General features: G+C 58.5%; 110 protein-coding genes and 6 pseudogenes (2 of these 116 only partly in view). 72 read left to right on the top strand and 44 right to left on the bottom strand.

Annotated elements, in window-relative coordinates:
• Together ACOERD_RS09510 and ACOERD_RS09505 are read right to left on the bottom strand one after the other, a co-directional pair.
• Positions 1-1,741, bottom strand: partial view of an ABC transporter permease gene (locus ACOERD_RS09510; RefSeq protein ID WP_419738854.1) — the 5' portion only. It extends 788 nt beyond the left edge of the window; only the first 1,741 of its 2,529 coding nucleotides appear in the window; its start codon is at positions 1,739-1,741; its stop codon lies off the left edge, out of view.
• A complete protein-coding gene (locus ACOERD_RS09505; protein ID WP_419738853.1) occupies positions 1,738-2,433 on the bottom strand; it encodes an ABC transporter ATP-binding protein in 696 nt (231 codons plus the stop codon). The genes ACOERD_RS09510 and ACOERD_RS09505 overlap by 4 nt, the downstream gene beginning before the upstream one ends.
• Before the next feature lie 26 nt (positions 2,434-2,459).
• Here ACOERD_RS09505 and ACOERD_RS09500 point away from each other — a divergent pair, with 26 nt between their 5' ends.
• Positions 2,460-3,125 (top strand): arylesterase, encoded by a 666-nt coding sequence (locus ACOERD_RS09500; RefSeq protein ID WP_419738852.1) that lies wholly within the window; start codon positions 2,460-2,462, stop codon positions 3,123-3,125.
• 6 nt (positions 3,126-3,131) lie between these two features.
• Here ACOERD_RS09500 and ACOERD_RS09495 read toward each other — a convergent pair whose 3' ends face one another.
• The 5 genes and pseudogenes from ACOERD_RS09495 to ettA form a co-directional block, all read right to left on the bottom strand.
• The gene (locus ACOERD_RS09495) at positions 3,132-3,686 is read right to left on the bottom strand and encodes a L,D-transpeptidase (protein ID WP_170378840.1); all 555 of its coding nucleotides are present in this window, start codon (positions 3,684-3,686) and stop codon (positions 3,132-3,134) included.
• Between the two features lie 151 nt (positions 3,687-3,837).
• A complete protein-coding gene (locus tag ACOERD_RS09490; RefSeq protein ID WP_170378838.1) occupies positions 3,838-4,044 on the bottom strand; it encodes a cold-shock protein in 207 nt (68 codons plus the stop codon).
• Positions 4,045-4,409: 365 nt separating this feature from the next.
• Entirely contained in the window at positions 4,410-5,402 is a 993-nt protein-coding gene (locus ACOERD_RS09485) for a hypothetical protein (protein ID WP_419738912.1), read from the bottom strand.
• Between the two features lie 54 nt (positions 5,403-5,456).
• A pseudogene (locus tag ACOERD_RS09480) lies at positions 5,457-5,513 on the bottom strand (SEC-C metal-binding domain-containing protein); the annotation flags it as partial.
• 30 nt (positions 5,514-5,543) lie between these two features.
• On the bottom strand, positions 5,544-7,211 hold the full coding sequence (ettA, locus tag ACOERD_RS09475) for an energy-dependent translational throttle protein EttA (protein ID WP_419738851.1): 1,668 nt from the start codon (positions 7,209-7,211) through the stop codon (positions 5,544-5,546).
• A gap of 138 nt (positions 7,212-7,349) precedes the next feature.
• Between ettA and ACOERD_RS09470 the strand changes: the two genes are divergently transcribed.
• The 3 genes from ACOERD_RS09470 (at position 7,350) to dacB (ending at position 10,018) form a co-directional block, all read left to right on the top strand.
• Positions 7,350-7,820: an MOSC domain-containing protein gene (locus ACOERD_RS09470; protein ID WP_419738850.1), complete on the top strand. Its 471-nt coding sequence runs from the start codon at positions 7,350-7,352 to the stop codon at positions 7,818-7,820.
• Between the two features lie 32 nt (positions 7,821-7,852).
• Positions 7,853-8,473, top strand: coding sequence for a nicotinate-nucleotide adenylyltransferase (locus ACOERD_RS09465; protein WP_419738849.1), 621 nt, complete (start codon positions 7,853-7,855; stop codon positions 8,471-8,473).
• Positions 8,474-8,539: 66 nt separating this feature from the next.
• Positions 8,540-10,018 carry a D-alanyl-D-alanine carboxypeptidase/D-alanyl-D-alanine-endopeptidase gene (dacB, locus tag ACOERD_RS09460; protein WP_419738848.1) on the top strand — a complete coding sequence of 493 codons (1,479 nt, stop codon included), beginning with the start codon at positions 8,540-8,542 and terminating at the stop codon, positions 10,016-10,018.
• A gap of 2 nt (positions 10,019-10,020) precedes the next feature.
• Here dacB and ACOERD_RS09455 read toward each other — a convergent pair whose 3' ends face one another.
• Both ACOERD_RS09455 and ACOERD_RS09450 read right to left on the bottom strand, forming a co-directional pair.
• Entirely contained in the window at positions 10,021-10,443 is a 423-nt protein-coding gene (locus ACOERD_RS09455) for a tellurite resistance TerB family protein (RefSeq protein WP_170721088.1), read from the bottom strand.
• Between the two features lie 79 nt (positions 10,444-10,522).
• A complete protein-coding gene (locus ACOERD_RS09450; RefSeq protein WP_419738847.1) occupies positions 10,523-10,990 on the bottom strand; it encodes an Lrp/AsnC family transcriptional regulator in 468 nt (155 codons plus the stop codon).
• Positions 10,991-11,099: 109 nt separating this feature from the next.
• Here ACOERD_RS09450 and phhA point away from each other — a divergent pair, with 109 nt between their 5' ends.
• The 6 genes and pseudogenes from phhA (at position 11,100) to ACOERD_RS09420 (ending at position 17,259) form a co-directional block, all read left to right on the top strand.
• The gene (gene phhA, locus ACOERD_RS09445) at positions 11,100-11,900 is read left to right on the top strand and encodes a phenylalanine 4-monooxygenase (protein ID WP_419738846.1); all 801 of its coding nucleotides are present in this window, start codon (positions 11,100-11,102) and stop codon (positions 11,898-11,900) included.
• Between the two features lie 6 nt (positions 11,901-11,906).
• Entirely contained in the window at positions 11,907-12,260 is a 354-nt protein-coding gene (locus tag ACOERD_RS09440; protein ID WP_419738845.1) for a 4a-hydroxytetrahydrobiopterin dehydratase, read from the top strand.
• Positions 12,261-12,382: 122 nt separating this feature from the next.
• A complete protein-coding gene (locus ACOERD_RS09435; RefSeq protein ID WP_419738844.1) occupies positions 12,383-13,957 on the top strand; it encodes a lysine--tRNA ligase in 1,575 nt (524 codons plus the stop codon).
• 48 nt (positions 13,958-14,005) lie between these two features.
• Positions 14,006-14,407 (top strand): DUF4864 domain-containing protein, encoded by a 402-nt coding sequence (locus ACOERD_RS09430; RefSeq protein WP_419738843.1) that lies wholly within the window; start codon positions 14,006-14,008, stop codon positions 14,405-14,407.
• A gap of 135 nt (positions 14,408-14,542) precedes the next feature.
• Positions 14,543-16,827 (top strand): annotated as a pseudogene (locus ACOERD_RS09425) (glycosyl hydrolase family 28-related protein).
• Between the two features lie 111 nt (positions 16,828-16,938).
• Entirely contained in the window at positions 16,939-17,259 is a 321-nt protein-coding gene (locus ACOERD_RS09420; protein ID WP_170462743.1) for an antibiotic biosynthesis monooxygenase family protein, read from the top strand.
• Between the two features lie 21 nt (positions 17,260-17,280).
• On the opposite strand, the gene ACOERD_RS09415 is transcribed toward ACOERD_RS09420, so the two are convergent.
• On the bottom strand, positions 17,281-17,763 hold the full coding sequence (locus tag ACOERD_RS09415; protein ID WP_419738842.1) for a HugZ family protein: 483 nt from the start codon (positions 17,761-17,763) through the stop codon (positions 17,281-17,283).
• 106 nt (positions 17,764-17,869) lie between these two features.
• On the opposite strand from ACOERD_RS09415, the gene ACOERD_RS09410 reads away from it, so the two are divergent.
• Positions 17,870-18,292 (top strand): excalibur calcium-binding domain-containing protein, encoded by a 423-nt coding sequence (locus ACOERD_RS09410; protein ID WP_419738841.1) that lies wholly within the window; start codon positions 17,870-17,872, stop codon positions 18,290-18,292.
• Between the two features lie 143 nt (positions 18,293-18,435).
• Positions 18,436-18,726 (top strand): hypothetical protein, encoded by a 291-nt coding sequence (locus ACOERD_RS09405; protein WP_170468737.1) that lies wholly within the window; start codon positions 18,436-18,438, stop codon positions 18,724-18,726.
• Between the two features lie 44 nt (positions 18,727-18,770).
• Here ACOERD_RS09405 and ACOERD_RS09400 read toward each other — a convergent pair whose 3' ends face one another.
• Both ACOERD_RS09400 and ACOERD_RS09395 read right to left on the bottom strand, forming a co-directional pair.
• Complete coding sequence (locus ACOERD_RS09400; RefSeq protein ID WP_419738840.1) at positions 18,771-19,199, bottom strand: hypothetical protein; 429 nt, start codon at positions 19,197-19,199, stop codon at positions 18,771-18,773.
• 47 nt (positions 19,200-19,246) lie between these two features.
• Positions 19,247-19,864 (bottom strand): ORF6N domain-containing protein, encoded by a 618-nt coding sequence (locus tag ACOERD_RS09395; protein WP_419738907.1) that lies wholly within the window; start codon positions 19,862-19,864, stop codon positions 19,247-19,249.
• Positions 19,865-19,983: 119 nt separating this feature from the next.
• Here ACOERD_RS09395 and istA (ACOERD_RS09390) point away from each other — a divergent pair, with 119 nt between their 5' ends.
• A complete protein-coding gene (istA, locus tag ACOERD_RS09390; RefSeq protein ID WP_419737605.1) occupies positions 19,984-21,492 on the top strand; it encodes an IS21 family transposase in 1,509 nt (502 codons plus the stop codon).
• Positions 21,479-22,210 (top strand): annotated as a pseudogene (gene istB / locus ACOERD_RS09385) (IS21-like element helper ATPase IstB). Before istA (ACOERD_RS09390) ends, istB (ACOERD_RS09385) begins: the two are co-directional and overlap by 14 nt.
• A gap of 175 nt (positions 22,211-22,385) precedes the next feature.
• Here the strand turns inward: istB (ACOERD_RS09385) and ACOERD_RS09380 are convergent.
• Positions 22,386-22,823, bottom strand: coding sequence for a helix-turn-helix domain-containing protein (locus ACOERD_RS09380; protein ID WP_419738839.1), 438 nt, complete (start codon positions 22,821-22,823; stop codon positions 22,386-22,388).
• A 64-nt stretch (positions 22,824-22,887) separates the two neighbouring features.
• Here ACOERD_RS09380 and ACOERD_RS09375 point away from each other — a divergent pair, with 64 nt between their 5' ends.
• Positions 22,888-24,489, top strand: a complete 1,602-nt coding sequence (locus tag ACOERD_RS09375; RefSeq protein WP_419738838.1) for an ABC transporter substrate-binding protein — start codon at positions 22,888-22,890, stop codon at positions 24,487-24,489.
• A gap of 83 nt (positions 24,490-24,572) precedes the next feature.
• The gene (locus ACOERD_RS09370) at positions 24,573-26,048 is read left to right on the top strand and encodes a M81 family metallopeptidase (protein ID WP_419738837.1); all 1,476 of its coding nucleotides are present in this window, start codon (positions 24,573-24,575) and stop codon (positions 26,046-26,048) included.
• A 364-nt stretch (positions 26,049-26,412) separates the two neighbouring features.
• On the opposite strand, the gene ACOERD_RS09365 is transcribed toward ACOERD_RS09370, so the two are convergent.
• The gene (locus tag ACOERD_RS09365; RefSeq protein ID WP_419738836.1) at positions 26,413-27,087 is read right to left on the bottom strand and encodes a GntR family transcriptional regulator; all 675 of its coding nucleotides are present in this window, start codon (positions 27,085-27,087) and stop codon (positions 26,413-26,415) included.
• 154 nt (positions 27,088-27,241) lie between these two features.
• On the opposite strand from ACOERD_RS09365, the gene ACOERD_RS09360 reads away from it, so the two are divergent.
• From ACOERD_RS09360 to istA (ACOERD_RS09305), 12 genes are all read left to right on the top strand, one after another.
• Entirely contained in the window at positions 27,242-27,718 is a 477-nt protein-coding gene (locus ACOERD_RS09360) for a TRAP transporter small permease (protein WP_419738835.1), read from the top strand.
• A 3-nt stretch (positions 27,719-27,721) separates the two neighbouring features.
• Positions 27,722-29,008 (top strand): TRAP transporter large permease, encoded by a 1,287-nt coding sequence (locus tag ACOERD_RS09355; protein WP_170644261.1) that lies wholly within the window; start codon positions 27,722-27,724, stop codon positions 29,006-29,008.
• A gap of 19 nt (positions 29,009-29,027) precedes the next feature.
• Positions 29,028-30,038: a DctP family TRAP transporter solute-binding subunit gene (locus ACOERD_RS09350; RefSeq protein ID WP_419738834.1), complete on the top strand. Its 1,011-nt coding sequence runs from the start codon at positions 29,028-29,030 to the stop codon at positions 30,036-30,038.
• Between the two features lie 3 nt (positions 30,039-30,041).
• Positions 30,042-31,028 carry a C-terminal binding protein gene (locus ACOERD_RS09345; protein ID WP_419738833.1) on the top strand — a complete coding sequence of 329 codons (987 nt, stop codon included), beginning with the start codon at positions 30,042-30,044 and terminating at the stop codon, positions 31,026-31,028.
• A complete protein-coding gene (locus tag ACOERD_RS09340; RefSeq protein ID WP_419738832.1) occupies positions 31,022-31,678 on the top strand; it encodes a bifunctional 4-hydroxy-2-oxoglutarate aldolase/2-dehydro-3-deoxy-phosphogluconate aldolase in 657 nt (218 codons plus the stop codon). Before ACOERD_RS09345 ends, ACOERD_RS09340 begins: the two co-directional genes overlap by 7 nt.
• Positions 31,675-32,325, top strand: a complete 651-nt coding sequence (locus ACOERD_RS09335; protein WP_419738831.1) for an RraA family protein — start codon at positions 31,675-31,677, stop codon at positions 32,323-32,325. Before ACOERD_RS09340 ends, ACOERD_RS09335 begins: the two co-directional genes overlap by 4 nt.
• A 69-nt stretch (positions 32,326-32,394) precedes the next feature.
• The gene (locus ACOERD_RS09330; protein ID WP_419738830.1) at positions 32,395-33,585 is read left to right on the top strand and encodes an L-dopachrome tautomerase-related protein; all 1,191 of its coding nucleotides are present in this window, start codon (positions 32,395-32,397) and stop codon (positions 33,583-33,585) included.
• A 62-nt stretch (positions 33,586-33,647) separates the two neighbouring features.
• The gene (locus ACOERD_RS09325) at positions 33,648-34,565 is read left to right on the top strand and encodes a sugar kinase (RefSeq protein WP_419738829.1); all 918 of its coding nucleotides are present in this window, start codon (positions 33,648-33,650) and stop codon (positions 34,563-34,565) included.
• A gap of 3 nt (positions 34,566-34,568) precedes the next feature.
• Complete coding sequence (locus ACOERD_RS09320) at positions 34,569-35,273, top strand: SDR family NAD(P)-dependent oxidoreductase (protein ID WP_419738828.1); 705 nt, start codon at positions 34,569-34,571, stop codon at positions 35,271-35,273.
• A gap of 12 nt (positions 35,274-35,285) precedes the next feature.
• A complete protein-coding gene (locus ACOERD_RS09315; RefSeq protein ID WP_170722850.1) occupies positions 35,286-35,813 on the top strand; it encodes a 2,4'-dihydroxyacetophenone dioxygenase family protein in 528 nt (175 codons plus the stop codon).
• Positions 35,791-36,192, top strand: a complete 402-nt coding sequence (locus tag ACOERD_RS09310) for a methylglyoxal synthase (protein WP_419738827.1) — start codon at positions 35,791-35,793, stop codon at positions 36,190-36,192. The genes ACOERD_RS09315 and ACOERD_RS09310 overlap by 23 nt, the downstream gene beginning before the upstream one ends.
• 305 nt (positions 36,193-36,497) lie before the next feature.
• Positions 36,498-37,757 (top strand): IS21 family transposase, encoded by a 1,260-nt coding sequence (gene istA / locus ACOERD_RS09305; protein ID WP_419738826.1) that lies wholly within the window; start codon positions 36,498-36,500, stop codon positions 37,755-37,757.
• On the opposite strand, the gene ACOERD_RS09300 is transcribed toward istA (ACOERD_RS09305), so the two are convergent.
• A complete protein-coding gene (locus ACOERD_RS09300; protein WP_419738825.1) occupies positions 37,651-37,878 on the bottom strand; it encodes a hypothetical protein in 228 nt (75 codons plus the stop codon). The two genes, istA (ACOERD_RS09305) and ACOERD_RS09300, sit on opposite strands and share 107 nt — an antisense overlap.
• On the opposite strand from ACOERD_RS09300, the gene ACOERD_RS09295 reads away from it, so the two are divergent.
• From ACOERD_RS09295 to istB (ACOERD_RS09285), 3 genes are all read left to right on the top strand, one after another.
• On the top strand, positions 37,871-39,613 hold the full coding sequence (locus ACOERD_RS09295) for an IS1634 family transposase (protein WP_419737624.1): 1,743 nt from the start codon (positions 37,871-37,873) through the stop codon (positions 39,611-39,613). The two genes, ACOERD_RS09300 and ACOERD_RS09295, sit on opposite strands and share 8 nt — an antisense overlap.
• Before the next feature lie 97 nt (positions 39,614-39,710).
• Entirely contained in the window at positions 39,711-40,241 is a 531-nt protein-coding gene (locus ACOERD_RS09290; protein ID WP_419738824.1) for a Mu transposase domain-containing protein, read from the top strand.
• Positions 40,228-40,959 carry an IS21-like element helper ATPase IstB gene (istB, locus tag ACOERD_RS09285; protein WP_419737606.1) on the top strand — a complete coding sequence of 244 codons (732 nt, stop codon included), beginning with the start codon at positions 40,228-40,230 and terminating at the stop codon, positions 40,957-40,959. Before ACOERD_RS09290 ends, istB (ACOERD_RS09285) begins: the two co-directional genes overlap by 14 nt.
• 205 nt (positions 40,960-41,164) lie before the next feature.
• Here the strand turns inward: istB (ACOERD_RS09285) and ACOERD_RS09280 are convergent, their stop codons facing one another.
• Positions 41,165-42,112, bottom strand: a complete 948-nt coding sequence (locus tag ACOERD_RS09280; protein WP_419738823.1) for a LysR family transcriptional regulator — start codon at positions 42,110-42,112, stop codon at positions 41,165-41,167.
• Between the two features lie 237 nt (positions 42,113-42,349).
• Here ACOERD_RS09280 and ACOERD_RS09275 point away from each other — a divergent pair, with 237 nt between their 5' ends.
• Positions 42,350-43,090 carry an SDR family oxidoreductase gene (locus ACOERD_RS09275; RefSeq protein WP_419738822.1) on the top strand — a complete coding sequence of 247 codons (741 nt, stop codon included), beginning with the start codon at positions 42,350-42,352 and terminating at the stop codon, positions 43,088-43,090.
• 489 nt (positions 43,091-43,579) lie between these two features.
• Here the strand turns inward: ACOERD_RS09275 and ACOERD_RS09270 are convergent, their stop codons facing one another.
• On the bottom strand, positions 43,580-43,798 hold the full coding sequence (locus tag ACOERD_RS09270; protein ID WP_419738821.1) for a hypothetical protein: 219 nt from the start codon (positions 43,796-43,798) through the stop codon (positions 43,580-43,582).
• Between the two features lie 211 nt (positions 43,799-44,009).
• On the opposite strand from ACOERD_RS09270, the gene ACOERD_RS09265 reads away from it, so the two are divergent.
• A complete protein-coding gene (locus ACOERD_RS09265; RefSeq protein WP_419738820.1) occupies positions 44,010-44,510 on the top strand; it encodes a Dps family protein in 501 nt (166 codons plus the stop codon).
• 51 nt (positions 44,511-44,561) lie between these two features.
• Entirely contained in the window at positions 44,562-44,852 is a 291-nt protein-coding gene (locus tag ACOERD_RS09260) for a coiled coil domain-containing protein (RefSeq protein ID WP_419738819.1), read from the top strand.
• Positions 44,853-45,169: 317 nt separating this feature from the next.
• Here the strand turns inward: ACOERD_RS09260 and istB (ACOERD_RS09255) are convergent, their stop codons facing one another.
• Positions 45,170-45,901, bottom strand: coding sequence for an IS21-like element helper ATPase IstB (gene istB / locus ACOERD_RS09255; RefSeq protein ID WP_419737606.1), 732 nt, complete (start codon positions 45,899-45,901; stop codon positions 45,170-45,172).
• Positions 45,888-47,396 (bottom strand): IS21 family transposase, encoded by a 1,509-nt coding sequence (gene istA / locus ACOERD_RS09250; protein WP_419738818.1) that lies wholly within the window; start codon positions 47,394-47,396, stop codon positions 45,888-45,890. The genes istB (ACOERD_RS09255) and istA (ACOERD_RS09250) overlap by 14 nt, the downstream gene beginning before the upstream one ends.
• Before the next feature lie 118 nt (positions 47,397-47,514).
• On the opposite strand from istA (ACOERD_RS09250), the gene glyA reads away from it, so the two are divergent.
• From glyA to ACOERD_RS09225, 5 genes and pseudogenes are all read left to right on the top strand, one after another.
• Positions 47,515-48,648, top strand: coding sequence for a serine hydroxymethyltransferase (glyA, locus tag ACOERD_RS09245; protein WP_419738817.1), 1,134 nt, complete (start codon positions 47,515-47,517; stop codon positions 48,646-48,648).
• 11 nt (positions 48,649-48,659) lie between these two features.
• Positions 48,660-48,792 (top strand): annotated as a pseudogene (locus ACOERD_RS09240) (FAD-dependent oxidoreductase); the annotation flags it as partial.
• Between the two features lie 85 nt (positions 48,793-48,877).
• Entirely contained in the window at positions 48,878-49,156 is a 279-nt protein-coding gene (locus ACOERD_RS09235) for a hypothetical protein (RefSeq protein WP_419738816.1), read from the top strand.
• Positions 49,101-49,454 carry an FAD-dependent oxidoreductase gene (locus ACOERD_RS09230; protein ID WP_419738906.1) on the top strand — a complete coding sequence of 118 codons (354 nt, stop codon included), beginning with the start codon at positions 49,101-49,103 and terminating at the stop codon, positions 49,452-49,454. Before ACOERD_RS09235 ends, ACOERD_RS09230 begins: the two co-directional genes overlap by 56 nt.
• Before the next feature lie 89 nt (positions 49,455-49,543).
• Positions 49,544-50,725 (top strand): ISNCY family transposase, encoded by a 1,182-nt coding sequence (locus ACOERD_RS09225; protein ID WP_419737600.1) that lies wholly within the window; start codon positions 49,544-49,546, stop codon positions 50,723-50,725.
• A 108-nt stretch (positions 50,726-50,833) separates the two neighbouring features.
• On the opposite strand, the gene ACOERD_RS09220 is transcribed toward ACOERD_RS09225, so the two are convergent.
• A complete protein-coding gene (locus ACOERD_RS09220; protein ID WP_419738815.1) occupies positions 50,834-51,892 on the bottom strand; it encodes an IS110 family transposase in 1,059 nt (352 codons plus the stop codon).
• Between the two features lie 243 nt (positions 51,893-52,135).
• On the opposite strand from ACOERD_RS09220, the pseudogene ACOERD_RS09215 reads away from it, so the two are divergent.
• From ACOERD_RS09215 to ACOERD_RS09180, 8 genes and pseudogenes are all read left to right on the top strand, one after another.
• Positions 52,136-53,047 (top strand): annotated as a pseudogene (locus tag ACOERD_RS09215) (dihydrolipoyl dehydrogenase family protein); the annotation flags it as partial.
• 14 nt (positions 53,048-53,061) lie between these two features.
• Complete coding sequence (gene lipA, locus ACOERD_RS09210) at positions 53,062-54,006, top strand: lipoyl synthase (protein WP_419738814.1); 945 nt, start codon at positions 53,062-53,064, stop codon at positions 54,004-54,006.
• Positions 54,007-54,030: 24 nt separating this feature from the next.
• A complete protein-coding gene (locus tag ACOERD_RS09205; RefSeq protein WP_170380688.1) occupies positions 54,031-55,404 on the top strand; it encodes an alanine/glycine:cation symporter family protein in 1,374 nt (457 codons plus the stop codon).
• A gap of 77 nt (positions 55,405-55,481) precedes the next feature.
• Positions 55,482-55,904, top strand: coding sequence for a universal stress protein (locus ACOERD_RS09200; RefSeq protein WP_170680934.1), 423 nt, complete (start codon positions 55,482-55,484; stop codon positions 55,902-55,904).
• Between the two features lie 16 nt (positions 55,905-55,920).
• A complete protein-coding gene (gene gcvT / locus ACOERD_RS09195) occupies positions 55,921-57,015 on the top strand; it encodes a glycine cleavage system aminomethyltransferase GcvT (protein ID WP_419738813.1) in 1,095 nt (364 codons plus the stop codon).
• A gap of 18 nt (positions 57,016-57,033) precedes the next feature.
• Entirely contained in the window at positions 57,034-57,399 is a 366-nt protein-coding gene (gene gcvH / locus ACOERD_RS09190; RefSeq protein ID WP_170381008.1) for a glycine cleavage system protein GcvH, read from the top strand.
• 115 nt (positions 57,400-57,514) lie between these two features.
• Entirely contained in the window at positions 57,515-60,370 is a 2,856-nt protein-coding gene (gene gcvP / locus ACOERD_RS09185) for an aminomethyl-transferring glycine dehydrogenase (protein ID WP_419738812.1), read from the top strand.
• An 89-nt stretch (positions 60,371-60,459) separates the two neighbouring features.
• Complete coding sequence (locus tag ACOERD_RS09180) at positions 60,460-60,900, top strand: hypothetical protein (RefSeq protein ID WP_419738811.1); 441 nt, start codon at positions 60,460-60,462, stop codon at positions 60,898-60,900.
• Here ACOERD_RS09180 and ACOERD_RS09175 read toward each other — a convergent pair.
• Positions 60,848-61,021 carry a hypothetical protein gene (locus ACOERD_RS09175; RefSeq protein WP_419738810.1) on the bottom strand — a complete coding sequence of 58 codons (174 nt, stop codon included), beginning with the start codon at positions 61,019-61,021 and terminating at the stop codon, positions 60,848-60,850. The genes ACOERD_RS09180 and ACOERD_RS09175 overlap by 53 nt on opposite strands.
• Here ACOERD_RS09175 and ACOERD_RS09170 point away from each other — a divergent pair.
• Entirely contained in the window at positions 61,014-62,756 is a 1,743-nt protein-coding gene (locus ACOERD_RS09170; RefSeq protein WP_419737624.1) for an IS1634 family transposase, read from the top strand. The genes ACOERD_RS09175 and ACOERD_RS09170 overlap by 8 nt on opposite strands.
• A gap of 439 nt (positions 62,757-63,195) precedes the next feature.
• On the opposite strand, the gene ACOERD_RS09165 is transcribed toward ACOERD_RS09170, so the two are convergent.
• Positions 63,196-63,369: a hypothetical protein gene (locus ACOERD_RS09165; RefSeq protein ID WP_419738810.1), complete on the bottom strand. Its 174-nt coding sequence runs from the start codon at positions 63,367-63,369 to the stop codon at positions 63,196-63,198.
• Between ACOERD_RS09165 and ACOERD_RS09160 the strand changes: the two genes are divergently transcribed.
• The 4 genes and pseudogenes from ACOERD_RS09160 to ACOERD_RS09145 form a co-directional block, all read left to right on the top strand.
• Positions 63,362-65,104, top strand: a complete 1,743-nt coding sequence (locus ACOERD_RS09160) for an IS1634 family transposase (protein WP_419737624.1) — start codon at positions 63,362-63,364, stop codon at positions 65,102-65,104. The genes ACOERD_RS09165 and ACOERD_RS09160 overlap by 8 nt on opposite strands.
• 87 nt (positions 65,105-65,191) lie before the next feature.
• Entirely contained in the window at positions 65,192-66,229 is a 1,038-nt protein-coding gene (locus ACOERD_RS09155; protein ID WP_419738905.1) for an IS110 family transposase, read from the top strand.
• Positions 66,230-66,336: 107 nt separating this feature from the next.
• On the top strand, positions 66,337-67,323 hold the full coding sequence (locus ACOERD_RS09150; RefSeq protein ID WP_419738809.1) for a helix-turn-helix domain-containing protein: 987 nt from the start codon (positions 66,337-66,339) through the stop codon (positions 67,321-67,323).
• 71 nt (positions 67,324-67,394) lie between these two features.
• Positions 67,395-67,801 (top strand): annotated as a pseudogene (locus ACOERD_RS09145) (IS5/IS1182 family transposase); the annotation flags it as partial.
• Positions 67,802-67,809: 8 nt separating this feature from the next.
• On the opposite strand, the gene pqqE reads toward ACOERD_RS09145, so the two are convergent.
• The 5 genes from pqqE to pqqA are packed head-to-tail and all read right to left on the bottom strand — an operon-like array spanning position 67,810 to position 70,916.
• Positions 67,810-68,889 (bottom strand): pyrroloquinoline quinone biosynthesis protein PqqE, encoded by a 1,080-nt coding sequence (gene pqqE, locus ACOERD_RS09140; RefSeq protein WP_419738808.1) that lies wholly within the window; start codon positions 68,887-68,889, stop codon positions 67,810-67,812.
• The gene (gene pqqD, locus ACOERD_RS09135) at positions 68,886-69,173 is read right to left on the bottom strand and encodes a pyrroloquinoline quinone biosynthesis peptide chaperone PqqD (RefSeq protein ID WP_419738807.1); all 288 of its coding nucleotides are present in this window, start codon (positions 69,171-69,173) and stop codon (positions 68,886-68,888) included. Before pqqD ends, pqqE begins: the two co-directional genes overlap by 4 nt.
• Complete coding sequence (gene pqqC / locus ACOERD_RS09130; RefSeq protein WP_419738806.1) at positions 69,170-69,898, bottom strand: pyrroloquinoline-quinone synthase PqqC; 729 nt, start codon at positions 69,896-69,898, stop codon at positions 69,170-69,172. The genes pqqD and pqqC overlap by 4 nt, the downstream gene beginning before the upstream one ends.
• On the bottom strand, positions 69,895-70,782 hold the full coding sequence (gene pqqB / locus ACOERD_RS09125; protein ID WP_419738805.1) for a pyrroloquinoline quinone biosynthesis protein PqqB: 888 nt from the start codon (positions 70,780-70,782) through the stop codon (positions 69,895-69,897). Before pqqB ends, pqqC begins: the two co-directional genes overlap by 4 nt.
• A gap of 26 nt (positions 70,783-70,808) precedes the next feature.
• Positions 70,809-70,916 (bottom strand): pyrroloquinoline quinone precursor peptide PqqA, encoded by a 108-nt coding sequence (gene pqqA, locus ACOERD_RS09120; RefSeq protein ID WP_152460716.1) that lies wholly within the window; start codon positions 70,914-70,916, stop codon positions 70,809-70,811.
• Between the two features lie 198 nt (positions 70,917-71,114).
• On the opposite strand from pqqA, the gene ACOERD_RS09115 reads away from it, so the two are divergent.
• Both ACOERD_RS09115 and ACOERD_RS09110 read left to right on the top strand, forming a co-directional pair.
• The gene (locus ACOERD_RS09115; RefSeq protein ID WP_419738904.1) at positions 71,115-73,178 is read left to right on the top strand and encodes a 4Fe-4S binding protein; all 2,064 of its coding nucleotides are present in this window, start codon (positions 71,115-71,117) and stop codon (positions 73,176-73,178) included.
• The gene (locus tag ACOERD_RS09110; protein WP_419738804.1) at positions 73,175-73,885 is read left to right on the top strand and encodes an FAD:protein FMN transferase; all 711 of its coding nucleotides are present in this window, start codon (positions 73,175-73,177) and stop codon (positions 73,883-73,885) included. Before ACOERD_RS09115 ends, ACOERD_RS09110 begins: the two co-directional genes overlap by 4 nt.
• Before the next feature lie 85 nt (positions 73,886-73,970).
• Here the strand turns inward: ACOERD_RS09110 and ACOERD_RS09105 are convergent, their stop codons facing one another.
• Positions 73,971-75,713 carry an IS1634 family transposase gene (locus tag ACOERD_RS09105; RefSeq protein WP_419737624.1) on the bottom strand — a complete coding sequence of 581 codons (1,743 nt, stop codon included), beginning with the start codon at positions 75,711-75,713 and terminating at the stop codon, positions 73,971-73,973.
• On the opposite strand from ACOERD_RS09105, the gene ACOERD_RS09100 reads away from it, so the two are divergent.
• Entirely contained in the window at positions 75,706-76,131 is a 426-nt protein-coding gene (locus tag ACOERD_RS09100) for an FAD:protein FMN transferase (RefSeq protein ID WP_419738803.1), read from the top strand. The two genes, ACOERD_RS09105 and ACOERD_RS09100, sit on opposite strands and share 8 nt — an antisense overlap.
• Before the next feature lie 50 nt (positions 76,132-76,181).
• Here ACOERD_RS09100 and ACOERD_RS09095 read toward each other — a convergent pair whose 3' ends face one another.
• From ACOERD_RS09095 to pedF, 6 genes are all read right to left on the bottom strand, one after another.
• A complete protein-coding gene (locus ACOERD_RS09095) occupies positions 76,182-76,973 on the bottom strand; it encodes an FAD binding domain-containing protein (RefSeq protein ID WP_170668513.1) in 792 nt (263 codons plus the stop codon).
• A gap of 95 nt (positions 76,974-77,068) precedes the next feature.
• On the bottom strand, positions 77,069-79,429 hold the full coding sequence (locus ACOERD_RS09090; protein WP_419738802.1) for a xanthine dehydrogenase family protein molybdopterin-binding subunit: 2,361 nt from the start codon (positions 79,427-79,429) through the stop codon (positions 77,069-77,071).
• Between the two features lie 25 nt (positions 79,430-79,454).
• A complete protein-coding gene (locus ACOERD_RS09085; protein ID WP_419738903.1) occupies positions 79,455-79,937 on the bottom strand; it encodes a (2Fe-2S)-binding protein in 483 nt (160 codons plus the stop codon).
• 27 nt (positions 79,938-79,964) lie between these two features.
• Complete coding sequence (locus ACOERD_RS09080) at positions 79,965-80,504, bottom strand: CoxG family protein (protein WP_419738801.1); 540 nt, start codon at positions 80,502-80,504, stop codon at positions 79,965-79,967.
• A 69-nt stretch (positions 80,505-80,573) separates the two neighbouring features.
• Positions 80,574-81,470, bottom strand: coding sequence for a transporter substrate-binding domain-containing protein (locus ACOERD_RS09075; RefSeq protein WP_170666748.1), 897 nt, complete (start codon positions 81,468-81,470; stop codon positions 80,574-80,576).
• A gap of 18 nt (positions 81,471-81,488) precedes the next feature.
• Positions 81,489-82,169, bottom strand: a complete 681-nt coding sequence (pedF, locus tag ACOERD_RS09070; protein ID WP_170549083.1) for a cytochrome c-550 PedF — start codon at positions 82,167-82,169, stop codon at positions 81,489-81,491.
• A 156-nt stretch (positions 82,170-82,325) separates the two neighbouring features.
• On the opposite strand from pedF, the gene ACOERD_RS09065 reads away from it, so the two are divergent.
• The 6 genes from ACOERD_RS09065 to ACOERD_RS09040 all read left to right on the top strand — a co-directional run bounded on the left by ACOERD_RS09065 (position 82,326) and on the right by ACOERD_RS09040 (position 87,051).
• Positions 82,326-83,492, top strand: coding sequence for an ABC transporter substrate-binding protein (locus tag ACOERD_RS09065; RefSeq protein ID WP_419738800.1), 1,167 nt, complete (start codon positions 82,326-82,328; stop codon positions 83,490-83,492).
• Positions 83,493-83,497: 5 nt separating this feature from the next.
• Positions 83,498-84,460, top strand: coding sequence for a YVTN family beta-propeller repeat protein (locus ACOERD_RS09060; RefSeq protein ID WP_419738799.1), 963 nt, complete (start codon positions 83,498-83,500; stop codon positions 84,458-84,460).
• A gap of 22 nt (positions 84,461-84,482) precedes the next feature.
• Positions 84,483-84,932 (top strand): hypothetical protein, encoded by a 450-nt coding sequence (locus ACOERD_RS09055; protein ID WP_170467203.1) that lies wholly within the window; start codon positions 84,483-84,485, stop codon positions 84,930-84,932.
• Positions 84,929-85,648, top strand: coding sequence for an ABC transporter ATP-binding protein (locus ACOERD_RS09050; protein WP_419738798.1), 720 nt, complete (start codon positions 84,929-84,931; stop codon positions 85,646-85,648). Before ACOERD_RS09055 ends, ACOERD_RS09050 begins: the two co-directional genes overlap by 4 nt.
• The gene (locus ACOERD_RS09045) at positions 85,645-86,436 is read left to right on the top strand and encodes an ABC transporter permease (protein WP_419738797.1); all 792 of its coding nucleotides are present in this window, start codon (positions 85,645-85,647) and stop codon (positions 86,434-86,436) included. The genes ACOERD_RS09050 and ACOERD_RS09045 overlap by 4 nt, the downstream gene beginning before the upstream one ends.
• Before the next feature lie 75 nt (positions 86,437-86,511).
• Positions 86,512-87,051, top strand: coding sequence for a sel1 repeat family protein (locus ACOERD_RS09040; protein ID WP_419738796.1), 540 nt, complete (start codon positions 86,512-86,514; stop codon positions 87,049-87,051).
• Positions 87,052-87,136: 85 nt separating this feature from the next.
• Here ACOERD_RS09040 and ACOERD_RS09035 read toward each other — a convergent pair whose 3' ends face one another.
• Entirely contained in the window at positions 87,137-87,634 is a 498-nt protein-coding gene (locus tag ACOERD_RS09035) for a hypothetical protein (protein WP_419738795.1), read from the bottom strand.
• Between the two features lie 233 nt (positions 87,635-87,867).
• Between ACOERD_RS09035 and ACOERD_RS09030 the strand changes: the two genes are divergently transcribed.
• The gene (locus ACOERD_RS09030) at positions 87,868-89,634 is read left to right on the top strand and encodes a PQQ-dependent methanol/ethanol family dehydrogenase (RefSeq protein WP_419738794.1); all 1,767 of its coding nucleotides are present in this window, start codon (positions 87,868-87,870) and stop codon (positions 89,632-89,634) included.
• Positions 89,635-89,848: 214 nt separating this feature from the next.
• On the opposite strand, the gene ACOERD_RS09025 is transcribed toward ACOERD_RS09030, so the two are convergent.
• On the bottom strand, positions 89,849-91,030 hold the full coding sequence (locus tag ACOERD_RS09025) for an ISNCY family transposase (protein ID WP_419737600.1): 1,182 nt from the start codon (positions 91,028-91,030) through the stop codon (positions 89,849-89,851).
• A gap of 160 nt (positions 91,031-91,190) precedes the next feature.
• Between ACOERD_RS09025 and ACOERD_RS09020 the strand changes: the two genes are divergently transcribed.
• From ACOERD_RS09020 to ACOERD_RS09000, 5 genes are all read left to right on the top strand, one after another.
• Positions 91,191-91,868 carry a response regulator transcription factor gene (locus tag ACOERD_RS09020; RefSeq protein ID WP_170378656.1) on the top strand — a complete coding sequence of 226 codons (678 nt, stop codon included), beginning with the start codon at positions 91,191-91,193 and terminating at the stop codon, positions 91,866-91,868.
• 52 nt (positions 91,869-91,920) lie between these two features.
• Positions 91,921-93,090 (top strand): FIST N-terminal domain-containing protein, encoded by a 1,170-nt coding sequence (locus ACOERD_RS09015; RefSeq protein WP_419738793.1) that lies wholly within the window; start codon positions 91,921-91,923, stop codon positions 93,088-93,090.
• A gap of 3 nt (positions 93,091-93,093) precedes the next feature.
• Positions 93,094-95,301: a PAS-domain containing protein gene (locus ACOERD_RS09010; RefSeq protein ID WP_419738792.1), complete on the top strand. Its 2,208-nt coding sequence runs from the start codon at positions 93,094-93,096 to the stop codon at positions 95,299-95,301.
• A gap of 268 nt (positions 95,302-95,569) precedes the next feature.
• Positions 95,570-97,165, top strand: a complete 1,596-nt coding sequence (locus ACOERD_RS09005; RefSeq protein ID WP_419738791.1) for a FumA C-terminus/TtdB family hydratase beta subunit — start codon at positions 95,570-95,572, stop codon at positions 97,163-97,165.
• A 15-nt stretch (positions 97,166-97,180) separates the two neighbouring features.
• A complete protein-coding gene (locus tag ACOERD_RS09000; protein WP_419738790.1) occupies positions 97,181-98,125 on the top strand; it encodes a LysR family transcriptional regulator in 945 nt (314 codons plus the stop codon).
• Here the strand turns inward: ACOERD_RS09000 and ACOERD_RS08995 are convergent.
• The 6 genes from ACOERD_RS08995 to glmS all read right to left on the bottom strand — a co-directional run bounded on the left by ACOERD_RS08995 (position 98,100) and on the right by glmS (position 104,755).
• Positions 98,100-98,951: an HpcH/HpaI aldolase/citrate lyase family protein gene (locus ACOERD_RS08995; RefSeq protein ID WP_419738789.1), complete on the bottom strand. Its 852-nt coding sequence runs from the start codon at positions 98,949-98,951 to the stop codon at positions 98,100-98,102. The two genes, ACOERD_RS09000 and ACOERD_RS08995, sit on opposite strands and share 26 nt — an antisense overlap.
• Positions 98,948-100,105 (bottom strand): CaiB/BaiF CoA transferase family protein, encoded by a 1,158-nt coding sequence (locus ACOERD_RS08990; RefSeq protein ID WP_419738788.1) that lies wholly within the window; start codon positions 100,103-100,105, stop codon positions 98,948-98,950. Before ACOERD_RS08990 ends, ACOERD_RS08995 begins: the two co-directional genes overlap by 4 nt.
• Positions 100,102-101,349: a methylaspartate ammonia-lyase gene (locus ACOERD_RS08985; RefSeq protein WP_419738787.1), complete on the bottom strand. Its 1,248-nt coding sequence runs from the start codon at positions 101,347-101,349 to the stop codon at positions 100,102-100,104. Before ACOERD_RS08985 ends, ACOERD_RS08990 begins: the two co-directional genes overlap by 4 nt.
• A 15-nt stretch (positions 101,350-101,364) precedes the next feature.
• Positions 101,365-102,810 (bottom strand): methylaspartate mutase subunit E, encoded by a 1,446-nt coding sequence (locus ACOERD_RS08980; RefSeq protein ID WP_419738786.1) that lies wholly within the window; start codon positions 102,808-102,810, stop codon positions 101,365-101,367.
• Between the two features lie 101 nt (positions 102,811-102,911).
• Positions 102,912-104,093, bottom strand: coding sequence for an ISNCY family transposase (locus ACOERD_RS08975; protein WP_419737631.1), 1,182 nt, complete (start codon positions 104,091-104,093; stop codon positions 102,912-102,914).
• A 170-nt stretch (positions 104,094-104,263) separates the two neighbouring features.
• Positions 104,264-104,755, bottom strand: a complete 492-nt coding sequence (gene glmS / locus ACOERD_RS08970) for a methylaspartate mutase subunit S (protein WP_419738785.1) — start codon at positions 104,753-104,755, stop codon at positions 104,264-104,266.
• Between the two features lie 256 nt (positions 104,756-105,011).
• Between glmS and ACOERD_RS08965 the strand changes: the two genes are divergently transcribed.
• Genes ACOERD_RS08965 through ACOERD_RS08945 form a run of 5 tightly spaced genes read left to right on the top strand, consistent with a single transcriptional unit; the run spans position 105,012 to position 110,550 of the window.
• Positions 105,012-106,262 (top strand): sarcosine oxidase subunit beta family protein, encoded by a 1,251-nt coding sequence (locus tag ACOERD_RS08965; protein ID WP_419738784.1) that lies wholly within the window; start codon positions 105,012-105,014, stop codon positions 106,260-106,262.
• A gap of 11 nt (positions 106,263-106,273) precedes the next feature.
• Positions 106,274-106,759 carry a pyridoxamine 5'-phosphate oxidase family protein gene (locus ACOERD_RS08960; RefSeq protein WP_419738783.1) on the top strand — a complete coding sequence of 162 codons (486 nt, stop codon included), beginning with the start codon at positions 106,274-106,276 and terminating at the stop codon, positions 106,757-106,759.
• Entirely contained in the window at positions 106,753-107,043 is a 291-nt protein-coding gene (locus ACOERD_RS08955; protein WP_419738782.1) for a sarcosine oxidase subunit delta, read from the top strand. Before ACOERD_RS08960 ends, ACOERD_RS08955 begins: the two co-directional genes overlap by 7 nt.
• Positions 107,040-109,994: a sarcosine oxidase subunit alpha family protein gene (locus ACOERD_RS08950; protein ID WP_419738781.1), complete on the top strand. Its 2,955-nt coding sequence runs from the start codon at positions 107,040-107,042 to the stop codon at positions 109,992-109,994. Before ACOERD_RS08955 ends, ACOERD_RS08950 begins: the two co-directional genes overlap by 4 nt.
• The gene (locus tag ACOERD_RS08945) at positions 109,987-110,550 is read left to right on the top strand and encodes a sarcosine oxidase subunit gamma (RefSeq protein WP_419738780.1); all 564 of its coding nucleotides are present in this window, start codon (positions 109,987-109,989) and stop codon (positions 110,548-110,550) included. The genes ACOERD_RS08950 and ACOERD_RS08945 overlap by 8 nt, the downstream gene beginning before the upstream one ends.
• Before the next feature lie 3 nt (positions 110,551-110,553).
• Here ACOERD_RS08945 and ACOERD_RS08940 read toward each other — a convergent pair whose 3' ends face one another.
• Complete coding sequence (locus ACOERD_RS08940) at positions 110,554-111,561, bottom strand: GlxA family transcriptional regulator (RefSeq protein ID WP_419738779.1); 1,008 nt, start codon at positions 111,559-111,561, stop codon at positions 110,554-110,556.
• Positions 111,558-112,235: the 3' portion of a LysR family transcriptional regulator gene (locus ACOERD_RS08935; RefSeq protein WP_419738778.1), read on the bottom strand. Its footprint extends 291 nt past the window's final position; the window shows 678 of its 969 coding nt (coding positions 292-969); its start codon lies off the right edge, out of view; the stop codon is at positions 111,558-111,560. The genes ACOERD_RS08940 and ACOERD_RS08935 overlap by 4 nt, the downstream gene beginning before the upstream one ends.

Below are 112,235 nucleotides of genomic sequence, written 5' to 3'. Positions count from 1 at the left end.
TGATACCTCGGTCGCCTTCCAGAACCCAATGGTCCCCGGCAACGTCGCGCGCGGGGCGTCCGTTGATCTGGGTGACGATGCCGCGCAGCATCGGTGCGCTTTCGATGCGACTGACGGATGGGTCGGTCTCAAGACGCTCGGTGAACCCTGGCATCTGGTCCTTTTGGATATCGACAAAGAAATAGGACGGCGCAACATCCGGCAGGTTGCCCGAGATCGCGTTGCGCAAGGTCCCATCGATCTGCCCAACGGCGGCCAGAACAGACAGGCCGAGACCGAGGGACAGGACCACCGATGCCGCGCCCTCACGTGGGTCGGAAATAGCCGAGAGCGCCCATCGTAGGGCAGGGCGGCCACGTGCTGCGGGTTTGCCCGCGCGGGCGAGGCGGCCGATGGCGATGGCCGACAGGGACAGAAGTACGAGCGCGCCCACCAACCCGGCGCTGGTCCAGAGCGTCAGTCGGGCCGAGCCGCTGAACCACGCGGCGATTGCGATCAGCAGGAGCAGCCCGAAACCGGTGGCCATCACATAGATGGGTCGGGGGAGGGCGCGGGCCGTAGTCAGCGCGTCGCGGAACAGGGTGGCAGCACGCACCTCCTCGGTGCGGGCCAACGGCCAGAGGGTAAATAGGAAAGCGGTCAAAATGCCGTAGATCGCAGCCTCGGCCAGAGCTTGCGGGTAGAGGGCGAAAACCGCCGGGAGCGGCAGCAGGCTTTCGATCATTGGGGCAAGGGCCAGCGGCAGGACCCCGCCCAGTGTGACGCCGATGGCTATTCCGATCCCCGACAACAGCCCGATTTGGATCATATAGGTCTGGAAGATCGTCGCGCGGTCGGCCCCCAAGGTGCGCAAGGTGGCGATGGTTTCGGTCTTCTGTGACAGGTACGCGCGGACGGCTGCGGATACGCCTATGCCTCCGACTGCTAGCCCCGAAAGACCGACCAGAACCAGAAACGCGCTGAGTCGGGTGACGAATTCAGTGATGCCCGGTGCCCCGTTGCGGGCGTCGGTCCAGCGCATGCCGGTGCCATCGAAGGCCTCCTTGGCCTGCTGGGAGAGGTCTCCAAGATCAGTGCCTATGGGTAGATCAAGGCGGTATTTGGTCGAAAACAGCGTGCCTGGTGCCAATAGGCCGGAGGCCTGCAAGTCCACGGTTCGGACCAGTGTTCTTGGCCCAAGGGCGAACCCGTCCGCAGCACCGTCTGGCTCGTGGTTCAGGACCGCCATCAGGACAAACTCCTGTGTGCCCAAGGCAAAACGATCTCCGACCGCCAGCCCCATGCGGTCGATCAATGCGGGGGCCATAGCGGCACCGGGCAGGCCCTCTGCGCCCGCAAAAGCGTTATCCAGTGGCATCTCCGGCACCAGAGTAACCGCCCCCACCAAAGGATAAGCGCCATCCACCGCTTTGACTTGCGTCAAGGCGCGCTCGGTTCCGGTGTCTTGCGCGGCCACCGCCATCGACCGAAAATCGACAACCTCAGACACCTGTTGAGCCGTCTCGTCCATCCAGCGCCGTTCTTCGTCGCTGGCAAAGCGATAGGTGAACTCAAGCTGCGCGTCGCCGCCCAACAAGGCGGCCCCTTCCTGAGTTAACCCGGCCTGAATGGCCGAGCGGACCGAGCCGACCGCAGCAATGGCCGCAACCCCAAGGGCGAGACAGGCGAGGAAGATGCGAAAGCCGCGCAGGCCTCCGCGCAGTTCACGACGTGCCAGCCGTCCGGCCAGTCGCAGGCTCATTCCGCTGCCTCTTGCTTGGTCTCATCCGAGATGCGGCCGTCGCGCAAGCGCACAACGAGGTCGCAGCGCGCCGCCAGTGATGGGCTGTGCGTAACCAACACCAAGGTCGCGCCGTGCTTGTCCCGCAGACCGAACAGTAGATCAACGATTGCGGCACCGTTGGTTTCATCCAGATTGCCCGTCGGCTCATCCGCCAGAAGGATCTGAGGGCGCGGGGCCGAGGCGCGGGCCAGGGCAACTCGCTGCTGTTCACCCCCGGACAATTGCGCCGGATAGTGGTCGCGCCGATGGGACAGACCGACTGTGTCCAGCTCGGACTCGGCGCGGGTGAATGCGTCCTTGTGGCCGGCCAGCTCCAGTGGGGTGGCGACGTTTTCCAGTGCCGTCATGGTGGGGATCAGATGGAAATTCTGGAACACGATACCCATCGTGTCGCGCCGAAAGCGGGCCAGCGTATCCTCATCCATTGTCGTCAGATCCTGACACAAAGCCGAGACGCGACCGCCGGTCGCTTGCTCCAACCCGCCCATCAGCATCAGCAGCGAAGATTTGCCCGACCCGGATGGCCCGATCAGCCCCAAACTCTCACCCTTCATCACGGACAAAGAGATTTCATGCAGGATATCGACCCGCCCGGCATTGCCATCCAGCGACAAAGAGGCATTTTGGAGCGTAAGAACAGCTGAAGTCATCGGTCTTTCCATCGGAGGGCAGTCAATTGGGATATGGAGCGTTTGCAGCTCTGCGCAAGGTTCTGGTTTCAGGGCTGTTTGTCAGTTGGGGCTATACGGCAACAGCCGAGCCCGTGGTGATTGCCGCATTGGGGGATTCGCTGACCCAAGGCTATGGGCTGGTCGAACAGGATGGGTTCGTCCCACAGCTGGAACGCTGGCTGCAGGCGAATGGGGCTGAGGTTCGATTAATCAATGCGGGTGTCTCGGGGGATACAACGGCGGGCGGCGCGGCGCGGGTCGAGTGGACTTTGACGCCGGATGTGGACGCGATGATCGTGGCGCTGGGTGGCAACGACTTGCTGCGGGGGCTCGACCCCGACCTGTCGCGCGCCAACTTGACCGCAATCCTGAGCGCGGCTGAAACAAGCAAAGTCGACGTGTTGCTGATCGGCATGCAGGCCCCCGGCAACTATGGTCCGGACTATAAACAGGCGTTCGACACGATTTACCCGGATTTGGCTGAACAGTTTGATGTTCTCTACGCCGAAAGTTTCTTTGACGGTCTCGCGTCGGGCGGTGATCCGAACGCCGCCAGCCAATACATGCAGCCGGACGGGATTCACCCGAACACTCAAGGCGTCGCGCAGATTGTCGAGGCGCTTGGCCCATCCGTGCTGGAACTGGTCAAGATGTCGGGTGAACAGGGCTAGGGGTCATTAGACCACTGTGACAACCGTTCCGATTGGCACACGGTTGTAGAGATCCACCACATGTTCGTTCATCATCCGGATACATCCGTTGGACGCGGCCCGTCCGATCGTCTGCGGCTGCGTTGTGCCGTGGATGCGGAAATAGGTGTCGACCCCGTTCTGGAACAGATAGAGCGCCCGCGCGCCCAACGGATTGTCGCCCCCGCCGGGCTGAACATAGTCGTTATCCTTGAAACGGGCATAGGCCACCGGATCCCGCTCAATCATCTCTTGCGTGGGCCGCCAAGTGGGCCATTCCTTCTTCACGTCGATGGTCGCAGTGCCGGTGAACTCCAACCCGGCTTTGCCGACCCCACAGCCATAGCGGACCGCCTTGCGCGGTTCGGTCACGTAGTACAGGTAGAATGATCGCGGCACGACCAGCAGTTGCCCCGGCTGAAACTGCTTTTTGATCCGGACAAATTGCGGTGTGGGATCATACTCGGCAGCCTTCTTGGCGACGGCAATACCGGGGAGAAGGCTCAGGGCCGTTCCGGCCAGAAAAACACGACGTGTAAACATGTGCGCCTCTTGAATTGACCTGAAAAATCATCACTCGAATTCAAGAATGATATCTCAATTGGTCAATTATGGGGCAGATATTACGAAATTGTGATGTGAGGCCTTGCGGCCACAAAATAGGGCGAGGTTTACCCCCGCCCGTCTGAGTGGCTTATGCCAGCTCGATATTGTCCGCGCTTTCGCGACCGTCACGACCCGAGCGCAGCTCGTAGGTAACTTTCTGGTTGTCGGCCAGACCGGTCAGGCCCGAACGCTCGACAGCCGAGATGTGAACGAAGATGTCTTTGCCACCATCTTCGGGTGCGATAAAGCCGTAGCCTTTGGTGGTGTTGAACCATTTTACGGTGCCTGCAGGCATATCCGTGTCTCCTGTTTAGTGCTGCCCACGTGGATGCGGCAGCCTGGCGTCGTCGGTCTGGATCGAATGACTGAGCGCCGTAGAAGGAGACAGTGGGTCGAAATAGAAAAACGTTAGCCCTTTGGATATGGCATTGAGGTGGGGATGTGGCAAGGGAGGATTGAACAGGATGCGCTGTGAATTCAGGGCGTAACTGGTGATTTGAACGTGAACCCGCCGATGAAATTTCACCTTTGGCCCCGCCGCATTCGTCTCTCCATCGCGATATTCGTGCAAGCCGGGTTGATCCGGAGTGGAGCGGTGTGGTCACCAATGGCACGTTCGGAGAGCCGCAAAATGGGGTGAAACCCCATCCTACGCTTGCATCAACCCGCATTTGACAACTGTTTTACTCTTGTGCCAAGGACACTCAAGTGAAGAGGTAAAGAAAGTGAGTTCTTGGGCTTTTCTTGTCCGGCCTCAAAAACGACGCGGTCATCAAACCTGTCCACCAAAGATCGCCTTTCATCGGTACTCAGAGATTCGATCCAAGATGGTTTGAAGTAGATGTTCTCAGTGTATTCCAATGCAGTACGCAGTATGACGTTAGGTAAATCGTTTGGTTTGCAGGCTCGGTAAGAGTTCACAAACCGTATAGACGATGCTTTGTCTTTGTCGTCCGTCGAAGAAATTGAAACCAATGTGGTATCGTTTGCCTGCGGCATCACAGTCAGTTGAGCGTAAGAAAACTTCCGCCCGTATTCGGAGAAAGGTTGGAGTTGATTACCAAATACGTCGTTTTCTATACAAAAACAACCTGTGGCGGAGAATGGCAGCGCCGTGTCGATCAATGCGGAGTAGAAGTAGAGTTTACGCGCGCTTTTTCTTCGCTCAATGCGTTGGATAAGCTTGATTAAGTCCCAGTTGTACCTCGAGTAGTGGATCATGTGCTCAAGTTCTGATGTGAAGCTGTCTACATCTATCCAGAAATCGAAACTTGGTACCGTTTGTAGCCAGTTCAAAAATAGTGCGCCGTCAGTATGAACTACAGCTTCATAAAGTGCGCATCGAATGGCCAAAGCTAAAGACGTTCTATATCCGGGCCGTAGAAGCTTGTTCTCAATTTCGGAGAACGAGGTAGTATCATGCTCGGCGCAAAGACCGGGAAATGTAGATGCTCTTTTTGCGCTTACTCGAACAAGTTCGCGCCCATCCGAACTAGAAGGTTTTGTATTTGGACCATTGGAAAACCCGATGACGTGACCCGCTTCTGCAATCTGTTTTAGAGGACCTCTACGTTGCTGTGAATGAGAAGCTATGACAGGTTTGCCGCACTCTTGGCCTGAATAGGAAACCGGGCAAAGTCGTGCTCGATGCATGAACTTTGCCTGATCATGCTGAATTTCGATTGGCTGCTTGTATGTTTTGTTTTTGTGGCAGTCTTCGTATGGCTTTCCGCTACCACAAAAACAGGGTTGCTCAGAGAACAAGTCGCTGAAGTCGTCGGCGGTATACAAAACCTACCGCGCAAACTTCTTATGCTTCAACCGCTTGGGCTCCAGCGCATCCGGCCCCAACCGCCGTTTTTTGTCCTCTTCGTAGTCTTCGAAGTTGCCCTCGAACCACTCAACATGCGCATCGCCCTCGAACGCCAGAATATGTGTACAAATCCGGTCGAGGAAGAAGCGGTCGTGGCTGATGACCACGGCGCAGCCGGCGAAATCGACCAGCGCGTCTTCCAGGGCGCGCAGGGTTTCGACGTCGAGGTCGTTGGTCGGTTCGTCGAGCAACAGGACGTTTCCGCCCTCTTTCAGCAGGCGGGCCATGTGGACGCGGTTGCGCTCACCGCCGGACAGCAGCGAGACCTTCTTTTGCTGGTCGCCGCCCTTGAAGTTGAAGGACGAGCAATAGGCGCGGGAATTGACCTGCGCGTCACCCAATTGGATGATCTCGGCGCCGCCGGTGATCGCCTCCCACACGGTGTCGTTGTCTTTCAGGTCGTCGCGGGACTGGTCAACGTAGGACAGCTCGACCGTGTCGCCCAGCGTGATGGTGCCGCTGTCGGGCTGTTCCTGACCGGTGAGCATCTTGAACAGCGTCGATTTACCGGCACCGTTGGGGCCGATGACGCCGACGATGCCGCCCGGGGGCAGGGCGAAGTCCAGCCCCTCGATCAACTGCTTATCGCCCATGTGTTTCGACAGGCCCTCGACCTCGATCACCTTGCCACCAAGGCGCTGGCCGTTGGGGATGACGATCTGGGCGCGGGTCAGCTTTTCGCGCTCGGACTGTTCGGCCAGCTCGTTATAGGCGTTGATCCGGGCCTTGGATTTGGCCTGACGGGCCTTCTGACCCTGACGCATCCATTCCAATTCGCGCTGCAGGGTCTTTTGCTTGGACTTGTCCTCGCGGGCTTCCTGCTCCAGCCGTTTGGCCTTTTGTTCCAGCCATGCGGAGTAGTTGCCCTCGTACGGGATGCCGCGACCTCGGTCGAGTTCGAGGATCCAGCCGGTGATGTCATCCAGGAAATAGCGGTCGTGAGTGACGATCAGGATGGTGCCCTTGTAGTCGATCAGGTGCTGCTGCAGCCAGGCGATGGTCTCGGCGTCCAGGTGGTTGGTCGGTTCGTCGAGCAGCAGCATGTCGGGCGCTTCTAGCAGCAGTTTGCACAGCGCCACGCGGCGTTTTTCACCGCCCGACAGATTGGCGATATTGGCATCGTCCGGCGGGCAGCGCAGTGCCTCCATCGAGACGTCGATCTGGCTGTCGAGGTCCCACAGGTTTTCCGCGTCGATCGCGTCCTGCAGGGTGGTCATTTCCTCCATCAACTCGTCCGAGTAATTCTCGGCGATCTCCATGGCGATCTCGTTGAAGCGGTCGACCTTGGCCTTCTTCGCGGCCACGCCCAGCATGACGTTTTCGCGGACGGAAATCGATTCATCCAGCTGCGGTTCCTGTGGCAGATAGCCCACCTTGGCGCCTTCAGCCGCCCATGCCTCGCCGGTGAAGTCGGTATCGAGGCCAGCCATGATCTTCATCAGCGTCGATTTACCCGCGCCGTTGACGCCGACGACACCGATTTTCACGCCGGGCAGAAAGCTCAGGTGGATGTTTTCAAAGCACTTCTTGCCACCGGGATAAGTCTTGGAGACACCCTGCATGTGGTAGACATATTGATAGGCGGCCATGTCGCGTCCTCTGGGTCGGGGAAATTGGGTTGAAACGCTTGATATCCAAGCGGAGCGGGCGGGGCAAGCTGGTGGTTTCGTGATTTTTGCTTAGACCTTAGGCGGGCTAGAGTGGCTTCGGTTTGAGAGGCGCGTGAGATGTCAGAACTTGCGGAATTGATTGCTGGGTGGGCAAAGTCCGGTCGGGTCGATTGGATCGGAGTGCGTCCAGCCCGATGGTCGGAAATCGTCACTTTAGGCGACGCTACGATTTCCGCCGATGGTTTGGACGGAGATCGCAGTCGCGCGGGCAAACGGGCGGTGACTTTGATCCAGCAGGAGCATCTGGCAGCGATTGGCTCGTATCTAGGACAAGGGCGGATTGCGCCAGAGATATTGCGGCGCAATCTGGTGGTTTCCGGGATTAACCTCGCGGCCCTCAAGGGGCGCGAGGTGCAGGTGGGTGAGGCGGTTCTGCGCTTTACCGTGATCTGTGCGCCCTGCAGCCGGATGGAGGAAGCGCTTGGCAAAGGGGGCTATTCTGCCGTGCGTGGGCACGGCGGGTGGTGTGCGGAAGTGGTGCGCCCTGGACGCGCTCGGGTAGGCGATACAGTACAACCTGTTGATTGACAAGCTGCTTCAGTTCTGAACAACAGCAAAGGATGTTGCGCAGCCAGATACCATATGCTCGACCTGGACAGGTCATTGGGCTGTTCGGAGGCTCCTTTGATCCTCCGCATCAAGGTCATGTACATGTCACGCTTGAGGCGATGAAAGCGTTCGGCTTGGATCGTGTTTGGTGGCTGGTCTCTCCGGGTAACCCTCTGAAACAGCACGGGCCTGCGCCTTTGCCGCGTCGGTTAGAGGCCGCGCGGGCGGTGATGCAGCACCCTCGGGTGGACGTTACGGATATCGAGGCGCTGACGGGTACGCGGGCGACGGCGGATTCTCTGGTGGCCCTCCGGCGGCTTTATCCTCAAGTGCGATTTGTCTGGATCATGGGGGCTGACAATCTGGCGCAGTTTCATCAGTGGAAGGACTGGCGGCAGATCATGGACAGCGTCCCCGTGGGCGTTGTGGCGCGACCGGGGGATCGAATTTCCGCGCGGATGTCGTCAGCTGCGCGGGTCTATGCACCCTACAGGATTGACGGGCAGGCGCGGCATTTATTGGGGCGCGCGCAGGCTCCGGCATGGTGTTTCGTGAACGTGCCGATGGTCAATCTTAGTTCAACTGATCTTCGTAATCGCGGCACCTGGGCAAACGGAGTGTTGCCCGAATAGCCACATTGCCCGCATATTCTCATGCAATGGTTGTCCAAATTTCATCTCTGGGATTTTAATTGACCCATGGTTGATCGTATTTCACGCCGTTTGTTCCTGGCAGGGTTGAGTGCAGCTGCGGTCCCTGCGGCTGCCATGGCGCAGGCCCCCTTGGTGTCCTTGCGACCTCAGGCCCGTGGACCTCAGCTGACCGGGGCCGAGCGGTTCGTTCGCGCAGCCGGGCTGCGGGGCGATGTGATCTTTGCTGTGGCAGATGTTGAGACAGGCACCCAGCTTGAAGCGCTGGGGGGTGAGGCCGGGTTGCCTCCGGCGAGTGTGGGCAAGGCGCTGACCGCGCTCTATGCGTTGGACGTACTGGGTCCAGATCATCGCTTTGAGACCAAGCTTCTGGCGGATGGTCCAATTGAGAATGGCATTCTAAAGGGCGACTTGATCCTTGTTGGTGGCGGCGACCCTCTGCTGGATACGGATGCATTGGCAAGCATGGCAGCCAATCTGCGCGAGGCCGGGGTGACCGAAGTTCGCGGGGCGTTCAAAGTCTATGACGGAGCCTTGCCCTACGCGTTCAGCATCGACCCCGGGCAACCGGATCATCTGGGCTATAGCCCGGCGATCAGCGGAATTTCTTTGAACTTCAACCGCGTTCATTTCGAATGGAAGCGGGCCGGGACGAATTACAACGTCACGATGGATGCGCGCAGCGCCAAGTACCGTCCGGATGTCGATATGGCTGTGATGCGGGTGGAACCGCGCAGCCTACCGATCTACACCTATCAACCCAGCGCACGTCAGGACCGCTGGACCGTGGCCAAAGGCGCGCTGGGCAATGGCGGCGCACGTTGGTTACCCGTTCGAAAACCTGCACTTTATGCGGGCGATGTGTTTCGCACGCTTGCCCGCTCAAACGGGATTGTTCTGGGTCGGGTGCAAGTCACGCAGGAAACCCCGCAGGGCACTGCGTTGGTGGTGCATCAAAGTGACCGGTTAGAGAGCATCCTGCGCGGGATGCTGAAATACTCGACCAATCTGACGGCAGAAATGGTTGGTATGGCGGCCACTACAGCACGCGGGGTGAGGCCGAGTGATCTGGCGGACTCGGCGGCTGAGATGAACCGCTGGGCGGCGGAGACCTATGGTGCCAACCAAATCGCCATGGTGGACCATTCGGGTCTGGGAGACGCGTCCCGCATGCCTCCGGGCGATCTGGTAAAGGCGCTTGTTGCGGCGCGCAAAACCGGGGCGCTGCGGCCCCTGCTCAAGCCTTTCACGCTGACCGATAGTCAGGGTCGGGCGGTCAAGGATCATCCCATCAAGGTGAATGCAAAAACCGGAACGCTGAACTTCGTCTCAGGTCTGGGTGGGTTTCTGACTACGGCTGACGGGTCTGAACTGGCCTTTGCGATCTTTACGGCAGATGTGGACCACCGCGCCACGATCCCGCGCGAACAACGCGAGCGACCAGAAGGCGCGCGCAGTTGGAACCGCCGGTCGCGCAAGCTTCAGCGGGCTTTGATTGAGCGCTGGGGGTCTCTCTACGGCAGTTGAACCTAAATCGTGTGGCGCGCGCGGGCACCGCGTTCGATCGCGGCAGCGTGCAGGCGGTCGATGTTCAGCTCATAGCGGATTTCTTCCAGCAAACGCAGCTCGGTTTCGGCCAGTGAACCGTCTGCAGCGGCCACGTCACAGGCCAGCGCATAAGCCGTTTCGTTCAGGCGCTCGGGTAAGTTGTCTCGGATCAGGCCGAAGAGAGCATCCAACCCATCTTCCTGCTCGAACAGGTCGAACACGATTTGCGAAACCCGGCGGGTGCGGTCGATGTCATAGCCCGCAAAAACAGGCAGCATGTTCACCGCGCCTTCGATCTTGACCAGTTCGGCGGTGCGGATCGTCTCATCCGACGCCGAGATCGCGACCATGATCGCCACAAGGCAATCTTGCGGAGACATCGGGTGTGGTACTTGGTCGGTCATTGGGTCGTCCTGAGTCATTTGCTGCCGTCGCAAGATAGGAGGGCTGGCGGGCAGGTTCAACGGCTTTTGCGGGCGCGTGTCAGAGAATTGGCAGTGGTCCCCGCGTTTTGGTCTGACGCAGCACGAAGTTGCTGCGGGTGTCACGGACCAGACCTGACTTCAGAAGGCGCTGCATTATGAAAAGCTCAAGATCTTCGGGCGATTTGGCGTAGACCTTGAGGAGGAAGTCATGATCTCCGGTAATTGACGCGCATTCCACGATCTGAGGCTCGGTCTCAACCAGACGGAGGAAGGCGTTGATGCTGTCTTCCTGATGGCTCTGCAACGCGACGTGAATATAGGCAATTGCGTTCAGCCCGACGGATTTGGCACGGACCTGCGCGGTGTAGCCCGATACAACTCCGGATGCCTCAAGATCCCGTACCCGACGCCAGCATTGCGAGGCCGACAAGCCCGTGCGGTCTGCAAGCTCCTGCATCGACAATCGGCCGTCGGTTTGCAGCTGTTGCAGGATGGCTAGATCGGCAGGATGAAACGTTTGTGCCAATTTTATCCTCAATGCAAAATGATCCGTTCAACTATAAGGGATTTTCCCATCTAGAGAAACTGAATTCACCGCCTCCCTTGAATAGAATATCTGTGAAGGGGAGGAGAAGATGCCGAAATCAACGAAATACCGCGCTAAAATCGCCGATGCGCAGGGTCATATCGCATATACGGCTGAAGAGGATGCCGTTTGGGCCGATCTCTACGCGGCGCAGCAGAACACCGTACAGAAATACATGGCGCGTGACTATCTCAACGGCTTGAAACGTTTGGAGTTGCCGAAGACCCGTGTGCCTTCCTGCAAGGATATCTCGGAACGTTTGTTGGATCTGACTGGATGGCGGGTTCAGCCCGTGCCAGCGCTGATTGGGTTCGAAACCTTTTTTGGGATGCTGGCCGACAGGGTGTTTCCGGCTGCCTCCTTCATCCGTTCACGCGAGGATTTCGACTATATTGAAGAGCCGGACATTTTCCATGAGATCTTTGGGCATACGCCCTTGCTCAGTGATCCCAGATTTGCGGCGTTCAGTAGGGCCATCGGCAAGGCCGGGGTGCAGGCTGAGCCAAAGGACTATGCCTGGCTGATCCGGCTTTATTGGTTTTCGGTCGAGTTCGGGTTACGGTGGCAGGATGGTGAAATCAAAGCGCTGGGTTCGGGGCTTGCGTCCTCGCCCACTGAACTTGTTTATGCGGTCGAAAGCGACATTCCCGAACGAGACCCGTTTGACGTGCTGACGATCCTGCGTACTCCATACCGGATCGACATGCACCAAATGGGCTACTTTGTTCTGCAAGACCCCGAGGCGCTGTTCGCAGCGGCCGACAGGGACCTGTTGGCAGATGTAAAGCAGGCGCAGTCGCTTGGTCTATTGCCCAACAAGTTCCCGCCTAAAGCAACAGCAGCGGAGTGATCGAAAATGACCACAACAGGACAAACCTGCAACTTGTCAGACCGTACGTGCGTACCTTGTTCCGGCGGCATTCCGGCCCTGACGGCAGATGAGGCAAACGCTCATATGGGTGAGCTGTCATCGGAATGGACACTGAATGCCGGGTCGACCGAGCTAAGCCGCCACTTCGCGTTCAAGGGTTTTGCTAAGGCGACATATCTGGCCAATCTCTGCGCATGGCTGGCGGATCAGCAGGGGCACCACCCTGATATCTCGTTCGGCTGGGGCTATGTGGATGTCAGGCTGACGACCCACGAAATCGGCGGGCTCAACGAGAATGACTTTATCTGGGCGGCGAAACTGGACCAGTTGACCGGTTGAATCGGCTTTTGCCTTCGGAAAAACCCCGCGCTTTTATTGACTCATGCTGCACCGGCACAATAGGAGGGGCCGGTCGGTTGCAAAGGGCGACCGGCGCTGTTTTTCCCGATGGAGCAAATCTGATGTCTGAACTGCGTGAAACCGCAATGTCGTCCAAGGCCTGGCCTTTCGAAGAGGCGCGCCGGTTGCTCAAACGCTATCAGAAGAACGCTCCGGAGAAAGGGTTTGTGCTTTTTGAGACCGGCTATGGCCCCTCAGGCCTGCCGCATATCGGCACCTTTGGTGAGGTCGCGCGAACCACGATGGTCAAGCGCGCGTTCGAGGCGCTTTCGGATATCCCGACCAAGCTGATCTGTTTCTCGGACGATCTGGACGGCATGCGCAAAGTGCCCAGCAACGTGCCGAACCCGGATCAATTGCAGGACTACCTGCAATGCCCGCTGACGTCGGTGCCGGATCCGTTCGGCGAATACCCTAGCTTTGGCGAATACAACAACGCCATGCTGCGGCGGTTCCTCGATACCTTTGGGTTCGAGTATGAGTTCTATTCGGCGCGCGACTTCTACCGCTCGGGTCAGTTCGACGAGGTGCTGAAACGCGCCGTCGACAACTATGAGGCCATCATGGCCATCATGCTGAAAAGCCTGCGCGAAGAGCGCCAGCAGACTTACTCGATCTTCCTGCCGATCCACCCCGAAACCGGGCGGGTTCTGTATGTGAAGATGAAGAAGGTCTGCGCCGAGACCTACACCGTAACGTTCGACGATGAAGACGGCAAGGAATGGACCGTTCCCGTCACGGGCGGCAACGTAAAGCTGCAGTGGAAGCCGGACTTTGGCGCGCGCTGGGCTGCGCTTGGTGTCGATTTCGAGATGTACGGCAAGGAACACGCCACCAACGAAAAGATCTATGACGCGATCTGCCGTGCTTTGGGTGGCCGAGCGCCCGAGCATTTCTCGTATGAGCTGTTTTTGGATGAAAATGGTCAGAAGATCTCGAAGTCGTCCGGCAATGGTGTGTCGATTGACGAATGGTTGACCTATGCACCGACGGAAAGCCTGTCGTATTTCATGTATCAAAAGCCCAAGACGGCCAAGCGGATGCATTTCGACGTCATTCCCAAGGCCTACGATGAATACCATCAGCAGCTGCGGGCCTATCCGGGGCAGGAGCTGAAGGCGCAGCTGAACAACCCGGTCTGGCATATTCATGGCGGTGACGTGCCGGAATCGACCCTGATCGTACCGTTTGCCATGTTGCTGAACCTTGCGTCGGTTTCCGGGGCAGAAGACAAAGAGGCGCTTTGGGGCTTTATCCGCCGTTACGCGCCTGAGGCGACCGCCGAGAGCCACCCCGATCTGGATCAGGCGGCCGGTTTTGCCGTGCGCTACTTCAACGATTTCGTCAAACCAACGCGCAAGCACCGCGCCCCGACGGATCAAGAGCGCGAAGCGCTGGAGGCGCTCAAGGCCGCGCTCGAGGCCTATGACGGCCCGGCCGAGGATGAGGCTCTGCAATCGGTGGTCTATTCCATCGGGCGCGAGCGGTTTGACCCGATGCGTGGCTGGTTCACCGCCCTCTACGAGGTGCTGTTGGGGGCCTCGCAAGGCCCGCGTTTTGGCGGCTTCATTGCCCTCTATGGCGTGCCGGAAACGATTGCACTGATCGACAAGGCCTTGGCCGGAGAACTGGTCTGATTTGACCTGATCCCGCATGGGGCTACCGTTCCGACAGGAGGTAGCCCCATGCGTCGTTTACTGCTTGCCCTGTCCCTGAGCGCCGGTTTGGCCTCGGGTGCGTCTGCCCAGAGCGCCGAGATCGAGGCCAATATTGCGGCCCAGATTCAGGCCTTCAAGGCGGATGATTTCGCCACGGCCTTTACCTTTGCCAGCCCCAATATCCAGCGTCTCTTTGGAAACCCGGACAATTTCGGAGCGATGGTACGCAATGGCTATCCCATGGTCTGGCGTCCCTCTGATGTGCGGTTTCTGGAACTGCGCGAGGTCGCAGGCGCGTTGTGGCAGAAGGTCATGATCACCGATGGCGATGGCGCGGTTCACATTCTCGATTATCAGATGATCCAGCAGGAAAATGGCTGGAAGATCAACGGCGTGCAGCTATTGGGTCGCGCTGACCCTGCAGCCTGATGCAACACCACCGTCACGGTCGTATGAGTGGCGGTTAATCCCTTTTGGATACTCAGACTGTCGCGTTCGGGATGGACCTGAACACGGCGTTTGAACGTGCAGCCATTGGGCCGCGCGACGAGGAAAGGGATTTCTATGAACAAGGCAATCACCGACGGCATTGTGTTCATGCCGCCTGCTTTCGAAAACGGTCTGGGCGTGTGGTCTGCGGGCGATGGTACGCCGGGCTCACCGACCTATGATGGCTCGGGCACCGGGGCATTTGTGCCATCGGATGCGGATTTTGGCGGCTGTCTTGAGATCCTGAAGATCAACAGCCCGCAGCAGTTGCGCTACATGGGCCAGACCCCGATCCTGCCGGGGTGCTATTTGCAGATCAAGGCGCGGGTCAAGGCGATCAGTGGCCCTCTGCCCGAAGTGCGGATCGCCGCCTGGGCCGGAGCAGCGGGCGACACCCATCTGACGGGGGTCATCGAGCAAGGCCCAGCCACCCAGCTGACAAGCTATGGCGCAGTGACTGAGATCACCGCCATTGTGGGCACCGGGCGACGCCCGGGCGTGGATATGGCTTGGGGTGTCAGTGCGCTCTACGGTCATTTCGGCATTGATGTCGAGGGCGCCAATGGGGCCGTTATCCGCGTCGATGATTTGGAGGTCACCGATGTCACCGGCGTGTTCCTGCGTGAGATCGTCAGCCGTGTCGATGTGCGCGACTATGGCGCAGTGGGCGACGGCATTGCCGACGCTCGGCCGCGTTCGAGGCGGCGGATCAGGCCGCTGGAGGCCGGCGCATTTTTGTGCCCCAAGGCACCTATCGTCTGGCCGAGAATACCACCCTGTCCTCTGAGGTCGAGTTTGAGGGCACGGTCACGATGCCTGACGACAAGATGCTTCTGCTGCTGAAAAACTATGACCTGCCCGCCTATATCTCCGCGTTCGGGAATGAGGAGTTGGCCTTCAAAAAGGCATTTCAGGCGCTGCTGAACAACTCGGACCATGAATCGCTGGATCTCGGCGGCCGCAAGATCGAAGTGACGGCCCCAATCAACATGTTTGCCGCCGTTCCCAACAAGCCGGGGTTTTCGACACGTCGGGTCATCCGTAACGGTCAGTTCGATGTTAAAAACAGCTCGGCCTGGGATACCGAGACCTTCACCTCGGTCGCGACCTATGATCCAGCGGATTCGACCCGTCTGATCAATGTGGCCAATGTGGCGAATATCCCCATCGGCTCGCTGGTTCAGGGCAGCGGCGTCGGGCGCGAGATCTATGTACGTGGAAAAGATGAAAGCGCTGGTGAGTTGACGTTAAACGCGCCGATGTATGACGCGGCAGGCACTCAGACCTTCACCTTCGTGTCCTTCAAATACCTGCTTGATTTCGGCAATTTCGGAGTACTGCGCAAGTTCGGGATGGAACAGATCGAGTTCCAGTGCAACGGTCGCTGCAGCGCCATCCGTCTGGCGCCCGCGGGCAGCACATTCTCATTGTCGGATTGCTTCATCAGCCGCCCGCTGGATCGCGGAATCACCTCGATTGGGACGGGCTGTAAGGGGATGCTGATCGACAATTGCCAGTTCCTGTCCTCGGAAGAGTCGTTCATTGTAACGGACCGCAAATCGATCGCGCTGAACACCACCTCGAACGACGTGAAAATCCGCCACAACCGGGCGGTGCGCTTCAAGCACTTTGCGGTTATCGGCGGCGACAACAACATGATCCTTGGCAACCACTTTTTCCAGGGCGACAGTATTCCGCAAGGGGTGCGGACAGCAGGGCTGATCATGATCGGCACCTATAATAGCTCGACCATCGCCGAGAACTACGTGGACAATTGCTTTGTGCAGTGGACGAACGAGCGGGACACGACACCCGCCTATGTCTCGGGCTATTCCTTCAGCGCCATGAGCATCACCGACAATATCTTCTATTCCAGCGAGGCGCCGCCCTGGTTCAGCTATATCGTGATCCGTCCGCACGGTCCGGGGCATTTCCTGAACGGGCTGGCGGTGACCGGTAACAAGTTCCGCTCTAGTGGGACAGACCTAGAACGCGCCGACCGGGTGGATACGTCCTTTGCGGATCTGGATGCGGATCAGCACATCAACGTCACGTTCAGCAACAACACCTATCACGGTATTGATGCCAAGGTGGAAAACCCGCTGCGTGTGCGACACAGCCAGAGCTCGGCCTCGCAGGTCTGGACCATCGACTCGGACGGTCGGTTGCCGTTTGGTTCCAAGGCGCGTAGCTGTGATGCGGTAGCGGTTCTTGGGCCGCTCAGAACGGCGCTTGGGTCGGTGCGCTATTCCTTTCCCTATGCCGATGTCGAACAGGGCAGTAATGGCGATGCGGTCCAACTACGTTGGGCCGAAAGCCTGAGCGGTGATGTCTCGGTACAAATGCGTCTGGAAGAGTAGAGATACCAGCAAGTCGCCCCTTTAACGGGGCGACTTCGCTTTGGGCGGCAGGAAAGACAAGACGTTTGGGAATCCTGTGCTAGGCTGAGGGTAAGCCAAAGGAGGACTCAGATGCCGACCATAGCCAAAACCGCCAGCGTTCAGACCGTTATCACGACATTTGAGATGACACCCGGCACCTGTCAGGACCTGCTTGAGGCGCTGACGGATGCCTATTCCGAATTCATCTCAAAACAGCCTGGTTTTGTATCCGCCGGCCTGCATGTCAACGACGCACAGACCCGGATTGCCAATTATTCGCAATGGGAACGGCGCGAGGATTTTCTGGCCATGCTACGCACCCCGGAAATGCGCGACCGCAACCGCAAGATCAATGAGCTGTGCAAGAGTTTCGAGCCGGTCATGTATGACGTGGCTGAGACATTCAATTGACGCAGGTCCGGTGTCCCGGTGTCAGATGTCTGTAGCTTCGACGCGGTAAGCTTTGCCAAACCCGCCGTTCAGCAGCCCATCTTCAATCTCAAAGCGGACAAAGCTGAAATCGGCGAAATCTGCATAGAGTCTAGCCTTGGGGCGCAGTGACAGATACCTCTGGCGGAGGTTGTCATGATGCGCCGTTCCCCTTGCAACCAAACGAGCCGTCGCGTGCAAGGTCAGCCGAGGATGCGTCAGCGGATCCCCCTTAGGGCCTGGATCCCCGATCAGAAGGGCGCAGGCAGGGTTGTTCTGTAGCGCCCTGCTATGATCCGACAGGCTTGAAATCAACGAGATCGGCTGCCCCTTGGCGTCTGTTGCCAGCGCAATCCGCGATACTGATGGCAAAGCGGTGCTCGGTCTCAGAACGGCGAGCGCAGCATGGGTCGCCTCATCCATCAATTCGCGGATCAGGCCCCGGGCGGTTTCGTCCAGCGGTTGGTAGGGGTCTTTGGTTGGCATTTTGCCTCGCATTGGTGAGCGTGAAGGTGATCCTATACTCGCTGATCTTTGTGGGTAAGCCGCGTTCTGCCTCGGCTTCGCCACAAATCCCCTGTATCGCGATGGCATGATGTTTCGCAAATCCAAACTGGACGAACCCTTGCCGACCAAACGTCAGCGCCGGGCCGAAGCTGCCCGGCGACGCGCGCTCTCTCCGGTGCGTATTCTGCTTATGGTGCTGTGCCTGCCGCTGACCGTCGCGTTGATCTCCTTTAACATGTTCGTGCGCCTTTCGGACTATGGCCGGGATGAGGCCATGGTCCATCTGATCGCGCTGGCCGGTTGCGATGCCTCTCGGGCCGTTGGGTTCGGCACGTTTTACGAAGGCTATGCGGGTTATCATCCCCGCAACGACCCCGACGGTGACGGAGTGGCCTGTGGACCGGATGTGGCACAACGTCAAACGGCCCCCTCGCCGAGCACGACCACGCCCCGTGAAACAGCCGCCAACCAAAGGTCCTTGGGCAACGCCAAGTTCATCAAGCCCTAAAACCCTTGGGTTGAGGGCCGTTACCTCCGCGACCGCTTGGCCTGTGGCGCTGCGGGATTCTGCCAGAACATGCTATGATGCACCGCGTTGGTACCAGTTTGGTGCCTCCATCGGGCAATTTCGCCCAGCTTGGGAGGACAAAGATGTTTGCACGCGTAACTCAATTTAAAATGAAGCCCGGCACGCGCGAGGCGGCCACGGCGAAGATGAACGAATTGAAATCTGAAATCATGGGTATGCCCGGCATGCACTGTTTTACCAATGTGATGAACGAGGACGGCACCGGATACGTGATCTCGGTGGTCGAAAGCGAGGATATCTCGAACGCAAACGCTCCAAAAGTGGCCGAGCTTTGGGGGCATTTCGCTGAATTCATGGAAGCGCCGCCAACCCCGGCAGGCTTTGACGTGATTGCCCATTGGGACAAAGGCTGAACGCACGTTTGACCACAGGCCGATCCGCGCCACTCCAGGCAGTGCTACGAGAGCAGCGACGCTGCGCAGGTGCGAAACTTGCGCACCTCTGGCGCGGCACCTTCCAGTGAGAATTCAGTCAGGTCGTCTTGCGTGAAGGCATAGGCCGTTTGGTTGAACTCGAGGCCGTCCAAGACGTTGCCAAAGCCGGTGTCTGAGACGAACAAGGACATCGCATCGTCCGACAGCTTGTGTCGTGGCGTTCCGATCTCAATCGGGTTTGGGCCTTCAAATCGCATGGCAAACCAAGGCGTTTGTGTCCAGCCTTCGGCGCGGCGCGTGATTTCGAGGGTATAAAGCGGCTGCGCCGGATCGTAGGTGAGCCGGATCTCCTCTGCTTCGGTTTCGTGTGTCAATGTGCAGATCTCGCCAATCGTGGCGTTCCACGCATAGGCGGGGCTGCCGAGCAGCAGTGAGAGCAGGACAAAGCGCATAGCGAGGAACCTAGCCGCAGATTACTCTTTGGCAAGTGTGTGGCAGGCTAGCCCTTCATTGCGTTTAACAAGTCCAGCAGCCGCTTTCGGTCATCATCGTCAGCATAGTCACCGGTGGCCAGGCGCTGGGCAATGCTCAGGCGCAGGCGTTCCTGCTGGGTGCGGACATCTTCGCTGGCGGTTTCGGCCAGCGTTTTCATGATCGCCGCCACGGCCTGTTTGCGATTGGTGCTGGGGCTGGCGATGTAGTCAACAAGGCTCTGCTTGCCGGAATCGAGGATGTTTTCGGCCAGATCGCGCAGTTGCGCGCCATTGGGCAGCAGCGGGGCAGGAGCGTCTTCGGGCGGCAGGATGTCCGGTACCCTGCGCGGGGTCTCGGTCAGAGCGTTCGCACCGTCGACAAAGGCCTCGGTGATCATCCGGGTGATCCTGATCGCCCGCGGGTCCTTGAACAGGGCCGAGGCGATGGCCACGCCGTAATCCGTATAGACCCAAGGATTGACCCGCCGCCCGCCGCGGCCTTTGGGTTTTGAGATCACATTCTGTGATTGCAAATCGGCGACCTCGGCGTCGGTCAGTTGAAAGCGGTAGCCTTCAAACAGGTCTTTGTTGCGTGAGACGGCCTGATTGAAGGCGCTGACGGATTTTCCGTAGAACTGCGCCAGATCTGTAGAAAAGCGTGCAATTTTGACCCCCTAAGCGGGGAAATCGGCGTCCAAATTTGACCCCTCCCTATGGTTGTAGACATCCTTTTCATTGAGCAGTCGATGGAGAGGCAAGCGGGATGATTTGCGTGGAAACTATTAGAAAAGTGCGTCGCTTACACCTGATCGAAAAAAAGAGCATCAAGGAAATTTGCCGTTCGCTCAATTTGAGCCGTGCAACGGTTCGAAAGATAATCCGATCGGGAGTGACGGAGTTCAAATATGAGCGCAAATCGCAGCCATACCCGGTGCTCGGGCCTTGGCGCGCGCGTCTGGATGAAACGCTTGAGGAGAACGAGGCGCTTCCGAAGAAACACCGCAAGCGGATGACCAAAATCTGGAAGGAACTCTCCGATGATGGTTTTGGCGGCGGGTATGACAGTGTTCGACGCTACACAAAGAATTGGCGCATTGCGCACGGCCGACAACAGGCGCAGGCGTTCATCCCGCTGATCTTTGATCCTGGGGAGGCGTACCAGTTCGACTGGAGTGTGGAGACGGTTTTGATGGACGGTGCACTCACGACCGTGAAGGTTGCCCATTTCAAACTTTGCCATAGCCGCATGCCATTCTCCATTGCCTATCCGCGCGAGACGCAGGAGATGGTCTTTGATGCCCACGACGAGGCCTTCAAATTCTTTGGTGGAGGCTGCATCAACGGGATCTACGATAACATGACGACCGCCGTCGATGCGATCCTGTCGGGCAAGGAAAGAAAGTTCAACAAGGCATTCTCCCGGATGTGTTCTCATCATCTGGTGAACCCGATCGCCTGTACGCGCGCGGCCGGTTGGGAGAAGGGTCAGGTTGAGAATCTGGTCAAGGAGAGCCGCGCCTATAGTTTTACACCGCGTCTGGAGGTGGCCGACTTCGATGAATTGAATGCCCGGCTGCAAAAAGACGCGATCAAACGCGCAAAAGAACTGCGGCATCCGGAAAACCTGGAGGTGACGGTCTGGGAGGAGTTCCAGCAGGAAAAGCCGCTGCTGACGCATCTGCAGAAGCCCTTCGTCGGGTTCCGTGAAAAGACGGTCGCCGTGAGCCGAACCTGCCTGATCAACTTCGAAAGAAACAAATACAGCGTTGAGGCAAGAGCTGTTGGACGTCAGGTCCAGTTGCAGGTCTACGCCACGCGGATTGTCCTGCGCCAAGACGGTGAGATTGTCGGAGAGCACGAACGGTGCTTCGGCCGAGGAAAAACGATCTTCAACCCTTGGCACTATGTGCCCGTCCTCAAGCGCAAGCCTGGCGCTCTGCGCAATGGAGCACCGTTCCGTGACTGGGACCTACCACCGGCAATGACGCAGATCTGGACCCATCTGCGGGGCACATCCGACGGAGACCGGCAACTTGCCGATATTCTTTTCGCTGCTTACCAGCACGACATTGATGTGGTCGAGGCTGCCTGCGAAGAAGCTCTAAAATCTGGCCTGCGCAAGGCCGATGCGATCCTGAACATTGTCTCTCGGCGCACCAATCCCCCGCCGCCAAAGGCGATTGAGCCGCCTGCCCACCTGCAGCTGAAAATGGCACCGATCGCGGATTGCGCTCGCTATGACAGGCTTGGAGGCTCCCATGCAACTGCGTAAGGAAATTCTCGAACTTGCCCGTCAACTGAAGTTGCCAGGCATCGTCAACTGCTTTGACGAAGTGATGCAGGCCGCAGCCAAAAACAACTGGCGGCCCCAACAGGTCGTGGCCGAACTCCTCACGGCCGAACTGGCCGAAAAGACTGCGCGCTCGATCCGGTATCAGATGGGTGCCGCAAAGTTCCCGGTCTGCAAGTCCTTACCTGAGTTCGACTTCACGGTCAGCCCCGTCAACGAGGAAGTCGTGCGCAATCTTCATGACGGCGATTTTATGGACTAGGCCAGGAATGGCGTGCTGGTCGGTGGAACCGGATCGGGCAAAACGCATCTCGCAACAGCGATCGGGGGCCACGCGGTCAATAACCGCCGGCGGGTCAGGTTCTTCAGCGCTGTGGATCTCGCGAACAAGCTGGAGGCTGAACATCGCGAAGGCAACGCCGGGCGGCTCAGCGAGCAGCTGATCCGCGTCGACCTCGTGATTATAGACGAACTCGGTTATCTGCCGTTCGCAGAGTCTGGTGGACGATTACTCTTCCATCTCATCAGCAAACTGTACGAGCGAACGTCTATTCTGCTAACAACCAACCTCGCATTTGCTGAATGGCCGAGTGTGTTCACAGATGCCAAAATGACCACTGCTCTCCTGGATCGACTGACACACCATTGCGATATCATCGAAACCGGGAACGAAAGCTGGCGAATTAACCACCGCGACTAACCTCGAAATCGGGGAATAAATTCAAAACAGACAGCAGGTCAAACCTTCAGTCGAGCTACGCTCTCTTTTCGGTTTGACCTGCTGTCCACCCCCTCCTGAATCAACCTAAACACGACCCCCTCAACGCCCCTCTTAGCTCCAAGGGGGGTCAAATTTGGACGCCGATGGGGGGTCATTATTCAATGCCGATTGACACAATGGCTTTGGTTGGATCGTTCGGTGCGCGAAAGAACACTTGATAAGATCCGAGAAATGGCCGCAGCCGTTGAAGATCACCTGGGAACACATCGATCAGAGGGTCTCGTCGCCGATCCGCCTCGGTTTTGGCGAGTTGGGTGGTGTGGCGCCGCAGTTCTGCATGATCTCCCAGCAAGATATGCTCGCCCACATCGAAGAACCGGCTAATGCGGCGCAAGTTGTTTGGCGAGGGCATGCTGCGGCCGTTGAGGTACTTGGCGAATTGCTGATGGTTGATGCCAATCTCTCTGCAAACAGCCGCCACTGACGGGTAATCCGCACAAAGGTGACGCAGGTTTGCAGCTAAATCCTGGTGCATAGGTGGTTGGCCCTTGCGTCGCATAAACTCGCTAAAGAAAGCATAATGTGGCGTCATTGTTAAGCTCAAATTGGTGCGTGATCTTCCGGGCAACAGAAGAATGCTCAGGGAAGGTCAAGCAATGGATAAGTTTCAATACGTGCGGCAGATGGAACAGCGTCTGCAATTGCGTCAGGTGGATCGCCGCCAGTTCATGCGAGGTGTTTTGGCAACCGGCATGACTGTCGGTGCAGCAACGCTTTTGGCGGATCGCGCTATTGCGGCCACGCCCAAAAAGGGCGGCAGCATGATTGCCGGGATTGGTCATGGCGGGACGACCGAGCAACTCAATCCGGGGCAGATATCAGCGGGTTTCCTGATTCCGTTGAGCCTGGGCATGAACGGTTTCCTGACTGCGATCGACGCGGACAGCAACGTGCAGCCGTCGCTTGCAAAATCATGGGAGGCCTCGCCGGACGCTTCGGTCTGGACCTTCGAGATACGCGGCGGGGTCGAGTTCCACAATGGTCGTACAGTGACAGTTGAGGACGTGATTGCCTCGATCAATTTTCACCGCGGAGAAGGGTCAACCTCGACTGGGGCGCCGCTGTTGGCCGGTGTGAAGGAACTGCGTACGGACGGGCCAAACACCGTCGTTTTCGAGCTTGAGGGCGGTAACGCAGATTTCCCGGCCATCCTCAGCGACTACCGTTTTGCTATTCTGCCGGCAGAGGGTGACAGCATTGACTGGCGATCCGGTATCGGTTGCGGAGCCTATCAGTTGAAGGATTTCCAGCCAGGGATTTCGGCGGATCTGGCCCGTCACGGGAACCACTGGAACCCTGATGTCGCGCATGTGGACGAATGGAAGCTTCTGGTGCTGCTGGATACGACCGCACGGATGGCGGCGCTGTCGGCGGGGTCCGTCGACATTGCCGACAAGGTTGATCCAAAGACGGCTAAGTTTGTCTCGCGTGATCCAAATGTTACGCTGCATTCAGTTGCCGGTACGCAGCACTACTCCTTCCCAATGCTGACCAATGCCGCGCCGTTTGACGACAACAATGTGCGTCAGGCGATCAAATGGGGCATCGATCGGCAAGAGTTGGTGGACAAGATTCTGCTGGGTTACGGCGAGGTCGGCAATGATCATCCAATCGGGTCCGGTCAGAAGTATTTCAATGCTGAGCTTGAACAAAAGACTTTCGATCCGGACAAAGCAAAATACTATCTGAAACAGGCTGGTCTGGAGTCGCTGAATGTCGAACTCTCGTCCTCTGACGCTGCTTTCCCTGGCGCGGTGGACGCAGCGACGCTGATTTCGAACTCGGCCGCGAAATGCGGGATCAACGTTTCTGTCAAACGAGAGCCTAACGATGGCTATTGGTCCGAGGTCTGGACGAAGAAACCTTGGTGCGCCAGCTATTGGGCCGGACGACCGGTCGAGGATCTTATGTTCTCATTGGCGTTCCAATCCGGTGTCGCTTGGAACGAATCTCTCTGGTCGCATGAGAAATTCGACAAGATTCTGGTTGAGGCCCGGGCTGAATTGGACACCGAAAAACGTCGCCAGATGTATGGTGAAATGCAGGATATCGTCGCCAATCAGGGTGGTGTCGCGATCCCGATGTTTGCTTCATATGTTTTTGCCACGCGCCCAAGCGTTGGCACGCCCGAAAAATTCGGCTCGAATCTGGATCTGGATGGAAGCAGCTATATGGAGCGTTGGTGGAAAGCCGAATAACTCTGGTGAAATATGATTGCATCGCCAAAGATCAGAGGATGGCTCTTGCAGCCGTCCTCTGACGTGTTGGGAACAAAGAATTTATGAAACTTTTCATTGCGACACTATCTACAGAGACGAACACGTTTTGCACGATGCCGACTGCGATGTCGGGTTTTGAGGACTATTTCCTTCGGCATGGTACGGCGACCCAAGAGCCTCCAAACCTTATGACGGAGGCGCTTCATCTGTGGCGCGAAAAGGCCGAAATTCTGGGCTGGCAGGTTGTCGAAAGCCTGACCGCCATAGCCGAACCCGCCGGGCCAACCACACGCAGCTGTTATGACGCGCTGAGCGGCGCGATTTTGTCTGATCTCGCAGAATGCGGCGATGCAGATATCATTCTGTTGCAACTTCACGGCGCGATGGTGGCCGAGCATATAGAGGATTGTGAAGGTGATATTCTGACCCGCGTCCGCAGAAAGTGCCCGGATGCAACGATCGGCGTTTCGCTGGACCTGCATTCTCATCTTACAAAGAAGATGCTGAACGCCAGCGATCTGATCGTGCATTTCAGAGAATACCCTCATGACGATGCAACAGCCTGCGCCGCCGAACTGTTTGATCTGGCAAAGCGGGCACATGCGGGTGAGATCACGCCAAAGATGGCGTTTTTTGATACCCGTATGATGAACCTATACCTGACCAAAGCTGGGGCGATGAAGGATTTTGTGGCCGAGATGGCCGCAGCTCAAACCAGACCCGGAGTGTTGTCGGTTTCATTGAGTCACGGTTTTCCCTGGGCAGATGTCGAAGATGTCGGCGCGCGGATGTTGGTAATAGCAGATGGCCAGGCACAACTGGCCGCGCAACTGGCCGAGGAGTTGGGGCGGCGCTTCTTTGAGTTGCGAAACGAAGTAACCACGCGGTATCTACCGATCTCCGAGGCGCTGGATCACATTGGTACACGGTCCGGTCTATACGTTCTGGCGGACATGGGTGACAATTCAGGCGGAGGAGCGCCGGGCGACGCCACCCATTTGCTGAAAGGCATGCTGGCGCGTGGAATGACAAATTTTGCCAGCGGTTTGTTCTGGGATCCCGGAGTAGTGCGGATTTGTCAGGATGCGGGCATTGGAAGCAGATTAATGCTTCGGCTTGGTGGAAAAACCGGTGTGGTTTCAGGGGACCCGATCGACCTGACTGCAAGAGTTATGAATATCGAGACGGGCTTGGGTCAGCATCTCGGCACTGGTCTTGAACCCATGGGCACCGTGGTCTGGCTCCGCCTGGATGGAGAAATCGACTTGTTGGTCAATGATCTTCGCGTTCAGGTTTACCATCCTGAAGCCTTCGAGAAGATCGGCATCCGGCTGGCCGAGAAATCGGTGGTGGCGGTGAAATCCTTGTTCCATTTCTATGGCCCATTCAGCCAAATTTCGGATCACATCCTGCAGGTTGCCAGCCCCGGAGGAACACAGCCTGCATTCCAAGACCTCCCGCTTACAAAACGAAAACTGCCGTTCTGGCCTGCCGTTGCGCAGCCATTTTTCGATGAAAGCCTTGTGGACGCCGGATAGCAGTTTCAAGCGACAGGTCTGACGGACGGAATCCAATCGCAAACATACTAAGCATCCGGTTCTATGGCGTGGGATTTGGTCCACGCCAGATAAAACCCGTTTCGGACTATTCATGTCCTTTCTACTAGCACCGCCTGTTCGGCTTGCTGAATCAAGCTTTGGCCGTTGAGGTGTCAACTTCTGCGGGGCGTGATCTCCGTGATGCTAGCACGAGGGGCTGAACTTACGATTAGAGGATATCTGACGTTCTTCATCCGGCCAGAATGCGCTGCGCTTTCAAGCGGGAACCATCTGGCAAAATGGCCCCGGCGTCGCTGAGGTTCTCACGTGGTTGGGCATCGCCGGTCAAACGATTCATTGAACGCTATTCCGAACCTGTTCCCTCGGGCTGCGTCGCATCGCTCCAATAGGAGCCTTCTTTCCTGTCGATATGGAGTTTCAGCACTTCTAAAGCTTGTGGAACGTCACCATCCCGGACGCACTGAAGCAACTCAATGTGCTCCCGATAGGATTTAGCCATGTGATCAGGGTGATGCCCCAACCGGCTGCGCAACGCTGCCATTTTCAATGCAATCGTTTGATAAGCGTCATTAAGAAACCGGTTGTCTGCGCAGTCGAAGAGGCATTGGTGAAATAGAGTATCCAGATAAAGGTATTCTGCATCATCCGCGGCCTCACGGGCCGCTGTCATCCGATTAACGCATTTTTCAAGCGCGGCATGAAGCGCCTGCGGGTTCGCCTGCATGGCCGAGGTCAAAGCGGTCGTTTCAAGGCAGACTCGTGCATCGCAAAGTTTTGCCAGTTCTTCGGGCTCCAGGTTGAACACGAATGAGCCTCTTTGCGGTTCGACGACCAGCAGGCCTTCCATCTCAAGCCGATTGATTGCCTCTCGCACCGGGGTGCGGCTGACCTCAAGATTTTTGGCGATTCGAGCTTCAGACAGTTGCTCACCCAGTTCGAACTCGCCTTTGATGATCCGCTCGCGCAGGTTTTCGGTCACCAATTCCGTCAATGATTTCGGTCTGTTGAATGGGCTCATGTCGCTCTCCTCAGTTCGACAGTAGCAGGCCTATATCTAGCATACAATGTGTTAGTATTGACAGATTGGCATACTGTATGCCAGTTTCGATTCTCACGAGGAGACGGCATCGGGAGGGGCGTCTTTGCAAACTCTGGAAACATGGATTGTTGCGTTGAACCGGGCGCTGGTGGCTTTGGCGCTGGCTACGGTCTTTGCAATTGTCTTCGCCAATGTGGTGGGGCGGTACGGTTTTGGTACCTCCCTGGCCTGGGTTGAAGAGGTCGCCAGACACCTGATGATCCTCGGCGCGTTTTGCGGTGCCGGTCTTGCCTTGCGCGAAGGACGCTTGGTCGCGATCACCACAATTCCGGATTTGCTGCCCGACGCTCTGGCCCGCTTGCTGCGCTGGGGCATCGTCTTCGTCATGTTTGCCTTTATGGCGACGATGCTGTTGCTGGGCGTCAAATTCGTTGAATTCGGCTGGAACAAGGAAACCATGTCCACCGGCATTTCGCGCGGCATCCCCTATCTCGCCATCCCGATCGGGTGCGCGTTGTTCCTGATCCAATTGACCTTTTTCGCAAAACGTTTCGTAAGCCAAGAGTTTGAACACGGTCCCAGCGCCAAGGGTGATGAGGTGGAGGTCTGAGCCGTGGCAAAAACCCTGATCATCCTGTTTTTCGCGACGTTGTTTCTGGGTGTTCCCGTAGCCTTCACGATGGGTATCGCCGGCCTGTCCGCGATTTTTATTGACGGATCATTGAACCCACTGGTCGCAACCCAACGCATGTTCGCCGGGATCGACAGTTTCCCGCTGATGGCGGTGCCTTTCTTTATTCTCGCGTCTGAGCTGATGACGGCCTGCGGGCTAACAAACGCTTTGTTGCGCTTTGCCAACGCTCTGGTTGGGCATGTGCGTGGTGGGCTAGGGCACGTGAACATCCTTGTGTCGATGCTGTTTGCGGGGATTAGCGGTTCTGCCCTGGCGGATGCTGCAGGGCCTTCTGCCATCGTCATGCGGATGATGCGTGAGGCCGGGTATGAGAAGAACTACGCCGGTGCCCTGTCCGCTGCGACGGCCACCATCGGCCCGATCATCCCGCCGTCCATTCTGGCTGTAATTTTTGCGATTTCGACCAATGGAGTTACAGTCGCCGGACTGTTTTTGGCTGGAATTGTGCCTGGGGTTATGCTGGGCGTTGCGCTGGCCATCGCGAACCATATCGTGTCCACTCGTAACGGCTACCGCGGGCGTGAACATCGCGCCACCATGGTTGAGTTGCGCAGTGCAACCCTGGCGGCCATTCCGGCCCTGATCATGCCAGCAATCATTCTGGGCGGTATCCTTTTCGGTGTGTTCACACCCACCGAGGCGGGCGCGGTGGCCTCAGCCTACGCTCTGTTCCTTGGTTTCATCCTGCGCGCCTTCACGGTCCGCGCTCTGTACGCCGCTTTTGTGCGGGCTGCGGTGGTGACGTCCTCGGTCTTCCTGATCGTGGCGATGGCGTCGATCTTTGCCTGGCTACTGACTTACCTGCAAATTCCACAGGAATTGGCCAAGCTGATCACCCAGATCACCGACAACCGTCTGGGCATTCTGTTCATTCTGGCGGCTTTTGCCCTGATCTGCGGCTTCTTTATCGACACGCTGCCCGCGCTGATCATCCTGACTCCGATCCTAGGTCCCATTGCCTATTCCGCGGGGATCGACCCGCTGCAATTCGGGATGATGTTGGTGCTGAACCTGACTATCGGGATGATCACCCCTCCGGTTGGTCCGGTGCTGTTCGTGATCGCCACGGTCGGACAATTGAAAATCGAACGCCTGTCAAAAGCGGTTCTGCCGCTGCTGCTGGCTGAACTCGTAGTGCTTCTTCTGGTCATTCTTGTGCCAGGCGTCAGCACCTTCATCCCCAACTTCTTTGGATTTGCGAACTGACATGAAAGGGAGGAACCTCATGAAAACCATGTCGAAACTGATGACGGCAACAGCTGTTGTTGCAATGACCGCCGCCAGTGCGGCCTCGGCTAAAGAGCTGAAATACGCACATTTTCAAGCCGCTGACCTGAGCTCGCCCAAACACGCTGCCGCGCTGGCGTTTGAGGCCTGCGTCGAGGGCAAAACCTCGGGTTCGATTGATGTTCAGATCTTCCCTGCATCGCAGCTGGGAGGCGGGTCCGAGATCATGGAAGGGCTGCAGCTAGGCACCGTTCAGATGGCGGCGATCCATGACGGCCCGATCTCGGCTGTTTACAAACCGTTCTCGGTTCTGGCGATGCCCTATCTGTTCGACGATCAGGCGATGGCCTGGGCGGTGATGGACGGTGAATTCGGTGACACGCTGGCCGAAGACATGCGGGCCAAAACCGGCATCCATAGCTTTGGCGTGGCCGACAACGGGGTGCGCAATTTCACCAACAACGTGAAGCCCGTGGCCGAACCTGCCGATATGGAAGGCCTGAAAATGCGCGTAATGACCGCGCCGGTCTGGGTGACTCTGGTCGAAAGCCTCGGCGCATCGGCGACTCCCGTTCCGTGGCCGGAACTTCCCGGTGCACTGCAGCAGGGCGTTGTGGACGGTCAGGAAAACGGCGTGACGAATATCGTCAACGCGTCGCTCTACCAGCACCAGAAGTACGTCTCGCTGGATGGCCATGTGTTCAGCTGGCACGCCTATCTGATGTCGGACATGTTCTTCGAAAGCCTGACGGATGACGAGAAGAAAGCCGTCGAACAATGCGTCGAGATCTCGAAAACGATCCACCGTGGCATGACCGCCGCGCAGGACGCGAATGCGACCGCGATCCTGTCGGAAAAAGGCATGGAAGTGGTCCCTGTCAGCCCCGAGCAGAAGGCACTGTTCCGCGAAGCCACGCAGCCTGCGGTGCGTGAATACATCGTGGGTGAGATCGGCGAGGAGTGGCCCGACCGCCTCGACGCCGCCGTCGAAGCCTATAAGGCCCAATAACCCATGCCGAGAGACCGCCACATAACCCGCCAAACCATCGCTATTCTTGAACCCGGCTATGCCGCCTATGACGCCGAGGCTTCGGTGTTGGCTGAGCAGGATGTTCAGATCGCGCCGGTTGCGCCGGAAACCGAGGCGGTCCCGGCCCTGCAGGCGTTGGATCCGGTCGCCATCCTTGTGCGGGAACGCATTGTGGATGCGGCCGTGATCGATGCCTGCCCGAACCTGAAAGTCGTCGTCCGCTATGGGGTGGGCGTCGATAATATCGACCTGAACTACGCGCAATCGCGCGGCATCTATGTTGCGAATGTGCCAGACTATGGTGCGGAAACCGAAGTCAGCGAACATGCGCTGGCGTTGTATTTGGCCGTGCAGCGGCGCATTCCGTCCCGAGATGCCGAAGTGCGGCAGGGTCAATGGGGAGTAGGGCAGGCGGCGTTGATCCCCAGCCGCGAAAACGCCACCCTTGGCCTGATTGGCTGCGGAAAGATCGGCCTGCAAGCTGCACGGAAGTTCCGGGCCCTGGGGTTCGCTTCGGTTCTGGTTTTCGACCCCTACCTTAGCGACGACGCAGCCCAAGCGGCGGATGTGCAAAAGGTGGATTTGATCAACCTCTGCAAGGCGTCCGACGTCATCAGTCTGCATGCTCCTCTCACGCCCGAAACGCGGCATATTCTGAACGCCGAGCGTATCGCGCAAATGAAGCCAACCTCGATCGTGATCAACGTTTCGCGCGGCGGTTTGGTGGACGAAGCGGCATTGGCTCAGGCCCTGCACCAAGGTCGCATTTTCGGGGCAGGTATCGACGTGTTCGAACAGGAACCAGTCGATCCAGCCAACCCCCTTTTGCACAGCCCCAACACGATCGTTTCGGATCATGCTGCCTGGTACTCTGAACGCTCGGTTGCGGTGCTGCAGCGATGTGCTGCGCGTGAAGTCGCGAGAGTTCTTGGGGACGAGCAACCCGATCACTGGGTGAACAAATGGTAGATTTCGTCAGCACTTTGAGATCTGCGCAAATTGTCCCGGTGATCCGCCACAGAGACCCCGAAATCGCATTGAAGGCCTGTGACCTGCTGGCTGAGGCCGGAATCCGCGCATTGGAGATCACTACCACGGTTCCTGCTGCTGCTCTGATCTCCGAACTGCGCCAACGCCATCCTGACATTTGCACAGGCGCCGGAACTGTTCTTGACGCTGATCAGGCTGACACCGTGTTGGCAGCCGGTGCCGAATTTGTTGTCTCTCCGTGCTGGAGCGATGCTGCCGCACGCGAAGCCGGTGCTGCGAAAGTGCCCTATCTGCCTGGTGCAATGACCCCGGGCGAGGTTCACCATCATGCGGAAATCGGTGCTGCGGAGATCAAGATTTTTCCGGCCGATGCTGCCGGAGGGCCCGGCTTCCTGAAGGCCGTCAAATCCGTGTTTCCCAATCTCGCCCTGATGCCGACTGGCGGCGTGTCTCCTGACACTGCGCAAACCTATCTGAACGCCGGTGCGCTTTGCGTCGGCATGGGTGGAAATCTGCTGCCTGCCCAGGCGCTCGAGGCCGGTCACATCGACTTGGCTCGCTCACAAATCAACGCGTCTCTCACAGCCGCATCTTTTCAATCTTCCCAACGTAAGAGGATACTCTCATGAACACCCAAGAACTCGTTGCCGGGTTTCGCGACGTGGCCACCGCATCAGTCGCGGATGCCGTGGACAAGGTGTCCGGCAAGACCGGATTTCTGCCCGCCTCGATCAAACCGCGCATCAATGAAAGGAAGATCGTCGGTCCAGCCGTAACAATTCTGGAAGGACCAACTGACGAATTCCTGCCGCCGCAACACGCGCTGGACGCCATCGACGAATCCGAGGCCGGTTCGGTCATCGTGATCTCGACCAATGGCACTACCGATGTGGCGCTGTGGGGTGGTCTGATGACCGCCGGAGCCGTTGCCAACAAACACGAAGGTGCCGTTCTGGACGGTGGTGTGCGTGATCTGGTCGAGATCAAGCGCGACTATGACTTCCCGGTCTATTCCCGCTGCGTTAACCCGGGCACCACTCTGGGCCGCGTTCGTACGCTGGCTTCCAATGTAGAAGTCGACATGGGCGGTGTGATTGTACACCCCGGCGACATCATCGTTGCAGATATCGACGGTGCGGTTGTGGTCCCCCGTGAACACGCCGAAGCGATCTTGGACATGGCATGCGAGATTGATGAACGCGAAGCCGAACAGGCACGTCTGATCATCGAAAGCGGCTCGCTGCGCGAAGGTCTGGCGAAATACGGCCGTATCTAAAACAACAAACCGTCCCGCAGGTCGCTCGCAACAACCTGCGGGACACCAAAACTCAGCAAGGGAGGAATAATGCTGAAACGAATGCTCAACACGGTGGCCCTTACCGCCGTCCTGGCTACCCCGGCGCTCGCGAACGGGCTCGAGGTGGTCGCGGAATGGAACAGTCTGCCCTATGCCGTCAAGGACGAGGCGACAAAATCCGCTTGGGAAGGGAGCGAGATTTACGGCAAAGCGTTGGTTCAAGGCGCCAAGGTCGACAGCCAGAGCAACATCTATGTGTCCACCGCGCGTTGGGGTGGGGCCGAGATCCCCTCAACCGTCTCCAAGCTGGTCAAGAACGGCGACACTTGGGAACTCGAGGCGTTTCCGTCTGAAGACATGAACAGCATGTCGAACCCTGATGGCCTGAAGGCAGTGCTAGGTTTTGAGATCGACCGCAATGACGTGATGTGGATTCTCGATCAAGGCCACGTGGCTGGCCCTCCATTCGAGGATGGCGACGCCAAGCTGGTTCTGTGGGATCTGAAAGAGAACAAGGAAATTCAGCGCTATGTCTTCACGGCGGAAGAAGCGGATCGTCAGTGTTCTTTCCTGAACGATTTGGCTGTCGATAACGACACCGGCTTTGCCTATATCGCCGACAGCGGCATCTTCTGTGACCCGCTGCATGGTGGTTTGATTGTCTATGACAGCAACACCAACTCGGTGCGCCGCATTCTGGACCAGCACCGGTTCACCAATGATGAGCCGAATTTCTTCTTCAACATCGACGACCGACCTGTACTTAAGAATAGCGGCATGCGCACTGGTGCCGATGGTATCGCGTTGTCAGGCGACAAGGAAACGCTCTACTGGACCAACCTGACGGGCAATCACCTGTATAGCCTCCCGACCGAAGTGCTGCGGGACTTCGAGAGCAATGAGACAGTAATCGAAAACACGGTTGAGGTTGCCGCAGTGCTGCCTTCCAACACCGATGGGATGACGGCGGACAACGAAGGCAACATCTATATGACCGCGCTGTCGCTGGACGGGATCATGAAGTTCGATGAATCCACCCGTCAGGTCAGCCGTTTCGTCCACCACCCGGAAATGAACTGGCCGGACACGCTGGCCTGGGGTCCGGATGGCGAGATGTATGTGGTCTCGAACCACCTGCATATCTGGGTCGATGGTGACATGAACTTTGAAGACCCCAAAATCCCAAACTTCCGTATCTGGAAGATTCCGGGTGTCGGCCAAAGCTATACGACCGAATAACCCTCCCAACCTCTTTGGTCAGCCCACCGGGGCTGACCCTTTTTGGCAAAGATGAGATGACCATGACCCCCGATATTTTGTGCCTTGGCGAACCGATGCTGGAGTTCAACCAGCAGCCTGACGGGAACTACCTGCCAGGACATGGCGGTGACACCTCAAACTGCGCAATCGCCGCCGCGCGGCAGGGTGCGTCCGTTGGCTACGTGACGCATGTCGGCGCTGATACGTTCGGCAATTCCTTCATGGACCTGTGGAAGGCCGAGGGGATCGACACCTCGACCGTGCGTCAGGTCGCGGATGCTCATACCGGGGTCTATTTTGTGACGCATGGCGCGAACGGGCATGAGTTCAGTTACTTCCGCGCAGGCTCGGCCAGTAGCCGGATGGAGCCAGATGATCTGCCAATGGCGGCGTTGAAATCGGCGAAGATATTGCACGTTTCGGGGATCAGTCAGGCGATTTCGGATGTTGCCGCCGATACCGTGTTTCGGGCCATTCAGATTGTAAAGGACGGCGGAGGCCTCGTGTCCTACGACACCAATCTGCGCCTAAAGCTCTGGCCGATCGAACGCGCCCGTGCTGTGACGCACGCAGCCATGTCAAAATGCGATATTGCCCTTCCTGGTTTGGATGATGCCGAGCAACTGACAGGCCTGTCCGATCCCGATGACATCGCAGATTTTTACCTAAACCACGGGGCAAAAATTGTCGCCCTGACGTTGGGGGCCGAAGGGACCCTGGTTGCGACACCAGACAAGCGCGAACGTGTCAAAGGCCGTCGGGTCGAAGCGGTGGATGCCACGGCCGCAGGCGACACATTTGACGGTGCCTTCCTGTCTCGTATTGTTGCGGGCGATGATCCGTTTCAGGCCGCACGATATGCCAACGCCGCTGCTGCGCTTTCGACCCAAGGGTATGGAGCGGTTGCCCCGATGCCTCGTAGAGATGCGGTCGAGGCGTTTCTCGCGGAAGGAGACTGATCCATGAAACACGCCGTTGTCATTGGCGGCACCCGCGGCATAGGCGCCGGTATCGCAGGGGAACTTCGCCGTAAGGGATGGCGCATCACCGCGACCGGTGTCGGAGCTGAAGAGGTTGCGGAATATGCCGCGCAGTATCCTGACGACGTCTGTGCGCAGTTGGATGTGCGGGATACTCAGGCTGTAACCGCGTTCTTCGGTGAGATTGAAAAACTCGACGGGCTGGTCAATTGCGCAGGTATTCTGGCGCGCGGCGCGGAGTATGAGATCGACGTTTTTGAGACAGTGATCGATATCAACCTGACCGGTACCATGCGCTGCTGTCTGGCCGCGCAACCCTTGTTGGCCGAGTCAGGTGGCGCCATCGTGAACACCGCGTCGATGCTCAGTTACTTTGGTGGGCCGCTTGTTCCTGCTTATTCTGCCAGCAAGGGTGGGGTGGCGCAGTTGACCAAGGCCTTGGCCGGGAAATGGGCGGAGGATGGCGTGCGCGTCAATGCAGTTGCACCCGGATGGATCGAAACCGAAATGACCGAGGCTCTGCGCGCCGATCCGGCCCGCAACCAACCTATTCTGGGTCGGACGCCGCTGGACCGTTGGGGCAAACCATCCGAGGTTGGCGCACTGGCCACGTGGTTGCTGTCGGATGAGGCTGCTTTTGTGACCGGTGCCGTCTACCCTGTGGATGGCGGCTATTCTGCAATGTGAGGAGGGCAACTGATGCCAGTACAAGGAAACGACGACGATCCCAGGATGCCTTATCAGCTGCCCTTCCCCAAGGATGCTCAGGAGGAGATCGTCATCCCTGAAGCCGTCGCCAAAGACGAGAGGATCTGGGTGCCGCAAACCGAAAACGTCTCGTTCCGACCGCTCTGCTTGAACCGGTCTCAGGGGTACTGGATGAACCTGCTACGAGTGCGGAAATCCGGGGTTCTGTCGAGGCATCGGCATCCGCAGCCCGTTCATGGTTTTGTTCTGAAAGGCCGCTGGCATTATCTGGAACATGACTGGGTCGCGGAGGAAGGCGGCTATGTGTTCGAACCGCCGGGCGAAACCCACACTCTGATTGTACCCGATGATGTCGACGAAATGATCACCTATTTCCAGGTCAACGGCGTGATGCTTTATGTCGACCCATGGGGCAAAACCATGGGTTACGAGGACGTCTTCACTAAAATCGACATGTGCCGTAAGCACTATGAGGAAGTTGGTTTAGGAGCGGACTATGTCGAGCAATTCATCAGGTAGACCGCTGAAACTGGCCCTGGTTGCCCATGACGCCAAGAAAGACCTCATGGTCGAATGGGCCCAGTCCCATGCTGACGTCCTAAGTCAGGCGGAGTTGTTCGCCACCGGAACCACCGGTGGCCGCCTCAGGGCCGCGTTGCCTGAGCTTAATGTCACCGCGCTGCACAGCGGGCCACTAGGCGGCGACCAGCAGCTTGGGGCGATGATCTGCGAGGGCCGGCTGGACGGTCTGTTCTTTTTTATCGACCCAATGTCGCCGATGCCGCACGACGTGGATGTCAAAGCCCTGAGCAGGCTAGCAATCGTTTATGATTTGCCCTTCGCAAGCAGCCCAAGCACAGCGGATTTCGTTCTGAAAGGGCTGACCGGACTAAATTAGTTTTGGAACCTTTGGATGATGCTAGGTTCTGTCCGACCCGTAAGGTCAGGATGCATTAATTTTCGTTGCGCTGCAGGATTCACGGCTTGGAATTCGGAGCGGTGGCATTAGCGGTTTTTCTGACTAAGCGACAAGCAGATGGCGTAACGCCCCTCTTTTTCTCCAGCGCTAGCGCGGCAGGCTACGGTCTGTAGAAAAGCGTGCAATTTTGACCCCCTAAGCGGGGAAATCGGCGTCCAAATTTGACCCCTCCCTATGGTTGTAGACATCCTTTTCATTGAGCAGTCGATGGAGAGGCAAGCGGGATGATTTGCGTGGAAACTATTAGAAAAGTGCGTCGCTTACACCTGATCGAAAAAAAGAGCATCAAGGAAATTTGCCGTTCGCTCAATTTGAGCCGTGCAACGGTTCGAAAGATAATCCGATCGGGAGTGACGGAGTTCAAATATGAGCGCAAATCGCAGCCATACCCGGTGCTCGGGCCTTGGCGCGCGCGTCTGGATGAAACGCTTGAGGAGAACGAGGCGCTTCCGAAGAAACACCGCAAGCGGATGACCAAAATCTGGAAGGAACTCTCCGATGATGGTTTTGGCGGCGGGTATGACAGTGTTCGACGCTACACAAAGAATTGGCGCATTGCGCACGGCCGACAACAGGCGCAGGCGTTCATCCCGCTGATCTTTGATCCTGGGGAGGCGTACCAGTTCGACTGGAGTGTGGAGACGGTTTTGATGGACGGTGCACTCACGACCGTGAAGGTTGCCCATTTCAAACTTTGCCATAGCCGCATGCCATTCTCCATTGCCTATCCGCGCGAGACGCAGGAGATGGTCTTTGATGCCCACGACGAGGCCTTCAAATTCTTTGGTGGAGGCTGCATCAACGGGATCTACGATAACATGACGACCGCCGTCGATGCGATCCTGTCGGGCAAGGAAAGAAAGTTCAACAAGGCATTCTCCCGGATGTGTTCTCATCATCTGGTGAACCCGATCGCCTGTACGCGCGCGGCCGGTTGGGAGAAGGGTCAGGTTGAGAATCTGGTCAAGGAGAGCCGCGCCTATAGTTTTACACCGCGTCTGGAGGTGGCCGACTTCGATGAATTGAATGCCCGGCTGCAAAAAGACGCGATCAAACGCGCAAAAGAACTGCGGCATCCGGAAAACCTGGAGGTGACGGTCTGGGAGGAGTTCCAGCAGGAAAAGCCGCTGCTGACGCATCTGCAGAAGCCCTTCGTCGGGTTCCGTGAAAAGACGGTCGCCGTGAGCCGAACCTGCCTGATCAACTTCGAAAGAAACAAATACAGCGTTGAGGCAAGAGCTGTTGGACGTCAGGTCCAGTTGCAGGTCTACGCCACGCGGATTGTCCTGCGCCAAGACGGTGAGATTGTCGGAGAGCACGAACGGTGCTTCGGCCGAGGAAAAACGATCTTCAACCCTTGGCACTATGTGCCCGTCCTCAAGCGCAAGCCTGGCGCTCTGCGCAATGGAGCACCGTTCCGTGACTGGGACCTACCACCGGCAATGACGCAGATCTGGACCCCTGACTTCCGACCTTTTTGTTGATCTGACTGGGTTTTTGGTTTGTTTTCAGGTGTGGTTGCTCAGAGGCGCGTTGTAGTGCCCCATTATTATAAAAAGTATTGACATGGGCCTTCAGATGGCTAACCTCTTCGCCCATGTTCATCCGCACCAAACATGACGCAAAGCTCAACCGCACACGGATCCAGATCGTTGAATCCGTCCGCACCGGCTCCAAGGTACGCCAGAAGATCCTGCGCCATGTGGGTGTGGCCCATAACGACAGCGAGATTGAGGATATCAAGCGTCTGGCGGGCCGCTTGATGGAGCAATTACGCATTGATCGCTCGCCGCAAATGGAACTGTTCACGCCCACGGAATATGCCGATCTGCAGGCGCTGGTGCGCCGCGCTCCGCGGCCGGACAAGCTTGGCGTTGATCTTGCCGAGTGCCGTGAGGAGGCGCGGGTCTCTCTGGGTCTGCGGGATGTCATGGGGACGATGTATGACCAACTGGGTTGGGGGGCCCTTCTGGGGGCGGCGCGTAAAAGTGCCAATCGCATTGTGAAAGAGCTGGTTATGGCGCGGATCGCACAGCCCGAGAGCAAGCGCGCGACCGTGGAGGCGTTGGAGAACCAGGCAGGCATCACGCTCAATCTGGACGTGGTCTATCGGAGCATGGATTACATCAATACGCCGGTGATAGACGGGATTTGCAAAACCTCTCACGCGGCGGCAGAGAAGTTGCTGGGCGGGCCAGTGACCGTGCTGTTCTACGATTGCACGACCCTGGCCTTTGACACCGAGCGCGAGGACCCGGCCGAGGATGCGGACGGGGTCGAGCAGGATCATCTTCTGGCCAAGGGCTTCAGCAAGGATGGCAAGCATCACCGCGCTCAGGTCATGCTGGCGCTGATCGTCACCTCCGATGGGCTGCCTGTGGGCTATGAACTCTTCCCGGGAAACACCTGGGAAGGTCATACGCTGGAAGCTGCGCTGAAGGCGTTGGAGGGACGCTTCGACGTGGCCAGGGTCACGTTCGTGGCCGATGCCGCCATGCTCAGCAAGGACAACCAGCAGATGTTGCAGAACAAGGGTCTGCCCTACATCCTCGGCTATCGCATGAAGTCCGCCCCGGCCGCCGTGAAGGCGAACATTTTGAGCCCGGAGGGACGCCAGCCTTGGGCTGGACACGGTTCTGAAGAGGCAACCGAGAAGGGCTGGTACAAGGTGATCGACCAGGAGGGAGCGCGGGTCATTGTGACCTGGTCACCCACCCGGGCACGCAATGATGCCCACAAGCGCGACAAGGCAATCGAAAAGCTGCACAAGAAGCTCAAGCGCTCTCGCAAACCCGGCAGCTTCAGCAGCCGGGGATATGGCCGCTTCCTGGCCTTCCCCGACAGCGGGGACGTCACGCTGGATGATGCAAAGATCAAGGCAGCGGCACAATGGGACGGGCTGCATGCCATTGTTGTTCATGGTGCGGACGAACTGGAGGCACAGGACGTCATTGCCCGCTATCACCAGTTGTGGGAGATCGAAGCCTGCTTCCGCACCAACAAGCACGATCTGAAAATCCGGCCCATCTATCACTGGTCGCCGCGTCGGGTCCGGGCCCATATCGCCATCTGCTACATGGCCTTCTGCTGCCTGCAGCACCTGCGCAAGCATCTGGACCTGCTCGGACACCCGATGAGCCCGGCTCGTATCCGCAACGAGTTGAACGCATTGCAGCTCTCGATCCTGCGCCACAAAGGCACCCCTGACCGCTACGGCATGCCAAGCCATGCCACGGTCGATGCCAGACGCATCCTCACCTGCGTCGGCCTGACCTGGAACGAAGCCCCTTTCAAGATACCCCCCGGGCGCACCCGAAAAACTGGCCAGACCAAAGCCTGAGCTCCCTCAACACTCCGAAACAATCGCTGGCGAAAAAAGTCCGTGTAGTGCCTTTTGGCAACCAAGGCATAATAATATCAATGACTTATACGAAAAAATGTCGGAAGTCAGGAAATACAGCGTTGAGGCAAGAGCTGTTGGACGTCAGGTCCAGTTGCAGGTCTACGCCACGCGGATTGTCCTGCGCCAAGACGGTGAGATTGTCGGAGAGCACGAACGGTGCTTCGGCCGAGGAAAAACGATCTTCAACCCTTGGCACTATGTGCCCGTCCTCAAGCGCAAGCCTGGCGCTCTGCGCAATGGAGCACCGTTCCGTGACTGGGACCTACCACCGGCAATGACGCAGATCTGGACCCATCTGCGGGGCACATCCGACGGAGACCGGCAACTTGCCGATATTCTTTTCGCTGCTTACCAGCACGACATTGATGTGGTCGAGGCTGCCTGCGAAGAAGCTCTAAAATCTGGCCTGCGCAAGGCCGATGCGATCCTGAACATTGTCTCTCGGCGCACCAATCCCCCGCCGCCAAAGGCGATTGAGCCGCCTGCCCACCTGCAGCTGAAAATGGCACCGATCGCGGATTGCGCTCGCTATGACAGGCTTGGAGGCTCCCATGCAACTGCGTAAGGAAATTCTCGAACTTGCCCGTCAACTGAAGTTGCCAGGCATCGTCAACTGCTTTGACGAAGTGATGCAGGCCGCAGCCAAAAACAACTGGCGGCCCCAACAGGTCGTGGCCGAACTCCTCACGGCCGAACTGGCCGAAAAGACTGCGCGCTCGATCCGGTATCAGATGGGTGCCGCAAAGTTCCCGGTCTGCAAGTCCTTACCTGAGTTCGACTTCACGGTCAGCCCCGTCAACGAGGAAGTCGTGCGCAATCTTCATGACGGCGATTTTATGGACCAGGCCAGGAATGGCGTGCTGGTCGGTGGAACCGGATCGGGCAAAACGCATCTCGCAACAGCGATCGGGGGCCACGCGGTCAATAACCGCCGGCGGGTCAGGTTCTTCAGCGCTGTGGATCTCGCGAACAAGCTGGAGGCTGAACATCGCGAAGGCAACGCCGGGCGGCTCAGCGAGCAGCTGATCCGCGTCGACCTCGTGATTATAGACGAACTCGGTTATCTGCCGTTCGCAGAGTCTGGTGGACGATTACTCTTCCATCTCATCAGCAAACTGTACGAGCGAACGTCTATTCTGCTAACAACCAACCTCGCATTTGCTGAATGGCCGAGTGTGTTCACAGATGCCAAAATGACCACTGCTCTCCTGGATCGACTGACACACCATTGCGATATCATCGAAACCGGGAACGAAAGCTGGCGAATTAACCACCGCGACTAACCTCGAAATCGGGGAATAAATTCAAAACAGACAGCAGGTCAAACCTTCAGTCGAGCTACGCTCTCTTTTCGGTTTGACCTGCTGTCCACCCCCTCCTGAATCAACCTAAACACGACCCCCTCAACGCCCCTCTTAGCTCCAAGGGGGGTCAAATTTGGACGCCGATGGGGGGTCATTATTCAATGCCGATTGACACTACGGTCATCTATTGGTTATGAATCCTGACTCCAGAAAAAGTGTTTCCCAGATCGATTTCCGTCGAACGGCTCATTTCAGTGAATGAGTCTACAACGAAGCGCCCCAAGGGTTCATGTGCTGTTTTCTGGGTCCAAACCATTTCGCTTTCCCATTTCGGCAAATCCAATGGCGTTGGAAAGACGTCACAACCAGCGCGCCGTGCAACCGGAGTCAACGACGTTGGCACAGTTGCAATCAAGTCGGATTGAGCGACGATATCGGGTAGCAGAGCAAATTGAGCACAGGTCAAAACCACTTGCCGAGCTTTTCCAAGCTTCTTTAGTGCCTTATCTACAAAGCCGATTTTGTCATTGTTCAGTGTCATCAATGCATGGCGAGCCTCTAGGAACGACTCAAGTGTCAAACCATCTCGGGTCAAAGGGTGATCGCGGCGGGCGATACATACAAAACTGTCCGGCATAATCGTCCGTCGATGAAACCGCGCAGGAAGATGTCCAAATGTACCAATGGCCAACGTCACTGTTTCGGCATCCAATTGATCAATCAGAGTCATCTTGTTCATCGGTACGAAGATCAGGCTAAGATTTGGTGCGTGTTTTGAAAAGTAAGTGACCATCGCGGGAGCCAAACGCAGAATTGCCAAGTCCGAAGCCGCAACGGTGATTTGGCCTTGGGCATGTTTGGGATCAAACTCGGTTTGCTCCAGCATTTCTGAAACGATCGTCAGCGCGCCTTGCACTTTTGGCGCCAATTCTTCCGCGCGGCTGGTTGGTACCATTCCGCCCGGCCCCCTTTGAAAGAGTGGATCTTCGAACCTGGCGCGAAGCCGGTTCAGCGCGTTACTCATGGAGGGTTGGGCAAGGCCTATAGACGCCCCAGCGCGGCCGACATGTCGTTCTCGGTACATCGCATCGAAGGCTTTGAGGAGGTTGAGGTCGAGAGAATTTATATTCATTGGGTGAATTTATTGCATTCTATTTATCCATTTCAACAACTTCGTGCTGCGCATTAGATATCCGATCAGAAACAACAAACGCTCAGATTGCGGCGGGTCGAAAACTCCAAGGGGCACAATGGTCGCCTGGAGTATCCAACACCGGAGTTGGGCCTGGAAGAGTGATCCTCAACCAGCCAAACCAACACAGAGCTGCGATCCGGAGCGAATGCCACTGAAGGAAAGAGGAGTTGAACTGTGACAAACGTTTTTGAAACCGCGCTAAAAGGCAAACATGTCGTCATCGTTGGCGGCGGTAGCGGTATGGGCAAGGCAACAGCTGAACTTGCAGCCATTTTGGGCGCCAAGGTTACAATCTCAAGCCGCAACCAAGAGAAACTGACGGCCGTTGCGTCTGAAATCGAAGGCGACATTTCGGTGGCTTCCGTTGACACCACTGACGAAGCAGCTGTCAAAGCATGGGCCGCCAGCCTTGGCGAGGTCGATCATCTCGTCATCTCGGCGTCCAGCGCTGCGCACGGCGCGTTTGATGAACTACCGACTGACGACCTGCGGGGTATGATTGAGGCCAAATTCATTGGCCCCTACGTGACCGCTCGCGAGGTTCTGCCGTATCTGGCCGACGGCGCATCGATCACGCTGTTTTCCGGCGTGCTGAGCCGCCGCCCATCGGCCGGCGCCACCGGTCTGGGTGCGGTGAACGCGGCTGTTGAGGCTTTGACCATGGGGCTCGCGCAAGAACTGGCGGGTAAGGCCCGCGTCAACTGCGTCAGTCCCGGGATGGTTGCGACTGAAGCCTATGCAGACATGCCAGAAGAGGCCCGTGAAGGCATGTATGCACAGGTTGGAGGATCGCTCCCTGTTGGCCGCGTCGGCAGAGCCAGCGAAATCGCTCAAGCTGTCATCATGGCAATGACCAACGGTTTCCTGACAGGTTCTGTGCTGGATATCGATGGCGGGCATCTGATCAAGGCCTGACAGTTTTTGCGGGGGTGCTGGCTGCCCCCCTCTTCCTGTTCGGCTCTTGCGGAGCTTCACATGTAAAGTTACCCGTGTTTGGATTAAATTGATTTGCGCGAGCCGGTCATCTCTACCAGAAAGCCCGCCACTATGGACGATCTTGCCGATCAGCTTGGGGCTGTTGACAATTCGTCCGGCGCACCCGGTGAACGCGGCACTTTTTGATACCTCCGAGGCTTGGATTGGATCTGCAGCAGCCCCCCATGTTCAGTTGGCCGATCTACCCGAGCCGGGCTTTGACAAAACTGGTCGTACGCGCCTTTCGGTATGGCGAGGCGTCATTACCATCTGAAAAAAGATGCGGTTGATAACGCGGCCAACTCTCAGATGTTGGGGCGCCTCATACCCTTTCACCGATGAATAGATGCTGACGTATAGGATCGTTTGATCGCTCGTGCCATGTTGGTCCACCACTGGCGTCACTGGATTGCTCTGTGGGTTTTCCTGTCACTCGTCCACAACACGAAACTCGCCGGAAGGCGCGTCAGTAGGTGGCTCTGTGAACTCGTTGGAAATCAGACCCCGGCGGATGAGTTCTCGAATGGCGGCCGCTCTGGAAGGTAATCTGTTCTCGAACCGCCAATCATCAATGGCTTTAAGCTCCTCGAGGTCGAGCATCAGTTGCAGTTTTTCCGTGCGCTTTGGTGGTCGATTTTGATCAGACACTGGTATGACCTCAGTAGCTTACGTCAGTTACTCCAAGTATGTATGGCATTGGGCCTGCGTGTCTACAGCAATGTTGGCATGTTGGGCTGGATACCCAGGATCATGAAGCGCCGCATGATGCGTCGGATGCCTATAATAAGTATATGTTTTCATTTGATTAAATATTTTTCGCTCTTAGGTTTTACTCCGCAAGCAACGAAACGGAGTGAAAATGATACAGCAAGTTTTGAAGTCTGAAGTTCAGGAAGAAACCAACGACACAGGTATCGACAAGAACGCCTGGATCGCCAACGCGGTGACGGAAGTGCTGGCCGATACCATGGTTCTGATGGTGAAAACGCAAGGCATACATTGGAACGTCGTAGGCCCACTCTTCCTGCCGATCCATGAACTGACAGAGCGTCAGTATCGCGACCTGTTCGAAGCCGCGGATGATCTGGCCGAGCGTGCGCGCGCTCTGGGTCAGGTGGCCCCGATTTCGTTCACGGACATGGTTAGCCAAGCCAAGTTGACCGAAGAAGAAACAGTCAAAAACGCAGAGGGTATGATCAACCAGTTGGTTGCGGACCACGAAGCGATTGCCCGGAACCTGCGTGAGACTGCCGCGACCGCTGCCCGTTATGGCGATGGGGCTACAGAGGATTTGATGAACGCTAGGATGGCGAAGCATGAGGAAGCGGTCTGGATGCTCAAGGCAATTGTTGCGGCCTAATTGGCAGCTCCCATTGATATGAACCTAAGTTTGAGACGAAAGGAAAATTTGATGACACGCGTTGGGTACGAGAAAAAGGCGCAGCTGCAACTGGATAGCTGGAATGCTCAAATTGATGTTCTCGAAGCCAAGCTGAAACTGGCCGAAGCGGACGCCGAACTCGAGCTCGAGGAGCAGCTCAGTAAGCTCTGCAAGGCAAGGTCTGACGCAGAGGCTCAACTGAATGACTTGAAGTCGACCAGCGACGAGGCCTGGGAAGACGTCCAAGAGGGCTACGAGGCTGCATGGGGCGATATGCAGAGTGCTTTGAAAGAAGCGGCGGACCGGTTCGCACAAAGCTGAGTTTGTGAACAATGCTCGTGTCGTGAATGGGGACCGGAATGCAAACACCTAGAGAATTAGTGAGGTACTTTCGCGGGTTCCTAACCATCCATGCTGCCATAAGCCTCTCAGGGCTTTTGGTGTGTCAATCGGCATTGAATAATGACCCCCCATCGGCGTCCAAATTTGACCCCCCTTGGAGCTAAGAGGGGCGTTGAGGGGGTCGTGTTTAGGTTGATTCAGGAGGGGGTGGACAGCAGGTCAAACCGAAAAGAGAGCGTAGCTCGACTGAAGGTTTGACCTGCTGTCTGTTTTGAATTTATTCCCCGATTTCGAGGTTAGTCGCGGTGGTTAATTCGCCAGCTTTCGTTCCCGGTTTCGATGATATCGCAATGGTGTGTCAGTCGATCCAGGAGAGCAGTGGTCATTTTGGCATCTGTGAACACACTCGGCCATTCAGCAAATGCGAGGTTGGTTGTTAGCAGAATAGACGTTCGCTCGTACAGTTTGCTGATGAGATGGAAGAGTAATCGTCCACCAGACTCTGCGAACGGCAGATAACCGAGTTCGTCTATAATCACGAGGTCGACGCGGATCAGCTGCTCGCTGAGCCGCCCGGCGTTGCCTTCGCGATGTTCAGCCTCCAGCTTGTTCGCGAGATCCACAGCGCTGAAGAACCTGACCCGCCGGCGGTTATTGACCGCGTGGCCCCCGATCGCTGTTGCGAGATGCGTTTTGCCCGATCCGGTTCCACCGACCAGCACGCCATTCCTGGCCTGGTCCATAAAATCGCCGTCATGAAGATTGCGCACGACTTCCTCGTTGACGGGGCTGACCGTGAAGTCGAACTCAGGTAAGGACTTGCAGACCGGGAACTTTGCGGCACCCATCTGATACCGGATCGAGCGCGCAGTCTTTTCGGCCAGTTCGGCCGTGAGGAGTTCGGCCACGACCTGTTGGGGCCGCCAGTTGTTTTTGGCTGCGGCCTGCATCACTTCGTCAAAGCAGTTGACGATGCCTGGCAACTTCAGTTGACGGGCAAGTTCGAGAATTTCCTTACGCAGTTGCATGGGAGCCTCCAAGCCTGTCATAGCGAGCGCAATCCGCGATCGGTGCCATTTTCAGCTGCAGGTGGGCAGGCGGCTCAATCGCCTTTGGCGGCGGGGGATTGGTGCGCCGAGAGACAATGTTCAGGATCGCATCGGCCTTGCGCAGGCCAGATTTTAGAGCTTCTTCGCAGGCAGCCTCGACCACATCAATGTCGTGCTGGTAAGCAGCGAAAAGAATATCGGCAAGTTGCCGGTCTCCGTCGGATGTGCCCCGCAGATGGGTCCAGATCTGCGTCATTGCCGGTGGTAGGTCCCAGTCACGGAACGGTGCTCCATTGCGCAGAGCGCCAGGCTTGCGCTTGAGGACGGGCACATAGCGCCAAGGGTTGAAGATCGTTTTTCCTCGGCCGAAGCACCGTTCGTGCTCTCCGACAATCTCACCGTCTTGGCGCAGGACAATCCGCGTGGCGTAGACCTGCAACTGGACCTGACGTCCAACAGCTCTTGCCTCAACGCTGTATTTGTTTCTTTCGAAGTTGATCAGGCAGGTTCGGCTCACGGCGACCGTCTTTTCACGGAACCCGACGAAGGGCTTCTGCAGATGCGTCAGCAGCGGCTTTTCCTGCTGGAACTCCTCCCAGACCGTCACCTCCAGGTTTTCCGGATGCCGCAGTTCTTTTGCGCGTTTGATCGCGTCTTTTTGCAGCCGGGCATTCAATTCATCGAAGTCGGCCACCTCCAGACGCGGTGTAAAACTATAGGCGCGGCTCTCCTTGACCAGATTCTCAACCTGACCCTTCTCCCAACCGGCCGCGCGCGTACAGGCGATCGGGTTCACCAGATGATGAGAACACATCCGGGAGAATGCCTTGTTGAACTTTCTTTCCTTGCCCGACAGGATCGCATCGACGGCGGTCGTCATGTTATCGTAGATCCCGTTGATGCAGCCTCCACCAAAGAATTTGAAGGCCTCGTCGTGGGCATCAAAGACCATCTCCTGCGTCTCGCGCGGATAGGCAATGGAGAATGGCATGCGGCTATGGCAAAGTTTGAAATGGGCAACCTTCACGGTCGTGAGTGCACCGTCCATCAAAACCGTCTCCACACTCCAGTCGAACTGGTACGCCTCCCCAGGATCAAAGATCAGCGGGATGAACGCCTGCGCCTGTTGTCGGCCGTGCGCAATGCGCCAATTCTTTGTGTAGCGTCGAACACTGTCATACCCGCCGCCAAAACCATCATCGGAGAGTTCCTTCCAGATTTTGGTCATCCGCTTGCGGTGTTTCTTCGGAAGCGCCTCGTTCTCCTCAAGCGTTTCATCCAGACGCGCGCGCCAAGGCCCGAGCACCGGGTATGGCTGCGATTTGCGCTCATATTTGAACTCCGTCACTCCCGATCGGATTATCTTTCGAACCGTTGCACGGCTCAAATTGAGCGAACGGCAAATTTCCTTGATGCTCTTTTTTTCGATCAGGTGTAAGCGACGCACTTTTCTAATAGTTTCCACGCAAATCATCCCGCTTGCCTCTCCATCGACTGCTCAATGAAAAGGATGTCTACAACCATAGGGAGGGGTCAAATTTGGACGCCGATTTCCCCGCTTAGGGGGTCAAAATTGCACGCTTTTCTACACTGTGATCGACGCGCAGGGTTCTGTGCTCACTAACAAGTACGCTGAGGGCTATCCCGGTCGCCGCTACTACGGCGGTTGCGAATATGTGGATGAGGTTGAGGTTGAAGCGATCGAACGATTGAAGAGGTTGTTCGGCTGTGAGTTCGCCAACGTTCAGCCACACTCTGGCGCGCAGGCAAACGGAGCGGTGAAGCTTGCGCTGCTCAGCCCCGGTGACACGATCCTTGGCATGTCGCTTGATGCCGGTGGTCACCTGACGCACGGTGCCAAGCCTGCTCAGTCGGGCAAGTGGTTTCACCCGGTTCAGTACGGCCTGACGGACGAGGGGTTGATCGACTATGATCAAGTCGAAGCGCTGGCCAGGTCTGAAAAGCCAAAGCTGATCATCGCGGGCGCATCGGCCTATTCGCAAAAGATCGATTTCGCTCGGTTCCGGGCGATCGCAGATGAGGTCGGTGCATGGCTGCTGGCTGATATGGCGCATATCGCGGGTCTAGTTGCGACCGGGCTACACCCCTCGCCAATTGGTCATGCGCATGTGGTCACCTCGACGACCCACAAAACCCTGCGCGGTCCGCGTGGCGGGATCATTCTGACAAATGACGAGGCGTTGGCGAAGAAGATCAACTCCGCCGTGTTCCCCGGACTTCAGGGAGGTCCCTTGATGCATGTGATCGCGGGTAAGGCCGTCGCATTTGGCGAGGCGTTGAAGCCAGAGTTCAAGGAATACATGCAGCGTGTCGTCGACAGCGCCACCGCTTTGGCAAACGTCATGATGGCGCGTGGTTGTGATATCGTTTCGGGCGGCACAGAAAACCACCTTATGCTGGTCGACCTGCGGCCACTTGGTGTTACCGGCAAAGATGCAGAAGCTGCGCTCGAGCGTGCCGGGTTCACTTGCAACAAGAACAGTGTGCCGGGTGATCCGGAAAAACCGACGATCACGAGCGGTATCCGGCTGGGAACGGCCGCTGGATGTAGCCGTGGGTTTGGGCCTGAAGAGTTCACTCAGATCGGCCATTTGATCGGCGATGTTCTCGATGCGCTGCGTGAGTCTGCTGAAGGCGATGCAACCATCGAAGCTGCGACCCGCGCAAAAGTCCGCGCCCTCTGCGCCAACTATCCAATCTACTGAAAGAACACCCAATGAGCATTTACGATCTCATCGTCATCGGGGGCGGCCCCGGCGGTTATGTTGCTGCGATCCGCGCGGCTCAACTGGGTATGAAAGTGGCTTGCGTGGGGGTGCATCCCCTCCAAAGCGTTGCTGACCTCCTCGGCTAAATATGCCGTCCCAAGGGCGTGGGGCGCTGATCAGGCGGAACCTGTCTGAATGTGGAAGGTGGGCATCCCCTGCCAAAGCGTTGCTGACCTCCTCGGCTAAATATGCCGAGCTTGCACATCTCTCCTCCCATGGAGCAGAAGTGTTACAGGAAGTTCGACTGATGAAGTTTGAAGATGTGTATTCGCGGCGAAGCGCGAACAAGCTGACGCAAGAACAGGCGGCTGAGATACTGGGTGTATCGTGCGCAAGGCGTTGCTTTGAGGCGGATGGTGCAGAAGGTCTGTACGACCGTCGGCTTGGCAATGGCCATCGTGTTGCCACGGATAAGGTCGCAAGGACAAGATCGTTGGCGATCTGACCAAGGGCATCGGTCGAAGGGGCTATTCATCGACGTGCCGTCAGATGACGGCGTTGAGCGCAAGGATCGAAGGCTGGTTCCGATCGACCAAGGCATCGGTTTTCTATTCAAGAAGAACGGCGTTGAGCTGATCGAAGGCTGGGCCCGTATCCCGGCGGACGGGCAGGTGCAGGTTGGCGACGATATCTATGAAGCCAAGAATATTCTGATCGCCACGGGGTCTGAGCCGACGCCGCTGAACGGTATCGAGATCGATGAGAAGGATGTTCTCAGCTCCTATGATGATTGTCAAGCATGACATTGATTTTGTGTCGCTAACACGCGATATGTCCGGTGTATGTAACATGCGATCTGTCCGGTTCTATTCTGTCTCTGAGAGGAGGCGTTATGAACCGAGCAGAAGTGTTACAGGAAGTTCGACTGATGAAGTTTGAAGATGTGTATTCGCGGCGAAGCGCGAACAAGCTGACGCAAGAACAGGCGGCTGAGATACTGGGTGTATCCGTGCGCACCGTCAGGCGTTGGGAGGATCGATTTGAGGCGGATGGTGCAGAAGGTCTGTACGACCGTCGGCTTGGCAAACTGGCCAACAATCGTGTTGCCACGGATAAGGTCATGGAGATGCTTGAACTGTTTGATACCAAGTACTGGGATTACACGCCGAAGCATTTCCACGAGAAGCTGGTGGCCCACCATGGTTTCACACAGAGCTACAACTGGGTGCGGCTTACACTGCAGCGCCACGGCCGGGTTCAGGCAGCACCCCGACGAGGTGCCCATCGGCGCAAGCGGCCCCGCCGTCCGATGGTTGGCATGATGTTGCATCAGGACGGCTCCAGCCATGAATGGGTTCCGGGTCAGTGGTGGGATCTGATCGTCACCATGGACGATGCCACCAACCGGGTTTATTCGGCATTCTTTGTCGAGGAAGAAGGGACGATGAGCAGTTTTCAGGGGCTGACAGAGGTGATCGAGGCGCAAGGTCTGTTTTGCTCGCTCTATGCCGATCGGGGCTCTCATTACTGGCATACGCCCGAAGCGGGCGGCAAAGTGGACAAGGACAATCTGACCCAGGTCGGGCGCGCCTTGCAGCAACTCGGCATTGAGCTGATCCCGGCCTATTCACCGCAGGCCCGTGGACGGTCTGAACGCATGTTTGGCACGTTCCAGAACCGATTGCCGCAGGAACTGCGGTCCCATGGGATCACAACCATTGAAGAGGCCAATCAGTTCCTGAAAGAGGTCTATCTTCCCGAACACAATGCCCTGTTTGCAAGGGAGCCGGAGGATACGACCTCGGCCTTCGTGCCGTTTACAGGCAATGTGCGCGACACCCTGTGTGTGCAGGAAGACCGCGTCGTCGGCAACGACAATACGGTGCGCTACAAGGGCCTGGTCATGCAGATCGCGGCAGACAGGCACCGTCATCATTTCGTCAAGGCGAAGGTCAGGGTCCACGAATACCCCGATGGTCAACTGGTCATCTTCCACGGCCCGAGATGCATTGGCCGCTACCAGCCTGACGGATCACCCATCACACAGGAGGATAGCAAACACAAAGTCGCGTGACCCGCTTCGACGTGGCGCGAACGCGGTGGCCCAAATCTACGGTCGCCTACGGCTCCCTCCGAATTGGGCCACCGCGCAATCAACTGAAGCGGACAATTGGCATGTTACCTACACCGGACAATTCAGAATGTTCTCGACAGCATGACATTGATTTTGTTTGATTTTAAATTCGACAAAATCGTCGAAGACCCAGCCGTTCTTGAGCGTGTCATAGATGATCTTGAGCAGCTTGCGGGCAGTGGCTATGATCGCCTTGCCCGCGCCACGGCGTTCCTTGATGCGCCGATAATGGCTGTTGAGATATCCCGAATAGCGGATCGCGATGAGCGTACATTGCACCAGCGTGGTGCGCATGAGCTTGTTGCCGCGCTTCGTGATCCGCCCGTGATGTTCGGTTTCGTTTGAGTTGCTCACCTTGGGCACGATGCCGACATAGGCGGCCAGCTTGTCCGCGTCGGAGAAGTCTTCAACCCTGCCGATCCCCGCCAGCAGGACCGCGGCAGATCGCGCACCGATCCCCTTGATGCTGGTGAGCCCCTCAAAGCCTTTCATGGCCGAGGCGGCCTCCTCGATGGCCTTGTCGAGACGGCTCAGGGTTTCGGTCAGGCCGAGCGCCTGGTCCCGCAATGCCGCCAGTTCGACCTGCTCAAGCGGTGTGAAGCGGCTGAGATCCAGGTCGCGCAGGCGCTTCTTGCTGGACAACCCTTCCTTCTTCAGCTTCATGCCGTGGCGGACAAACATCGCGTGGATGCCGTTCAGCAGCATGGTGCGCTGTTTGACCAGCATGTCACGCGTCCGGGTCAGCGAGGCCAGTTCGCTTTCCTGAGTGGACTTGAGCCGGGTTTCCGGCAGCATGTCCTTCGACAGGAAAAACGCCAGGGCGCGGGCATCGTTGCGATCGGTTTTCTTCACCGATGTGCGGATCACTTTAAACTGGCGCGGGTTGACCACAACGATCCGGCCGACACAGGGTTCCACCTCACCGCAGAACCAGGCCGTGTTGCCGGTGGCCTCGACCGCCAGTTCGTCATCCGCATCAAGGCTCTGACAGAACCGCTCAAGCGCCTGCGCGGACAGATGAAAGGTTTGGAATGTTTCCGATCCGTCCGTCTCACGCCGACAGATCGTGAAGGAATTCGTATGAAGATCGACACCTATGTAAGCCATGGCTATACTCCCTGCTCAAGGAGGCGGAGCCCCCAATGGGGCGTGAACGGCCAAACCAAGCTCCTATGCAGGATCACCGGCCAAAACCGGGCCCTATGGGGGCTGTTCGGAAACAGGCGAAAGCTAAGCTCCTCAACAGGGTCACAATGCCCTAAGACACAATTCAGCCTGAGACCTATCCGCCTCCCCGAATCCTCTAACAGATTCAGGGCGTTTGGCCGATCACAAATCATTCATACCCCCTCCACCGGTGCCTTGGCGCTGGACACGGTGCCGGAACATCTGGTCGTCGTCGGGGCAGGGGTGATCGGGCTAGAGCTGGGTCAGGTTTGGGCGCGTCTTGGGGCCAAGGTCACAGTGGTTGAGTATCTGGACCGCGTTCTGCCTGGTATTGACGGCGAGATTGCGAAACTGGCGCAGCGCGCGCTCAGCAAACGTGGCCTGAAGTTCCAGTTGGGACGAGCACTGAAGGCCATTGAAAAGTCTGAAACCGGATTGACGCTTACTCTGGACCGGGTCGGCAAAGACAAGGAAGAGGTGATCGAGGCTGACAAGGTTCTGATCGCCGTCGGACGCCGGCCCGTCACGCGCGGGTTGGGGCTGGAAGAATTGGGGATAGCTCTTGACCCGCGCGGCTTTGTTCAAGTTGACAACAGCTTCCGCACATCGGTTCCCGGCATCTATGCGATCGGGGACTGCGTCCCCGGACCGATGCTGGCCCATAAGGCCGAAGAAGACGGCGTTGCCTGCGTTGAGATGTTGGCGGGGCAGGGCGGCCATGTCGACTACAACACCGTGCCAGGTGTCGTTTACACCGACCCTGAGGTTGCCTCGGTCGGTGTGACCGAAGAGGCGCTGAAAGAAGCCGGTGCCGAATACGCGGTCGGCAAATTCGCGTTCATGGCCAACTCGCGCGCGCGGTCGACTGGAGAAACCGACGGCGCGGTCAAGGTTTTGGCTGAACCGAACGGCAAAATACTAGGCGCGCATATTTGCGGTGCCCATGGCGGTGATCTGATCGCGGAACTCGTTCTGGCTATGACCAAAGGTGCTACCGTCGCCGAAGTCGCCTCCACCTGTCATGCACATCCAGCTATGGGCGAGGCGGTCAAAGAAGCCTGCCTCGACGCCATGGGTCGCGCGATCCACGCGTAAGAAGGAGCCGCCAGATGACCATCCAGCTTCGCCCCCGCCACCCCGAAAAGGCCAGGAAGGCAGACAGTGTCATTCCCCGCAAGCCCAAGTGGATTCGCAAGAAAAAGGGCGACAGCACCGAGTATTATGAAACCCGTCGCCTGATGCGAGAGCATAACCTCGCGACGGTCTGTGAAGAGGCCGCCTGTCCCAATATCGGCGAGTGCTGGTCCAAGCGCCACGCCACCATGATGATCATGGGAGAGGTTTGCACGCGTGGGTGTTCCTTCTGCAACGTTGCCACCGGTCGGCCGGATGCATTGGATGTGTTCGAACCGGGCCGTGTCGCGGCGGCCGTCAAGAAGCTGGGGCTTCGTCATGTGGTTATCACATCGGTTGACCGCGACGATTTGGAAGACGGTGGCGCCGAACATATCGCGCAAACCATCCGAGCGGTGCGGCACCAAAACCCTGAAACTACCGTCGAAGTTCTAACTCCGGACTTCTTGGGAAAAGGGACTTCTGCAGATCTGGTATTTGAGGCAGCGCCGGACGTTTTCAACCACAATCTGGAAACTGTGCCGCATCTTTATCCAACGGTTCGTCCCGGCGCCCGATATTATACGTCATTGCGCCTGTTGGACGATGCCAAGCGCGCAAACCCTGAGATCTTTACGAAATCTGGTCTGATGGTCGGCCTTGGCGAAAGCCTCAGTGACGTGCGCCAAGTGATGGATGACCTGCGCGCCGCAAATGTCGATTTCCTGACAGTCGGGCAATACCTGCAACCGACCCCTAAACATCACCCGATCGACCGGTTCTGGTCACCGGAAGAGTTCGCCCAGCTGGAGCAGATCGCGCGCTCCAAGGGCTTTCTGCACGTGTCAGCCACTCCGCTGACCCGTTCGTCGTTCCACGCGGACGAAGACTTTGCCGCCCTCAAGCAAGCTCGCCAACGAGCAATTGCTGCCGGGGCATAACCAGACGCACTAGGGAGGAATACCATGGAAGCGTTAAATTCAATCGTAGGAGCCATCAATGGCGTCGTGTGGGGGCCGCTGATGCTGGTTCTCATCCTTGGCGTCGGCTTCTTCCTGCAGGTCGGGCTTAAATTTATGCCGATCCTGCGCATTGGCACGGGCTTCAGCCTGTTGTTCAAAGGCCGGGAAGGTCAGGGCGAAGGGCAGATCAGCCCGTTCAACGCTCTGATGACCTCGCTGTCAGCAACCATCGGTACAGGTAACATCGCTGGTGTGGCCACTGCTGTCTTCCTGGGCGGTCCAGGCGCCTTGTTCTGGATGTGGATGACCGCCCTGGTGGGCATGGCCACCAAATACGCCGAAGCTGTCTGCGCGGTGAAATATCGTGAAAAAGACGAGCTGGGGAACTATGTTGGCGGCCCGATGTACTACATCAAGAACGGCCTCGGCGCGAAATGGGCTTGGCTGGGTGTAGCATTCGCCCTGTTCGGCGCGATCGCCGCCTTCGGCATCGGCAACGGTGTGCAGGCCAACGGTGTGGCACAGGTTCTTGAAGCGAATTTCGGTCTGAACACCTCGGTCACTGGCGTTGTTCTGATGGTTCTGACTGCAGCTGTAATCCTGGGCGGTATCACTCGCATCGGTGCGGTTGCCGGTAAGCTGGTTCCGTTCATGGCCGTTGCCTACATCATCGCAGGCCTGCTGGTTCTGCTGATCAACATCGGCAACATCGGACATGCGCTGTCGCTGGTCTTCACCTACGCGTTCACTCCGTCCGCCGCAGAAGGTGGTTTCGCAGGCGCTGCCGTTTGGGCTGCCATCCGCTTTGGTGTGGCACGTGGTGTGTTCTCGAACGAAGCCGGTCTGGGTTCCGCCCCGATTGCGCACGCCGCTGCCGAGACCAAAGGTCCAGTAAACCAGGGCCTGATCGCGATGCTGGGTACGTTCATCGATACCATCATCGTCTGCTCGATTACCGGTCTGGCAATCATCGCGTCGGGTGCGTGGACATCGGGTGAATCCGGTGCGGCTCTGACCAGCCACGCGTTCGAGCTGTCGCTGCCGGGTATCGGTGGGTATCTGATCGCCATCGCTCTGTCGATCTTCGCCTTCACCACTATCCTTGGCTGGTCCTTCTATGGTGAGAAATGCGTTGAGTTCCTGCTGGGTGTGAAATCCCTGATGCCCTACCGCGTCCTGTGGATCGTCATGATCTACTTCGGCGCAACTGCAGATCTGGGCTTTATCTGGCTGCTGGCAGACACGTTGAACGCCATGATGGCTATCCCGAACCTGATCGCCCTGGCCCTGTTGAGTCCGATCGTCTTCAAACTGACGAAAGAGTTCTTTGCCTCGGGCGGCCAGTCCGAAGAGCCGGAGGCAAAACCTGCCGAATAAGTTCGGCCCGACCAAAACGGGGGGCCAATCTGGCCCCCGCCTTTGAAACAGAATTCCATATCTCGAGGAGAGACGTGATGGCCACGAAAATCCTGCTGCCCATTGATCATACCGACGACCGTTCCTGGAAACTGGCTCTGCCGATCGCTTTGGAACAGGCGAAATTCTACGGTGCCGAACTGCATGCAGTTGCCGTCATCCCCGAGATTATCCAACTTCCGAACCTGCCCGCGAACTATGGCGCCGGAGCAAAGGATCACGTCCGCAACGCCGTTCAGGCCATTCTGGACCACGGCGATGCCTCCGATGTGGCGATCCATATCGAAGAAGGCAGCGTTTACCGTGAAATCCTGAAACTCGCCTACAAAGAGGGCTTTGATCTGATTGTCATGGCCTCCACCAAGGGCGATTTCCCGAACTATGAGATTGGCCCGAACCTCGCCCGGGTGGTGCGGAATGCGCACTGCACTGTGACGGTCGTTCGTGACCAATCCCGCTAATTGAAAGGTTAGAAAGATGACTTCACCGAATCGCACTCCACTTTACTCTCTTCATGTTGAGTTGGGTGGGAAGATGGTTGATTTTGCGGGCTGGGAGATGCCTGTTCAATATCCGTTGGGGATTATGGGGGAGCACAAGCAGTGTCGTGAGAAGGCGGCGGTGTTTGATGTGAGCCATATGGGTCAGGTGATCCTGCGCGGTGAGAATGTGGGCGAGAAGCTCGAGGCGCTTTGCCCGCAGGCCTATGCGACGCTGAAGGAAGGCAAGGCGCGGTACGGGTTCTTTACGAATGAAGACGGCGGGATCATGGATGACCTGATCGTGTCGAACGCGGGGGATCACTATTTTGTGGTGGTGAACGCGGCGCTGCGCCATCAGGACATTCCGCATATGCGCGAGCACCTCGAAGGCGTCGAAGTGACCGAGATATTCGACCGCGCGCTGGTCGCCGTGCAAGGCCCCGCAGCGGAGAACGTTGTGGGTGAGCTTTGCCCGCCCGCCCGCGATCTGAAGTTCATGGAAACCACCGTGGCCGATATCAACGGCGTCGAATGCCGTATCTCGCGCCTGGGCTATACCGGTGAGGACGGGTACGAGATCTCGATCCCAGAGGACAAGGCGATTGAGATCACCCGCGCCTTCCTGGCGCATGAGGATTGTGAAGCGGCCGGTCTGGGCGCGCGCGACAGCCTGCGGCTGGAGGCCGGGCTGTGCCTTTATGGCAATGACATCGACCAGAGCACCTCGCCGATCGAAGCCTCGCTGAGCTGGGCGATCCAGAAGCGCCGCAAGGAAGAAGGCGGGTTCCCGGGGGCCGAGCGCATCCAGAGAGAACTGGCCGAGGGCGCATCCCGCAAGCTGGTGGGCATCAAGCCCGAGGGCCGCGCGCCTGCGCGTCAGGGCGTTGAGATCCAGTGCACGGAAGGCAACACCATCGGTCAGATTACCTCGGGCGGGTTTGGCCCGACGGTCGGTGGCCCCGTTGCGATGGGCTATGTGTCCGCAGGTCATGGTGAGCCGGGCGAGACCGTCAATCTGATCATTCGGGGCAAGCCACAACCGGCCGAGATCGTGGCGCTGCCCTTCGTCACCCAGAATTACAAGCGTTGAAGTCAGGAGAGAGACAAGATGGCAACCTATTATTCCGAAGAGCACGAGTGGATCGACGTGAATGGCGACACAGCCACTCTGGGCATCACCAAACATGCCGCCGAGCAGCTGGGCGATGTGGTCTTCGTGGAACAGCAGGAAGTGGGTGATGAGTTTGAGAAAGACGGCGAGATCGGTGTGATCGAATCCGTCAAGGCGGCCTCGGAACTCTATGCCCCGGTTGATGGCGAGATCGTCGAGGTCAACGAGGCGCTGGCCGACAATCCTGGCGCGCTGAACGAAGACCCCGAAGGTGAGGCATGGATCTACAAGATCAAGATCACCGACGCGTCGCAGCTGGAAGATCTGATGGATGAGGCCGGCTACAAGGACTTCATCGGCTGATCCAGACCGGAGCCCTGAATGGGGCTCCGCCCGTTCGGGCCGGACCGGCTCGTGATGATGTATCGGAGGCCTGCGCGGTCTCCGCCCGACCTGACTTATTCATAGGAGCGCTGCAATGGCTTTCAAACTGACTGACTACGAAGCCTATGACTTTGCCAATCGCCGCCATATCGGTCCCAGCCCGACCGAGATGCGCGACATGCTCAAGGTGATCGGCTTCAAGACGCTGGACCAACTGATCGACGCCACCGTTCCGCCGGCGATCCGCCAGAAAGAGCCGCTGGACTGGGGCCCGGCGATGACCGAGCGCGATGCGCTGTTCTACATGAAAGAGGTGGCGAGCAAGAACAAGGTTCTGACCTCGCTGATCGGTCAGGGCTATTACGGTACCACCACGCCTGCGCCGATCCTGCGCAACATTCTGGAAAACCCGGCCTGGTACACCGCCTACACACCTTATCAGCCCGAGATCAGCCAGGGCCGTCTTGAGGCGCTTCTGAACTTCCAGACCATGGTCAGCGATCTGACCGGGCTGGACGTGGCCAACGCCTCGCTGCTGGACGAAGCCACAGCGGCGGCCGAAGCCATGGCGATGGCCAAGCGCGGCGGGCGTTCGAAAGCCAACAACGCGGCCTTTTTTGTCGATAAGAACTGCCACCCGCAGACCATCGCGGTGATCAAAACCCGCGCTGAGCCTCTGGGCATCGACGTGCAAGTCGCCGATCCCGACACGCTGGATGCAGGTGCTGTCTTTGGCGCGATCTTCCAATACCCCGGCACCCACGGCCATGTGCGCGACTTCACCAAGGAAATCGCAGCGCTGCATGAACACAAAGCCATTGCCATCGTGGCGGCCGACATCCTGTCGCTGGCGCTGCTGAAGTCACCGGGTGAGATGGGCGCGGATATCGCCATCGGCTCGACCCAGCGCTTTGGTGTTCCGATGGGCTATGGCGGCCCGCACGCCGCTTACATGGCGACCACCGACAAGCTGAAGCGGTCCATGCCGGGCCGGATCATCGGCGTCAGCATCGACAGCCGCGGCAACAAAGCGTATCGCCTCGCGCTGCAAACCCGCGAGCAACACATTCGCCGCGAGAAAGCGAACTCGAACGTCTGTACTGCGCAGGCGCTGCTGGCGGTGATTGCCTCGATGTATGCGGTCTATCACGGCCCCGACGGCATCAAGGCCATCGCGCAATCGGTACACCGCAAGACCTCGCGCCTGGCCGCTGGCCTGGAAGAGGCGGGCTTCTCGGTCGAACCCGAAGTGTTCTTCGACACCATCACCGTTGAGGTCGGCCATCTGCAGAAGACCGTCATGGAGGCCGCCGTAGCCCGGGGCGTCAACCTGCGCAAGGTCGGCGAGACCAAGGTTGGCATCAGCCTGGACGAACAGACCCGCCCCGAGACCATCGAAGCCGTCTGGGGGGCCTTTGGCATCGACAAGACAGACGACAGCTCGAACAAGCAGTACCGCCTGCCGGACTACGCGCTGCGCGAGACGCCCTATCTGACCCACGAGATCTTCCACAAGAACCGGGCCGAGGCCGAGATGACCCGCTATATGCGCCGTCTGGCCGACCGCGACCTGGCGCTGGACCGGGCGATGATCCCGCTGGGCTCGTGCACCATGAAGCTGAACGCCACGATCGAGATGATCCCGGTCACCTGGCCCGAGTTCGGCAATCTGCACCCGTTCTGCCCCGAAGATCAGGCGCAGGGCTATCACGAGATGATTGCCGATCTGAACGACAAGCTGTGCCAGATCACCGGCTATGACGCGATCTCCCAGCAGCCCAACTCGGGCGCGCAGGGCGAGTATGCAGGCCTGCTGACCATCCGCAACTATCACTTCGCCCGCGGCGAAGGGCACCGCAATGTCTGCCTGATCCCAACCTCGGCGCATGGGACCAACCCGGCCTCGGCGCAGATGGTGGGCTGGCAGGTTGTCCCGGTGCAGGCGGATGAGAATGGCAACATTGATCTGAACGACTTCCGCGCCAAGGCCGAGAAGCATTCCGATCATCTGGCCGGTTGCATGATCACCTACCCCTCGACCCATGGCGTGTTCGAGACCACCGTGCAGGAGGTCTGCCAGATCACCCATGATCACGGCGGTCAGGTCTATATCGACGGCGCCAACATGAACGCCATGGTGGGTCTGTCGCGTCCCGGTGACATTGGCGGCGATGTCAGCCACCTGAACCTGCACAAGACCTTCTGCATCCCGCATGGCGGCGGCGGTCCCGGCATGGGTCCAATCGGCGTCAAGGCTCACCTGACCGAACACCTGCCCGGCCATCCGGAATACGGCACCGCCGTGGGTCCGGTCTCGGCGGCGCCCTTCGGCTCGCCCTCGATTCTGCCGGTCAGCTGGGCCTATGTGCTGCTGATGGGTGGCGCGGGCCTGACCCAGGCGACCAAAGTAGCGATCCTGAACGCCAACTACATCGCGGCGCGTCTGCAGGATGCCTATCCGATCCTCTACACCTCCGAGACCGGTCGTGTGGCGCATGAATGCATCCTCGACACCCGTCCGCTGGATGAGGCGGCGCATGTGACCGTGGATGACGTCGCCAAACGTCTGGTCGACAGCGGCTTCCACGCGCCGACCATGTCCTGGCCGGTGGCGGGCACCCTGATGGTGGAACCCACCGAGTCCGAACCAAAGGACGAGCTGGACCGTTTCTGCGACGCCATGCTCTCGATCCGGGCCGAGGCGCAGGACATCATCGATGGCAAGATCGACGCGGAGAACAACCCGCTGAAAAACGCCCCCCACACGGTGCGCGATCTGGTCGGCGACTGGGACCGCCCCTACACCCGCGAACAGGCCTGCTTCCCTCCGGGCTCCATGGGCGTCGACAAATACTGGTCCCCCGTCAACCGCGTCGACAACGCATACGGTGACCGAAACCTCGTCTGCACATGCCCACCAATGGAAGCATACGAAGAAGCAGCAGAGTAGCCAAAACATGACCCCCGCTGAAAGGCGGGGGTCATCGAAGGGAACAATGCGTCCCTCACTCGACCCAATCAAACCAGTTGGTGGTTCTGATGAAGCATTATGTCATACGAAATTGTCACGCAGGTGCAGCTCAAATCGCCAACGTGGCAAAAGAACGCCCTCATCACATCGAAGTCATTCTGCGCTGCCAAGAGGATAGGGCATCAGCAGAATTGGTCGTGGAGTTTTTCGATGCGTTGAACAAATTGATCGCTAAAAAAGCCTATGTGGTGACAGCACGTGTTGTTGCTACCGACAAAGTTGGTGGACCACTTGATTGGGCTGGGCGGACTACGGTGTTCTGGGGCGACTTGGAGAGTGCATGGTGCCCGGCAGGAGACCAAAAGCTTTGGGTTTCGCAAGTGATGAATCTGTCACCCAGAGTGATTTTGGTCGGTGGCGCCGTGATGTTGCTGGCACAGATGGCAGGCTCTGAACCTAGGGCGGCTGCAGTGCATGCCACTTTTCCTGACTTCCGACCTTTTTGTTGATCTGACTGGGTTTTTGGTTTGTTTTCAGGTGTGGTTGCTCAGAGGCGCGTTGTAGTGCCCCATTATTATAAAAAGTATTGACATGGGCCTTCAGATGGCTAACCTCTTCGCCCATGTTCATCCGCACCAAACATGACGCAAAGCTCAACCGCACACGGATCCAGATCGTTGAATCCGTCCGCACCGGCTCCAAGGTACGCCAGAAGATCCTGCGCCATGTGGGTGTGGCCCATAACGACAGCGAGATTGAGGATATCAAGCGTCTGGCGGGCCGCTTGATGGAGCAATTACGCATTGATCGCTCGCCGCAAATGGAACTGTTCACGCCCACGGAATATGCCGATCTGCAGGCGCTGGTGCGCCGCGCTCCGCGGCCGGACAAGCTTGGCGTTGATCTTGCCGAGTGCCGTGAGGAGGCGCGGGTCTCTCTGGGTCTGCGGGATGTCATGGGGACGATGTATGACCAACTGGGTTGGGGGGCCCTTCTGGGGGCGGCGCGTAAAAGTGCCAATCGCATTGTGAAAGAGCTGGTTATGGCGCGGATCGCACAGCCCGAGAGCAAGCGCGCGACCGTGGAGGCGTTGGAGAACCAGGCAGGCATCACGCTCAATCTGGACGTGGTCTATCGGAGCATGGATTACATCAATACGCCGGTGATAGACGGGATTTGCAAAACCTCTCACGCGGCGGCAGAGAAGTTGCTGGGCGGGCCAGTGACCGTGCTGTTCTACGATTGCACGACCCTGGCCTTTGACACCGAGCGCGAGGACCCGGCCGAGGATGCGGACGGGGTCGAGCAGGATCATCTTCTGGCCAAGGGCTTCAGCAAGGATGGCAAGCATCACCGCGCTCAGGTCATGCTGGCGCTGATCGTCACCTCCGATGGGCTGCCTGTGGGCTATGAACTCTTCCCGGGAAACACCTGGGAAGGTCATACGCTGGAAGCTGCGCTGAAGGCGTTGGAGGGACGCTTCGACGTGGCCAGGGTCACGTTCGTGGCCGATGCCGCCATGCTCAGCAAGGACAACCAGCAGATGTTGCAGAACAAGGGTCTGCCCTACATCCTCGGCTATCGCATGAAGTCCGCCCCGGCCGCCGTGAAGGCGAACATTTTGAGCCCGGAGGGACGCCAGCCTTGGGCTGGACACGGTTCTGAAGAGGCAACCGAGAAGGGCTGGTACAAGGTGATCGACCAGGAGGGAGCGCGGGTCATTGTGACCTGGTCACCCACCCGGGCACGCAATGATGCCCACAAGCGCGACAAGGCAATCGAAAAGCTGCACAAGAAGCTCAAGCGCTCTCGCAAACCCGGCAGCTTCAGCAGCCGGGGATATGGCCGCTTCCTGGCCTTCCCCGACAGCGGGGACGTCACGCTGGATGATGCAAAGATCAAGGCAGCGGCACAATGGGACGGGCTGCATGCCATTGTTGTTCATGGTGCGGACGAACTGGAGGCACAGGACGTCATTGCCCGCTATCACCAGTTGTGGGAGATCGAAGCCTGCTTCCGCACCAACAAGCACGATCTGAAAATCCGGCCCATCTATCACTGGTCGCCGCGTCGGGTCCGGGCCCATATCGCCATCTGCTACATGGCCTTCTGCTGCCTGCAGCACCTGCGCAAGCATCTGGACCTGCTCGGACACCCGATGAGCCCGGCTCGTATCCGCAACGAGTTGAACGCATTGCAGCTCTCGATCCTGCGCCACAAAGGCACCCCTGACCGCTACGGCATGCCAAGCCATGCCACGGTCGATGCCAGACGCATCCTCACCTGCGTCGGCCTGACCTGGAACGAAGCCCCTTTCAAGATACCCCCCGGGCGCACCCGAAAAACTGGCCAGACCAAAGCCTGAGCTCCCTCAACACTCCGAAACAATCGCTGGCGAAAAAAGTCCGTGTAGTGCCTTTTGGCAACCAAGGCATAATAATATCAATGACTTATACGAAAAAATGTCGGAAGTCAGGAAGAACGCCCTCATCACATCGAAGTCATTCTGCGCTGCCAAGAGGATAGGGCATCAGCAGAATTGGTCGTGGAGTTTTTCGATGCGTTGAACAAATTGATCGCTAAAAAAGCCTATGTGGTGACAGCACGTGTTGTTGCTACCGACAAAGTTGGTGGACCACTTGATTGGGCTGGGCGGACTACGGTGTTCTGGGGCGACTTGGAGAGTGCATGGTGCCCGGCAGGAGACCAAAAGCTTTGGGTTTCGCAAGTGATGAATCTGTCACCCAGAGTGATTTTGGTCGGTGGCGCCGTGATGTTGCTGGCACAGATGGCAGGCTCTGAACCTAGGGCGGCTGCAGTGCATGCCACTTTTCCTGACTTCCGACCTTTTTGTTGATCTGACTGGGTTTTTGGTTTGTTTTCAGGTGTGGTTGCTCAGAGGCGCGTTGTAGTGCCCCATTATTATAAAAAGTATTGACATGGGCCTTCAGATGGCTAACCTCTTCGCCCATGTTCATCCGCACCAAACATGACGCAAAGCTCAACCGCACACGGATCCAGATCGTTGAATCCGTCCGCACCGGCTCCAAGGTACGCCAGAAGATCCTGCGCCATGTGGGTGTGGCCCATAACGACAGCGAGATTGAGGATATCAAGCGTCTGGCGGGCCGCTTGATGGAGCAATTACGCATTGATCGCTCGCCGCAAATGGAACTGTTCACGCCCACGGAATATGCCGATCTGCAGGCGCTGGTGCGCCGCGCTCCGCGGCCGGACAAGCTTGGCGTTGATCTTGCCGAGTGCCGTGAGGAGGCGCGGGTCTCTCTGGGTCTGCGGGATGTCATGGGGACGATGTATGACCAACTGGGTTGGGGGGCCCTTCTGGGGGCGGCGCGTAAAAGTGCCAATCGCATTGTGAAAGAGCTGGTTATGGCGCGGATCGCACAGCCCGAGAGCAAGCGCGCGACCGTGGAGGCGTTGGAGAACCAGGCAGGCATCACGCTCAATCTGGACGTGGTCTATCGGAGCATGGATTACATCAATACGCCGGTGATAGACGGGATTTGCAAAACCTCTCACGCGGCGGCAGAGAAGTTGCTGGGCGGGCCAGTGACCGTGCTGTTCTACGATTGCACGACCCTGGCCTTTGACACCGAGCGCGAGGACCCGGCCGAGGATGCGGACGGGGTCGAGCAGGATCATCTTCTGGCCAAGGGCTTCAGCAAGGATGGCAAGCATCACCGCGCTCAGGTCATGCTGGCGCTGATCGTCACCTCCGATGGGCTGCCTGTGGGCTATGAACTCTTCCCGGGAAACACCTGGGAAGGTCATACGCTGGAAGCTGCGCTGAAGGCGTTGGAGGGACGCTTCGACGTGGCCAGGGTCACGTTCGTGGCCGATGCCGCCATGCTCAGCAAGGACAACCAGCAGATGTTGCAGAACAAGGGTCTGCCCTACATCCTCGGCTATCGCATGAAGTCCGCCCCGGCCGCCGTGAAGGCGAACATTTTGAGCCCGGAGGGACGCCAGCCTTGGGCTGGACACGGTTCTGAAGAGGCAACCGAGAAGGGCTGGTACAAGGTGATCGACCAGGAGGGAGCGCGGGTCATTGTGACCTGGTCACCCACCCGGGCACGCAATGATGCCCACAAGCGCGACAAGGCAATCGAAAAGCTGCACAAGAAGCTCAAGCGCTCTCGCAAACCCGGCAGCTTCAGCAGCCGGGGATATGGCCGCTTCCTGGCCTTCCCCGACAGCGGGGACGTCACGCTGGATGATGCAAAGATCAAGGCAGCGGCACAATGGGACGGGCTGCATGCCATTGTTGTTCATGGTGCGGACGAACTGGAGGCACAGGACGTCATTGCCCGCTATCACCAGTTGTGGGAGATCGAAGCCTGCTTCCGCACCAACAAGCACGATCTGAAAATCCGGCCCATCTATCACTGGTCGCCGCGTCGGGTCCGGGCCCATATCGCCATCTGCTACATGGCCTTCTGCTGCCTGCAGCACCTGCGCAAGCATCTGGACCTGCTCGGACACCCGATGAGCCCGGCTCGTATCCGCAACGAGTTGAACGCATTGCAGCTCTCGATCCTGCGCCACAAAGGCACCCCTGACCGCTACGGCATGCCAAGCCATGCCACGGTCGATGCCAGACGCATCCTCACCTGCGTCGGCCTGACCTGGAACGAAGCCCCTTTCAAGATACCCCCCGGGCGCACCCGAAAAACTGGCCAGACCAAAGCCTGAGCTCCCTCAACACTCCGAAACAATCGCTGGCGAAAAAAGTCCGTGTAGTGCCTTTTGGCAACCAAGGCATAATAATATCAATGACTTATACGAAAAAATGTCGGAAGTCAGGATCTTCATACGAATTCCTTCACGATCTGTCGGCGTGAGACGGACGGATCGGAAACATTCCAAACCTTTCAACTGTCCGCGCAGGCGCTTGAGCAGTTCTGTCAGAGCCTTGATGCGGATGACGAACTGGCGGTCGAGGCCACCGGCAACACGGCCTGGTTCTGCGGTGAGGTGGAACCCTGTGTCGGCCGGATCGTTGTGGTCAACCCGCGCCAGTTTAAAGTGATCCGCACATCGGTGAAGAAAACCGATCGCAACGATGCCCGCGCCCTGGCGTTTTTCCTGTCGAAGGACATGCTGCCGGAAACCCGGCTCAAGTCCACTCAGGAAAGCGAACTGGCCTCGCTGACCCGGACGCGTGACATGCTGGTCAAACAGCGCACCATGCTGCTGAACGGCATCCACGCGATGTTTGTCCGCCACGGCATGAAGCTGAAGAAGGAAGGGTTGTCCAGCAAGAAGCGCCTGCGCGACCTGGATCTCAGCCGCTTCACACCGCTTGAGCAGGTCGAACTGGCGGCATTGCGGGACCAGGCGCTCGGCCTGACCGAAACCCTGAGCCGTCTCGACAAGGCCATCGAGGAGGCCGCCTCGGCCATGAAAGGCTTTGAGGGGCTCACCAGCATCAAGGGGATCGGTGCGCGATCTGCCGCGGTCCTGCTGGCGGGGATCGGCAGGGTTGAAGACTTCTCCGACGCGGACAAGCTGGCCGCCTATGTCGGCATCGTGCCCAAGGTGAGCAACTCAAACGAAACCGAACATCACGGGCGGATCACGAAGCGCGGCAACAAGCTCATGCGCACCACGCTGGTGCAATGTACGCTCATCGCGATCCGCTATTCGGGATATCTCAACAGCCATTATCGGCGCATCAAGGAACGCCGTGGCGCGGGCAAGGCGATCATAGCCACTGCCCGCAAGCTGCTCAAGATCATCTATGACACGCTCAAGAACGGCTGGGTCTTCGACGATTTTGTCGAATTTAAAATCAAACAAAATCAATGTCATGCTTGACAATCATCATAGGAGTAGCCAAAACATGACCCCCGCTGAAAGGCGGGGGTCATCGAAGGGAACAATGCGTCCCTCACTCGACCCAATCAAACCAGTTGGTGGTTCTGATGAAGCATTATGTCATACGAAATTGTCACGCAGGTGCAGCTCAAATCGCCAACGTGGCAAAAGAACGCCCTCATCACATCGAAGTCATTCTGCGCTGCCAAGAGGATAGGGCATCAGCAGAATTGGTCGTGGAGTTTTTCGATGCGTTGAACAAATTGATCGCTAAAAAAGCCTATGTGGTGACAGCACGTGTTGTTGCTACCGACAAAGTTGGTGGACCACTTGATTGGGCTGGGCGGACTACGGTGTTCTGGGGCGACTTGGAGAGTGCATGGTGCCCGGCAGGAGACCAAAAGCTTTGGGTTTCGCAAGTGATGAATCTGTCACCCAGAGTGATTTTGGTCGGTGGCGCCGTGATGTTGCTGGCACAGATGGCAGGCTCTGAACCTAGGGCGGCTGCAGTGCATGCCACTTTTGAAGCGGCTGCTTTTGAACAGGGAATTGTCAGCTGCGGGGCATCAACTTGCCTGGCGACAGATGGTCGATTGCACAGCGCCAATACACGCATCAGTGCTCTGGGATTACTTTCGGAGCTCGTTTCGGATGATCACGGTCAACATATTGCTGATGCGCTACGCAGATATGTCGGATTGAGCGAGCCCGGGAAGAGAACCGAGAGTCAAATTGCCAATCGGCTCATCGGCGAAGCCAAAGGGGACGAGGTGGTCATTCATACGCTGGCGACCATGATGAGGCATATCGAAGACCCGTTGAGCATTTCAGAACTTGCCGCGAAAGTTGGTACATCTGTCCGGCAGCTTCAGAGAAGATATCTCAGCAAAACAAATGCGAAGCTTCTGGACACTTACAAAGAGTTGCGTTTGGAGAGGGTTGGGATCTTGCTCAAATACACGGACATGCCCTTTGCAGAAGTTGCCGCCGCGACTGGGTTTTCGTCTCGTTCCGCCATGTCCCGGAGCTTCTTCAAACATTGCAAATCTACTCCCGAAGAAAGCAGGAAGCGGCGGTATCTTGGGTGTGAATAGAACGAGAGCTCTCAATTCAGCGTGCAGTTTCTGGATGCGCAAGAGCACCTAATAGCGAACAGTTTGGCGTTCAAAAACAAGGGCGTGGACGCCTGATTGGCTGCGCCAATCGTGGCGCGAAGACCAAGTAACACGACATCTGTGATAGCCAAGGGCGTCTGGTAAACCTTTTTTACTGCCGGGCACGCTAGCGACTAAATCGGCATGCGGGCCTTGCTTAGCAGCGTGTCAGATGTTGACTGGCTGATTGAAGACCATGGCTAAGACGCTGACCGGCATGTGAGATGCGTCGAAAGAAAAAGGGATACGCGCCTGTTTCTAAGGTCGAAGGCGACGCACGGAGGCTGTCAAATACGACAAAGGTCACTAAAAAGGGTGTAACCGGATCGAAATCATGCTCTATAGCCTCAAGGATTTGCGGCGTGTCGCAATCCGCTCCAACAGATGTTCCAAGGTATTTCTGTCCGCAATAGCACTTGGTTGGGGTCACGCTTTGCGATATACGAATTCTCTTTCAGGATTGGCTGACATGGCGTCCAAAACATCTTTGACCCGGCCGTGCAGAGGCGACTTTTTGCAAACGGGATCTGTGGCTTCGGCATCCTGCGCGAAGGCCATCGATTGACACCGACAACCTCCGAAGTCGATCTCTTTCCTCTCGCAGCTTTGGCAGGGTTCGGGCAACCAATCGGTTCCCCGATAGGCGTTGAAGGCGCTGCTGTGGTTCCAGATGTCCGATAATGGTTTATCGCGCACCGACTCGAATTCCAGATGGGTGATCGTCTGTGCCGCATGGCAGGGCAGGACGGTGCCGTTGGGCGTGATGTTCAGGCCCGTGGACCCCCAACCGCCCATACAGGCTTTGGGATAGTCCGAGTAATAGTCGGGCGGCACGAAGTCGATGGCCAGAACACCTCGTAAATCCTTGCTGGCGCGGACAACGGTGTCTTTCACGGCCCGGGTCTGCTCAAGCGTCGGCAGCAGTGCGGCGCGGTTCGACAGAGCCCAGCCGTGGAATTGCACACAGGCGACCTCGAGCCTGCGGGCACCCAACTCAACGGCCATTTCAATCGTGCGATCCAGATCATCCAGGTTGTGGCGATGCATGACCGCGTTCAGGGTCAGCGGGATGCCCCTGTCACCGATCTCTTTGACGATGATCATCTTTCGGTCAAAGCCGCCGCGATAGCCGCCAATGCGATCGGCCAGATCGGCATTCGTGCCCTGCAAGGACAGTTGGATGTGATCCAGCCCTGCCGCCTCGAGCCTGGCCAGCCGTTTGGCGGACAGTCCGATGCCGGAGGTGATCAGGTTGGTGTAAAGCCCGATACGGGCGGCCTGCGCGGTCAGGTCTTCGAGATCGCGGCGCGAAGCAGGTTCGCCCCCTGACAAGTGCAATTGCAGGACGCCCATTTCGAAGGCTTGCTGGAACACATCCGCCCAAGTCTGCGTGTCGAGTTCCGTTTCCTTGCGCTCAAGCTCCACAGGGTTGCTGCAATAGGGGCAGCTGAGCGGGCAGCGGTGGGTAAGTTCGGCCAAAAGCGCGATGGGGGCTGGGGCGGTCATGTCTGCACCAACACGTAAAGGCGGCTGCGCAGGGCCTGCAGGAAGTGTTGAACATCGGTTTCGACCTGATCGGTAGGGGCGCCGTAGGTGGTGGCAAGATCGGTGACGATCTGGCGAAACGAGGTCTTACCATCGACTCGTGACAGGATGGCGACACCGATATCGTCCAGTTCGATCACCTTTTCCGGGGCTTGCAGGACCATGCGGTCGCGCACAGCGTCGCGCTGAACCCGCACGCCGCGCGGCAGATAGGGGCAGTCGGTCTGGTGCAGCTCAAGCGTCATAGCAGGCCTTCCCCCGGCTTCCACGCACCGGGCGGGACTAGGCCAGGCTCTACATATCCGGACCAAAGCGCATCCAGCTGCGCCCACAACACGTTGGTTTTGAAAATCAGCGCTTCGCAGGCCATGTCTTCCTTTTCCTCTGTGTCCGCATGGTCCAAAACCCAGTTCAGGCCGAATGCCACATCCTTGGGGGCTTGGGTCAGGCGTTTTTGGAAATAGGAGAGGCTGTCGGAATTGGCGAAGTCATAGTGCTGCAACAGGCCCTCAATCCGCTGTTCGTGGATTTTAGGGGCAAACAGCTCGGTCAGAGAAGAAGCGACCGCCTGCAACAGGGGTTTTTCGCGCACGTAATGCACATAGGCGTCGACGGCGAACTGCGTTGCGGGCAGGATGCCGCGACCCGAGGCGACATAGTCGGGGTCCAGCCCTACAGCCTCGGCCAGTTTCAGCCAGCGCCGGATGCCGCCGCCCTCGGTCACGCCGCCATCGTGGTCTTCGATGCGGGATCGCCACTCGCGCCGGATATCGGGGTCGGTGCAGCGCGACATGAAGGCGGCGTCCTTCATCGGGATCGCCGCCTGATAGGCCCAGCGATTGATCACCCAGGCGCGCACCTGGTCTGGGGTACATTCCCCGCTGTGCAGCCGGTGATGAAACGGGTGTTTGTCGTGGTAGCGCTCAGCCCCGTTCTGACGCAGGCGGGCCTCAAGACTGTCGCGGCTCATATCGTGATCTCCTGCCCGTCATAGGCAATGGTCCAGCCTGCGGTTTCCACAAAGGCTCGTTCCGGGCTATCGGGTTGCAGAACAGGGTTGGTGTTGTTGATGTGGATGAAGGTTTTCGCGGCGCGGACGTCTTGCAGTCGGGCGATCGAACCCTCGGGTCCGCTGATCGAGATATGCCCCATCCGTTGCCCGGTTTTCACTCCGGTTCCGGTGCGGATCATCTCATCATCATCCCAAAGTGTACCGTCAAAGAATAGCTGGTCGGCATCCGCAATTCGGACCAACAGGTCATCGGTCACCTGCGCGCAGCCGGGAATGTAATAAGCAGTCTTGTCGGCGGCGGTCAGCCGGACGCCCACGGTCTGTTCACCCAATAGATCGGTCTGAACACTGTCGCCCTCCATGAACAGAGGGACCTTACCGGGCACCGCAAACAGCTGCGCCTGCAGCCCCTTTTGAAGGTTGAATTCATCAACTAGGGCAATCTGGCGGCGGTCCACTTTCTCGCGGTTGACCGCGTCGAAAATCCGGTTCTGGGACAGCACATCCAGAATATCGCCCGTGGCAAACAGGGTGAAAGGGGTCTGTTCACGCAAGCTGAGCAGCCCGGCGATATGGTCGATATCCCCGTTTGTCAGCAGAACCGAAGCAACAGGCGTGTCGCGCAGCGCGCGCGGGTGCATTTTGGGGCTGTCCAGCATCTGCTGGCGAATATCAGGCGAGGCGTTCAGGATGCTCCAATTCAGACCATCTGGGGACACCGCCAAAGAGGATTGGCCGGACGGCGGGATCTTGCCCTTACGGGCGTCCTCGCAATTCCGGCAACCGCAGTTCCATTGTGGCAAACCGCCACCTGCAGAAGCCCCAAGAACCAGGAAATGCACTTTGGGCCTCCGCTGCGTTTACGTGATCAGAACAGGTCGGGCTCGTACTCGCGGCCTTCGTCCTCGGACGGAGAATACATGTTGATCTCCATGCCGCAGTTCACTTCTTTCAGCTTCGGTGTGCTCCAGGTCATAGTGTCCTCCCGATGAATGACTGGCGTTGTTAAAACCTACTACCGGCACGATTTTCGGAAAATGCTCCTTTGGTCGTAGGGATGGGATGTAGTGTTGAGGGCCGAGGCGGCTGCGTCAACCGCCTTGGGGTCGTAGAGGCGGGACCTAGGACTTTCGTCGAATGTCACCGTCGCGGGGTGAAATATAGTCTCACGCTCATGCGCGCGATCCTGTTTCTTGTGTTTTTGCTCATCAGCGGCCTGTCGGTTCAGGCAGAGCCTCTGCCGCGTGAGCAGATCGAAACCTATATCCGCGCCCCGTTTTCACTCGGCGATGCGCTGAACGATGACGGGGTTTACAGCCTACTGAACTCGGGCGGCAGTGAGGCCGGATATGTGTTTGAATCCGAACCTTTAGCCCCCTTGCCGGGGTTTTCGGGCGCGCCGATCAACATGCTGGTGGTGCTGGACCTTGAGGGACGCTTTTTGGATGTCCAACTAATCGAACACAACGAGCCGATCTTTGTCTCGGGTCTGGGTGAGGCCCCGTTTCACAAGTTCTTTGAACAATATGGCGGGCTGTCGATTTCGGATTCGATTGTGGTGGGAACACCCTATGGCGATGCGGCGGCGGGTTCACAGCTTGTCTATCTGGATGGCGTCACCAAGGCGACGGCCAGTGTGCGCATTGCCCACGAATCCGTCATGGGGGCCGCGCTGGCAGTGGCCCGCGAAAAGATGCAGGGACTGGCCACCGCGCCGCCCGCCTTTCCCGACCCCGAGTACCAAGAGGACCTGACCTGGCAGGATCTTGTCGATCAGGGCATCGCCACGCGCAAGACCTACACCAACGCGCAGGTCGACGCCTTGTTCGCAGACACCTTGTGGGAGGATGACGACCCCGAGGCGCAGGAGTATCCGAATGAGCCATACTTGGATATCTGGGTCGTTGATCTGGGCCCAACTTCAATCGCCCGCGCTGCGCTGGCCGAGGACAGTTTCGACGAACTCCAGAGCTTTCTGGAAATCTCGGACAATGATGAACCGATCCTGGTGATCGAAACCGCGCGCCACGGTTTGGTCAGCGAGGACTTCGTGCGCAATACAGCTCCAGACTGGCTGTCAGCAGAACAGGACGGTTTTCCGGTTGCGCTGCGCGATGCCGATCTGTTTGTAGAGCTGGCCGATGGCCTGCCCGATGGCACAGCCATGATCTTGCGAACGGACCGTAGGCTGGGATTTGACCCTTCGCGCGATTGGGTTCTGAAGGTGCTGGCCGTGCGGGAACACGGCATGTTCCAGCCCGAAACAGGCTCGGTCACGCTTGAGGTGCCCCATATCACGCCCGAACGGTTCTTTACCCGTCCGGTTCAGGTAACGCCGGTCCCGCCATGGCTTGAGGCGCTCCGCAACCGTCAGGGTGACATGATCGTTCTTGGGCTCTTCCTGACAGGTCTCGTCGCCGCGCTCAACTTTTGCATGAATGCACTGGCGGCGCAGCCTTTGTTCACGCCCCTCCGCTTGGGCGTACTGGCCGTTGTCATCGGTTTTGTCGGATGGTGGGGGCAAGGGCAGCTGTCCATCGTCACCGTTCTTGGAACACTCAGAGCAGCAGTCGAGGGTGGCAGTTTCGCATTCCTTCTTTATGACCCGTTTTCCTTGCTGATCTGGGCGGTTTCGATCGCTGGTTTCATCGCATGGGGTAGGGGGCTGTTCTGCGGTTGGCTCTGTCCCTTTGGCGCGATGCAGGAGTTCGCGCATCACCTCGGCAAAGCCCTGCGCCTACCGCAAATTGAGCCGTCCGAGGCCTGGGACAGGCGTCTGAAATGGTTGAAATATGTCATCCTCGCGGGTCTTGTGGGCGTAGTGTTCGCCGCCCCCGATCAGGTGGACAAAGCCGCCGAGGTCGAGCCCTTCAAAACTGCGGTGACCACTTACTTTGTGCGGGAGTGGTATTACGTGGCCTATGCGGCGGGATGGCTGTTCCTTGGAATGGTGCTATTCAAGGGATTTTGCCGCTATGTCTGTCCGCTTGGCGCTTTCATGGCGATCGGCGGGCTGTTGCGCGGGCGCGATTGGATAGACCGACGCGCGGAATGTGGCTCTCCCTGCCAATTGTGCAAGGTCAAATGCAAATACGGGGCGATCGCCAAAAGTGGGCGTATCCAATATGACGAATGCTTTCAATGCCTTGACTGCGTGACGATCCATGACGACAGCACGAAATGCGTACCCCTGATTGTCGCTGCCCGACGCCAAGCCAGAGAGGTCGCCGCCGAATGATAAGCCGCCGCCGCTTCCTTGCCATCTCTGCCGCCGCGCTGGCGACCCCGGCTACGGCCCAACCCACAAAATGGCAGGGCTACGCTTTGGGTGCAGAGGTCAGTCTAACCTTTGACGCGCCTCCCCAGATTGCCGAACCCGCCATCGCCCGCATCCGAGCCGAGCTTGAACGCTTTGAGGCATTGTTCAGCCTCTACCGTCCCGAATCCGATTTGTCTCGGCTGAACCGCTCCGGTTTTCTCAATGCCCCCGCTCCCGAAATGCTAACGCTTCTGCAGGCCTGTGATCGCGCCTACCGGCAGACCGACGGGCGCTTTGATCCAACCGTTCAAACCGTGTGGCAGGCAGCGGCCCAGAACGGAGATCTTGAGGCCGCGCGCCAAGCTATCGGATGGGACCGGGTTCGAATTTCGCCCGATCACATTGCGCTGGATGCCGGTCAGGCACTGACGCTGAATGGTATTGCGCAGGGCTACGCCACGGATCTGGTCACAGAGGTGCTGCGCCAGGAGGGGTGGGGGAACGTATTGGTCAATATCGGTGAGTACTACGCCGCAGGGCGCAACTGGACCCTTGGCGTCTCCGACCCTCAACACGGGATCGTTCAGACCCGGACGCTCAAAGATCAAGCGATTGCCACCTCCAGCCCAGGTGCGTTGCGACTGGGTGGCGGTCAATTTCCTGACTTCCGACATTTTTTCGTATAAGTCATTGATATTATTATGCCTTGGTTGCCAAAAGGCACTACACGGACTTTTTTCGCCAGCGATTGTTTCGGAGTGTTGAGGGAGCTCAGGCTTTGGTCTGGCCAGTTTTTCGGGTGCGCCCGGGGGGTATCTTGAAAGGGGCTTCGTTCCAGGTCAGGCCGACGCAGGTGAGGATGCGTCTGGCATCGACCGTGGCATGGCTTGGCATGCCGTAGCGGTCAGGGGTGCCTTTGTGGCGCAGGATCGAGAGCTGCAATGCGTTCAACTCGTTGCGGATACGAGCCGGGCTCATCGGGTGTCCGAGCAGGTCCAGATGCTTGCGCAGGTGCTGCAGGCAGCAGAAGGCCATGTAGCAGATGGCGATATGGGCCCGGACCCGACGCGGCGACCAGTGATAGATGGGCCGGATTTTCAGATCGTGCTTGTTGGTGCGGAAGCAGGCTTCGATCTCCCACAACTGGTGATAGCGGGCAATGACGTCCTGTGCCTCCAGTTCGTCCGCACCATGAACAACAATGGCATGCAGCCCGTCCCATTGTGCCGCTGCCTTGATCTTTGCATCATCCAGCGTGACGTCCCCGCTGTCGGGGAAGGCCAGGAAGCGGCCATATCCCCGGCTGCTGAAGCTGCCGGGTTTGCGAGAGCGCTTGAGCTTCTTGTGCAGCTTTTCGATTGCCTTGTCGCGCTTGTGGGCATCATTGCGTGCCCGGGTGGGTGACCAGGTCACAATGACCCGCGCTCCCTCCTGGTCGATCACCTTGTACCAGCCCTTCTCGGTTGCCTCTTCAGAACCGTGTCCAGCCCAAGGCTGGCGTCCCTCCGGGCTCAAAATGTTCGCCTTCACGGCGGCCGGGGCGGACTTCATGCGATAGCCGAGGATGTAGGGCAGACCCTTGTTCTGCAACATCTGCTGGTTGTCCTTGCTGAGCATGGCGGCATCGGCCACGAACGTGACCCTGGCCACGTCGAAGCGTCCCTCCAACGCCTTCAGCGCAGCTTCCAGCGTATGACCTTCCCAGGTGTTTCCCGGGAAGAGTTCATAGCCCACAGGCAGCCCATCGGAGGTGACGATCAGCGCCAGCATGACCTGAGCGCGGTGATGCTTGCCATCCTTGCTGAAGCCCTTGGCCAGAAGATGATCCTGCTCGACCCCGTCCGCATCCTCGGCCGGGTCCTCGCGCTCGGTGTCAAAGGCCAGGGTCGTGCAATCGTAGAACAGCACGGTCACTGGCCCGCCCAGCAACTTCTCTGCCGCCGCGTGAGAGGTTTTGCAAATCCCGTCTATCACCGGCGTATTGATGTAATCCATGCTCCGATAGACCACGTCCAGATTGAGCGTGATGCCTGCCTGGTTCTCCAACGCCTCCACGGTCGCGCGCTTGCTCTCGGGCTGTGCGATCCGCGCCATAACCAGCTCTTTCACAATGCGATTGGCACTTTTACGCGCCGCCCCCAGAAGGGCCCCCCAACCCAGTTGGTCATACATCGTCCCCATGACATCCCGCAGACCCAGAGAGACCCGCGCCTCCTCACGGCACTCGGCAAGATCAACGCCAAGCTTGTCCGGCCGCGGAGCGCGGCGCACCAGCGCCTGCAGATCGGCATATTCCGTGGGCGTGAACAGTTCCATTTGCGGCGAGCGATCAATGCGTAATTGCTCCATCAAGCGGCCCGCCAGACGCTTGATATCCTCAATCTCGCTGTCGTTATGGGCCACACCCACATGGCGCAGGATCTTCTGGCGTACCTTGGAGCCGGTGCGGACGGATTCAACGATCTGGATCCGTGTGCGGTTGAGCTTTGCGTCATGTTTGGTGCGGATGAACATGGGCGAAGAGGTTAGCCATCTGAAGGCCCATGTCAATACTTTTTATAATAATGGGGCACTACAACGCGCCTCTGAGCAACCACACCTGAAAACAAACCAAAAACCCAGTCAGATCAACAAAAAGGTCGGAAGTCAGGAGACCCGGACGCTCAAAGATCAAGCGATTGCCACCTCCAGCCCAGGTGCGTTGCGACTGGGTGGCGGTCAATTTCATGTCCTGAATCCAAAAACCATGCACCCACCCCAATGGGCGACGGTCAGCGTTCAGGTTGCAGACGCGACATCGGCAGATGCATTGTCAACGGCGCTTTGCCATGCAGATGAGGGTGAGATTCAAACCATCCTGGATCGAACAACCAAGAGCACGACTGTGATTTGTGTTCACCAGAATGGTTCTGTCCGGACTTTCCAACCATAGCAAAAGCCCCGGGGTTTTGCCCGGGGCTTTTGGGTTTGTTGTTTCTGTGTTTACGCGCAGTCTTGGACGGCGCGTTTTGTCATGACGCTGACGAGATGCGCGCGGTAGGTTTTGCTGCCATGCAGGTCGGCGATCATGTTCATCGGGTTGACACTCAGCCCCATCAACGCCTCGGCGTTGAAAGATTTGTTTAAGGCCTCTTCGGCCTCTGCCCACCGGAACACACCGTCTTCGCTGGCGCCGGTCACGGCGACACGGACACCATCTGCAAAGCGCGCCACGTAGACACCGACCAGGGCAAACCGGGACGCGGGCTGTAGGAACTTCTGATAGCTCGCCGCCTGCGGCACCGGGAAGCGGACCGAGGTGATGATCTCACCCTCATCCAGCGCGGTGGCAAACATGCCCTGAAAGAAGTCATCCGCCGCGATCTGCCGCGCGTTGGTCACGATGGTTGCGCCCGAGCCCAGCACACCCGCCGGATAACAGGCCGCCGGATCATTGTTGGCCACCGACCCGCCGATGGTGCCGCGGTTGCGCACCGCCGGATCACCGATCTGACCCGCCAAGGCCGCCAGCGCCGGATACGACCCCGCCGCCTCACGCGCCACCGTGGCATGGGGCGTCGCCCCGCCAATGACGACCGAGCCGTCATCCTCGACGCAGACACCCTGCATCTCGGCAATCCCACCCATGCTGACCAGCACCGAAGGGGCCGCCAAACGCTGCTTCAGCGTCGGGATCAGCGTCTGACCCCCGCCCAATGGCTGCGCATCCTCGGCCCCCAACGCAGCAACCGCGTCGGCAATGCTCGAGGGCTTCTCAAACTCGAAACTGTACATTCCGCTTTTCCTTTCCGAAGAGCGCAAATCCGCTCTTCATCTGGCTAAAAATACCTCGGGGGTCCGGGGGCTGGCCCCCGGTCCGCCCTCTCAACTCAGCTGTTCATCGCCGCCCAAACGCGCGACGGGCTTACTGGCATGTCGATGTGATCCACCGCCTTGCCGCCCGAGTTCATCGCATCCAGAACCGCATTGACCACAGCCGGCGGAGAGCCGATCGCCCCGGCCTCACCACAGCCCTTCACACCCAGCGGGTTATGCGTACAGGGCGTCTGGCTGGAATGATCCACGCCGTAGAAGGGCACATCATCGGCGCGCGGCATGGCGTAATCCATGAAGGACGCGCTCAACAACTGGCCATTCTCATCATAGGCGCAGTTCTCCAGCAGAGCCTGGCCGATGCCCTGACCAATGCCGCCATGCACCTGACCATCCACGATCATCGGGTTGACGATGTTGCCAAAGTCATCCGCCGCGGTGAAGGCCTCGATGCTGACTTGACCGGTCTCGGGGTCCAGCTCGACCTCGCAGGCATAAGCGCCCGAGGGGAAGGTGAAGTTGGCCGGGTCGTAGAACGCGGTCTCCTCCAGCCCCGGCTCAACCTCCAGCGGGAAGTTATGCGGCACATAGGCCGTCAGGGTCACATCGCCCCAGGCCACCGACTTGTCGGTGCCTGCCACGCTGAACTGACCGTCCTTCAGCTCGATATCGGTCTCGGAGGCCTCCAGCAGGTGGGCTGCGATCTTCTTGGCCTTGTCGATCACCTTCTCGGTGGCCTTCACCATGGCTGAGCCACAGACCGCCAGCGAGCGCGAGCCATAGGTGCCCATGCCGAACGGAATCTTCGAGGTGTCGCCATGCACAATCTCGACCATCGACTCGTCGATGCCGATCATGTCGGCCACAACCTGCGGGAAGGCGGTCTCATGCCCCTGCCCGTGGCTATGCGCACCCACCATGACGCTGATCGAACCGGTGGCATTCACCCGCACGGTCGCCGCGTCATAAAGACCCGCCCGGGCCCCCAGCATGCCAACGATGTTCGAGGGCGCAATGCCGCACGCCTCGATATAGCAGTTGATGCCCAGACCGCGCAGTTTGCCCTTGGCCTCGCTGGCCGCACGGCGGGCCGCAAAGCCTGCCAGATCAGCCGCAGCCTCAAGCTTGTCCATGGTCCCGTTGTAATCCCCGGTGTCATAGGTCAGCGCGACCGGCGTGTCATAGGGGAACTGGGTGATGAAGTTCTGACGGCGCAGGGCAATCGGATCGACCCCCAGCTCGCGCGCGGCCTTGTCCACCACGCGTTCCAACTGGAACGTCGCCTCGGGCCGGCCCGCGCCGCGATAGGCATCCACCGGCACTGTGTTGGTGAACATCGCCTTCACATTCACCTGAATGACCGGCGTCTTGTAATTGCCTGCCATCAGCGTGCCGTGTAGCCATGTGGGCACGGAACTGGAGAAGGTCGACAGATACGCCCCAAGGTTCGCGTAGGTGTTGGTCCGCAACCCGATGAAGTTATTGTCTGCATCCAGCGCCAGTTCGATTTTGCTGACATGATCCCGGCCATGGGCGTCCGACATGAACGCCTCGGACCGGCTGGAAGTCCACTTCACCGGGCGGTTGCAGGCCTTGGCGGCGAAGGTACAGAACGCCTCTTCCGCATAGTGGAAGATCTTGGTGCCAAAGCCACCGCCCACATCCGGGGCCACCACGCGGACCTTATGCTCGGGCAGGCCCAGCACAAAGGCGCACATCAGCAGGCGGATCACATGCGGGTTCTGCGAGGTGGTATAGAGCGTGTACTCATCCGTGCCCCGCTTATACTCACCCACCGCCACGCGTGGTTCCATCGGGTTGGCGACCAGGCGGTTGTTGACCAGATCCAGCGTGGTCACATGGGCCGCATTGGCGAAGACCTCATTGACCTTTGCATCGTCAGTCTCGCCCAGTTGCCAGTCATAGCAGATGTTGTTCTTCAGATCGTCATGGACCAGCGTCGCGCCCTCTTGCGCTGCGGCCTTCATGTCGATCACGGCGGGCAGTTCCTCGATCTCGAGGTCAATCGCCTCGGCCGCGTCACGCGCCTGCTCCAGGCTGTCGGCCACAACGGCGGCGATGGGATCGCCCACATGGCGCACCTTGCCCTGGGCCAGAATGGGATGCGCAGGCTCCTGCATGGGCGCGCCGTGCTTGTCCGTCACCTCCCAGCCGCAGGGCATGCCGCCCACGCCTTCGAAATCCTTGCCGGTGAACACCTTGACCACGCCCGGCATGGCCTCGGCCGCCGAGGTATCAAGGCTGGTGATCCGGCCATGCGCGATATCCGAGCGCAGGAAATGAACATAGGCCTGTCCGGCCACGTTGATGTCGTCGGTGTAATTGCCTGCTCCGGTCAGAAAGCGCACGTCCTCGCGCCGCTTGGAACTGGCTCCGATGCCACTGTCTTTGGGCATTGCTTGTTCTCCTCCCTCGGGCCGCTTATTCGGCGGCGATGCTGCTGACGTCCTGGCCCGAAGCGGCCATGATCGCCTTGACGATGTTGTGATAGCCCGTGCAGCGGCACAGGTTGCCTTCCAGATACTTGCGGATCTCGGCCTCGGACGGGCGCGGATTGTCCTTCAGAAGCGCCGCCGCGCTCATCACCATGCCTGGCGTGCAGAAGCCGCATTGCAGCCCGTGGTGATCCTGAAACGCCTGCTGGATCGTATTGAGCGTCCCATCCTCGGAGGCCTGACCCTCGATCGTGCCGACCTCGGCCCCGTCGGCCTCAACCGCCAGCATGTTGCACGACTTCACGGCCTCGCCGTTCACATGCACCACACAGGCCCCGCATTGCGCCGTATCACAGCCAACATGCGTCCCCGTCAAAGACAAATGATCCCGCAAAAAACCAGACAATAACGTCCGACCCTCAACATCACCGCTCACAGACAGACCATTCACAGTCAGCGATATTTTCATCACATTTTCCTCCCTTAAATCCGTAGCTCAACCGCCCAATACGCGCTTGAGCCAGCCTTTCTTTTCGGTTGCCTCTTCCGCTTGTGGTTCGGGTTCAGCTGCCGCTTCGCTGGCGGGGGCCTCTGGCTCGACCTCGATCGCACTTTGGAAATTCTGAAAGAACTGATCCGCCATTTTCTTGGCGAACCCGTCCACGACGCGACCGCCCAGCTGGGCCAGCTTGCCGCCCACGCGCGCATCCACGTTGTAGGTCAGCAAGGTGCCTTCGGGGACATCGGACAGCGTGACATCTGCTGCGCCCTTAGCAAAACCGGCAGCGCCGCCCTTGCCTTCGCCTGACAGTTTCAGGCTTTCCTCGGACACCATGTCGGACAGGGTCACTTTCCCTTTGAACGTGGCTTTGACGGGGCCGACTTTCTGCACCACGGTGGCATCGAACCCGTCCTCGGCGGTGCCGGTCATTTCCCGGCAGCCAGGGACGCATTCGCGCAGAACATCTGCCGACAGCAGGGCATTCCAAACCTCGGACCGTGGCGCGGCTATTGTGCGGCTGTCATGTAACTCCATGTCACTCCTCCAGAGTTTTTTCCAACCTAGGGCGTCGGGGCCGCAAAGCATATGCGACCTTGGGCGTAGTCAGCGCAGTTCGGGAGGGGTGTGCGTCAGCCCGTAATCCTCGAAGATTTTGGCGATGCGGCCATCCTGAAGTGCTGCATAGATCGCGTCATCGACCGCATAGCTGAGGCCGCGATAGGCAAAATGCACGGCCACGCCGCTGGTCCAGGTGCTGACGGCAAAGCCGGGCAGCGGAGGGGTGTGGATATCCAGATCGGGGGTCAGTCCAGCCTCAAGCTGGGCGCGGGGGCCCATTGCGGCCATCGTTTCGCCTGCGGCCAAGGCCTCCATCGCCTGATCCGCGGTTGGGAACCGGCTGACATTCTGCGACAGTTGCCCGCCGGGAAAAGACGACAGGTAGAAATCAGCAATCGAATCGTTTTCAACCGCGACGGTGTCAAAACGGAAATAGGCCGGAACCGGAGGGTCTTCGGGATAGGCATCGCGGCGAAAGGCGATGGCGATTTCCTCGTCATGATACTGGCCGGTGAACACCACCTGTTCGACTCGGCAAGCAAATTCGCTGTCATAGGGAATGTGCAGCATGACATTGGCCACGCGCCCGTTGATCAGAGGACCTTTCCAGATCCAGTTGCGCAGATCGGCCTCTAGGTTTTCTCCGGCTGCGACCAGATTGAACCGGGGCTCGACCCCCAGATCCTGCGCGATCAGCTTGCCGATTTCGATGTCCACGCCCTGTATCTTGCCGTCCTTCTCAAAGGACCAGGGCGCGAAGTCTTCGTAGGCCGCGAACTCAATATAACCGCGCTCGACAATGGTATCGAGGTCAGCGCCCACGATGTCGCGGCTGGCATTCTGGGGTTTGGGTTGGGGCACATGGTCTTCACACCTGGCCAGAGCCGACCCGGCGGACAGGGCGGCGACCAACAGGGAGAAAATGAAATGGCGTCCGATCATGTGCCCCAGTCTGCCGTTCTATTGCGCGGCAGACAATCCGATAGTCAGCTGCTCCGCCGCTTGTGCAAAATCCGGGGCCTCGCCCGAGATCAGCACCGCAGCACGTAGGGCCACAGAGTCAGCCACAGGCGCGCCCGAGCCGGTTTCGATTGTACCCGCGATCTCGGTCAGTTCGGATTGCAGGGCGGCTGTGTCTCCATCCGCTCCCTCGGCCATAGCGGCCAGCTCGTCGCGGATTTCCTTCAACCGGTCCGAGTGATCGTCCAACGCCCCGTCATCGGGGCGGGTCTCAATATAGGTGCGGATGGCCCAAGCGGCCTTTTGGCCCAGCAGATCACCAAAGGCAGGCATCTTGGTGATACCGTTCTGGGTATAGCCCTCGCGGAAGCGTTCGATATACCACTCATCGCCGTATTCTTCGGCCTCGAGGTAGCGCAGGTCCGGAGCCAGGCCGCCCGATACGACGCCCAGACCGTGGCAGCGCGCGCAGTTCTGGTTGTAGCCGGAATCGCCGATTTCGATTGCAGCCTGCCAGACCTCCTCGCCCTGATCGCGATAGGGGTTTTCGATCAGCCATTCCTCGCTCACGTCGGGCAGGGCATCCGTATTTACCGGCTGGGGCGCGACATCACCATGTGCCAGCGCCATCCCCGCTGTCACCGTTGCCGCAAGCGCCGCGCTGTAAAAACCAAGACGCATCTCATCCTCCTATTGAAGCTTTCCCCGGTCATAGCGCAGGCAAATTCATCGCGACATTCGACCTTGGTTGCAGATGGGCAAAATCTGCGACTAAGGTCGAATGGCTTTCCCATTTTCGACCGGCTTTTACTTTTAGGGCCGGGGAGGAGGCGCAGAATGTTCAGATTTTCTTTTGTCCTTGCAGCCTTGGCGCTGGCATCTGGCGCTGCGCAGGCCGAGGTCGCGATTTCAGTGACCTATCTGCAGCAAGAGGTCGAGCGTCCTCCGGTGCTGTCCAACCTCGACCCGATTCCTGAAGACCTGGGCATGGCAGGGGCTGAGCTGGGTCTGGCCGACAATCTGACGACGGCGAAGTTCCTGGGTCACAAATATGATCTGACAGTGACCACGGTGCCCGAAGGTGGGGACTGGGTGCAAACCGCGCGGCAGGCCTTGGCCAATGGTCCCTTTGTCATTCTGGACGCGCCTGCGCAAGCGCAGCTTGAGGTCGCCGATCTGCCCGAAGCGGCGGGCGCGGTGCTGTTTAACGCCTCGGCCTCTGATCTGTCGCTGCGCGAGTCCGAGTGCCGTGCCAACCTGTTGCACACCTTGCCATCGGACGTGATGCGCACCGACGCTCTGGCGCAGTTCCTCGTCAAACGCCGGTGGGACGAGATCGTGCTGATCGCGGGCGAGCATCCGGGGGATCAGGCCTTTGCCGAGGCGCTGAAACGGTCGCTGCAAAAGTTCCGGTTGGAGTTGCAAGCAGAAAAGACATGGGTGTTCGATGCCGACCTGCGGCGCAACGCAGCGCAAGAGGTGCCGCTGTTTACTCAGGACTTCGGCGACTATGACGTGTTGCTTGTCGCCGATGAGCTGGACGATTTCGGCCGCTATATCCCCTTCAACACGTGGGAACCGCGCCCCGTTGCCGGGTCAGAGGGGTTGCAGCCCGTCACTTGGTCGCGCGTGGTTGAACAATGGGGCGCTGTGCAGATGCAGAACCGTTTTGCCGATCAAGCAGGGCGGGCGATGCGCCCCAAGGACTACGCCGCGTGGGCGGCCTACCGGGCCTTGGGCGAGGCGGTGACGCGTACACAATCAGATGATCCGGCGGTTCTGCGCGACTATATCCTGTCGGATGATTTCGAACTGGCCGGATTCAAAGGCCGCGCGATGAATTTCCGAGCCTGGAACGGCCAGTTGCGGCAGCCCATCCCTTTGGTCACGGATCGCGCCGTTGTGGCGATGGCCCCGCTCGAGGGGTTTCTGCATCAACGTACCGAACTGGACACGTTGGGCATTGATGAGGCCGAAAGCCAGTGTCAGTCATTTAAGGAGTAACAGCGATGAGACTAGCAGCACTTCTGGCAGCGACCGCGCTCTGCGCTCCAGCCACTGCGGATGAGATCTGGATCAGCAACGAAAAGGACGACACGCTCAGCGTGATTGACATCGAAACGCTCGAAGTGATCCGCACCATAGAGACCGGAGAACGCCCGCGCGGAATTACGTTCTCCAAGGACTACTCGGTTCTCTATATCTGCGCGTCGGATAGTGACTCGGTGCAGGTGATGGACCCGGAAACGGGCGAGATTTTGCATGACCTGCCCTCGGGCGAGGACCCCGAGCAGTTTGTGCTTCACCCCAATGACAAGCACCTCTACATCGCCAACGAAGACGACGCGATCACCACGGTGGTCGATACGGAATCGCGCACGGTGATTGCGCAAATCGACGTGGGGATCGAGCCCGAAGGGATGGCGGTTTCCCCCGATGGCAAGATTGCCATCACCACGTCCGAGACCACCAACATGGCCCATTGGATCGACACTGAGACGCAAGAGCTGTTCGCCAATACTCTGGTCGATTCCCGCCCGCGCCATACCGAATTCCTGAAGGACGGGACCGAGCTTTGGGTCAGCTCGGAAATCGGCGGCACCATCACCGTGTTCGACGTGGAAACCCAGACCGAAAAGGCCAAGATCGAGTTCGAGGTCGAAGGCGTCCACCCCGACCGGGTGCAGCCCGTGGGATTTGAGCTGTCCAACGGCGATGAGACCGCCTTTGTCGCGCTGGGGCCTTCGAACCATGTAGCGGCAGTTAATGCTGAAACCTATGAGGTTGAAGACTACATCCTCGTGGGTCGCCGCGTCTGGCACATGGATTTCAACGCCGACAAGTCGCTGCTGTTTACCACCAATGGCGTGTCTGGCGATGTGACCGTGATCGATGTGGCCAAGCGCAAACCGATCAAGACGATCAAGGTTGGGCGTTTCCCCTGGGGCGCGGCCTTCCGTCCGACCAACTGACAAGATTGAGGAGATTATAGAGATGAAGCGACTGATATGCGTGGCTGCGATGTTGGCTATGGCTTTGCCTGCAGCGGCTTTGGCTGACGATGATGATGACGACGGTTTTGGTCTGGCCGGAATTCTGTCGGCCAAGAACAAAGAAGACCTGCCTCCGATCACTCTCTCCGCTGGTGTGCCCTTGGCCGAGGCCCCATGGGAGCTTAAATCCGGCACCTATTATGAGTTCGAAATACAAGGCGACGGCAGTCAGGAACTGGCTCTGGTCGGGCCAGAGTTCTTCCGCGCGATCTGGGTGGATGAGATCGTGGTCGAAGGGTTGGAAATCCGGCCTTTGGGCGTCGACTCCGTTGAATTCGATGAGGCGGGCGAGATGGAAATAGGCTTTGTCGCGATCAAGCCGGGCAGCTACTATCTGAAAGTGCCGGGCAGCACCGGCGAAACGCAGCGGCTGGAGATTACCATTAAGTGACAGGGCTTTCGGTCCGCAATGTCAGCTACGCCTATGGCGACAAACGCACCCTTGATGACGTGAGCTTTCACGTCCCGCAGGGCGCGTTTTGCGCGTTGCTGGGGCCCAATGGCGCGGGGAAATCGACGCTGTTTTCCCTGCTGACCCGCCTGTTCACCTCCCCTCAGGGGGTGATTGAGGTGGCGGGGTTCGATATCTCGAAACAACCCCGTCAGGCTTTGGCACAGATCGGGGTTGTGTTCCAGCAGCCGACGCTGGATCTGGACCTCACGGTTCATCGCAACCTCAGCTATTTCGCGGCCTTGCACGGGCTGTCTGGTCGTACTGCCGAGACCCGCATCGCCGCCGCGCTGGAGCGTCTGGATATGGCCGAGCGTTCAAGCGAGCGCACCCGCGATCTGAATGGCGGCCACCGCAGACGGCTGGAGATTGCGCGTTGCCTGATCCATGCGCCCTCGGTCCTGTTGCTGGACGAACCGACGGTGGGGCTGGATGCTGCTGCGCGCAGCGCCATCACCCAACATGTGCATGATCTATCGGCACAGGATGGGCTGACCGTGTTGTGGGCCACCCATCTGACCGATGAGATCAACCCCGACGATCAGCTTGCCATACTGCATCGGGGGAAGATGCTGACACAAGGCACCTGCCGCGACATCACCGACGAACAGCCGCTGCAACAGGTATTCCTGTCGATGACTGGAGCCTCCGCATGACCGGCGCGCTGATCGCCCTGCGCGCGATCCTGATCCGGGAGGCACTGCGCTTTGTCCGCCAGCGAAGCCGGTTCATCGCGGCTTTGATACGCCCGCTGGTCTGGCTGATCGTCTTTGCTGCCGGGTTCCGTGCGGCCCTTGGCCTGTCGATCACGCCGCCCTATCAGACCTACATCACCTATGAGATCTACATCGTGCCGGGCCTCTGCGGCATGATCATGCTGTTCAACGGCATGCAAAGCTCGCTCAGCCTTGTCTATGACCGCGAGATGGGGTCGATGCGGTTGCTATTGACCAGCCCTCTGCCGCGATGGTGGCTGTTGTTCTGCCGTCTGCTGGCCAGCACCACGATCTCGATCCTGCAGGTCTATACGTTTCTGGCGGTGGCCGCGATCTACGGCATCGATATGCCGTGGTACGGATATCTGGGCGTCTTTCCCGCACTGATCATCGCCGGGCTGATGCTGGGCGCTCTGGGTCTGGCTTTGTCCTCGGCCATAAAGCAGCTTGAGAATTTTGCGGGAGTGATGAACTTTGTCATCTTCCCGATGTTCTTCCTGTCCTCGGCGCTCTATCCGCTGTGGAAGATGGCCGAAAGCTCGGCCCTGTTGCGTGATATCTGCGCGCTCAACCCCTTTACTCACGCAGTCGAACTGATCCGATTTGCGCTCTATGGTCAGTTCAACGGCCCGGCCCTTGGCTGGACCATCGTCGCCGGTCTGGCCTTTCTGGGCCTTGCGCTGTGGGGCTACGACCCGGCCCGCGGGATCAAACGCCCCGGTCGCTGAGCCGTCTACGACCATTGCAGAGGTGAAATGCGCCCCCCGATGCGCTATTATGCCTTTCAAACGGAGGGTTCTTTCATGATCCGTATCGCAATTGCATTGCTGTTTTTGGGCACAGCGGCCTCAGCCCAGACGGTCGAGGATGAGTACGGCACGCTCAACCCGCAGGACACGGGCTTTGGCAGCGTCATGAGCAATATTGACAATGGCGTCACCGATATGACGACCTGCGCAACCGGCTACTACATCACCAAGTCCGGCCGTCACGAGATGGCGCGCAAGCTGTTCGAAAGCTGCGCCAATGCCGGGTATACAGGCGCGATGACATGGATGGGGCAGTTGGACAATAACGGGCTGGGTGGCGACTACGATCCCGATGCCGCCGCCGCCTGGGACAAACGCGCCGCTGATCTGGGCGATCCGGTGGGCAAGTTTAACTACGGCCTCAACCTGCTGCGCGGCCACGGGGTGGCGAAAGACCCCGAGCTAGGCCGCGCTTATGTCGATGAGGCCGCAAGCGACGGCCTGAAAATCGCCAAACGTCTGCAAGATTCTGGCTATGATCCGAACGAGGTCACACCGGATGCAGATGAGTGGAAATACGCGCCCTTGTTCTGAGTTTAGTGAGGTAACGTAGTCGGGCGCTGGATAAGGCGCGAGCGCCCGATGTTGCAAGGTTTCCCAAATCGCAACCAACCTCTGATCAGTCGATCACGACCTGAGGCAACCAGTGACTGTCGGGATCGGACTCGTGGATGTCTTTCTCGGATACGGGCCTGAAATCTCCGTCTTCTGGTGGGGCCGATAGGATGCCCATATCCATTTCGTGCAGCTGTCCGACCAGACGGTCACCGTCGCGTTGCAGGCGGTAGTAGACCCCGTTCCACATATCAATGCCGTATTCTGTGGCGCCCTTGTGGATAAACAGCAGGTCGTATTCCAGATCGGTCAGATCATCGTCAGAGACCTCGCGCCGCAGAGCATAAGGGTAGGGGACATGGCACCAGTGTTTGTCCGCCCCCTCAAGGCAGCGAAATGGACGCATGGACAGGAAATGGTCTGCGAAGGGACCTGCGCTCAAGTCGATCTGATAGGCTGTGGCGTCGCCCTTGGGTTCGAAAGTCACCTTTCCGATCAATAGCTTGTTGCCTTCTCCGTCGACCAGAGAAATGGCCTTCTGCCCCGATAGAGGATCGGCCAACGTAGGCTGCGCGCAGATCAAAACCGCAGGGATAAACCAAGTGAAAAGCCGCCGCATGATAGCCTCGCGCATCAAAAAAGATGACCCAACCTAGTTGAAATCGCCCGTTTGCGCCCTACGACCAATGTGCAATTCCAACACCGGTGCCCGCCTGCGAATAATACTCTCGCCAACAATCCCGACGCGTCGGAGATTCGGCGTGGAGGAAAGACATAAGTCTAGGGAGGATACCGATGAACCGGTTTATCATGGCCGCCGCTGCGAGCATTGTCGCAACCGGCGCAGCCTATGCAGAAGTTACCGAAGACGATCTGGCCAATGACCAAACGATCACCACTCAGGTTGTGACCAATGGTATGGGTCGGCATTTGCAGCGCTACAGCCCGCTGGACATGCTGAACAAGGACAACGTCAAGAACCTGCTTCCGGCCTGGGCCTTCAGTCTTGGCGGCGAAAAGCAGCGCGGGCAGGAAACCCAGCCGCTGATTTATGACGGGATGATGTATATCACCGGGTCTTATTCGCGCCTCTATGCGATTGATCTGGAGACCGGCAAAGAGGTCTGGCAATACGATGCCCGCCTGCCCGAAGGCATTCTGCCCTGCTGTGACGTGGTCAACCGGGGTGCCGCCATTTACGGCGACAAGGTCATCTTCGGCACGCTGGACGCACGGATCGTGGCGCTGAACAAGGATACGGGCGATGTGGTCTGGCGCGACAAGATTGCCGACTACAAAGCGGGCTATTCCTATACGGCTGCCCCGCTGATCGTTGATGGTCTGGTCATCACCGGCAACTCGGGCGGTGAGTTCGGTATCGTCGGCGCGGTTCAGGCCCGGGACGTCAATACCGGCGATCTGGTTTGGGAACGCCCCGTGATCGAAGGCCACATGGGCACGCTGAATGGCGAAGAAAGCACCATGACAGGAGAGCTGAACGCGACCTGGCCCGGTGACATGTGGAAAACTGGCGGCGGCGCGACTTGGTTGGGCGGCTCTTACGATGCTGACACCGACACGCTGGTCTTTGGCGCAGGCAATCCGGCCCCGTGGAACAGCTGGCTGCGCAATGCGGGCACTCCCACCGAAGGCAACAAGGGCGACAACCTCTATGCCGCCAGCCGTATCGGAATCGACCCGAAAACCGGCGAGATCAAGTGGCATTTCCAGACCACCCCGCGCGAAGGCTGGGACTATGACGGTGTGAACGAAGTGGTTGCCTATACCGACCGCGAGGGCAACCAGCGCTACGCTACTGCAGATCGGAACGGATACTTTTATGTTCTGAACCGTGAGGATGGTGGGTTCGTCTCGGCGACACCTTTCGTCAAGGACATCACATGGGCCGACGGGATTGATGACACCGGCCGTCCGATCTTTGTCGAAAATAATCGCCCCGGTGATCCGGCCGCTGCGGCTGATGGCAACAAGGGTGAGGTCATCTTTGCCTCGCCGTCCTTCCTGGGCGGCAAGAACTGGATGCCAATGTCGTTCTCGCAGAACACCGGCAATTTCTATGTGCCTTCGAACGAATGGGGCATGGATATCTGGAACGAGCCGATCACCTACAAGAAAGGTGCCGCCTATCTGGGCGCGGGCTTTACCATCAAGCCGAACTACGAAGATCACATCGGCTCGCTCAAGGCCATCGACCCCGATACCGGCGAGTGGAAGTGGGAATATAAGAACGATGCCCCGCTGTGGTCGGGCGTGATGACCACGGCTGGTGGTCTGGTCTTCTTCGGCACCCCCGAGGGCGAGTTTATCGCGCTGGATGACGAAACCGGTGAGAAACTGTGGTCGTTCCAGACTGGCTCCGGCATCGTCGGTCAGCCTGTGACCTGGGAACAGGACGGCGAGCAATATGTCTCGATCATCTCCGGCTGGGGCGGTGCGGTTCCGCTGTGGGGCGGTGAAGTGGCCAAGAAGGTCAACTATCTGAACCAGGGCGGTACCTTGTGGACATTCCGCCTGCCGAAAGAGCTGGCCTCGGCGAACTGAGGCGGTTTCTGACCCTAAAGATCGCGCGCTCGGTATCCGGGCGCGCGTTTTCTTTGGTCTACGACCTTCCGCCAGTGTCGAGAACATTCTGAATTGTCCGGTGTAGGTAACATGCCAATTGTCCGCTTCAGTTGATTGCGCGGTGGCCCAATTCGGAGGGAGCCGTAGGCGACCGTAGATTTGGGCCACCGCGTTCGCGCCACGTCGAAGCGGGTCACGCGACTTTGTGTTTGCTATCCTCCTGTGTGATGGGTGATCCGTCAGGCTGGTAGCGGCCAATGCATCTCGGGCCGTGGAAGATGACCAGTTGACCATCGGGGTATTCGTGGACCCTGACCTTCGCCTTGACGAAATGATGACGGTGCCTGTCTGCCGCGATCTGCATGACCAGGCCCTTGTAGCGCACCGTATTGTCGTTGCCGACGACGCGGTCTTCCTGCACACACAGGGTGTCGCGCACATTGCCTGTAAACGGCACGAAGGCCGAGGTCGTATCCTCCGGCTCCCTTGCAAACAGGGCATTGTGTTCGGGAAGATAGACCTCTTTCAGGAACTGATTGGCCTCTTCAATGGTTGTGATCCCATGGGACCGCAGTTCCTGCGGCAATCGGTTCTGGAACGTGCCAAACATGCGTTCAGACCGTCCACGGGCCTGCGGTGAATAGGCCGGGATCAGCTCAATGCCGAGTTGCTGCAAGGCGCGCCCGACCTGGGTCAGATTGTCCTTGTCCACTTTGCCGCCCGCTTCGGGCGTATGCCAGTAATGAGAGCCCCGATCGGCATAGAGCGAGCAAAACAGACCTTGCGCCTCGATCACCTCTGTCAGCCCCTGAAAACTGCTCATCGTCCCTTCTTCCTCGACAAAGAATGCCGAATAAACCCGGTTGGTGGCATCGTCCATGGTGACGATCAGATCCCACCACTGACCCGGAACCCATTCATGGCTGGAGCCGTCCTGATGCAACATCATGCCAACCATCGGACGGCGGGGCCGCTTGCGCCGATGGGCACCTCGTCGGGGTGCTGCCTGAACCCGGCCGTGGCGCTGCAGTGTAAGCCGCACCCAGTTGTAGCTCTGTGTGAAACCATGGTGGGCCACCAGCTTCTCGTGGAAATGCTTCGGCGTGTAATCCCAGTACTTGGTATCAAACAGTTCAAGCATCTCCATGACCTTATCCGTGGCAACACGATTGTTGGCCAGTTTGCCAAGCCGACGGTCGTACAGACCTTCTGCACCATCCGCCTCAAATCGATCCTCCCAACGCCTGACGGTGCGCACGGATACACCCAGTATCTCAGCCGCCTGTTCTTGCGTCAGCTTGTTCGCGCTTCGCCGCGAATACACATCTTCAAACTTCATCAGTCGAACTTCCTGTAACACTTCTGCTCGGTTCATAACGCCTCCTCTCAGAGACAGAATAGAACCGGACAGATCGCATGTTACATACACCGGACATATCGCGTGTTAGCGACACTACGACCTTCCGCCAGTAGGCGTTTGCTGACGGTGTTGCTAGACTCAGAGCAAAGAGAGTTTCAATGCAAAGGCGACCTTGATGCTTGCAGAACCCGCCAGACAGACTGACTTTGAGAATGTTCTGATTGTCGACGATCACCCGCTGTTCTGCGACGCCTTGTCGATGACCCTGCGCAGCGTGGCCGAGATCGGCGAAATTCACACAGCAGACCGTCTGGAAAACGCTATGGAACTGGTGGCCAAAGGGCTGAAGCCGGATGCCGTGATGCTGGACCTAAACCTGCCGGATGTGGATGGCCTGGATGGTCTGGTGCGCTTGAAATCCGCGGCGGATGCGCCGGTTATCGTTGTATCCTCGCTGACCGACAACCGTGTGATCAGCCAGGTGATCAAGGCAGGAGCATCGGGATATGTCCCCAAGCATAGCCAGCGCGACGTGTTCCGCACCGCGTTCGAGACGGTGCATGCGGGGGGAATCTTTGTCCCCGATGGCTGCGTTCTGATCGAAGATGAGGAAGAGGATGAACATAGCGATGCGGTCAATCGGCTTGCCGCGTTGACCAATCAACAGGGCCGCATTCTGCAACTGATCTGCGAGGGTAAGTTGAACAAGCAGATCGCCTATGACCTGTCGATCGCCGAAACAACGGTTAAGGCGCATGTCACTGCAATCATGCGGAAACTTGGCGTTCAAAGCCGCACTCAGGCGGTTCTGATTGCCAAGAAAGCATCCTTTGCCAGCGTATTGCAAGAATAGGGTCAGATACTCTAACCTCTCAGCAATCGTCGGGCTTTAGGGAGGAGTCGCGATGAACCAAGCATTCGGATGGGCCAGCGCCCAGTCCGTCAGGCCAGGCATCGTAAAGACGGCATTTGCGGAATGCAGCGCCGACAGTGCAGTCAGGGAACTGTCCAAGTCGCTGGGGGATGACCCCATGGCGCTTATAATTCTGTTTGTCAGCCCCAATGCCGATGCCGCGGCGGTGATCGCCGAGGCTGAACAGGAATTTGCGCCCACGATGGTGGTCGGATGCACCACCGCCGGAGAGCTTGCCGAAGGCGGCTATAGCGAGGATCAGATCGTCGCGCTGGCCTTGCCGCGCTCACATTTTGAAACGCGCACCATTCTGGTGCCGGATCTGGATAATTTCAGCGCGCAAGACATCATTGCCGATATGATCCATAACCGAACCGCAATGATGCGCAGCTTTCCCTCTTGGGAAAACGAATTCACCTTTCTGATGATCGACGGGCTGTCCACGAAGGAAGACGAGCTGACATCCGAGCTGGCAATGGGGTTGGGGCCGGTGCCTCTGTTCGGTGGATCGGCAGGCGACGGGACCGAGTTCGGCCACACCTATGTTCTTCATGGATCACAGGCGCTGGAGAACGCAGCCATTTTGGTGCAGGTGCGAACCTCTTGCCCGATCAAGGTGTTCAAGACAGATCATCTTGTTCCGGCCGCGCAGCGTATGGTCGTGACCAAAGCCGACCCCGCCAACCGCATCGTTCAGGAAATCAACGCGGAACCCGCAGCGCGGGAATATGCGCGCATCCTTGGCAAAGACCCCGAACAGCTGAACCCCTTTACCTTCGCGGCCCATCCGGTCGTCGTCCAGATCGGAGGTCAGCATCATGTACGGGCCATTCAACAGGTCGCGGGCAATGGCGATCTGGTGTTCTTTTCGGCCATTGATGAGGGGCTGGTTCTGACCCTGGCCGAACCGCGCGACATGACGGTGCATCTGCGGGAAGAGATCGCAGCGCTGAACGAAAAGCAAAAACCCGATACGATCCTGGCCTGCGACTGTATCCTGCGGCGGCTCGAGGCGCAGGAGAAACAGAAGACGCACGAAATCTCGCGCATTCTGTCGGACAATCATGTGGTCGGATTCTCGACCTATGGTGAGCAGTTCAACTCAATCCACGTCAATCAGACGATGACCGGGGTGGCGATCTATCCGCCCGGGGACGACTAGCGGATGATCGAGCATCTGACCGACCCGCTGGATCCGATCGAACGCCAGAATGAAAAACTGCTGAAGATCGTCAAGGCGCTGATGCGCCGGGTCGAGGAATCTACCGATGCCTCGGGTGCTGCTTATGCGCAATTCCAACGCGCCGCCGTGTTGGAACAAGAGATCCGCACCCGCACGGATGATCTGGAGCGTGCTCTGGACCTTCTGAACGCATCCAACGCGCAATTGGCCAAGGCCAATGAGGAAACCGAAGCTGCTCGGGCCAATTTGGCGAATGCGATCGAGGCGGTGCAGGATGGCTTTGCCCTGTTTGGGCGTGATGAAAAACTGGTGCTGTGCAACAGCCGCTTCGGGTTACATATGCCCGATATCCAGGGCCGGCTGAAGCCAGGTCTGCGTTTTACCGAATATGTCGAGCTTGTCAGCCGGTCGAGCTCTCTGTTGCTGCCGGAAGGGGTTGCACCTGTGGACTGGGCCGAGCTTCGGCTCACGCGTCATGCGGACGACCATGTGGTGTTCAATGTGGGATTGAGCGGAAATCGCTGGATGCAGGTCTCGGAACATCGCACAAAGGACGCGGGCACAGTTATCCTGCAGACGGATGTGACCGATATCATGCGGGTCGAGCGGCTGGAGCGCGACCGCATCTTGGATGATAAATCGCGCCTGATCCGCGCCACGCTGGAACACATCGAACAGGGTGTCTGTATCTTCGACAACAAGCACCGATTGATTGGCTGGAACAACCGAGCCAGTGAGTTGCTGGCGATCCCGGTCGGGCAATTCCAGATGGGCACGCAGTTTGAAACGCTCTATGACCGGCTCGGTTCGAATATGAGTTTCCAACCGGGGATGAGCTGGGGTGATTTGTCCGACTGGACTAAGCGGGCCACCTCTCGGCGGCCCTTGCGGTTTCTGCTGCATCGGGGGCGGTCGAAAATCCTGTCTGTCTTTGCGCAGGAAATGCCCGACAAGGGCTATGTGATTTCATTCACCGATGTGACGGCGGAACGAAAATCGGCGCAGGCATTGCAGGACGCCAAGGAACTTCTGGAAAAACGCGTTGAAGCGCGCACCGTTGAATTGGCCGACGCGCTGGGCGAGGCGGAACGGGCCAATGCGTCAAAGTCCCGCTTTGTTGCCGCCGCCAGTCATGATCTGCTGCAACCTCTGTCCGCGGCCAAGCTTTATGTGGCTTCGCTGAAAAACGGGTTGGATCAGGCGGAAACGCATTATGTGGCCACAAAGGCGGAAAGTGCGCTCAATAGCGTGGAGCATATCCTTGAGGCACTCCTGGACATATCGAAATTGGATTCCGGCAGCGCGACAGTCCACCTCTCGACCGTGTCGGTTGGTGATATGTTCAAGCAGATGGAGGACGCTTTCCGCCCGGTTGCACAGGCCAAAGGATTGGAATTACGGGTGGTGCCGACCAGCGCGCTTGTGGCCAGTGATGCTAGCTACTTGAGGCGCATCCTTCAGAACCTGCTGTCCAACGCAATCCGTTATACCGACGCCGGCAAGGTTCTGGTCGGGGTGAAGCGGCGCAAAACCCGCGTGTCGATAGAGGTGCTGGATACCGGAATTGGCATCGCCGCCGATCAGCGCGACATGGTTTTTCAGGAATTCAAGCGGGTGCAATCGGACGCGAGTGCGGCCGAAGGCATGGGCCTTGGTCTTGCTATTGTCGAGCGCGCCTGCGGGTTGCTCAACCACCCGATTCATCTGCGCTCCGAGTTGGGAAAAGGAACGGTGTTCTCCGTCGAAGTCCCTGTGGTACAGGACCAAGGGCAGTTCAGCGAAGGCCGTCCCGCTGCTGCTGACAGGAAAACGGGTCAACTGGCGGATATGATCGTTCTGCTGATTGAAAATGACGCAAATCTCAGAAATGCGCTAACGCTGACGCTCGAGTCCTGGGGCGTTCACGTGCTGGAGTGTGGCAGTGAGGATCAGGCCGTGGACCTGCTGCGCGAGATCGGTATCACACCCGATGCTATCGTCGCGGACTACCAGCTGGATAACGGAAAAATCGGGACTGAGGCAGTGCGTCGGATCAGAGCGGAATTCAGCGATGTGCCCGCCTGCATCATCTCGGCCAACCGGTCTCCTGAGACAGCGGAAGAGTACCAGTCGAACGGGCTAGAGTTAATCCACAAGCCAATTGACGCCAAGGAGCTTAGACATCAGTTGGTCAGTTTGATTTCGAGTTGATCTTTGCACGGGTCTGCTCGCGGACCGTGAAAGCTAGATCTTGGCATTGATGTTGCTCAAGATCGACCCGCGCTGAACGAAGGGCAGTTGGGTTGCCGAATGCTGAGCCGGTTCGACTATGGGGAGTGATGCCTTGCTTGGCGTGAATTGGCGTTTGCTGAAATCGAGTATCCTGGCGCGTTTCTCTTTTGGTAACTTTGCCTGAATAAAATAGCGCTTAAGTTAAGGGCAATTGATTGTTTCTGAGTATCTCACTACGGTGCGCGCCATGACCCAGACAACGAAAACAATCGGCACGACCTGCTATCGCCATCTCGGCAATGAAGGGCTGGAAACCGCCCGGTTCGATGATGAAACTTTCCTGCGGGTGTCATCTGAGGCTGTCAGCAATTTGACCTCAACCGCCTTTGAAGATGTCTCGCATCTGTTGCGCCCCAGCCATCTTGCCCAGCTACGCGAGATCCTCGATGACACGGATGCTTCGGCCAACGATCACTACGTGGCGCTGGAACTGCTAAAGAACGCCGTGATCTCGGCCGAGCGAGAATTCCCAAGCTGTCAGGACACTGGAACGGCGATCATTCACGGTAAGAAGGGCCAGAACGTTCTGGTCCAGGGCGATCTGAACGCGGCGGTCGAGCAGGGGGTCAAGGACACTTGGGAAACGCGCAACTTGCGCTTTTCGCAAATGGCCCCTCTCAGTATGTACCGCGAACAGAACACCGGCACCAACCTGCCTGCGCAGATCGACATCGAGGCGCTCAGCGGGGATGCTCTGGAGTTCCTGTTCATGGCCAAAGGGGGTGGCTCGGCCAACAAGACGTTTTTGTTTCAGGAAACAAGGCGACTGCTGGAACCCGAACGGATACTGGCGTTTTTTGATGAGAAGATACGGACTTTGGGTACAACGGCTTGCCCGCCATACCATCTGGCAATTGTCATTGGGGGGCTGTCGGCTGAACATTGTCTGAAAACGGTCAAGAAAGCCTCGGCCAAGGAATTGGATGATCTAGCCACGACCGGTAGCCCCGATGGGCGTGCCTTTCGCGATCTGGAGCTTGAGGCGCAGATACTGGAGCTGACCCGCAACATGTCGCTGGGTGCCCAGTTCGGCGGAAAATATTTCTGCCATGACGTGCGCGTCATTCGTCTGCCGCGTCACGGAGGAAGCCTGCCGGTTGGCATGGGTGTCAGCTGCTCGGCGGATCGCCAGATTAAGGGGCGGATCGACCGGAATGGGATCTGGGTCGAGCAGTTGGAACATGATCCGGCTCGGTTCCTGCCCGCGCAGGATGTCGCGGCGCAATCCGCAACTCGGATCAATCTGGATCAGCCGATGGATGATATCTGTGCCGAATTGTCCAAGCTGTTCGTCTCCAGCCCGGTTTTGCTGTCTGGCACCATGATTGTCGCGCGCGATCTGGTGCATGCCGAACTGGCCCGGATGATCCGAGAGGGTCAGGAGTTGCCGGACTACATCCGCGATCACCCGGTCTACTACGCGGGCCCTGCCAAGACGCCCGAAGGGTATGCCTCAGGCTCGTTCGGGCCAACCACAGCCGCGCGGATGGACCCCTATGTGCCGGAACTGCAGGCGCTGGGCGCGTCCCGTGTGATGATCGCCAAGGGCAATCGCGCGCCCTCGGTCGTGCAAAGCTGCAAGGAGCATGGCGGGTTCTTTCTGGGCTCGGTCGGCGGGGCGGCGGCAGTTCTGGGCAAGGACGTCATCAAAAACATCGAAACGCTGGATTTTCCCAACTTCGGGATGGAGGCCGTCTTTCGCATAAAAGTCGTAGATTTCCCGGCATTTGTGATTATTGACGACAAAGGAGGAGACTTCTTTACCCGCAAACCCGCCTTCTAGCGCACAGGAGCCGCAATGCCGCCGACTTCGGACAAGATCACCCTGCGCCAGTTGCAGATATTTCTGGTGGCAATCGAAACGCGCAGCTTTGTGCGCGCGGCTGAGCGCCTGTCGCTGACCCCGCCTGCGGTGTCGATGCAGATGAGCCGGTTGAGCGAGGAATTCGGCGCGCCGCTGTTCGAGAAATCCGGCCGTTCGGTGATCCCGACTGAGGTTGCCACCGCTTTGGTGCCCTACGCTGAGCGCATGACCGAAACGCTGGCCGAGGCGGTAGATGTTGTGCAGATCATGCAGGGCAAGCTAGACCACCGGGTTCGGGTGGCCATGGTGACCACTGCGCGCAATTTCGGCCCACATCTGCTAGCGCAGTTTCAGCAGGAACACCCGGAATGCGATCTACAGTTCAAAATCGCCAACCGGCGCAGCGTGATTGAGATGCTGGATACCGATCAGATCGACCTTGCGCTCATGGGTCGCCCGCCGCGCCGGATAGAGACAACGGCGCATCAATTCGCGAAACATCCATATGTTTTGATCGGCCACCCGGATCATCCGCTGGTGCGCTCTAGACGCATCCGACGCTCGGACTTGTCGCACCATCAGTTCATCGTCCGCGAACGGGGGTCGGGCACGCGCATGGTGCATGAGTTCTTTTTCTCGGACTCTGGCCTGCCGCAGCCGAAGGCGCAGGAAATGGACAGTAATGCCAATATCAAACAGGCGGTCATGGCGAATATGGGGCTGGCCTTTATATCGGCCCACACGATTGCGCTGGAGGCGATGGCCGGAAAGCTGAAAATCCTGAACGTTGAAGGGATGCCTGAATATCGCGACTGGTTCGTTTTGCATATGCGCAACAAACCGCTGCGTCCGGCGGCGCGGTCCTTTCGGGATTTCGTGGATCAGAAAGGCCCGGCCTTCATGGATGATTTCTTCAAAGACGCCGGGATTGCAACATAGAGTGCGCCCGCGCCACGATGGGCGGATCGATCATTTTGCCACCCAGCATGACGGCACCCAGCCCCTGCTGAGTGGCCCGATCAAAGGCTTCGACCACGCGGGTTGCTTGTTCGATCTCGGAGGCGCTAGGGGTGAAGACCGCGTTGACGATTTCGACCTGTCGCGGATGGATACACAGGACAGCGTCAAAACCAATCGCACGCCCAAGGTCGACACAGGCTCGGAAACTGTCCATGTCGTGGATCTCGGCAATGCTGCCCGGTAGGCCAATGGCCTGTAGGCAACCCGCCTTGGCCGCATGGATCAAGGACTGCGCCGGGCCCTTCAGCGCCTCGACCGAGGGCGCATGGCCGCAATCGGTCGAGAAGTCCTCAGTCCCGAATGCAAGCGCGGTCAGCCGAGGGGTTGCTTTTGCGATGCTTGCGGCGTTCATCAGCCCTTGGGCTGTTTCGATCAACGCAATCAGTTTGATCTGACCCTCGGGCAGTTTGGCCTGTCGCTCCAGCATCGACAGATAGTCCGCCACCAGGCGCAGGTGATCCGCCCCGATGACCTTGGGCAGCATGATCGCGTCGACGCCGGGCAGGATGGCTGCCTCAAGATCGCGGACGCATTCGCCCAGATCTGCATTGACCCGTATCACAACCGGCACAGCGCGAGCGGTCAGCACAGAGATCGCCTCTGCCAACCCGTCCCGCGCGGCCTGTTTGCGGTCCCGCGGGACGCTGTCCTCTAGGTCCAGCAGGATCGCATCCGCGCTCCGTTCATGCGCGCGGGAAATCAGCTCGGGCCGGTGGGCCGGAGTGAACAGGTAGGACCGGATCATGCGGCAGCGGTCTCGGCGAATTCGGACCGAATGGTATCGGTATGTTCGCCAAGCGCGGGCACACGGCCGAAGCGCGGTGTTTCCGGGTCAAAGCTGTGGCGCACGGGGGCCGCGACCAGATGCGCCTCATCCCCGTTTTCCAGCGTGACCGGCGTACGGCGCAGCTGCGGGTGTTCGGCAAAGGTGCTGACCGAGTTCACGGCCCCATAGGCGATGGCTGCCGCGAACAGCTTGCCTTCCAGCTCAGACCGACTGTGACCGGCAAAGAACTCAGCGACGATGGCATCCAGTTCAGCGCGGTTGGCGACCCGTTGGGCGGCGTCACAGAACCGGGGATCGGTGGCCAACTCGGGCTGTCCGATGACATCGGCGCAGAGGCGTTTCCACTCGCGTTCGTTCTGGATCGAGATCGCCAGAACCTCATCATCCTTGGTGGTGAACCCACCATAGGGCGCGATGGACGGGTGATGCAGGCCAACTGGCTGCGGCGCTTTACCCGCATAAACCGTTTGCATCAAAGGCACGGTCATCCAATCGGCTGCAGTGTCGAACAGGGACAGCTTCACCGCGCTGCCTTTGCCGCTGATGCTGCGAGCGATCAGAGCCTTCTGTATGCCGATGATCGCGTTCATGCTGGCACCGATATCGCAGACCGAAACGCCGATCCGACCGGGATGACCGGGCGCGCCGTTGACAGAGACCAGCCCGCTTTCGCATTGCACCAGAAAGTCATAGGCCTTCATGTCGCTATACCGTCCATCCTCGCCATATCCGCTGATATCGCAGGTGATCAGGCGCGGGTTGCGTTTGCGCAGGACATCCTCACCAAACCCGGCGCGGGCAATGGCACCGGGGGCGAGGTTCTGGATGAAAACATCCGCCTCGTCCAGAATACGGTGCAGCAGAGCGGCGTCCTCGGGGTTCTTGATGTCCAGACACAGGCTTTCCTTACCATGATTGGCCCAGACGAAATAGGACGCCGAGCCTTTCACCGCGCCATCGTATTTGCGGGCGAAATCGCCGGTGTCACGCTCGATCTTGATGACGCGCGCGCCTCCCTGGGCAAAGTGGCACGACGCGAGGGGGGCAGCGACGGCCTGTTCCAAAGATACGACCAGCAGGCCTTCGTAGGGTTTGAGTTGGGTATCGGTCATGCGGCAGCTCGTGTGTTCAAAAGCGCAAGGGTGCGGTGCATTTCGTTGGCGACGATGGTCATGCCTTCGTCAAAGCCCATGCCGGGTTTGACCAGCACGCGGTCGGGCCGGGTGGCCATGGCGGCATGCAGGCAGGCGCGGGCCGAGATATCGGTCTCGTTACAGGTGCCGCCCTGATACGCCGCGACACCATTGGCTTTGCAGTAGAGCACCGCGTCGACCGTATTGTGCAACGATCCCAGATCAGGGGTCTTGATCTGAACCATGTCACAGCAATCGGCATCGACGAAATCGACAACGTCCTGATAGGTGTTGCACCATTCGTCGGCCACAATTCTGACGTTGCTGCCGAGGGCCTGTAGCGAGGTGCGAATATCGCGCAGCAAGGTGATCTGCCCGTCTTTGGACCCTGCATCGGCAGGCCCTTCGATATACAGATCGAATGGGGCGGCGCGTTGTTCCAGCGTTGCCAGATAGTTGGCAATCTTCGCCGTATCGTTGTCAAAGATCATGCCCACCGTGCCGTAGACGTCGATATGCAGCACTGGATGATAGCTCTCATCCGTGCGCAGAGCTTGAATGCGACGCGACAGCCATGTGACGTATTCAGCTAGTTTCCCGCCTGTCTGGCCCAGTTTCTGGGGGATGTTGTTGATCAGGCCATGGGGCAGGGCGTCGACCTGTTTCAGCACCATCTTGTCCACGGCCTCATAGCGGTTGTCGCCGCTTTGCCCGAACAGGCGCAGAGGGGCTGCGATGGCCTCAAGCCCCCATTCGTCGCAGATCACCTCAAACTTCATCTTGCCCGAGGCAATCGAGGCCGCCGACAGAAGCGCCTGCGACAGGCCATAGCGCACGGCGGTGTGCAGAGGCTGGCCGTCGACGACAAGCTTGTCGAAGAATTCCGCACTTTCGCGAAAGCTGCGCACATCATGCCCGATCAGCTGTGGTGTCAGATGTTCCTTCAGGAAGGGAATGACGGATGAGGCCAGAAACAGCGGATCGCGCCCGGCCGCACCGGAGTACTGTACGGCGGCGCAATCGCCCTCGGCGATCCGGCCGTTTTCCAGCTCCAGCAGTATTGAGACACTTTCCCCATATTGCCGGACGCGGGCAAAGCCGTCGGTCAGGGTCTGCCCGCAATAGACAAACCCGTCTTGCTTGGCTCCCTGTTTGATCGCTGCCTGATCGTCGAAATAGTACGAGGCCAGCCCCGGCGCGAAAACAACGTTCTTGATCTTCATGACACTCTCTGTGCGTTAGGCGGCAACCGAAGGCCGACCGATGAGTTTGCTCGCCGAGATGGCGCGGACGTCGTCGACCACCATGTCAAAGGACACCTCGCGCCCCTCGGACCGGGCGCGTTCCGCGATGCGGTCCCGGTGGAAGGCCATGATGTCCTTGGGTAGCGGTACATTTCCGGTCTCAAAGATCCGGAGCGCGCCGTGGTTGTCGCGTACCGGGGTCAGTTTGCCCGCGTTCCCGATGGCGGGGGCAAAGGGGATGTCCATGACGCCGCACTCAAAGGCCAGAACGGCTCCGCGTGCGATGTCGCCCTCGCCCAGTTTCAGAACGGCGCGCATGACGGCGTGAACTTCGGCTTCGATCACCTCGACCTCGGTCAGGATTTCGTTGCCGTCATTGCGGTTCTGGTCCGCGATCATGTTCACCATCTGGCGGGTCGCCTTGAGCCCAGCCTGGTTCGCCTCGATCGAAGGGATGCCGCTGGCCTCATGCGGCGTTTTCACGATAATCTTGGTGGCCCGCGCCTGTTTCGCGGCCATTGCACCCAGACAGATCACGGCGGTCGCCTTGGCCTCATCCTCGGGGAAGCCGCCCATCCATTGGTGGAACACGGTGGTCAGCTGGTAATCGTCATAGCCCGCGTTCTGGAAATAGTGATGCCCCAGCCGCCGAAGCGAGCGCAGCGCGGCGACGTCTTGCACCAGATTGCCCGCTTGACCATAGCCCAGCGTGATACAACGCACGCCCTGTTCCAGAGCCAGCAAGCCTTCGATGATCGCGACCACATGCGATACGAACGGCGGTACCAGCGTTCCGGTCAGAGGGCCAAAAGGTTCGCGGTTGATACGGATACCGTGTTCTTCGAACCGGCCCACCAAGCGGTCGCAATATTGCCAATGGCGGATCGACTGCTCTAGCGGAATGTTCTTTGCATAGGGGATGTTATAGGAAATCCCGCCGCCTTCGTAGGACGAAAAGCCCGAACTGAGGGTCACTTCGGCCAGAAGGCGTGCATCTGGTGTGCCGTGCCGGACCTGAATGGGTTTTGAGACGGCCTCGACCAGCCGTGTGCAGCCTTCCACACCATGATTGACCGCCGGGAACCCGTTCAGCAGCGAGGTGCCCGCCGCGCGGGAGCGGTCGATGCCATCCTGCGCCTCGTCATATCGGTTGTGACGGGTATAAGCGTCGATGGTGGTGGGCAACACGTCGCAATAGGGGGCCAGCCCCTCCATCAACGCGGTGTGTTCGCGCAACAGCGCAACGCCCGCACGGGGTTGCAACAGTGTCTTGCCGGTTTCATCCGCATCCGCCAAGGCCGCCGAGAACCGCTTTTTCGAATGCAGCGCATGCTGACGGGCAAGGCCCGCGTCAAAATCCACATCGGCACCCGTGTGCCAGGATTGCAAAACGCCCTCACGCTGTCGAGAACATTCTGAATTGTCCGGTGTAGGTAACATGCCAATTGTCCGCTTCAGTTGATTGCGCGGTGGCCCAATTCGGAGGGAGCCGTAGGCGACCGTAGATTTGGGCCACCGCGTTCGCGCCACGTCGAAGCGGGTCACGCGACTTTGTGTTTGCTATCCTCCTGTGTGATGGGTGATCCGTCAGGCTGGTAGCGGCCAATGCATCTCGGGCCGTGGAAGATGACCAGTTGACCATCGGGGTATTCGTGGACCCTGACCTTCGCCTTGACGAAATGATGACGGTGCCTGTCTGCCGCGATCTGCATGACCAGGCCCTTGTAGCGCACCGTATTGTCGTTGCCGACGACGCGGTCTTCCTGCACACACAGGGTGTCGCGCACATTGCCTGTAAACGGCACGAAGGCCGAGGTCGTATCCTCCGGCTCCTTTGCAAACAGGGCATTGTGTTCGGGAAGATAGACCTCTTTCAGGAACTGATTGGCCTCTTCAATGGTTGTGATCCCATGGGACCGCAGTTCCTGCGGCAATCGGTTCTGGAACGTGCCAAACATGCGTTCAGACCGTCCACGGGCCTGCGGTGAATAGGCCGGGATCAGCTCAATGCCGAGTTGCTGCAAGGCGCGCCCGACCTGGGTCAGATTGTCCTTGTCCACTTTGCCGCCCGCTTCGGGCGTATGCCAGTAATGAGAGCCCCGATCGGCATAGAGCGAGCAAAACAGACCTTGCGCCTCGATCACCTCTGTCAGCCCCTGAAAACTGCTCATCGTCCCTTCTTCCTCGACAAAGAATGCCGAATAAACCCGGTTGGTGGCATCGTCCATGGTGACGATCAGATCCCACCACTGACCCGGAACCCATTCATGGCTGGAGCCGTCCTGATGCAACATCATGCCAACCATCGGACGGCGGGGCCGCTTGCGCCGATGGGCACCTCGTCGGGGTGCTGCCTGAACCCGGCCGTGGCGCTGCAGTGTAAGCCGCACCCAGTTGTAGCTCTGTGTGAAACCATGGTGGGCCACCAGCTTCTCGTGGAAATGCTTCGGCGTGTAATCCCAGTACTTGGTATCAAACAGTTCAAGCATCTCCATGACCTTATCCGTGGCAACACGATTGTTGGCCAGTTTGCCAAGCCGACGGTCGTACAGACCTTCTGCACCATCCGCCTCAAATCGATCCTCCCAACGCCTGACGGTGCGCACGGATACACCCAGTATCTCAGCCGCCTGTTCTTGCGTCAGCTTGTTCGCGCTTCGCCGCGAATACACATCTTCAAACTTCATCAGTCGAACTTCCTGTAACACTTCTGCTCGGTTCATAACGCCTCCTCTCAGAGACAGAATAGAACCGGACAGATCGCATGTTACATACACCGGACATATCGCGTGTTAGCGACACAAAACGCCCTCACGCTCGGCGTCGAAAACGGAATCGGGTAGCTTGGAATTCGTTATTTCTGGCGCGCCGGTCATGTCACCATCTGCCTTTGCTAGATTGCAGCCCAATCGGCGAACCCAGATGCGAAAGCGCCCGAGTTGTGGCCGATGTTCGGAAGGCGGTTCATGTCGATGTCATCTTTCAACAACGCCAAGACCTCGTCGATGTTGGCCGAGGCCGGGAAGACGCGGTCATAGCCCATCTCCTTGAAGCGGGTGACGACGGTCGCGAAATCCTGTTTGCCGATCACGAGGTTCCCACCAACATAGAGCAAGATGTTCCCGATCCCTGCAGCCTCGCACCGGTCGCGCAGGCCCTGGCAGTCGATCTCACCGTGCCCGTAGATGGATGAGACAAGGATCGCATCGGCTTTTTCAGCAAGGGCCGCGGCGACGAATTCAGCTTGGCTGACCATGACCCCAACGTTCACGACCTCGATCCCGGCCCGGGTCAGCAGGCTGTCGAGGATCTTGTTGCCTACGGCATGGCAATCTGCACCGATCACTCCCAAAACGACTTTATGCGTGGTGCTGGCGTCGAACATGTCTCGCTCCTCCTGTGTCGCGCTTTGGGGTGTCGTAGCCGTGATTCTCAAAACGGTAAAGTTTAATGATGAACAGATAAAAAAAGATAAGAAAAAGTTACCTAATGCGCATCAGGCCGCTGCTATAGCTTGAAACGCCAAAACGGCAGCTCTCTGATGGCATCTGTCGCATCTGAGATAGCTTCTGTCCGAAATCGACACTGAAAACGGGGGCAACCCGGGTGCATAAAGTAAGCTGCAACGAATAGGAGCCTACATGCGATTCTCGGCGCTGCGACTTTTCAAAGAGGCCCTGACCGGCCACAAGGGCTGGGGTCCGCAATGGCGCGACCCTGAGCCTGCGGATGCATATGACTATGTGATCGTGGGCGGCGGCGGCCACGGTCTGGCCACAGCCTACTATCTGGCCAAGGAATTCGGTGCTGCGCGTATCGCGGTACTGGAAAAAGGTTGGATCGGCGGCGGCAATGTGGGGCGGAACACAACGATCATCCGCTCGAACTACCTGCTGGATGGGAATGAGCCGTTCTACGAGTTCTCGCTGAAGCTTTGGGAAAACCTCGAACAGGACTTCAACTATAACGCCATGGTCAGCCAGCGCGGTATTCTGAACCTGGTCCACACCGACGCACAGCGGGATGCGGCGCGGCGGCGGGGCAATGCGATGATCCTGAACGGATCCGACGCCGAGCTGCTGGATACCGCAGGCGTCCGCGCCATGTATCCGTTCCTGAATTTCGATGACGCCCGGTTCCCGATCAAAGGCGGTCTGCTGCACCGTCGCGGCGGCACCGTGCGCCACGACGCGGTGGCGTGGGGATACGCGCGAGGTGCGGACATGCGCGGCGTGGATATCATTCAGAACTGCGAGGTGACGGGTTTCCGCATTGAAAATGGCAAAGTCCTGGGTGTCGATACAACTCGCGGCTTCATTGGGGCGAAGAAGGTCGGCGTCTCTGTTGCAGGCAGTTCCAGCCGCGTGATGGAGAAGGCGGGGATGCGCCTGCCGATCGAAAGCCACGTGTTGCAGGCCTTCGTGTCCGAGGGTCTGAAGCCTTTCATCGACGGCGTCATCACCTATGGGGCGGGGCACTTCTATTGCAGCCAGTCCGACAAGGGCGGTCTGGTCTTCGGTGGTGACATCGACATGTACAACACCTACTCCCAACGGGGGAACTTGCCCGTGGTCGAGGATGTGATCGAAAGCGGTATGGCGCTGATCCCTGCACTGGGACGCGCGCGCCTGCTACGCAGTTGGGGCGGGATCATGGATATGTCGATGGATGGCTCTCCGTTCATCGACAAGACGCATATCGACGGGCTCTATTTCAATGGCGGATGGTGTTACGGCGGGTTTAAGGCCACGCCAGCCTCTGGCTATTGCTTTGCGCATCTTCTGAAAACCGACCGTCCGCATGAAACCGCCACAGCCTACCGGCTGGACCGGTTCATGACCGGTCACATGATCGACGAAAAAGGGCAGGGCGCCCAGCCGAACCTGCACTGAGGACCATCGCCATGATCAACAAGTTTGCACGCGATCTGATCGAAAACTGGCATCTTGGCTTTGTCGCCACAGCGGATGCCGAAGGGAACCCGAATGTCTCGCCCAAGGGTACGTTTGTGACCCATGATGATACCAAGATCAGCTTTGCAGAAATGCGGTCTCCGGACACTCTGGCCAATATTGCGGTGCGTCCGCAGGTCGAGGTCAACTTCATCGACATCCTGACCCGTCGGGGCGTCCTGATCCAGGGTGAGGCCTGCTATGTCCCGCGCGACGATGCGCGCTACCCGTCGCTGCGCCCGGCCTATACCAATCGCTGGCCCGAGCTAGAGCCGATGTTCTCGGGTTTTGTGGTAGTCAATGTTACGGCGTGCAAGCCTCTGGCCACGCCCGCCTATGACATGGGCGTCACCAGCGAAGAGCTGCGCGCCAAGTGGATGCAACGCGTTCGCGACTTCAACATCATTCACAAAGGGTCGGAGGTCGAAGCATGCTGATCAATCACCCCCTGCTTGGCCCGCGCGACGCGCAGGAGTTCACCTATCTGGGCGATGCTTCGCTGATCAATCGTCCTGACTGGCAGGCCGAGGACGCGGAGCAGGTGTTTCACGATTACCTCTACCTCCGTGACAACCCGGCGGGCGAGCATCGCGAGCTTTGGTATCACGAACAGGGCGACCGGTCGTGGCTGGTGGTCACGCGCAATACGCTGACCCACGAAATCCTGAAGGTCGAACTGGCCCGTGACGTGGCCAAAGCGGCAGGGAAGGCTGCAAAATGACACAGCGCAATCGACTTAATGGCGGGCTGATCAACCGGGACGCCAGCCTCAGCTTCACCTTCGACGGCAAGTCTTATCAGGGGTATGAGGGCGACACGCTGGCTTCGGCCTTGTTGGCCAATGGCGTGCGCCTGATGGGCCGGTCGTTCAAATACCATCGCCCGCGCGGCCCCCTAACTGCGGGCAGCGAAGAGCCGAACGCTCTGGTCGAGCTTCGCTCAGGTGGGCGGCAGGAGCCGAACACCCGCGCCACCGTGGCCGAGCTGTATGAAGGCCTGAACGCCAATTCCCAAAACCGCTGGCCGTCGCTGGAACGCGATTTCATGGCGATCAACGATCGGTTCTCGAACTTCCTGACCGCCGGCTTTTACTACAAGACCTTCATGTGGCCCAAGGCGTTCTGGGAAAAGCTGTATGAGCCGATCATCCGCAAGGCTGCCGGTCTGGGTAGCCTGACGGGTGAGGATGATCCCGATCTCTATGACAAGGGCTTCCTGCATTGCGATCTGCTAGTCATCGGTGCGGGTCCGACCGGTCTGGCGGCGGCGCTGACCGCAGGACGAGCGGGCGCTCAGGTCATTTTGGCGGATGAAGACTTCCGCATGGGCGGGCGTCTGATTGCCGAGACCGGCGCTTTGGCCGATATCTCCGGCGCGGCCTGGGTCGACCAGGCTCTGGCCGAGCTGGCATCGATGAACAATGTGCGGGTCATGCCGCGTACAACCGTATTCGGAGCCTATGACCATGGGATCTATGGCGCGGTTGAACGCAATGCGGATCACCTGATCGCGCCCGCGGCTGACAAACCCCGCCAAACCCTGTGGCGCATCTACTCCAAGCGCGCGCTGATCGCGACCGGGGCCATCGAACGCCCCATCGCGTTCGAAAACAACGACCGGCCTGGTATCCTGCTGGCCGGAGCGGTTCGGTCCTACGCCAACCGCTGGGCCGCAACGCCGGCGCAATCGGTTGTAGTTTTTGCCAACAATGACGACGCGCACCAGACGGCACGCGATCTAATTGCGCAGGGTATTAAGGTCCCGGCCATTGTCGACACGCGCCCAGATGCTGCGGATGTCGAGGGAACCGAAGTTCTCAAAGGGGCCGAGATCATCAACGCCTCGGGCCGCTTGGGTCTGACCTCGGTGCAGGTGCGCACCGAGAAAGGCTACACAACGGACCTCTATTGCGAGGCGCTGGCGATGTCCGGTGGCTGGAACCCGAACCTGGGCCTGACCTGCCATCAGCGCGGTCGCCCGGTCTGGAACGCGGATATCCACGCCTTTGTTCCGGGTGACGGCCTGCCCGTCGGTCAGATCGTGGCAGGTGCGGCCAAGGGTGAGATGAGAACCGAAGCGGCGCTGCACGGTGGTGCGGCGGCGGCAGTATCCACTCTGGGCGATCTCGGCATCACGGCATCCCACGTTGATCTTCCCGCTGCAGCCGATGCGCCGGTCTCGATCAGCCCCTTCTGGCACGTCAAAGGCGCAAAACGCGCATGGCTGGATTACCAGAACGACGTGACCGTCAAGGACGTCAAGCTAGCGCACCAAGAGAACTTTACCTCGGTGGAGCATCTCAAGCGTTATACCACACTGGGCATGGCGACCGATCAGGGCAAGACCTCGAACGTGGGTGCCTTGGCGGTGATGGCGGAACTAACGGGCAAGTCCATTAAGGACACCGGCACAACCATCTTCCGCCCGCCTTATACTCCGGTGGCGATGGGTGCCTTCGGTGGCCGTGCGGTGGGCAAGGATTTCCACCCGACCCGCCTGACGCCCAGCCACAAATGGGCCGAGGAACAGGGCGCCGTGTTTGTCGAGGTCGGCAACTGGCTGCGGGCCCAATGGTTCCCGCGCAAGGGCGAAACCCATTGGCGGCAATCGGTGGATCGCGAGGTACTGCAGACAAGAAACTCGGTCGGTGTGTGCGATGTGACGACGCTGGGCAAGATCGACGTGCAGGGCGCGGATGCTGCGGCTTTCCTGAACATGGTTTATTCGAACGCCTTTGCCAAACTGCCCGTGGGCAAGGTCCGCTATGGCCTGATGCTGCGCGAGGATGGCATTGCCTATGACGACGGTACCGCCGCGCGGTTTGCTGAGGACCATTTCGTCGTGACCAACACCACCGCCAACGCGGTTCTGGTCTATCGCAATATGGAGTTCGTGCGCCAATGCCTGTGCCCGGATATGGACGTGCAGCTGATCTCGACCACCGAGGCTTGGGCGCAATATGCAGTAGCCGGTCCCAACAGCCGTAAACTGCTGCAAAAGATCGTGGACCCCGAGTTTGACATCTCGAATGAGGCGTTCCCCTTCATGGGTTGTGGCGAGATTACCGTCTGCGGTGGCCTGCGCGCGCGACTGTTCCGGATCTCGTTCTCGGGCGAGCTGGCCTATGAAATCGCGGTGCCCACGCGCTATGGCGACGGGCTGATGCGCGCGCTGATGGAGGCGGGTGAAGAGTTCGACGTGATGCCTTACGGCACCGAGGCCCTGGGCGTCATGCGGATCGAAAAGGGTCATGCGACCGGCAACGAGCTGAACGGTACAACCACGGCACTGAACCTTGGCATGGCACGTATGGTCAGCGCCAAGAAGGACTGCATCGGCAATGTTCTAAGCCGTCGGGAGGGGCTGAACACCCCTGACGCATTGGCTCTGGTGGGGCTGAAACCTGTGGACGCGAATGAGACCGTTACGGCGGGCGGGCATCTGATGAACGCCACTGGCCCGGTCGATGCAGCCCACGATCAGGGCTATGTCACCTCGGCTGCTTATTCGCCAATTCTGGAAAGCTCAATCGGGCTCGGATTTGTCAAAGGTGGCTCTGACCGGATGGGTGAACAACTGCGTCTGGTGAACCCTCTGGAAGGCCAAGAGGTCATGGTCGAGATTGTCAGCGCTCATTTCGTGGACCCGGAAGGGGAGAAGCTTCGTGCATAAACTGAAACCCATCACCCCGCTGGGCGGCGACACGCCGCGTGTCGATACGGTCGGTTCGATCACGATCACAGAGGTCGTCGATCAGGCGCTGGCGTCGCTCGCGGCCCGCAACGATCAGGCTGGTGCCGCGCAAAAGGCGCTGGCCGACAAGATCGGTCTGAGCTTGCCCGAGGTTGGCCAATCCGCTCAGGCGGCACCCTATGCTGCGCTCTGGATGGGGCCGGAGCAATGGATGGTCATGGCCCCACATGACAGTCACGAATTGCTGGCCGCCGAGTTGAAGCAGATCGTCGGAGACACCGCATCGGTCTCCGAGCAGACGGATGGCTGGTGCCGGTTCGACGTGCAGGGCGCGGGTCTGTGCGATCTGTTCGAACGCCTCAGCAACGCGCCGGTCCGCACGATGGGGTCGGGCACGGCGATCCGAACCACGGCGGAACATCTGGGTGTCTTCCTTTGGCGTCTGGCCGAGGATCACATGGCCGTTCTTGGCCCGCGCTCTTCGGCGGCGTCGTTGCATCACGGCCTGTTGGCCGCCGCAAAATCTATCGCGTGAGCCTTAGCCTGAGGGTAGCACATCGTCACTGCCAACTCGCATCGAGTTCTTGGCACGCCGGTCGCTGATCGGCGTGACCCCGAACGTCTCACGATAGTGCCGCATGAAGGCGCTGGGCGTAGCGTAGCCGACCATATAGGCGACCTCGGCAATTGGGTCGTTCGTGTACAGCACCAATTGCCGCGCCTGGTTCATCCGCATCCGCCGATAATAGGTCAAAGGGCTGTGCCCCGTGGCCTTTTTGAAGCTCCGCTCCAGTGACCGCGCCGAAAGGCCTACAGCATCGGCGACTTCGCTGATCTGGATGGGGTTTTCGATATGTTCGGCAAAGTGCTGAATAGCCTTTGCGACTTGCTTGGGTAAAAGATCTTGACTTTGCGCGGTTGAGATTGCGGGCACCTTTTGCGTGACGGTCCCGCTGCGAATGAAGGGATGCTGGAACCAGCAGGCGACCTCGGCCATGACATCACCGCCCAGCCGTTTTTCGATCAGGGCCAGCATGTGGTCGAACACGGCAGAGGCGCCAGAGATTGTGCTAAAGGCCCCTTCTTCGCAGATCACTGTCCCATGGATCGGGATTTCGGGAAATTCGGCCTGAAAAGCGGCCTCGTAACACCAATGCACCGACAGAGGGTTGTCACCTGTCAGCCGGGTGCGGGCAAGGGGGAAGACGCCGCCGCTGATTGCGCCGATACGGGTTTTGTTACGCATCAGGCGCTGAAGGGCCGCGTTCGCCTTGGAGGGGGTGTCGAACACACTGTTCGGGCTTGAGGCAAACAGCAGATGCGTCAGGGATTGAGCCTCGGCCAAGGTGCTGTCGGGGAAAAAGGTCACGCCAGCCGAGGACTGGATTGGTTGGTCTTGCTCGGCAATGACATGCCAGCTGAACGCCTCCTGCCCCGAGATCTCATTCGCCGCGCGCAGCGGTTCGATACAGGATGTCAGGCATGCCATCGGGAACCCTGGAAAGATCAGGATGCCCAGCGAAATTTTCTCGACCTGATCTGTCATGAGCGTTGCTCTTTCATTAGGTCCTCGACGGTTTCGAGGATGTCATTTTCCAGTCTGCGCGCAGCAGGCGACAGTGCAGAATCAGCCTTGCGTATGAGGTGAATTTGACGCTTGGCGGTCTTATCCGCCAGAGGGCGAAAGACCAGATCGGATTGCCCGGCCGAAATTGCCGCCATCTCGGGCAATAGCGTGACTCCGATTCCAGCCCGCACCATGCCCAGAATAGAGGTGATGTTATGTGCCGAAAACCGAGAGCTCGCATGCAGTTTTTCCGCCTCGGGCCCAGGGATGCTTTCGGACAGGCTGTTGGCGATCAACTGCTCATTCACAAGCGCGTCCCAGTCGATTGGGTCAGTGTCACTGGCCAGCGGGTGGTCCGGGGTCAGCAGCACGCCAAACCAGTCGGTCAGCAAAAGCTGACTGTGCAGGCCCGACCCGTTGCCGCGCAACGTCGCGATGCCGATATCAATGCGCCCCCGCGACAGCTCGTGCAGGACGGACTTGGAATCCATGTCGCGCAGCTCCACCCTCACTTTCTCGTAAGCCTTTGTGTTTCTGGAAAAAACGCGTGGTATGATCGTGCCTGCCACCGATGGAACCGTGGCAATTCTGACATGTCCCATACTGGCATCGGCAAAGTTTTCAATGGCCCGGACCGTATTGTCGAAATGCTG

Origin of the sequence: Ruegeria sp. (assembly GCF_965199275.1) — a bacterium.
Classification (GTDB): domain Bacteria; phylum Pseudomonadota; class Alphaproteobacteria; order Rhodobacterales; family Rhodobacteraceae; genus Ruegeria.
Note: the sequence above shows the minus strand (reverse complement) of the source record. Positions and strands in the feature narration are given on the sequence as shown.

Excerpts from the sequence above, each read along its gene's own strand:
- ACOERD_RS09495 (WP_170378840.1), bottom strand. The coding sequence starts at position 3,686 with ATGTTTACACGTCGTGTTTTTCTGGCCGGAACGGCCCTGAGCCTTCTC.
- ACOERD_RS09020 (WP_170378656.1), top strand. The coding sequence starts at position 91,191 with ATGCTTGCAGAACCCGCCAGACAGACTGACTTTGAGAATGTTCTGATT.
- ACOERD_RS08955 (WP_419738782.1), top strand. The coding sequence starts at position 106,753 with ATGCTGATCAATCACCCCCTGCTTGGCCCGCGCGACGCGCAGGAGTTC.
- lipA (WP_419738814.1), top strand. The coding sequence starts at position 53,062 with ATGACCATCCAGCTTCGCCCCCGCCACCCCGAAAAGGCCAGGAAGGCA.
- pqqD (WP_419738807.1), bottom strand. The coding sequence starts at position 69,173 with ATGACGCTTGAGCTGCACCAGACCGACTGCCCCTATCTGCCGCGCGGC.
- ACOERD_RS09090 (WP_419738802.1), bottom strand. The coding sequence starts at position 79,429 with ATGCCCAAAGACAGTGGCATCGGAGCCAGTTCCAAGCGGCGCGAGGAC.
- ACOERD_RS08940 (WP_419738779.1), bottom strand. The coding sequence starts at position 111,561 with ATGACAGATCAGGTCGAGAAAATTTCGCTGGGCATCCTGATCTTTCCA.
- ACOERD_RS09105 (WP_419737624.1), bottom strand. The coding sequence starts at position 75,713 with ATGTTCATCCGCACCAAACATGACGCAAAGCTCAACCGCACACGGATC.
- ACOERD_RS08975 (WP_419737631.1), bottom strand. The coding sequence starts at position 104,093 with ATGAACCGAGCAGAAGTGTTACAGGAAGTTCGACTGATGAAGTTTGAA.
- ACOERD_RS09415 (WP_419738842.1), bottom strand. The coding sequence starts at position 17,763 with ATGCCAACCAAAGACCCCTACCAACCGCTGGACGAAACCGCCCGGGGC.
- ACOERD_RS09075 (WP_170666748.1), bottom strand. The coding sequence starts at position 81,470 with ATGATCGGACGCCATTTCATTTTCTCCCTGTTGGTCGCCGCCCTGTCC.
- ACOERD_RS09080 (WP_419738801.1), bottom strand. The coding sequence starts at position 80,504 with ATGGAGTTACATGACAGCCGCACAATAGCCGCGCCACGGTCCGAGGTT.
- ACOERD_RS09175 (WP_419738810.1), bottom strand. The coding sequence starts at position 61,021 with ATGAACATGGGCGAAGAGGTTAGCCATCTGAAGGCCCATGTCAATACT.
- ACOERD_RS08960 (WP_419738783.1), top strand. The coding sequence starts at position 106,274 with ATGATCAACAAGTTTGCACGCGATCTGATCGAAAACTGGCATCTTGGC.
- gcvT (WP_419738813.1), top strand. The coding sequence starts at position 55,921 with ATGACTTCACCGAATCGCACTCCACTTTACTCTCTTCATGTTGAGTTG.
- ACOERD_RS09065 (WP_419738800.1), top strand. The coding sequence starts at position 82,326 with ATGTTCAGATTTTCTTTTGTCCTTGCAGCCTTGGCGCTGGCATCTGGC.
- ACOERD_RS09335 (WP_419738831.1), top strand. The coding sequence starts at position 31,675 with ATGAACACCCAAGAACTCGTTGCCGGGTTTCGCGACGTGGCCACCGCA.
- ACOERD_RS09040 (WP_419738796.1), top strand. The coding sequence starts at position 86,512 with ATGATCCGTATCGCAATTGCATTGCTGTTTTTGGGCACAGCGGCCTCA.
- ACOERD_RS09180 (WP_419738811.1), top strand. The coding sequence starts at position 60,460 with ATGAAGCATTATGTCATACGAAATTGTCACGCAGGTGCAGCTCAAATC.
- istA (WP_419738826.1), top strand. The coding sequence starts at position 36,498 with ATGATTTGCGTGGAAACTATTAGAAAAGTGCGTCGCTTACACCTGATC.
- ACOERD_RS09400 (WP_419738840.1), bottom strand. The coding sequence starts at position 19,199 with ATGCGCTTTGTCCTGCTCTCACTGCTGCTCGGCAGCCCCGCCTATGCG.
- ACOERD_RS09315 (WP_170722850.1), top strand. The coding sequence starts at position 35,286 with ATGCCAGTACAAGGAAACGACGACGATCCCAGGATGCCTTATCAGCTG.
- ACOERD_RS08990 (WP_419738788.1), bottom strand. The coding sequence starts at position 100,105 with ATGACCGATACCCAACTCAAACCCTACGAAGGCCTGCTGGTCGTATCT.
- ACOERD_RS09110 (WP_419738804.1), top strand. The coding sequence starts at position 73,175 with ATGATAAGCCGCCGCCGCTTCCTTGCCATCTCTGCCGCCGCGCTGGCG.
- ACOERD_RS09505 (WP_419738853.1), bottom strand. The coding sequence starts at position 2,433 with ATGACTTCAGCTGTTCTTACGCTCCAAAATGCCTCTTTGTCGCTGGAT.
- ACOERD_RS09435 (WP_419738844.1), top strand. The coding sequence starts at position 12,383 with ATGTCTGAACTGCGTGAAACCGCAATGTCGTCCAAGGCCTGGCCTTTC.
- ACOERD_RS09205 (WP_170380688.1), top strand. The coding sequence starts at position 54,031 with ATGGAAGCGTTAAATTCAATCGTAGGAGCCATCAATGGCGTCGTGTGG.
- ACOERD_RS09280 (WP_419738823.1), bottom strand. The coding sequence starts at position 42,112 with ATGAATATAAATTCTCTCGACCTCAACCTCCTCAAAGCCTTCGATGCG.
- istA (WP_419738818.1), bottom strand. The coding sequence starts at position 47,396 with ATGATTTGCGTGGAAACTATTAGAAAAGTGCGTCGCTTACACCTGATC.
- ACOERD_RS09085 (WP_419738903.1), bottom strand. The coding sequence starts at position 79,937 with ATGAAAATATCGCTGACTGTGAATGGTCTGTCTGTGAGCGGTGATGTT.
- ACOERD_RS09160 (WP_419737624.1), top strand. The coding sequence starts at position 63,362 with ATGTTCATCCGCACCAAACATGACGCAAAGCTCAACCGCACACGGATC.
- ACOERD_RS09030 (WP_419738794.1), top strand. The coding sequence starts at position 87,868 with ATGAACCGGTTTATCATGGCCGCCGCTGCGAGCATTGTCGCAACCGGC.
- pqqA (WP_152460716.1), bottom strand. The coding sequence starts at position 70,916 with ATGACCTGGAGCACACCGAAGCTGAAAGAAGTGAACTGCGGCATGGAG.
- ACOERD_RS09010 (WP_419738792.1), top strand. The coding sequence starts at position 93,094 with ATGATCGAGCATCTGACCGACCCGCTGGATCCGATCGAACGCCAGAAT.
- phhA (WP_419738846.1), top strand. The coding sequence starts at position 11,100 with ATGCCGAAATCAACGAAATACCGCGCTAAAATCGCCGATGCGCAGGGT.
- dacB (WP_419738848.1), top strand. The coding sequence starts at position 8,540 with ATGGTTGATCGTATTTCACGCCGTTTGTTCCTGGCAGGGTTGAGTGCA.
- ACOERD_RS09330 (WP_419738830.1), top strand. The coding sequence starts at position 32,395 with ATGCTGAAACGAATGCTCAACACGGTGGCCCTTACCGCCGTCCTGGCT.
- ACOERD_RS09025 (WP_419737600.1), bottom strand. The coding sequence starts at position 91,030 with ATGAACCGAGCAGAAGTGTTACAGGAAGTTCGACTGATGAAGTTTGAA.
- ACOERD_RS09095 (WP_170668513.1), bottom strand. The coding sequence starts at position 76,973 with ATGTACAGTTTCGAGTTTGAGAAGCCCTCGAGCATTGCCGACGCGGTT.
- ACOERD_RS09455 (WP_170721088.1), bottom strand. The coding sequence starts at position 10,443 with ATGACCGACCAAGTACCACACCCGATGTCTCCGCAAGATTGCCTTGTG.
- ACOERD_RS09490 (WP_170378838.1), bottom strand. The coding sequence starts at position 4,044 with ATGCCTGCAGGCACCGTAAAATGGTTCAACACCACCAAAGGCTACGGC.
- ACOERD_RS09200 (WP_170680934.1), top strand. The coding sequence starts at position 55,482 with ATGGCCACGAAAATCCTGCTGCCCATTGATCATACCGACGACCGTTCC.
- ACOERD_RS09225 (WP_419737600.1), top strand. The coding sequence starts at position 49,544 with ATGAACCGAGCAGAAGTGTTACAGGAAGTTCGACTGATGAAGTTTGAA.
- istB (WP_419737606.1), top strand. The coding sequence starts at position 40,228 with ATGCAACTGCGTAAGGAAATTCTCGAACTTGCCCGTCAACTGAAGTTG.
- ACOERD_RS09100 (WP_419738803.1), top strand. The coding sequence starts at position 75,706 with ATGAACATGGGCGAAGAGGTTAGCCATCTGAAGGCCCATGTCAATACT.
- ACOERD_RS09230 (WP_419738906.1), top strand. The coding sequence starts at position 49,101 with ATGGCCATCGTGTTGCCACGGATAAGGTCGCAAGGACAAGATCGTTGG.
- ACOERD_RS09410 (WP_419738841.1), top strand. The coding sequence starts at position 17,870 with ATGATGTTTCGCAAATCCAAACTGGACGAACCCTTGCCGACCAAACGT.
- ACOERD_RS09265 (WP_419738820.1), top strand. The coding sequence starts at position 44,010 with ATGATACAGCAAGTTTTGAAGTCTGAAGTTCAGGAAGAAACCAACGAC.
- ACOERD_RS09290 (WP_419738824.1), top strand. The coding sequence starts at position 39,711 with ATGTCGGAAGTCAGGAAATACAGCGTTGAGGCAAGAGCTGTTGGACGT.
- ACOERD_RS09370 (WP_419738837.1), top strand. The coding sequence starts at position 24,573 with ATGAAACTTTTCATTGCGACACTATCTACAGAGACGAACACGTTTTGC.
- ACOERD_RS09405 (WP_170468737.1), top strand. The coding sequence starts at position 18,436 with ATGTTTGCACGCGTAACTCAATTTAAAATGAAGCCCGGCACGCGCGAG.
- ACOERD_RS09295 (WP_419737624.1), top strand. The coding sequence starts at position 37,871 with ATGTTCATCCGCACCAAACATGACGCAAAGCTCAACCGCACACGGATC.
- glmS (WP_419738785.1), bottom strand. The coding sequence starts at position 104,755 with ATGTTCGACGCCAGCACCACGCATAAAGTCGTTTTGGGAGTGATCGGT.
- ACOERD_RS09440 (WP_419738845.1), top strand. The coding sequence starts at position 11,907 with ATGACCACAACAGGACAAACCTGCAACTTGTCAGACCGTACGTGCGTA.
- ACOERD_RS09380 (WP_419738839.1), bottom strand. The coding sequence starts at position 22,823 with ATGACGCCACATTATGCTTTCTTTAGCGAGTTTATGCGACGCAAGGGC.
- ACOERD_RS08980 (WP_419738786.1), bottom strand. The coding sequence starts at position 102,810 with ATGTTACCTACACCGGACAATTCAGAATGTTCTCGACAGCGTGAGGGC.
- ACOERD_RS09115 (WP_419738904.1), top strand. The coding sequence starts at position 71,115 with ATGCGCGCGATCCTGTTTCTTGTGTTTTTGCTCATCAGCGGCCTGTCG.
- pqqC (WP_419738806.1), bottom strand. The coding sequence starts at position 69,898 with ATGAGCCGCGACAGTCTTGAGGCCCGCCTGCGTCAGAACGGGGCTGAG.
- ACOERD_RS09165 (WP_419738810.1), bottom strand. The coding sequence starts at position 63,369 with ATGAACATGGGCGAAGAGGTTAGCCATCTGAAGGCCCATGTCAATACT.
- ettA (WP_419738851.1), bottom strand. The coding sequence starts at position 7,211 with ATGGCCGCCTATCAATATGTCTACCACATGCAGGGTGTCTCCAAGACT.
- ACOERD_RS09170 (WP_419737624.1), top strand. The coding sequence starts at position 61,014 with ATGTTCATCCGCACCAAACATGACGCAAAGCTCAACCGCACACGGATC.
- ACOERD_RS09000 (WP_419738790.1), top strand. The coding sequence starts at position 97,181 with ATGCCGCCGACTTCGGACAAGATCACCCTGCGCCAGTTGCAGATATTT.
- ACOERD_RS09430 (WP_419738843.1), top strand. The coding sequence starts at position 14,006 with ATGCGTCGTTTACTGCTTGCCCTGTCCCTGAGCGCCGGTTTGGCCTCG.
- pqqE (WP_419738808.1), bottom strand. The coding sequence starts at position 68,889 with ATGACCGCCCCAGCCCCCATCGCGCTTTTGGCCGAACTTACCCACCGC.
- ACOERD_RS09150 (WP_419738809.1), top strand. The coding sequence starts at position 66,337 with ATGAAGCATTATGTCATACGAAATTGTCACGCAGGTGCAGCTCAAATC.
- pedF (WP_170549083.1), bottom strand. The coding sequence starts at position 82,169 with ATGCGTCTTGGTTTTTACAGCGCGGCGCTTGCGGCAACGGTGACAGCG.
- ACOERD_RS09345 (WP_419738833.1), top strand. The coding sequence starts at position 30,042 with ATGCCGAGAGACCGCCACATAACCCGCCAAACCATCGCTATTCTTGAA.
- ACOERD_RS09220 (WP_419738815.1), bottom strand. The coding sequence starts at position 51,892 with ATGGCTTACATAGGTGTCGATCTTCATACGAATTCCTTCACGATCTGT.
- ACOERD_RS09485 (WP_419738912.1), bottom strand. The coding sequence starts at position 5,402 with ATGCATCGAGCACGACTTTGCCCGGTTTCCTATTCAGGCCAAGAGTGC.
- ACOERD_RS09340 (WP_419738832.1), top strand. The coding sequence starts at position 31,022 with ATGGTAGATTTCGTCAGCACTTTGAGATCTGCGCAAATTGTCCCGGTG.
- ACOERD_RS09045 (WP_419738797.1), top strand. The coding sequence starts at position 85,645 with ATGACCGGCGCGCTGATCGCCCTGCGCGCGATCCTGATCCGGGAGGCA.
- istA (WP_419737605.1), top strand. The coding sequence starts at position 19,984 with ATGATTTGCGTGGAAACTATTAGAAAAGTGCGTCGCTTACACCTGATC.
- ACOERD_RS09375 (WP_419738838.1), top strand. The coding sequence starts at position 22,888 with ATGGATAAGTTTCAATACGTGCGGCAGATGGAACAGCGTCTGCAATTG.
- ACOERD_RS09015 (WP_419738793.1), top strand. The coding sequence starts at position 91,921 with ATGAACCAAGCATTCGGATGGGCCAGCGCCCAGTCCGTCAGGCCAGGC.
- gcvH (WP_170381008.1), top strand. The coding sequence starts at position 57,034 with ATGGCAACCTATTATTCCGAAGAGCACGAGTGGATCGACGTGAATGGC.
- ACOERD_RS09350 (WP_419738834.1), top strand. The coding sequence starts at position 29,028 with ATGAAAACCATGTCGAAACTGATGACGGCAACAGCTGTTGTTGCAATG.
- ACOERD_RS08995 (WP_419738789.1), bottom strand. The coding sequence starts at position 98,951 with ATGATCCGGTCCTACCTGTTCACTCCGGCCCACCGGCCCGAGCTGATT.
- ACOERD_RS08950 (WP_419738781.1), top strand. The coding sequence starts at position 107,040 with ATGACACAGCGCAATCGACTTAATGGCGGGCTGATCAACCGGGACGCC.
- ACOERD_RS09470 (WP_419738850.1), top strand. The coding sequence starts at position 7,350 with ATGTCAGAACTTGCGGAATTGATTGCTGGGTGGGCAAAGTCCGGTCGG.
- ACOERD_RS08985 (WP_419738787.1), bottom strand. The coding sequence starts at position 101,349 with ATGAAGATCAAGAACGTTGTTTTCGCGCCGGGGCTGGCCTCGTACTAT.
- ACOERD_RS09420 (WP_170462743.1), top strand. The coding sequence starts at position 16,939 with ATGCCGACCATAGCCAAAACCGCCAGCGTTCAGACCGTTATCACGACA.
- istB (WP_419737606.1), bottom strand. The coding sequence starts at position 45,901 with ATGCAACTGCGTAAGGAAATTCTCGAACTTGCCCGTCAACTGAAGTTG.
- ACOERD_RS09055 (WP_170467203.1), top strand. The coding sequence starts at position 84,483 with ATGAAGCGACTGATATGCGTGGCTGCGATGTTGGCTATGGCTTTGCCT.
- ACOERD_RS09300 (WP_419738825.1), bottom strand. The coding sequence starts at position 37,878 with ATGAACATGGGCGAAGAGGTTAGCCATCTGAAGGCCCATGTCAATACT.
- ACOERD_RS09310 (WP_419738827.1), top strand. The coding sequence starts at position 35,791 with ATGTCGAGCAATTCATCAGGTAGACCGCTGAAACTGGCCCTGGTTGCC.
- ACOERD_RS09005 (WP_419738791.1), top strand. The coding sequence starts at position 95,570 with ATGACCCAGACAACGAAAACAATCGGCACGACCTGCTATCGCCATCTC.
- ACOERD_RS09465 (WP_419738849.1), top strand. The coding sequence starts at position 7,853 with ATGTTGCGCAGCCAGATACCATATGCTCGACCTGGACAGGTCATTGGG.
- ACOERD_RS09320 (WP_419738828.1), top strand. The coding sequence starts at position 34,569 with ATGAAACACGCCGTTGTCATTGGCGGCACCCGCGGCATAGGCGCCGGT.
- ACOERD_RS09325 (WP_419738829.1), top strand. The coding sequence starts at position 33,648 with ATGACCCCCGATATTTTGTGCCTTGGCGAACCGATGCTGGAGTTCAAC.
- gcvP (WP_419738812.1), top strand. The coding sequence starts at position 57,515 with ATGGCTTTCAAACTGACTGACTACGAAGCCTATGACTTTGCCAATCGC.
- ACOERD_RS08965 (WP_419738784.1), top strand. The coding sequence starts at position 105,012 with ATGCGATTCTCGGCGCTGCGACTTTTCAAAGAGGCCCTGACCGGCCAC.
- ACOERD_RS09060 (WP_419738799.1), top strand. The coding sequence starts at position 83,498 with ATGAGACTAGCAGCACTTCTGGCAGCGACCGCGCTCTGCGCTCCAGCC.
- ACOERD_RS09260 (WP_419738819.1), top strand. The coding sequence starts at position 44,562 with ATGACACGCGTTGGGTACGAGAAAAAGGCGCAGCTGCAACTGGATAGC.
- ACOERD_RS09365 (WP_419738836.1), bottom strand. The coding sequence starts at position 27,087 with ATGAGCCCATTCAACAGACCGAAATCATTGACGGAATTGGTGACCGAA.